This window comes from Parabacteroides gordonii MS-1 = DSM 23371, assembly GCF_000969825.1.
In the GTDB taxonomy this organism is placed as follows: domain Bacteria; phylum Bacteroidota; class Bacteroidia; order Bacteroidales; family Tannerellaceae; genus Parabacteroides; species Parabacteroides gordonii.
The window spans coordinates 1,570,858-1,686,200 of record NZ_KQ033919.1 but is presented as its reverse complement, the minus strand read 5'-3'; the positions used below and the strand labels follow the sequence as shown (position 1 = coordinate 1,686,200).

Sequence of the window (115,343 nt, the reverse complement as noted above, 5' to 3'; positions counted from 1 at the left end):
TTGAAGAAGTGCTCGACGGAAAAGGACGCATCATCACTGTGGTAGGTGCCGGAGGAAACCGGGATAAAGGCAAGCGTCCGTTGATGGCGAAGGAAGCGGTGAAACTGAGCGACCAGGTGATCCTCACATCCGACAATCCCCGCTTTGAGGAGCCGGACGATATCATTCAGGATATGGTAGCCGGACTGAGCAAGGCGGATATGGAACGTACGTTGTGTATTACCGACCGTACGCAGGCAATCAAAACGGCAACCATGCTGGCTAAAAAAGGGGACGTAATTCTTGTGGCCGGTAAAGGACACGAAGATTACCAGGATATAAAAGGAGTGAAACACCATTTTGACGACCGTGAGAAGTTACGGGAAATATTTGCAACACAACAACAATAAAACGACATGCTCTATTATCTTTTTAATTATCTGGATCAACTGGATCTCCCTGGAGCGGGGATGTTTAAATATGTATCATTCCGTTCCGGACTGGCACTGATCCTCTCTTTGTTTATCTCGACAGCCATCGGCCGCCGTATTATCGACCGTTTGCAGATGTTGCAGATCGGCGAGACGGTACGTAATCTCGGCCTGGAAGGACAAATGAGCAAGAAAGGTACGCCGACAATGGGAGGTATCATTATCATTATCGCCATCTTGATACCGACGTTGCTTTGTGCCAAACTGAATAATATCTATGTGATCCTGATGATGGTGACCACTGTCTGGCTGGGTGCCCTCGGTTTTGCCGACGATTACATCAAGGTATTCCGTAAGAACAAAGAGGGAATGCACGGTAAGTTTAAGATTATCGGACAGATCGGTCTGGGGCTGATTGTCGGTCTGGTGTTGTTTATGAGCCCGGATGTCGTGATCAAGGAGAATATGGAGGTACGCCATGACAACGTGATTGAGGAGGTTCATTACCATACGGCGGAAACCAAATCGACCAAGACGACCATCCCGTTCATGAAGAATAACAATTTCGATTATGCCCAACTGGTAAGCTGGGCCGGCGATTATAAGGAAGAAGCGGCATGGCTGGTGTTTGTGCTGATGACAATCTTTGTCGTAACGGCTGTCTCCAACGGGGCAAACCTGACGGACGGACTGGATGGCCTGGCAGCTGGAAGTTCTGCTATTATCGGGGTTGCCTTGGGAATACTCGCTTATATGTCGTCTCACTTCGAATTTGCCTCCTTCCTGAATATCATGTTTATTCCGAGAGCGGAAGAGCTGGTGGTCTTTGCCGCTGCCTTTATCGGTGCAACGGTCGGTTTCCTTTGGTATAACTCATACCCTGCACAGGTGTTTATGGGCGATACGGGTAGCTTGACGCTGGGAGGTATTATTGCGGTATTCGCTATAATTATACGCAAAGAGTTGCTAATCCCGATTCTTTGTGGTATTTTTCTCGCTGAAAGTATTTCGGTGATGGCACAGGTTGCCTACTTCAAGTATACCAAAAAGAAGTATGGCGAAGGTCGCCGTATATTTAAAATGACGCCGTTACATCATCATTTCCAGAAAGCAGGGAATGCCGGTATACAGGCGTTGATACAAAAACCGTTCAACGTAGTGCCCGAATCGAAGATTGTGGTGCGCTTCTGGCTGATCGGTATTATTCTGGCGGTTATTACGATCGTCACATTGAAGATGAGATAATAAATATATATAAACGTGGAAAGAATTGTTGTATTAGGGGGAGGAGAAAGCGGCGCAGGAGCTGCCGTGCTGGCGAAGGTGAAAGGATTTGACGTGTTCGTTTCCGACTTCTCGTCTATCAAACCCAAGTATAAGGATATGCTCGACGCCCACGGGATCCGTTGGGAAGAAGGACAGCATACCGAAGCCGACATTCTGAATGCCGACGAGATCATCAAAAGCCCGGGAATACCCGACAAGGCTCCGATCATCCAACAGCTGAAAGCGCAGGGGACGCATATTATCTCCGAAATCGAATTTGCCGGACGATACACCGACTCGAAAATGATCTGTATCACCGGTAGCAATGGTAAGACAACGACCACCATGCTTACATACCACATCCTGAAAGAAGCCGGAGTGGATGTCGGCCTGGCCGGAAACGTAGGAAACAGCCTGGCATTGCAGGTTGCCGAAGACCCGCACGCAGTCTATGTCATCGAACTGAGCAGTTTCCAGTTGGATAACATGTACGACTTCAAGGCGGATATAGCTATCTTGCTGAATATAACGCCCGATCATCTGGATCGTTATAATTACGAGATGCAGAATTATGTGGACGCCAAGTTCCGCATCATTCAGAACCAGACGTCCGAAGATGCATTCATCTTCTGGAACGACGACCCAATTATTGCCCGCGAGATTGCCAAGCGCCATCCTGCGGCTACTCTTTACCCATTCGCCGAAACGCATGAAGACGGCGTGAAGGGATATACGGATCATAAGCAAATAGTAATTGAAACCTCAAACGGAACATTTACAATGGATCAGGACTTATTAGCATTAACGGGTACACATAACCTGTACAATTCGCTGGCATCGGGTATCGCCTCTAAGGTGGTCGATATCCACGATGAGAATATACGGGCTTCGCTGAGTGACTTTACGGGGGTGGAACACCGTCTGGAGAAGGTTGCCCGTGTGCGCGGAGTAGACTATATCAACGATTCGAAAGCTACGAATGTGAACTCTTGCTGGTACGCCTTACAAAGTATGACCACTAAACTGGTGCTGATACTGGGGGGAACCGACAAGGGCAACGACTACTCTGAAATAGAAGAACTCGTAAAGAAGAAAGTGCATACCTTGATCTTCCTCGGCGTAGACAATGCGAAGCTGCATGCCTTTTTCGATGGAAAAGTAGCGCAGATAGAAGATGCCCGCTCGATGGAAGAGGCGGTAACAAAGGCTTACAAACTGGCTCAAAAAGGCGACACGGTGTTGTTATCGCCCTGCTGCGCGAGCTTCGACCTCTTTAAAAGCTACGAAGATCGCGGCGATCAGTTCAAGGCTTGCGTACGTAATTTGTAAAATGAATTAGAATGGATCTGGCAAGTAAATTATTTAAGGGCGACCGGGTGATATGGATCATCTTCATGTTCCTGTGCCTGATTTCGGTTGTTGAGGTGTTCAGTGCCACGAGTACGATCGCCTACAAGAACGCGAATCATTGGGCGCCGATCGTTCGTCATGCCACTTTCCTGCTGGGCGGGTTTGTGCTGGTTTTACTGTTGCACAATATCCCGTGCCGGTTCTTTCCGGCATTCATACTTTTGCTTCCCGTATCGGTGCTGATGTTGCTGGTCACGCCCTTTGTGGGGATCAATGCCAATGACGCGCATCGTTGGCTGGAGATATTCGGCATACAGTTTCAACCCTCGGAGTTTGCCAAGCTGGCTTCGATCGTGTTCATCGCCTTCCTGCTCAGCAAGCGGAATAAGTTTACGGACGACCAGATATTCAAGTATATCCTGATCGGGGTAGGGGCGACATGCGTGTTGATCCTTCCGGAAAACTTCTCTACGGCATTCATGTTGTTCGGCGTTTGCTTCCTGATGATGTTTATCGGGCAGTTGCCGCTGAAGAAACTGGGGAAACTGGCGGGTTTCCTGCTGCTTTCACTCGTCGTGTTTATCGTGCTGTTGCGCTTTACGCCGACCGGGGTGACGCAGTACCTGCCCGACCGTTTCAGTACCTGGCAGGGACGTCTGGAACGTTTCTTCGACGGGCACGAATCGGACACGGATGAGAACGGAGTCTATAAGATAACGGATGATAACTACCAGGTCTCCCATGCGAAGATCGCTATTGCACGCGGGGGACTGTTCGGACAATTGCCGGGTCATGGGCAGCAGAGGGATTTCCTTCCGCAGGCCTATTCCGACTTTATCTATGCGATCATTATTGAAGAACTGGGCGTGGTAGGCGGTGTATTCGTGCTGATGCTGTATATCATGCTGTTGGTGCGAGTTGGAATGATTGCACGAAAGTGCGATAAAGCCTTTCCCAAATACCTGGTACTCGGGTGCGGCTTGCTGGTCGTGGTGCAGGCACTGGCAAATATGGCGGTAGCCGTCAACCTGATACCGGTAACCGGGCAGCCGATGCCGCTGGTCAGCCGCGGTGGAACCTCGACGGTGATCTCCTGTATATATTTCGGGATTATCCTGAGTGTAAGCCGTTTCGGTGCCAATATGGGTAATGAGGAAGAGGAAGACCTGGAAGAGGAAACGGAAGGTGCTGGCGCTGCTCCGGCCATAACGGAAGAAGAAATATCAAACTGGGTGCCTGATACGCAACCCGAAACAACATAAAAGATGAAACAGTACCGTATAATAATAAGTGGTGGCGGAACCGGAGGACATATCTTCCCGGCTATCTCCATTGCCAATACCCTCAGGAAACGTTTCCCTGATGTGGAAATCTTATTTGTAGGTGCGGAAGACCGGATGGAAATGGAAAAGGTTCCGGCCGCCGGCTATAAAATAGTAGGTTTACCGGTGAGTGGCTTCGACCGTGCTCACCTGTTCAACAATATAAAAGTACTCAACCGCCTGCGGAAGAGTCTCGGTATGGCAAAGAAAACCATTCGCGACTTCCGTCCCGACATCGCAGTCGGCGTAGGCGGATATGCCAGTGGCCCGACTTTATGGATGGCTGCTTCGCAGGGTATTCCTACCCTGATACAGGAACAGAACTCGTATGCCGGAGTCACCAATAAGCTATTGGCGAAAAAGGCGTCCAAAATATGCGTTGCCTATGACGGCATGGAAAAGTTCTTTCCTGCCGACAAGATTGTGATAACCGGAAACCCTGTTCGCCAGGATCTGGAAGAAGCCACGGACAAGAAAGAGGAAGCACTAGCCTTCTTCGGCCTGTCTCCCGAAAAGAAAACGATCCTCGTGGTAGGCGGTAGCCTGGGTGCCCGGACGATCAACCGCAGTATCCAGGGCGATCTGGATAAACTGTTTGCTTCCGATGTGCAGGTTATCTGGCAGACCGGACGTTATTATTACAGTGAAGCGACCAAGCATCTGAAAGCTTATCGCGGTATGCCGATCTGGTGTTCAGACTTTATTACGCGTATGGATTATGCCTATTCGGCGGCCGATCTGATTATTTCCCGTGCCGGTGCAAGTTCGATCTCTGAACTATGCCTGCTGAAGAAGCCGGTAATCCTGGTTCCTTCCCCTAACGTGGCGGAAGATCATCAGACTAAGAATGCACTGGCTTTGGCGAACAAAGACGCTGCCATAATGGTTGCAGATAAAGATGCCGAACAGCAGTTGGTCACCAGGGCGCTTGAAGTGATACACGACGATGAGCAACTGGCTCTATTGAGCCGTAATATCGAACAACTGGCCCAGCATCAGAGTGCCGAACGGATCGTCGACAAGATAGTAAAGATAATAGAGAAAAAGCAATAATATATATGAATATAAATACGATAACGGCCGTTTATTTTGTCGGAGCAGGTGGAATAGGGATGAGTGCCCTGATCCGTTATTTCCTGTCGAAGGGAAAGCAGGTGGGAGGATATGATAAAACCTCGTCCGACCTGACTGCGCAACTAAACCGTGAAGGAGCCGTTATTCATTACGAAGATAATATCTCCCTGATCCCGGATGCTTTTAAGAACCCGGCTCAGACTTTGGTTGTTTATACGCCGGCCGTTCCCGAGTCGCATACGGAGTTGACTTATTTCCGTCAGAACGGCTTCGAGATCATGAAACGTGCCCGTGTATTAGGCGAGATCACCAACTGTTCGCGCGGCCTTTGCATCGCCGGAACGCATGGTAAGACAACCACCTCTTCTATGCTTGCCCATCTGCTGAAACAATCGCATGTAGATTGCAATGCCTTTTTGGGTGGCATCCTGAAGAACTACGACAGCAACCTGATGCTGTCCGCTAAAAGTGACCTAACCGTGATCGAAGCGGATGAGTTCGACCGTTCTTTCCACTGGTTGACCCCCTATATGGCTGTTATCACCGCTGCCGATCCCGACCATCTGGATATCTATGGCACGGCCGAAGCCTATCGCGAAAGCTTCGAGCATTTCACTTCGCTGATCCGTCCCGATGGCTGCCTGATCATGCGGAAAGGCATTGACGTGACTCCCCGTCTACAGGAAGGAGTAAAACTATATACCTATTCGGCTTCCGAGGGAGGTGATTTCCATGCGGAGAATATCCGTATCGGAAACGGTGAGATCTGGTTCGATTTCGTCGGCCCGGATATCCGTATCGCCGACATCCAGCTGGGTGTCCCCGTGAAAGTAAATATAGAGAACGGGGTTGCCGCTATCGCCTTGGCATGGCTGAACGGTGTAACACCCGAGGAAATAAAGAAAGGCATGGCTTCTTTCGCAGGCCCGAAACGTCGTTTCGACTTTCACCTGAAAAAGGAGAATATCGCATTGATCGACGATTATGCACATCATCCTGCCGAGCTGAAAGCCAGTATACAATCTGTAAAAGAATTGTATGCCGGACGCAAGGTGACCGGTATTTTCCAGCCGCATCTTTATACCCGTACACGCGATTTTGCTGCCGACTTTGCCGCCAGCCTGTCGTTGTTGGACGAACTGATCCTGCTGGATATCTATCCCGCACGGGAAGAACCGATTCCGGGGGTAACTTCGGAAATCATATTCGATGCTGTGACCATTCCCGCCAAGAAGCTGATCCGTAAAGGTGAATTGCTCGACCTGGTGGAAAAGGAGGCAGATACGTTTGAAATCGTATTAATGGTTGGCGCCGGCGATATCGACCGGTTGATCGAACCAGTTAAACAAATATTGGATAAGAAACTGTGATTCGTATAGTATCCATAATAGTAGCTACACTGTTGTCTTGTTACATCGTGTTTGTCACCTTCTTCTTCCGGGATATGAGGCAGGATAAGGAATGCCATGAGCTCCAGGTCGTGGTAAAAGACAGTCTCGATAAACATTTCGTAAGCGAAAGCGACCTGGTGTCGATCCTTAGAAAGGCGGATCTTAACCCGATCAAAAAGCCTATGGACGAGATCAATACGGACAAGATAGAGAATGAACTGAAAAAGAACGAGATGATAGCCCGCATTGAAGCCTATAAAACGCCGTCGGGGATCGTCAAGCTCGAAGTAGAGCAGAAAATACCTATTTTGCGTGTGATCAGTTCCAGGGGAAACTTCTATGTGGATAACCTCGGCAGCACGATGCCGGTCAGTCATCGCTATGTAACAGACGTCCCTTTAGTAAGTGGATATGTCGAAAAAGAGCTGGCGGTAACCGACTTATACAAATTTGCATTATTTTTGCAGGAGAATGAGTTCTGGAATAATCAGATAGAGCAGATTTATGTTCATCCTGATAATGAAGTGGAACTGATTCCCCGGGTGGGCAACCACCGGATTGTACTGGGTTCCTTCAATGACTATGAAGAAAAGCTGGATAACCTGCGGCTCTTCTACGATAAGGTCATTCCGAAAACCGGATGGGAGAAATACAGTATAATTAATTTAAAATACAAAGATCAGATTGTTTGTACTAAAAGATAGATGATATGGCATACACAGACTTTATAGCAGCCATCGACCTTGGCTCTTCTCACATGGTCGGTATGGTAGGAACGAAAGGCCCGACAGGGGCACTCTCGATTATAGCCTACGAAGTTGAGAACTCCGCTACCTGTATACGAAGAGGATGTGTATATAATGTGGAAGAAACAGCGAATAAGATCAAACGGCTTATCCTGAAGCTCGAAAATAAACTGGGCGGTGCACGCATCGGAAAGGTTTATGTCGGCATCGGAGGTCAGTCGCTGCGTTCCATCGACCATACGGTTCCCCGCATTCTGGGTACCGACGGGGTAGTGACCGAAGAGATCATCGACGGCCTCTACGAAGAATGCCGCAACTATCATCCGGATATGTTGGATGTGCTGGCTGCGGTTTCCCCCACCTATTTTTTGGACGAAAAGCCCGAGCCTAATCCGGTAGGTATCCCCTGTACCCGGATTGAAGCCCGCTACAAGCTAATTGTAGGACGCCCTTCGCTGAAACGTTATGTGCTGAATAGCATCGGCGACCGTGCCCGGATAGAAATAGCCGATATCGTTGTCTCTCCCCTGGCTTTGGCTGATGTGGTGCTGACCGACAACGAGAAAGACCTGGGATGTGCCCTGATCGGTTTCGGTGCCGGGGTAACTACGCTGACGGTCTACAAAGGCGGCCAGCTGGTCAACCTCTCGGTCATTCCTTTCGGAGGAAACCTGATCACCCGCGATATCACTAGCCTGCATCTGGTAGAGACGGAAGCCGAACGGGTGAAGCTTACCTACGGTAGTGCGCAGATGGAGAAAGACAACGACCTGAGCATACAGGTCAGTTCAGCCGATGGCATGGGACTTCGCGAAATCAAACTGGCCGACCTCAATAACGTGGTCGAAGCCCGTATGAAAGAGATTCTTGAAAATGTATACGCCCGCCTGGAAGCAACCGGCCTGATGAACAGCCTGGGTGCAGGTATCGTAATAACAGGTGGAGGTGCCGCCCTGAAAAATCTTCCGGAAGTGATCCGCGAACGGTTGAATATGGACGTACGCTACTCTGCCGTTCGCAAAGGTATCGTAGAAAGCGGAGAGATGATAGCCAACAACCCCGAGTATGCCGTAGCAGTCGGTTTGCTGGCCAAAGGAACGGAAAACTGTGCCCTTTATATCCCGCCAAAAGTGGAGGTGAAGGTTGAGAAACCTGTGGAAGAAGTGAAGGAAGAAGTGAAGCCGACTCCTGAACCCCCGAAGAAGAAACCCGAAAAGAAGAAAGGCCCCGGATTGTTCGGCCGACTGACCAAGGGAATAGATACTTTTGGTAAGAGTCTTTTTGACGATGAAGATGATGTAAAGTAAACCAGCGAATGTAATAAAACCGGAAGACAATGGACGATACAATATTAAATTTCAATTATCCGACAGATACTCCTAAGATTATCAAAGTAATCGGTGTAGGAGGCGGTGGAGGTAACGCTGTTACCCACATGTACAAAGAAGGTATACATGATGTTACATTCGTTTTGTGTAACACCGACAACCAGGCGTTGAACCGTTCCGACGTACCCATAAAAGTACCGTTGGGACGTAACATCACCCAAGGATTGGGAGCCGGCAACAAACCCGAACGTGCCATGATGGCCGCCGAAGAGAGTATGGAAGATATCCGCAAGATGCTTAGCGACGGTACCAAGATGGTCTTTATCACTGCCGGAATGGGGGGTGGTACAGGTACGGGAGCTGCTCCGGTGATCGCCCGCTTTGCCAAGGACATGGGTATCCTGACTGTCGGTATCGTTACCATCCCGTTCGTTTTTGAAGGCGAACGCAAGATCATCCAGGCTTTGAACGGTGTGGAGGAGATCAGCAAGAATGTAGATGCGCTGCTGGTGATCAACAACGAGCGCCTGCGCGAGATCTATTCCGACCTGACCATGACGAACGCATTCGGAAAAGCCGATGATACGCTGACCATTGCCGCCAAGAGCATTGCCGAGATCATCACCCTTCCGGGTATAATCAACCTCGACTTCGCCGATGTCAACACGACGATGAAAGACGGTGGCGTTGCCCTGATGAGTAACGGTTTCGGTGAAGGTGAAGGACGTGTGCGCCAGGCTATTGAAGATGCGCTGAACTCTCCGTTGCTGAATAACAACGATGTGTTCAATGCCAAAAAGATATTATTCAACGTATCGTTCGGCGAAGAAGCCGAGCTGCGTATGGAAGAAATGAACGATGTGCACGATTTCATGTCACGCTTCGGACGCGATATAGAAGTGATCTGGGGTACGGCTATCGATAACACCCTCGGCTCGAAAGTGAAGATGACGATCCTCGCAACCGGTTTCGGTATGGAAGATATTCCTCAGATCGCCGAGAAACGCCAGATCGAACAGGGACGCATGACGGAAGAAGAGCTCCGTCTCGAAGAAGAGCGCCTGAACAAGGAACGTGCCGAAAAAGATTTGATCGACAAGTATTATGGGGCTTCCGGCCAACGTATGCGCCGTGTGGCGGCTCGTGCTAAAGCGGTCGTATTGAATCAGGACGAACTGGACGACGACGCCTTGATCGCCCTGATTGAGGACAACCCTACATACAACCGTGATCCGAAAGTAATCGCCCGCGCCCGTTCGAAGGTGGGTAGCGAAGAAATTCCGGTATCGTCGGCTACGGTCGGTACTTCCGCTCCCCGTCCTGAAGGAAAGAAGCCGGATACGGGTGGCAAGCAGGTGATAAGTTTCCGATAATTTTTAATAAGATATTAAGATATGGATTTGTTTGAAAAAGTCAGCGAAGACATTAAAAACGCGATGAAGGCAAAAGACAAAGTTGCCCTCGAGACATTGAGAAATGTAAAGAAATTCTTCCTCGAAGCCAAGACAGCTCCGGGAGCCAACGATACCCTGACCGATGCCGATGCATTGAAGATCATCCAGAAGCTAGTAAAACAAGGTAAAGACTCTGCCAGCATCTATACACAGCAAAATCGTGCAGATCTGGCTGAAGGGGAGTTGGCACAGGTGAAAGTACTTGAAACTTATCTTCCGAAGCAGATGACTGCCGAAGAGCTGGAAACCGAATTGAAAGCCATCATCGCCCAGGTGGGTGCTGCCGGCCCTCAGGATATGGGTAAGGTAATGGGTGCCGCATCCAAAGCCCTTGCCGGAAAAGCAGAAGGCCGCGCTATCTCAGAGGCGGTAAAACGACTGCTGAATAACTGATATTGACGGTGTCTGTAAGGGCGGTTCGTGAACCGCCCCTACCAACGACACTACATTCACTTCTGTCAATAATTGAACTAACTCTATACAACGATGATAACCTTTATCTGTTGCCTTGCAGCCCTTATTGCAGGCTATTTTATCTATGGTTCTTTTATAGAGCGCATCTTCGGGGTCGACTCTTCCCGCCAGACTCCGGCTTTTACCCGTCAGGACGGAGTTGATTATATTCCGATGTCTTCCTGGAAAGTCTTTATGATCCAATTCCTGAACATTGCCGGATTAGGCCCGATCTTCGGGGCTATCATGGGTGCGAAGTTCGGTGTGGCTTCTTTCCTGTGGATCGTGCTCGGTACGATCTTTGCCGGGGCTGTCCACGATTACCTGGCAGGAATGTTATCCCTGCGGCATCAGGGCGAGAGCTTGCCTGAAATTATCGGGCGTTACCTCGGGAATAACTTCAAACAATTCATGCGCGGCTTCACCGTTATCCTGATGGTTCTTGTGGGAGCGGTGTTTGTGGCCGGCCCCGCCGGTTTGCTGGCAAAACTGACTCCGGAGTATCTCGATGCCACTTTCTGGATATTTGTAGTCTTCATCTATTATATACTGGCTACTTTACTGCCTGTCGATAAGATTATCGGTAAGGTTTATCCGCTATTTGCCGCCGCGTTACTGTTTATGGCTGTCGGTATCCTTGTGATGCTGTTTGTCAACCATCCGCCCCTGCCGGAGCTGACAGACGGGTTGACCAATACACATCCTGAAAATCTGCCGATCTTCCCGATCATGTTCGTGAGCATTGCCTGTGGAGCCATATCCGGTTTCCATGCCACGCAAAGCCCGTTGATGGCCCGTTGTATCAAGAATGAGAAATACGGCCGCCCTGTCTTTTTCGGGGCGATGATCACGGAAGGTATCGTTGCGTTGATCTGGGCTGCCGCCGCTACCTATTTCTATCACAATAACGGTATGGGCGAAAGTAATGCCGCCGTGATTGTAGACAGTATCACTAAAGAATGGCTGGGTACGGTAGGCGGTGTACTGGCCGTTTTAGGAGTTATCGCCGCCCCGATCACTTCGGGAGATACGGCCTTCCGTTCCGCCCGCCTGATCATAGCCGACTTCTTACATAAAGAGCAAAAGAGCATGGTTAGCCGCCTGGTGATCTGTATACCCTTGTTCATCGTCGCAATCGGCATATTGCTTTATAGCCTGAAAGACAAAGACGGCTTCGATATGATCTGGCGTTATTTCGCCTGGACAAATCAGACATTGGCCGTGTTTACCCTCTGGGCTTTGACGGTATTCCTGGCTACTTCCAAAAAGCTGTATATCATTACCCTGATCCCCGCCCTGTTTATGACTGCCGTCTGCTCCACTTATATTTTTGTCGCTCCCGAAGGACTGAACATGGATGTTACGGTTTCGCAGATCATCGGTTGCGTTATTACGGCAATCACATTGATTGTATTTCTTTGGTGGAAGAAAAAGAATGCCTAGGATCCCCTTTCCTATAAAATAATAATGAGCTGTCGTTTCTAACGATGGCTCTTTTTTTGTGGGTGAAAATGCCCCGTTTCTCCCCCTAAAAGCAGGCAAAATACCCCCTTTTAACAACTCCCTGCAAAAACTTAAAATTAGAGTCATTGAAATACAGGCTGTTATGAAACGTGCGCAGGTACATATCTATATAAATAAGGGTAATCGAATGTAGGGCGTGATCTGTTGAATAATAAAGGATAGATGCTGAAAAATGTATGACTAAAAAAATCGTTCCTTTTTTCTAGTCGCGTTTCCAAGTACAAAGGTACGACTAGTTTTTTAACCTGCAATTCTTTTCAAATTTATTTTTTCAAATCTATATTCTTTCTTATCAGTAAGATACCAATCCCTGTATGAAATCCCCCTCTTTTTTGTACCAAACTTTATCCGGGCCCAGAAAATGACTAAAAAAAAGGAACGTTTAAACTAGTCATTCGCTATTTCGATGGTTTAAACGGAATAGACTAAAAGGCTTTTTAAGTAACACTATTATTAATATTAAATTAAAGATTTATGAACAAAAAGTTTTCTACGTTAGTGGCTGTCATCCTGGCAGCCGGTGCTTGGACAACGTTGGATGCAAAGGTGGATGTGACATCTGCTGCTGAACTTGCTGCCGGTACTGGTGGTGATTATGTGGTCGGTGTTGATGCTGATGATCCAACTACTTATGATGTTCTTTTGAACACAACAAATGGACAAGGTGAAGCCGATGTTGCAATTGAAGAAACAACAGGAAAATGGACTTTGACACAGTCTGGAGCTAATTTCAAATTGCAAGCTGGTGGTAAATGTTTTGTTGCTACTAATGCAGGTGGTTCAAATGACGCTACTTTAACTTTTGGGACTGCTGAAGGTGATAATGTCGAATTAGAATTTACTATTGAGAGCGATGGTAAATTGAAATTGGCTAATGTTGATGTTTTTACCGAAAATAGCGCTATCACAGGAGAACTTTATCTGAAACTTGCAGCTGGTGCAGTTCCTACTTTAGTAGCAGAAGGAGAAGCATCTTCTTTTGTTTTCGGTACTTGGTCTGCTGACGACGCAACCGATCCTGATACTGGTGACGACACCGCAACAGAAAACGAAAACTCTGTACCTTTCACAGTTGGTGCTCCTTTCTACTTAGGTTTGGGTGCTGATGGTTATATCTCAACTGAAGGTGCATCTGAGGCTGCTACAGATAACGCAGGTGTATTCACAGCCGTTAAGATTTCCGGTGACAAATATAGATTTGTATACGGAAGCGAAAATAAGAGCTTAGTATTAAATGGCGCTGCAGAATTCATCGTTGAGAAAATCGAAGGATCAAACGGCTTCTATCTGAAACAAGTTGTTGACGCTGTTACAACTGCCGATGCTGATGAAACTTATTTGCAGGAAGATTTACAAAGTTGGGGTGCTATTGCTAGTGCCGCTATCTTCAACCAGGTAGACGAACAGGAAGATATCATTTCTACTGACCTTGCAGCTATCGAAAAAGACGGTTTCACTGTAACTATCAAATATGGTAACAACAAAACAGATTTGACTGGTAATCCGTTTGTAGGACACTTGGTTGTAGAAGATATTGATGGAACTAGCTTCAAACTGAAATCAGGCGAAAACTATATCGTAGGTGTTGAGAACGGAATCGAAGGAACTGCTGCTTATAGCAATGCATATACATTCAAGACTGTTTCTGCAAAGGAACTGGCTGACAATGCCGATAAATATGTAGCTGCTTTCAAAGCAACAAAATCTAAGTTCGATGAAGTGATTGGAAATATCACATTGGTATTGGCTGCGGATGCTGACACTAAGATCGGTTACGTAACAGTTGGCGACTTAAATGTATTGGCAGCTCACGATGAAGCAAAAGACGTTACTTTCTCAATCGGTAGCACAACAGCTGTTAAGCCCGAAGAATTGTTGACTGACAAGTTCTTTACTGTAAAGAACGGTGACAAAGTTTTGGGTGTATTGTATGATGACACAAAAGCTGGAACATTATATGGTGAAGCAGCATTCGTAGCAAAGACAAACGGTGACCTGGAAGACCAGTGGGCGTTGACTTTGAGCGAAGATGGAACTAAGTATATCTTCACAAACCGTGAAACAAAAGAAATCACATACGAAATCGCTGTATCTCAGTTGTATCACGGAGAAAAAGAAGGTGAATATGTCTTTGGTGACGCTACTTACGCTATCACTCCGATCGAAGGAACAGAAGCAGAAGATGGTTACCTGCGTTTGGAAAACGTGAAGAACAAACGTTTCAACTTGGGTTACTGGTCAGATACATACAATGCTACTGCTTGGTTTACTGAAAACCATAAAGACGTGAAGGAAAACAATCACGTAATCGGTTTGGATCAGGCAAACGATCCGTTGGTATTGGCTGTAGTAGACTTCGTAGGTGCAAAAGATGCTGACAAGAGCATTCTGTCTGACTCTATCTATGTAGTAAGCGAATTAGGTTACTTCGATGCTAAGGGTGAATATAAGGAAAAACTGGATACATTGAAGGTTGTTTCTTACTCATTCATCAACCAGTTCAACGAACCGATGAAACTGGCTACTAAGGTTGTTGATAACAAAGATGCTTATGTATCTGCTGCTACTCCGAAATACAACTCTTTGGCTGAAGCTATCGAGGCTGTACGCGAAGGTGATGTAGCTCAGAAATTCACATTGAGAAAAGTAGGCGACAAGCTGAACCTGCGTCCGGTAGAATTCGCTGATGCTGCTGTCGGTGCATTATATCACACATTCTCTGTGAATGATGTAAATAAGATGTATTCAGGTGATACAAAGAACGGTATCCTGTATGATACAAAAATGTACGAACGTCCTGAAAACGACCGTTTCGTAATTGAAGAAACAGACAAACCGATGTATCGCACTATCGTTAACCCGTTGGATACAATCTCTATCTACCGTCAGGACAACTCTGCTGACGTAATGTATGAAAAGGGACAATTCCTGGGTATCGCTAATAATGTACAGTTCAACAAGATTGCTCCTGCAATGGTAGCTGACTTGGCTTATGTAGATAGCGAAGGACATCATCCGCAATATGCATTGTTGGTAAATCCGGGTGTTGTAGCCGGTGGCACTTACTGTCCGGAACATGGATATAACTCAGGTTGTCCTCACGCAGTACCGTTCGACGGTTATACAACAGGCCGTTACCTGGTGAACTTGAAAGATACAGCTATTGTATGGAATACAGACAACCACATGAAGGGTAATCCGTATGTAAACTCTGAAAACTACTACAAGTTAGGTTTCGTACAGGCTTCTCACATTGGCGATTCTTTGATCTTCAATGCAGTAGAACCGACAGCTGCCGATACAATCAAGATGAACACTGCCGACTACAACGTGGCTAAGTTCTCATTCCGCTATGTAGACAACAATGAAAAGTCATTCGTTATCGAAACAGCTGATTACGAAAAACTTGACGCTGCAAAAGAAGGTGAAATGAAGGCAACTTACGGTTACCTGAAATGGATGAACGACGTAGTAGTTGTTGTAGACGACATCAAGGATGCTGACGTATTCAACATGAACGAAGACGAAGATCGTAACCCGACAGCTAACGAAGGCGTAGAAGCTGCAACAGTATCTGTAGTAGCAACTAACGGTGCCGTAATCGTTAAGGGTGCAGCTGGAAAGAAAGTTGTTATCAGCAACGTTCTTGGTCAGACAATTGCTAACACAGTTGTTTCTTCCGACGAAGCTACAATCGCTGCTCCTGCAGGTGTAGTAGTAGTAGCCGTAGAAGGTGAAGCTGCTGTAAAAGCAATCGTAAAATAAGAAATAATTTATAATCAATAAATTTAAATTGACTGCGTGGTTGATACCCTATACTAAAATCAACCAAGTATCCCGTGAGGGCGAACAAGCGGTCGATATTAATACTAAAGTAATGAAATAAAGTTCTTCTGTTCGATCTCTGTGAAGAGCAAAAACAGACAAAAACAAGCCCTGGGGGATTCGTCCTCCAGGGCTTCGTTATTAGAGAGTTTTGAGCTATCTGATTAGTGAACATTCACCTCAGCCTATCATCACGCCAATTACTCCTTTTTCCCATAATTTAAAACATTCAATAACATGAAAAAAAACAACAATCCCCCGCATCCCTATCATTGGATGCGCTGTTTGCTGAGATAACTGGGCTGCGCACGATGCGTGAACGGGACGGGCACCTGTCCCGTAGTAATGAACATAAGTTGTCGGCCTATAAGGCCAGCTTGCGCGACCGTCTGGGAGCCAGCGTGATCTTTCCCGAAGACCGGATAACGGTATCGGCGAAAAATCATAAAGCCGTGACCTTTGCCGTAAAAGACATTGCCCTGCGGCTACGGGAATGCTCGGAGCGTAAACGCGATGGGCAACTCTATTACCTGATGTACGATATCTTTACCTTCGAAGCCAGCCCCGCAGCCGTGAAACGCTTCTATTATATGGGGTTGGAAGGCCGTGAAGTAGGAAAATAAGTATTCTTATCACCCTGCTTTTTCACATAAATTGACCGGTTATCGGGCGGATCCGTAACAGTTATACCTGTCCTGATGCCACCGGAGCATCTGCGGAAACACCCGGCCGGTCTTTTTATGTGCCTTGCCATGTCGGGAAGGTTGGCTAATTTTAGGATATACAAATCGGCTTGGTGCCTTAAATTAATTTAGTTATGAATACACATCCTCAAGTTTCCTTCTTCCGCAAGCTCTACTTGCCAGCTTCAGAACCCCGTACCCTCGAAGAAATCATTATCCTGATCCGTATCCGCCACTGGATGCATGAGATAACCGCGTACCGCAATGCCCTGGCTGCCGGAAACCTAGAAGGAGCCCGTAAGCTCAAAACACAACTGCCCGGCTTTACTCCCTCGGGGGTATTCCGTACCGGACACCGTGCCGACCAACTGGAAACTTACAGCCATGCCGTGGGGCTCGACTTCGACCATGTGTCCGACCCGCCGGCATTGGCCCGTCTTTTCCGTGAGCAGAAGTACACCCTGGGACTGTTTATCAGTCCCGGCGGGGAAGGCCTGAAAGTATTCGTACTCGTAGATACCGACCGCGAGCTGCATCTGAATGCTTTCACAGCCGTTGCCACCTGGTACGAACAACTGTCGGGGCTATCCTGCGACCGTGTTTGCAAAGACATCAGCCGTTGCTGCTATGTGAGCGACGATCCGGATGCCTGGTATAACCCCGATGCCGAAACCTTCGTTGTCTCTACCTTGTCTCCCGTACAGCTATTTGCACAGGAATGGTTGCACCGTCACCCGATGGCGGAGGGCAACCGTAACCAGACCGTCTACCGCCTGGGCTGCGAAGCGAACCGGAAAGGCTTTTCCCGCCAAGAAGTCGCTGCTTTTTGCATCCCCCTGTTGCACGCTCCCGGCTTTACATCCGAAGAGATCGATCAGGCGTTATCCTCTGCCTATGAGGGGAATAAGGGTGAACGTTCCGTCTCCCCCGCAACGTTTAGGACACAAAAGGACAAAAAGGACACGGGCACTTTTTCGGGCGAGGAGCTGCGCCGTAACACTCCTTTTCTTCCCGGGGATATCACCGACCACCTGCCGCCGTTGCTGGGCGATGCCCTTCGCTTCTATACCGACCGCCGCGAACGCGACATGGCTTTTCTGGCGGCTTGTACCGTGTTGAGTGCCTGCCTGCCCGGTGTATGGGGCGTGTACAACCGTAAACGGGTATATCCCCACCTCTATACCGTCGAGGTAGCCCCGGCAGCCAACGGGAAGGGCTGTATCAACGACATGCGCCATCTGGCCGACCGTTATGCCTCGCTGATCGAAATAGAGACGAAGCGTAAGGAAGATGAATACCTGCAGGCGCTCGAAGAGTGGGAGCTGAAGAAAGCGGAGTCGCGCCGCACGAAGAAGGCGGTGAGCATAGCCGATGCCCCGCGGGAGGAAAGAACCTGCTATTTCTATATCCCTACCCAGATCACCAAGGCGAAGCTACTGGTTCACCTGTCCGAGAACGGTGATATAGGCGGGCTGATGGCCGACAGCGAGATCGATACCCTGATCAGTGCGGGGAAGCAGGATTACGGCCTGTTCGACGACCTGCTGCGCAAGGCTTTCCACCATGAAATGGTGGCTTCGTCGCGTAAGACCGACCACGAAATGATACGCGTGGAACGTCCCCGCCTGGCTATTCTGCTGGCCGGTACGCCGGGGCAGTTTCTTCGCCTGGTACCCAATGTAGAGAACGGTCTGGCCAGCCGCCTGTTGCTGTACACCTGCCGGAGTGAGGCGGTATGGCAGGATGTGTCGTCGGCGGGGGAAGCGGAGCAGTTCGAGCTTTATCTGGGCGAACTGTCCGAACGGGTGTTGCAGGTCGCCATGTTATTGCGTAAACGCCGTTTACAGGTCAGGCTCACCCCGTTGCAATGGCAGGAGCTGAATATGCATTTCGAGCGGTTGCTGCGCGAAACCGACCTCTTTGGCAGTGAACATTTCCTGAGTGTGGTAAAACGTCACGGATTGATGGCGTACCGTCTGTGCATGCTTTTTACCGCCCTCGATGCGGCTTCGCTCGATTACGGGGTAGACGAGCGTTATTGCAGTGCCGCCCATTTCCGTGCCGCCCTGTCGATCGTCGATGTCTGCCTCGAACACAGCCGCCTGCTGATGACGCAACTGGAGGAGTCTTCTCCCGTTCCCGAGCTGACCTGTCCCGATTATTTCCGGAAGATATTCGAACAGCTACCGGAGCAGTTCACCCTTTCCGATCTCTATGCATTGACCCAGGCCGCGCAGATAAACGACCGTACCGTACGCCGCCACCTTTCCCGTCTGGAACCGCAGTACATCACCCGCCTGTCGGCAGGCGTTTATAGCAAAAAGACTCCGCCGGCCGCCTGAAAAAAGTGGCGGTGTCCTTTTTGTCCTTTTGTGTCCTTCTTGTTTGTTTGTCTCTGTTTTACAGTGTTTTACCCTTCAGGGTAGCGTGCAACAGGGTATAGGGAAGAGAGATACACCCTATAGGGTATCGGAGGATACCTTATAGGGTAAGGAAATGGCCGGGCATTCTCTTTTAGAACGGATATCCGATCGCCAGGTGCCAGCCCGGTGTGTAATTGGGGACATTGAAGTAACCGTTCTTGCCCGATTCGTAAGGGACATGCAAGGGGATACCCATATCCAGGCGGATCACGATAAAGGTGAGATCGTAGCGAAGTCCTACGCCGGCATCCAGTGCCAGGTCTTTCAGGAAACGACCCCATTTTAACTGGCCACCGGGACGTTGTGTGTCTTCGCGTATCAGCCAGACATTTCCGGTGTCGATAAAGGCGGCACCGTGAAGGTCGCCCAGGATCGGGAAACGATATTCGATATTGGCTTCAAACTTCAAATCACCGGTCTGATCCAGATAACTGTAAGTACTTTCCACCGGTTTGAAACGACCCGGCCCGATGGAACGGATGGTAAAGGCACGAAGGCTATTGGCTCCGCCGATATAGAACTGCTCGTTGTAAGGGGAAACACGGGCATTGCCGTAACTGTAAATGGCACCTGCCATCAGACGCCCCACCAGATGCTGGTTACGCCCGATCTTATAATTGTAACGAACCTCGGCAGTCCCTTTTACGAACTGGGCAAACTTGTTTCCGAACAACTGCTTGCCCTCTTCATTGAATTTCTTTCCGGCAATGGCATAACCAGCCGCCAGGAGATTACCGGCCTGGGTAACGGATAGCTGTAACCAGGTATGGTTCCGCTTGGTGGTAATAGGGGCATCGTCGTATGTGTAGGTGTACCCTATAGCCGGGACGAACTGGTTCTCGAGACTTAACTTCAAAGCTTTGTTCTCTTTGGTGATGCTGTCGAACTCATGTGTAGTCGACTGCAGCAGGTTATATGTCAGCTTGAAAGGGGTTACCGAGTGATGGCTGGTGGCAGTTGGCTGGAAGTCGTACGAAGCACTTCCCCCGAACGCCAGCATCTTGAAGAAGCGTGCCCGGTTGAGCTGGTCGACGTAAAGGCGGAAAGAGGTGCTCGACGGGTACTGTAAATCCCCCCGCATCAGGCTGGGGAAGATAACTTGCGGGAAAGTCAACGTCCCGCTCAATCCCATTTCCCAACTGTTAATGGCCGACTTGGAGCCGTCCACCCGCTTACCGGTCTGCCATTCGTACGATCCGCGCAGGCGTACCCCGAAAGTTTCTCCACCGCCAAACACGTTCCGCTTCGTTACACTGAAGATCGCACCGGGGCCTACCTGGTCGTTACTCTTGGAAGTCACGTTCACTTCCAGCTCGCCATCGAGGGGCAGGTCGTATACCGTGTTGATCTTCAAGTCCAACGTATCTTGCCGGCGTGTCGTATCACGGGGAGTATATTGCATTTCTGAATAGCGGAAAACCCCCAGGCGCGAATAGCTGGTCTGTGTCTGTTCCTGTTTCTTCTGCGAATAAAGCTCACCCGTACGGAATTTCAGACGGTTATATAAGACGGAAGGGCGCATACGGAGCTTCCCCTCGTAAAAGATCGTCAGGTCTTTGTATTTCACCGAGTCGGTGGGCGGTTCATTATTGTAACCGTTCAGCGTGACGGAGATATCACCGATCTTCCACGGACGCAGGGCAGCACGCGACAGACCCGGTTTGGTCGTGATACGCAGGGCTACCTTTCCGGGATTCATGATGGTATCGGCCTGGTAAGTGATGAACTCGGGACGGAAATAGTAGAAACCGTTGTTACGCAATAAAGAGGAGATACGCTGCCGCTCGGCTTCAAGGTTCGTGACGTTGAAGTTCTCGCCTTTATGCAGCAGGCGGTCGCCCACCGTGTTTTGTATCAGGGTGTCCATCTTATGACGCATCCGGACATAACGGATACTGTCGTACGTCCAGGCGTTGTTCATTTCTACCTGGTAGGATATCTTGGCTTTCTTCGGATTTTTCGGGTCAGGATCTACCTGGAAGCCCGTATTCCCGTTGAAGTAACCGTATTCTTTCAGCAGGTTCTGCGCCACTTTGACACGTACTTCCGGGTTGACGGTCGAGATAAACACCGGTTTGGCAGCCAGCTTCTCGAATATCCATTTCCCCAGTTTCCCTTTCTTGTTGACAAACGCATTGTATACCCACAGGCCGAAAGGGAGCGGCACACGGATAGACGAGCTCCCCAGCAGGGCATTATTGGGGGGATAATCCAGGGCGGCTTCCACTTCCGCCAGGGCATCTTCCCCCGCACTTGTTTTATCTTCGTGGGTGACTTCTATCTTCTTGATACCGGTATACAGTATTTCACCTTCGGGAAGGTTCTTGGTAGTGGAGCAGGAAGCCAGGAATAGCAAAAGGCATAACGAAACAATCGGCATGAAGGTCTTGCTGCACTTCAGAAGCCCCAGCGGGACAGCGCGGACGTTTTGCAGCTCTGCAAGAGCCTCAGCGGATCGGCGCGGACGTTTTGTAGCTCTGCAAGAGCCCCGGCGGATCGGCGCGGACGTTTTGCAGCACGTCAAAGGCTTCCGCGAACCGGCGCGGACACTTTGCAGTATGTTTTTGTCCTGACATCTTTTGTCAGCACTCTCTGTCATTGTATTTGTCATCTTTCCTGTCATCATTCTTCTTCATTTACCGGTTTGGGTTTATTCTTCTTGAAATTGAACAGTTCGCGCAGGTGCAGCATCTTGCGGCGAAGCACGATACCGACGCCTGTCTCCGTGATCTCGCCTTCCAGCAGGCTCTCGTAGTTCTTATTGTGGAAAAGCTTCACGTAGCGCGTGCCGCTGGCATCCAGGCGGTACTCTACCGACACATTGTCGATGAAAGCCTGTGTCTGGTTGCTGCTGCTGGCATTTTCGCCGGTCGAGATACGGCCGCCCAGCACGATACGGATACGGTCGTTGTAGAAACGTTTGGCAAAGCTGAAGTTATAGTCGGTACGCCCACCGCCGTCGCCGCTGCCGTTTTCATCGTAGCTTTCCATACCGAAGGAGATATCCACCGTCTTCAGTGCACTTCCGGCAATGTTGCTGATCTCGCTGTTGAGGAAGCTGTTCAGGGCCGCCCCCATATTCATATTGCTTTTGCCGCTGCTGCTGCCCGACAGGTACATTCCGGTGATGATCATTCCGACAGCCAGTTTGGTACGCTCGTCTTCTCCCAGCGTGTTCAGTTGCGTCTGCATCGCCTGGTCTTCCGGGGCAGTCAGGACAAACTGGAGTGACAGGTTTTCCAACTGTTGTTTGAGCGCGATACCTACGTCGAAGCTGACCATGCGCGGATTCTGTCCGTCGGGTGTGGCATTGGTACGGAGACGTTCGGTTGCCGTCAGGTTCAGGTACGGATCCATCGGGTTGCCGCTCCATTGTACGTAACTGCCGTCTTGTATATTGAACTCTTTCAGCGGGATGATAGGCAAGGCGTATTTTACGATCCCCCCCGACAGGGTGTAGCGTCCGTTCAGGATCATTTCACCCTGCGGCGTGTATTGGAAAGAGAGGTCGCCGCCCCCTTCGAGTTCCACTTTACTGGAACGGTCGGGAGTGATGTCGGCATTCAGCCGTACGGATTGGTCGATACCGATCGTCAGCAACATATCCATACCGCCCAACGGTAGCGGTGCTTCTTGCCGGCGGCGGTTCACCAGTGTATCTTCGAAAGAGGTGAACGTAACCAGGTCTGACAAACGATCCTGTACCGTCAGCGGAGAGTCCTGCATGACATACGTCACATTCGTTCCCCCCAGCAATTGCAGGCTGCCGCGCATGATAAGCGCATCGAGCGGGCCTTTGACAGTAGACGCCAGGTTGACGAGCAGCTTGCCGTACACCAGGCTTTCCTTATTTCGTTTCACATCCAGCAGTTGCATGTTATCCGCTTTCAATTTCAGGTCGGCCATCATCCGCGAAGGATTATGGAAGTCGATTGTCCCGTCTATCACGAAGGGGTTCTTTCCGGCGGCATGGATATGGTATTCGTCGAATACGACCTGGTTGTCTTTTACCACGATCTTTTTATCGTCTACCCGGAAACTGGTTCCTACGGCTGTGACGAACATCGAGGTTGAGTCCATTTCGATATATCCGTTTACTTTCGGTTCTTTGCTGCTGCCTTTGATGGTCATATTCCCTTCCAGTACCCCACTCAGGCTCGCCATATTATCGGGGATGAAGGGGTTAACCATTTCGAGCGGCAGATGTGTCACGTCGAGCGTTCCGTCCAGATGGTCGGTCTTTCCCATCTTATAAAGCGCGGTTGCCGACAATACTTCTATCTGGTCGCGCAGGAAGTGTAAGTCCACCTGGTGGGTATTATCGGCCAGCGGCAGGTAAACGGTACTGAACATCAGTTCGCCTACCCGTCCCCCTTCATAGATCAGGTTGTCGATATTGGCATCGGCCACCACCATGAACGAACTGTCGGACGGGGCATATTGCAGGTCGGCACTCAGGACACCCTTCATGGAAGGTAGGTCGGCGAACCCTTTTGTCACCATATCCAGGTTGATCTGGCTGAGTTCGAGGTGCAACTCTTCCATCTTTTCCCCGGCAGGAAGCGAGTGTATCCACAGGGATGCATTCTCATCTCCCGACAGGCGGACGTTGGCTGCGATATCTTTCTCATTCTTATAAAGGATATAATTGTCCGGGTTCAGTTTGAACGGCCGGAAAGCCAGGATCGGGTTGTCGGGGAACAGATGCAGGTTGATGCCCTCTTGTACCTTATCCGCGCGTAAGCCGAGCTGGATGCCGGTGTCTCCCATCCCGTCGGTGTACAGGAGTTCGGCATCGGCGAACGTGCTTCTGATCTTTCCCTTCACACCAGCCGTGAAAGGTGCCTGCTGGCGGAATTTGGTCTTGATGACATCGGCGTTATACAACAACCCGAGCGAGTCCTGCCGGATAGCGAAACTGATCGTGTCGAGCCGGGTTGTGTCCTGCATCAGGTTGTAGATGCCTGCATCCATCCGGAAACCTTCTTCCGGTGAAGAAAATGCTTCCAGGCTCAGGTTGTTGAAAGAAATATTGGCCTGCTGCAAGATATTGTAGATCGGATTGTCCTTTCCGGCCGAGATAGCCAGATGCATATCCGGAAGCAACGGACGGAAAGCCGGGATGTTGATCATCGAGTCCTTTTCCAGTTGCCGGTTAAGGCCTTCCGATATCTTGTTGAATTTGTCGGTCATGGTCTCCAGGTCGGCATTCCCGGTCAGCGTAATACCCAGATCGCCGGCATGGAAGGAGACGCGGGTGGTGTCTGTCGTGCTCTCGGCGTGCAGGGTCAGGGTTTTGGGTTTATAGGTGCCGGTAGTTGTGGTCAGCTCCCAGTTACCCAGCGTGACATCGACCAGGTTGTTTTTCCCCATGTCGGTTTCCGCCTCGGCGAAGAGCTGGAAAGAGGTGGCCAGCGAGTCTTTCATCAGGTGCATACCGTAGAGGTCGAAGTTTTCGACATCGGCGATCAGCATCGCTTTGATCTCTTTTTTCAGCAGGGTGGCATTCAGCGTCATGTCCATTTTGGCCAACGGGTACTTGCTCAGCAGGTCGAACTTGGCGAAATTCTTTTCGAGCGAACCGGCCAGGCTGACATCCGATACACTGTAATTGCCATAGTGGATATCGGTGATCTTACCGTCCAGTTTGGCCCAGGTTGAAGCTGAGAAAGGATCGAAACCTTTTCCTTCCGCCCGGATAGAGGCTGTCAGCCCGTAGAGGGAATCGAGCGGCATAAAATGCAGGGGTTCCAGGCTGTCTACTTTCAGGTCGGCTTCATACGACTCTTTGGCCGGGTTGAAACGTCCGGTCAGCAATACTTTTCCTTTGTCTTCCCTTAGCTGGAGGTCGGCCTGGTATTCGTTGTTCTTCAGGGCGGCTTCCCCGGTCAGGGTGATGCCGGAAGGGATATTGAAACGTTTCCGCTCTGACTCCGGCAACATGGCCAGCACGAAGTCGAGGTTGCCTGTTTTCGCTTTCAGATCCAGTTTACCGGAACGGCGTACACTGTCGGTCAGCGACTTCATCGTCCCGCTTACGTCCATACGGAAAGCGCCCGGCAATTCTCCTTTCAGTTGGCGGAGAAGCAGGGATGATAGGTTACCTTCCACTCCGGCAGTCAATGAGATGGGCTGTTGCGGATAGGCTTTCTGAAAATCTTTGGGGAGTGCCCCGGCCGCTATCATCACATCCTCTTTCCCTACGGAAGCGGTAAGCAGCACCCGCATGTTCCCTTCCGGGCTTTCGGCAAATGAATTCCAGGGAACCGTAGCTAGCAGGCGCATCTCGGATGAAGGAGTTTTCAACAGGAGCTGCGGTACGTTGATTGTCGTGCTGTCGCTATGAAGGCTCCCGGTGAGGGAGGAGATTGTCAGTCCCGAACGGTCTTCGGCGGAGAGTTCGCGTATCCGTGCTTTTATGTCCCTTCCACTGTAGAAAAGGGAGTCGAGTGAGATCGTTACATTGCTCAGGGAGATATGCGAAGGGTCGAAGCCGTCTGTCGCAGCCTGGTTGTTGCCGTCGTACCCAAAGGTCGAACCGGTCAGCGTGAACAGGTCGGCTCCGTAGCGGGAAGTACCCAGGTCGACTACGCCGTCTTTCAGGCTGGCTTTATTTATGTAGGTTGTCAGGCGCAACGAGTCGGCAGGCATCTGCATGGCGAATGCTACCCGGTCGAGGTTTATCTTTTCGAGCTTCAGTATCCAGTTTACGGGTGTCGAGGTGGTGTCGGCTTGGGTGGTCGTGTCGTTCAGCAGCAGGGTGATCGCCGTATCCGACAGGTCGATCGTATTGAGGGTGACCTTCTCTTTTGCCAGGTTGATGCGGTCGGCCTTGGCATATAAACGTCCCAACACGCCCTTGATCTCCATCCCTTCGATAAAGGTACCGGTATTCACCTTTACCCCTTCGAGGTTGATGGCGTCTACCAAAACTTCTTGCTTTAATAAGGGGAGGGCTTGTACGTTTACGGTCAGGCTTTTCAATGTCAACAGCGTATCGGCGGGCGAAGCCAGCACCTCTACGCCCCGTACCGTCAGGTTAAGCGGGAAAGAGAGCCGTATCCGTTCTATTCCGATCTGCATTCCGGTGGCTTTACCGGCGTAATAAGCCGCTTTTTTCACGGCAAAATTCTGTACAGGCGGTATATATAATAGCACAGAGACCAACAATACCAATACTACAGGTATCAGACAGACGATCCCTATTCGTTTAATCCAAATCCTCATCTGTTTTTTATAGTGTATTCTTTTTATAATGATAACGGCTAAATACCTAGTTTTGTTTGAAAATTCATTAACAAAAATAAGAAAGATTTTCCATATACCCTTGCAATCCATAAAATTGCGTACGTTTGTCACGCTAAAAAGAAAGAATTGCAGCATGTTGAACTTAGAGAATCTTTGTACCGAGGTACAGCATATAGCCCGTAAAGCAGGGGCTTTCCTGAAAGAGGAACGACGTAAATTCGACCGGGGACGGGTGGAGGAAAAAAGTGCCCATAACTATGTGTCGTATGTCGATAAGGAGTCGGAGAAATGGCTGATCGCCCAGCTCTCCGCTTTACTTCCCGAAGCCGGTTTCATAGCAGAAGAAGGCAGCGGTAGCCTGACCGACGAGAATTATTGTTGGCTGGTCGATCCGCTCGATGGTACTTCCAATTATATTCACGACATAGCACCCTATTGCGTAAGTATTGCCCTGCGTAATAAAGAAGAGCTGTTGCTCGGTGTCGTGTATGAAGTATGCCGGGATGAATGTTATTACGCCTGGAAAGGCAGTAAGGCGTATCTGGACGGGAAGGAGATCCATGTATCGGATGTGTCCGATCTCGACAAAGCCTTTATCGACTTGGGATTTCCTTATAACTCGGATGCTTACCGTCCGGTAGCTCTCCACCTGGTCGACCGCCTGTATGGTTTTGCTGGAGGAACCCGCCTGATGGGAGCGGCAGCAGCAGAGATATGCTATATCGCGGCAGGAAGGTTCGAAGCCCGTATCGAAGCCTGGATCGGCCCGTGGGATGTGGCGGCCGGTGCTATGATCCTGATGCAGGCCGGAGGAAAAGTAACTGATTTCAGTGGCGGTGACAACTGGCAGACGGGCGACGAAGTGCTCGCCACAAACGGCGCCATGCATGAAACGCTGTTGCGCTTGATAAAAGAATAAAGCCGGCCGCCTGGCGGATATATCTATTTGAAATTTATGTTCGCCTTGCGGGCTTGCGAATGCTGGAACTGCCGCCTGATCGTGTAGGCTTCGCCGTCTTTGATGAATTTCGCGCCGGTTTGCTTGAACCAGAAAGCGACATTGCTTTCCACCGATACGTCATGCAGATCCATCACCCAGTCGAAATCACACGGGCGGGCCTCATAACCCGACTCGCCGCCTACAACCACCTGTTCCACCCATTCCCCGATATGGTAAGGGCGCAGGTCTATTTTTCCCAGCAACGGTTCGCAGATGAGTATCTTATGCCTGATCGGGGCCGCTTTGTAGATCGGCAGGCGGTAGTCGGCGCATTCCTGGTTCTCGATCGTGCAGCAGATGGTGACGTTTTCATAGCCTTCGCCCCAGTCGTCGGGGATACAGGCGGTGAAGCGGTCGATCCGCTTGGTGATCATCATAAACGAGAGGTCGCTCCGTTCGCGCATCATCTTCCACGCTTCCGGCCGCCATCCGTCGGCATCTTCTACAAAGAAGTCGGAAGTGAAGCAGGTATATACGAGCGTCCCGGAAGGGATTTTGTATTCCCCGTTGCGCTTCTTCTGGATGGGGAGATCGAAACTTTTCGTCTGCGTCACCACCGAACTGTCCACATCCCTTTTGGCGTCGCCGCGATAAACGTAGCAATGCTTGCATCCCTGGCTCAGCTTATGGCAACCATGCCATAAGTTCCACATCTTCGACTTTTTTACAATAGCGTTCGTCGGCATCTGAAAAATCAATATTTACCGCAAAGATAACACAATCTTTAATGATTGCAAACCTTTGTAATATCGACCGTAAAGCCGTCGTCCATAGGCATGAATTTCCCTTTCTCCTTCAGGAAAACGATCAGGTCGTCGACACTCATATATTCTGCCGAGCAGGCGTAAAAACGTTGTGTTTCACCGAACCGTTCGATAATTGCAGCCTTCAAAGAGGCTTCCGTGTAACTGTTTCCTTCCATCATGTGAAGGACTTCATGTGCATGTAACTGTTCCATAGTCTGATGATATAATTATTTCAAACAAAGATACAAGGTCTGTTACTCTTAAATTGTAACATTTGTGACACTTATCTTTTTTAAACAATACACTCGGCAAAACGTTTATAACTATATATACTATAAATAATTTATGATAAAGTTATGAGAGAGATGAATAAATGGGGAATAGCGTTGCTGGCAATCGCTGCAACCGCCCGGTTCAGCCCGTCGGAAGCCTGTACAAGAGTTGTCTACCAGGGAAAAGGTAATACGGTGCTGACCGGCCGGACGATGGACTGGAAAGAAGATACCCGCAGTAACCTCTGGATATTTCCACGGGGCATGCAGCGCAACGGTGAAATAGGCAAGAATCCGCTGGAGTGGACTTCGAAATATGGAAGCGTAATAACATCCGCCTACGATATTTGCAGTACGGACGGAATGAATGAAAAAGGGCTGGTAGCCAACCTACTCTGGCTGGCCGAGTCGGAATACCCGCAGTGGGACGGTAAGAAGCCGGGACTTTCCATTGCGGCCTGGGTTCAGTATATGCTGGATAATTTTGCTACGGTGGATGAGGCGGTGGCCTTTACCGAAAAAGGCACGTTCGAAGTGGTGTCCGACATGATGCCCGACGGTACGCGCCTGGCAACGTTGCACCTGTCTATCTCCGACGCGGATGGGGATAATGCTATCTTCGAATATGTGAACGGTAAATTGAATATCCATCATAGCAAGTCGTACCAGGTGATGACCAACTCGCCGGTATTTGATCAGCAACTGGCGTTAGACGATTACTGGAAGAACATCGGCGGAACCACTTTCCTTCCCGGAACCAACCGGGCTGCTGACCGTTTCGTAAGGGCTTCCTTCTATATCAATGCCATCCCGAAGGTAGACGATACGCGGGTAGCGGTGGCCAGTGTTTTCAGTGTGATCCGCAACACTTCCGTCCCGCTGGGCATTACGACACCCGACCAGCCGAATATCTCGTCGACAAGATGGAGAACGCTTTCCGACCAGAAGAATAAGGTTTATTATTATGAGTCGACCATTTATCCCAATGTGTTCTGGGTGGATTTCAAAGAGGTGGATTTCTCGGCGGGTGCACCTGTCAGGATGCTGGATCTGGTAAGCGGTAAAACATATGCAGGCAATACAGCCGGGCAGTTTGTATCGACCAAACCATTTAAGTTTCTGGGAGTCCATTAAAGGCTCCCTTTTTTCATGCGAGGTCTTCGCTCAGCTTCACCCGTAAGTCATTTTGATAGTTGTCCATAAACTTCTCGATGTCGAAGAACAGGTAAGAGAGGACTTTCAGGAAAGGGTTTTTCATCCGGATAGTTTCCGTAGAAGTAAAATGGGTTCCGCCTGTGCTTGTTTCCTGCAGTTCGCCTTTCCAGTGTCCGGTAAAGCCGTTTCCTTTGATGATATCGAATTCGTAAAGTGAGAAAGGTTCTTTGCGGGCGGTTTTGAAACGGACAACAGAACCGTTTTTGGCTATCTCATCCCATACTTCTATACCGTCCAGGCTTTCAATGATAATGATTTCTTTCAGGTCGCTGCGGTAGCCGTAGTCGGTGTTGTTGATAAGTACATTATATACTTTTTCGGGTGATGCGTTGTAGAAGCATTGCCGGGAGCCGATCCTCTTGCCGGGTAGCAGAAGGCCGGTTATAAGTACTAATGTAATAATTCCCACCACAACAATAAGAAAGTAAATCAACATAGCCATCTTTTTATATTTTATTCGTCGCATAAAGTAATGTATACAAATGGTGTATCTTTTAGGTTCACCGCTTCGTTTTCAAGCGGTCACTAAATAATGTCTAAATATCTGTATATCTGATTGTTTGCAAAAGTAGCTAATTTAAATCAATATAGAAAAATTCTTTTGTTTATTTGGTGTGACGGTGGGAAGGAATGACAAAGAAAAGGCTGCATTTGCACCGAAGAATTATTGTGTCTGAAAAGGAAATAACAAACGAAAGGTCTATAAACAATTAAAGCCTGTCTCACGACAAGCCCTAACCAACTTTGTTAACCTTAAATCTAATACTATTATGAAAAAACCACAGTACAAAGATACGGTTGCAAAGAGGTTTTGTCAAGCTTTTTCAGGCCAATATTTGTTAAGTTTGAAGGGTTGCATCGTCAAAAAGTGTTAGTGAAGATAAAACTTTATACAATACAGGTAAAAACTGCTAAATTTAACACTTTCGAGAGCCTTTTCTGTGGTGAAAAAGCCTGCTTCTCCGGCTATAATACTAACTCCGAAAATAACTTCTCGAATGTCGTATCCAGATCATCCGAGAAGCCCGGATGCGGACGGGATGTCTGTATGGAAGAACTGCGTACAGCCGTCAGCCAGCGGAATCGTTCGGGAATGTCCATCGCCGCGATAGGGCCGGCTCCTTTGGCACCGGAGCAGATGTGGTCGAATACTTTCAGGCTGGCATACAACGAATCCATATCCAGCTCGGAAGAGAACAGCCGGATTTTTCTTTCGTCTACCCGGTAACGCGCTTTTATATATTTAGCCCGTTTGGAGAACAGGATAATGCCTACGTTGATAAACTCCTCACGTTCCACCCGGGGAACAAAGCGGATAACGGCATATTCATATAAGTGCTTTCCTTGCATCTTGCGCTTCTTTTATAAATGTTTCGGAATGGGCGATCCTCTCGGTTAAGAATTCCATGTATATCTCCTTTATCTCCTGCGGCGTGCCGGGGCTGTCGCTCCACTGCAACCAGTCTTCCGGGATCAGTTCGACGATCTCACGAATCTTTTCCGGAGATAGCAGGCGTTTGAATTCGACGTCTACCTCCGGTAGCAGGGAAGCTTCGGGAAGCAAAGCGTGATCCTTGATCTGGATGAACGGGCTTAAAGCATGCTTACGCCAGTTCGACCATGAGTAATGGAAAAAGAGTGAGGCACCGTGGTCGATCAGCCATAATTCTTTGTGCCACATCAGCATATTGGTGTTGCGTACGGTGCGGTCTACGTTGGTCAGCAGGGCGTCGAGCCAGACGATCTGCGAAGCCAGCCTGTCTCCGGCTTTATTCACAACCGGGTCATAGGTCAGTGCGCCCGACAGGAAATGCAGTCCGAGGTTCAGTCCGCGACTGGCCTGCAGCAGGTCTTGTATCTCTTCGTCGCCTTCGGTACGGCCGAAAGCCTCGTCGAGGTTCAGGAAGACCAGTTCGGGTACACGGAAGCCTAACGTGCGTGCTATTTCACCACCCACCAGTTCGGCAATCAATGCTTTCGTACCATGTCCGGCTCCCCTGAATTTAACTACATACTTATATCCGTCGTCGGCTTCCGCCAGCGCCGGCAACGAACCGCCTTCGCGTAAAGGCATAATATATCTGACTACATTCGCTGTTCGCAATTCCATATTCAAATGCTTTTGACAAAGATAAAGATAGTTCCCGTTCACACAAAAAGAAACAACTAACATCTCTTAAACAAAATAAACGGGCGCTTGTTCTAATTCCATAGGGTTATCGGATTATACAGGCTATAAAATCGTTGGCGTATGTCGCATTCTTCACATCATTTACTGAGAAGCCGGGAGGAAGAGCGGGCTTCTGTTTCTTATTCGGAACTGTTGTTCGACTTGATTTATGTCTTTGCGGTCACGCAGTTATCGCATTACCTGCTTCATCATCTGGACTGGCTGGGTTATCTGCAGGAGATTATCCTGTGGTTTGCCGTCTGGCTGGCCTGGCAGCATACCACCTGGGTAACGAACTGGTTCAATCCCGAAACACGTTCTATCCGGTTGCTCCTGTTTGTCCTTATGCTGATCGGGCTGGTGATGGCTTCTTCCATTCCCGAAGCGTATACAAGCCGGGGGGTGGTTTTTGCCGCGTGTTACGTGGCTATCCAGTTGGGGCGGACGCTTGTGATTGTTTTCCTGTTGGATAAAAAACATCATCTTTCCCCCAACTTCAAACGTATATTGGGATGGTTTTGTATCTCCGCCATATTCTGGATTGCGGGAGCGTTCAGCGAGGGATATATGCGTGTCCTGTTGTGGCTGGTGGCCGTTTTGTGCGATTACACTTCGCCGATGTTCGGCTTTTATTTGCCGGGGCTCGGACGATCCGTTTCCAGTAAGGAATGGACGATTGAAGGGCAACATCTGGCAGAGAGAAGCCAGCTGTTCGTTATCATCGCTTTTGGTGAAACGATCATGATGACGGGCGCTTCACTCAGCGATTTCGAGGTGTGGGACGCGACGATTATCTATGCGGTAATAATCTCTTTCACCAACAGCCTGGCAATGTGGTGGATTTATTTTGATGTCAGCAGCGAGGCGGGAAGCCGGAAGATCAAAAAGATATCGAACCCCGGCCTGCTCGGACTGAAATATCATTCGATCCATGTCGTGCTGGTCGGGGCACTGATCATTTGTGCGGTAGGGGATGAGTTGGTCGTAAACCATCCGTTGGGTGAAATGACGACGGGCGGTATCTTCGCTATGGTGGGCGGCCCGATCATTTATCTGATGAGTAACAGTGTGTATAAGTGGATCACCTGCCGGATGATTGCCTGGTCGCATGTGATCGCCGTTATCGTGCTTGCGTTTATCATTCCGTTTGCACGCTTCTTTAATCCGCTTCAGTTGAATGCGATAACTGCGCTGGTATTTATTGCTGTTGTTGTTTACGAAACAGTTCAGGCAAGGAGTGTGCCGGAAAGTTGACACACCCCGTTCTCTGTTAAACCAGTTTATAGATATTTCCCGGCAAAGTCCGGATCCGTCCGTTCATCTCCAGCTCGAACAGAAGGGGGAATAGTTCGCGGACAGGCTGATCGAGCGACTTTGCCAGCTGGTCGATGTGCATTTCGCCTTTTTCCTGGAGAAGTGTCGTGATAGCTCCTGTTCGGCTGTCCTCTTCTCCGAAGAACAGTTCGGACTGGACAGGGGCAGGCGCGGCTTTCTTCTCCACATCCCAGCAAAGCGCGGAGATCAGATCGGCGGCAGAAGTGATCAGGCCGGCCTTGTTCTGCCGGATCAGGGCATTACATCCTTTGGAGTGAATATCGTTTACCCGTCCCGGAAAAGCATATACATCCCGTCCGTAAGAGAACGCTATATCAGCTGTGATCAGCGAACCGCCTTTCTCGGCCGACTCGACTACAAGCGTAGCATCAGCCAGTCCGGCAACGATCCGGTTGCGCTTGACGAAGTTCGGTTTATCAGGTTCCGTGCCGCTGGGGAAGTCGGACAACAATCCGCCCTGTTGCAGCATTTCTACGGCAGTGGAGCGATGAGCCGGGGGATAAATCCGGTCGAGACCATGCGCCAGTACGCCGATAGTAGGCAATCCGGCTTTGAGTGCGCTACGGTGGGCACAGACATCGATGCCGTAAGCCAGTCCGCTTACAACCAGCAGATCAGGGAAGGAAGCCGACAACGTTTGTATCAGTTCCTCTGTCACCGCCCTGCCATATTCCGTTGCGTGGCGTGTTCCTACAATACTGATGATGCGGGACGTATTCAGGTCTGCCGTACCTTTATAATAGAAGAGTATCGGAGCATCCGTACATTCCCTGAGGCGTTTGGGATAGGTTTCCTCTGTCAGGAAATAACAGGTGATATGGTTCTTTTCAACGAAGGCTAACTCTTTCTCTGCCTGCAGAAGGACTTCCGGGCGTTTGATCTCGGCGGCCGTCAGGCTTCCGATACCCGGAATCTTCTCCAAGTTCTGTCTTTTTTCCGTAAAGACGGCTTCTGCGTCACCCATCGACTGCAAAAGCTGACGGGCCAGGATATCTCCGACACCGTTTATCATAGTTAGGCCGATTTGGTAAATTCGTTTGTCTGTCATATTATATCATAACTTGTTCTTTATCCTTTCCAGCATCGCATCGAAGTATTCACCCCGGGTCAGTTTCCCGTCCTGCACGACGACCGATTCCACTTTCCCTTTGGTTGCCAGTGCACCGTCGGAAGCTCTGTAAATATCCTGTTCAAAGACCAGTTTCACGCCTTTCTTATAGACATTCAGGCAGGAGATATAACTGTCGCCGCTTTTCAGGGAAGTCTTGAAATCGATATCTACATGAGATACGAACCCGTCGACCCCTTTATCATGCATCGCACCGAAGTTTTCCCCCAGCGACTCAAGGAACTCATGACGGGTATGTTCCATATAATGCTGATAGTTGGCGTTGTTCACGACTCCCTGCAGGTCGCATTCGTAGTCGCGTACCTTGTCTGTCAGTTTAAAGATATACTCTTTCATTTATTTCAGTTCTTTGTTGTTATTATTCTCGGATACCATTTTGTAGAGGCGGTCGGAAGGGCGTACCTTCTCGGTCACTTTAAAAGAGAAACGTTCGCCTTTGACTGTTTCTTCCACCGGTTTCAGGTCTACGCGTATCTCGTCGATCGTCTGCATAACGGCACCTGTTGTCGGGCCGGTGATCAGGATCTCGTCGCCCACCTTCAAGGTACCCGACTCCATTTCGAACTCCGCAACACCGATGCCACTGAAATATTTAATGCCCTTTGCCACATACACCTTCTTCTTGGTCGAGCCGGAACCGTATTTGCTGCTCCATTCGCCCAGACGCTGTCCCAGGTAATAACCATCCCAGAAGCCACGGTTGAAGACGCTTTTCAGACGTTCGTCCCATACGGCGATCTTCTCTTCATCGTACGTGCCGTTGCAATAGGCTTTGACTGCTTCTTTATAACATTCGGTGACGATGCGTACATACTCGGGGCCGCGGGCACGACCTTCTATCTTGAATACACGGACACCGGCATCCATCATCTTATTCATGAAATGGATCGTCTTCAGGTCTTTAGGAGACATGATGTACTGGTTTTCGATATCCAGTTCGATATTGCTGTCCTTGTCTTTCACCGTATAGCCACGGCGGCAGATCTGCATGCAAGCACCCCGGTTGGCCGACGCATTCATCTCATGCAGGCTCAGATAGCATTTACCGGAGACGGCCATGCACAAAGCCCCGTGGGCAAACATTTCGATACGGATCAGTTCGCCACGTGGCCCAACAATCTGTTGTTCGACAATCTGCTGATAGATTTCGGAAACCTGCTTGAGGTTCAGTTCGCGTGCCAGCACAACGACATCGGCAAACTGGGCGTAAAACTTCAGCGCTTCTACATTCGATATATTCAGCTGTGTGGAGAGGTGCACTTCCTGTCCGATACGGTTTGCATAGCTCATGGCGGCCACATCGGCTGCGATGATAGCGGATACTTCGGCGTCTTTTGCAGCATCGATGATCTCGCGCATCAACGCCAGGTCTTCCCCGTAGATAACGGTGTTGACAGTCAGATAGCTTTTGATCCCATGTTCTTTGCAGATGGAAACGATCTTACGCAGGTCGTCGGTCGTGAAATTATTGGAAGAGCGCGAACGCATATTCAGTCCTTCAATGCCGAAATAGATGGAGTCGGCACCACCCTGTATAGCTGCCATCAGCGATTCGTATGAACCGACCGGAGCCATTATTTCAAATTCTTTTTCGTTCAAAGCTGTTTGGTTTTAAATTAGAAACCACAAAGATAGGGGTTTCTTCTTATATTTCCTGAATAAACACCGTTAACTTTTAGTACCTTATCTCAACAGACCTGCACACGATTGTCGTATACAACGGAGCCCCGACGGACGAATCCACCGGGGCTTGCTTGTTGTCTGTTTTCGCTCTTCACAAAGGTAGAACAGAAAGAACTTTATTTCACTATTTTAATATTAATACTGACCACTTGTTCGCCCTCACGGGGTAATTGGTTGGGGGCGGTTCGCGAACCGCCCTTGCCACGCAGCCTAATTTAAAATTATTGATTATAAAAAGTTTCTATTATTTTACGATTGCCTTTACAGCTGCTTCACCTTCTACGGCTACTACTACGATACCTGCAGGAGCAGCGATGGTAGCGTTGTCGGAAGAAAGAACTGTGTTGGCGATTGTCTGGCCAAGAACGTTGCTGATAGTAACTTTCTTACCGGCTGCACCGTTGATAACAACTTTACCTTCCTGAGCGATTACGCTGATAGAAGAAGCTGTGATATCTTCGTTAGCAACAGGGTTGCCTTCGTAGTTTTCTTCGATACCGAATACGTCACCGTTTTCGAAGTCTTCTGTTACAACCAATGCACCGTTGATCCATCTCAGGTAACCTTCGTTAGATACATGAAGATCATCAGCATCTGTTTCAGGAGCATATTCTTTAAACTGAGTCTGAATCTTGAATGTCTTAGCATCAGCATCAACATAACGGAAGGCAAACTTAGCTACATTGAAGTCCGGAGTATCCATAGCCAACTTAACAACTTCACCACCCTGACGAGTTACATATAATGTATCATCTGCATGGATACCTTCTACGAACGACAGTTTTGCACGTTTGTCGGCACCTACTTCAACTTCGTCAATATACGGGTTGTTATGGATATGTTCTTCACCATACACATTAGCTGTATCGATCAGGTTGATCAGGAAGCGACCATAAACTGCTCTGTGTTCTTTTGCGTCAGCACAAGGGCCATTATGTTCTTTTCTCCATTCGTCTGTATTATGTTCCGGGTTGTACGGGCAATAGTAAGACTTTTCAGGATCTACATTTACAGCCAGTAAGTACTGGTAGCAAGTGTTCAATTCACCGTTAGCATCTACGCGGTTGATATAAGCAGTATCTGCAAAGATAGCCGGGTTTACTTTGAACTGATTAACGTTATCGATATTCAGGAAGCTCAACGTATCTTTCTCTACAACAGACTTCCTATCCAGTTTTTCGAAAACAACCTGTGAGTTGTTTTCGTCACGGAACAATTTGATTGTATCACCCCAAGCCATAGCAATTTTATGGTATTCAGGAGCATCTGCTTTTTCAACAACCATCAGAGAGTTTGCATTCTGATCGTAAGTTGCTACGCGAGAGATAACACCCTTGTTGGCACTGTTGCCTCCCAATACTTTCTCTGCACCCAGAGCATCAGTATCGTGAGCTTTATCCATGCTAAGTTCAACGAAGTTGTAAGTATTATCAGGTTTCATCTTCAAAGCGAACTTGATAACTTCATCACTATTCACATCGCTGTTTTCCTTGTAATCTTCATTACAGTAATAGAATTCAAAACCTTTACCTTCTTTGTAAGAAACTAATTCTCTGTTAGAAGCGTTCTGGAATGCATACGGAAGAATGAACAAAGTATCTTTTACTACATCTTTATTCTTTGCATCAGTTACAATCTTACCATCTATCAGTGTAGCGAATACCAAAGGAACTTTTACAGTATCAACTAATGTATATTTACCATCTTCATCTGCTTTTGTAGCCAAACGCAGGTTCCACTTCTGAGCTTTTTCTTTTTCAGCTGTCATACCGATCTGGTGACTTGCCTTTTCAGTATGGTTTTCTACGAAGTAAGCATGATTGTTACCTTCTACAGCGTGATACTGACCCAGATAGTAGTTTACATTTCTCAACGCATTCGGAGTAGACTGCATGTAACCGTCGAAGTTAGTTGTCTTGTTCAATGCTGTTGTAGTCAGAGTTACTAAATCTGATGTGATATTAGCAGATCCATTACCACCTTCAACAGTCATAATAAACTTATTACCTACTTCACGCAACTGAACACCCGTAAGTGTCTTAGATGCATTTTCACGGTTTGTCAACGTAAATTTGTTATTATCCTTATCAGCAGCAGTTACAGCCCACTGTGCTTCAGGCAATGTAGCTCTTGTACCTGTGATGAAATCAGCTTCTACTGTAGTGTTTTCAGTAATAGCTAACATACCGCCTAACTTATATTCTTCACCTGCAGCTACTGCATTTGCTTTTGTATCAGCATAAGAGAAGCTCAGATACTGGCCTAACAACTTCTTAACATCGTAGATGTTGCTTCCTTCCAATTTGATGTACGGGAGTGTAGTATCCTCGTCCACAGCCTTATTAACAGTCAGATAATATTTATCAGAAGCCTTGAAGATATACAGAGAGCCTAAACCACCCACTTTTACTTCTTCAATCAAAGCTGGATCTCCAAGTGAATAAATAAATTGGAAACCTGTTTCGTAATTAGTACCATTCTTGCTAAGTTCTGTTGGTGTAATCCAAACGAACTCACCTACAATAGGAGAAGTAGAGTCGAATGTCTTTGTTATATCCAATGCAAGAAGTTTAGCACCCTTAGCTTGTGTATTATTGTTATCCCACAATTCTACAGTTGTTTCACCTATATTTGTAGCGTTAGTAGCTTTCGGATACATTGTCTTGCCGAATACATCGATATCTTCGATCGTTTCTTTACCATCTTTGCTGACTTTGACAGTCATTTCAAAGCCCGGGCTGTAGATACCGTTCAACTGTGCCTGTGTCTTAGCTAACTGGAATGCATTGTAGAAACCGAAAACGGCAGGAGTATTACCTAAATTTCCATCTATACCAATAAACTGTGTACCATTACCCAAAGTAATACCTTGTTTAGAGTAAACAGCATTTGCTAGATGTTCTTCAAAAGCTACATAATTCTTATCTCCATTCTTTGCCAAGCTGGTGAAAGTATAGTATGCTTTTCCTGCAAGTGTTTTAGAAGAAACATTCCACAAATACTTTTCATATTCTTTCGGGTCTCCGTTTGTAAGCGCAGCGGTCAATTCAATATCAGTTTCATAAGTGTTAGACGCACCTGCTTTCAGATATTTAGTCGTAGCACCTTCCTGCAAAGAGATAACAACATAACCGGAAGGAGCATTCAATATTTGCAACTTACCTGCTACAACATTTGAACCACCTGCGATAGTTACTTCAGCTTTCGCCTGGGTGTTTGCCAATACAGCAGAAGCGTACATGGTCGGAGTTGTCAAACTTACCGGTGTTCCACTATTATTTGCTGTAATTGCATTGCCTTCAATCGCGAAAGAGGTAGCATTAGCACTTTCTACCAATGTATACGCAAGAGATCTAGTTACTGATCCGACTTTCAAATACTTAGCTTTTGCCTTTGCATCCGCATTTTCAGCAGCAACAGAAACTAACTTACCATTTTCCCATCTCCAGGATGCTTTAACAGCTTCTCCGGCTTTCGGTGCAGCAGTCATATCAGTCTTAACATCGCTACCACTTACATAAATATAGTTTCCATCAATCTGGAAATATACAGGAGCTGCGAAGTTAGGAGCTGCTACGTCACCCGTAAATATCAACTTACCCTGATCATCTACATTCAAGTCGAAACCGGGGACATTGGAATCGGCGGCGTAAACAGCTAAATCAATAGCTGTTGCATTACCTGCAGTAGCGTCACAATCCAAGGTGGCACCTAATTTCAAATAGGTATTTGCATTCACCTTGGTATTAGTTCCAACCTGTTCTTTTACTTGAAAATAATTCTTTTCACTGTCTGTAGCCCAAGTAAAAAGAACTTTTACATTGCTTCCTGATTCATCGCCCAATATAGGAGCTGTGTTAGCATCATTTGCAGCAACCACATAATTACTTCCTGCTTTCAAATAAAAACCATCAGCTGCATTACCTGACGTCTTGTACTCAATAGTCCACACAGAAGATGTTGCATCTGGCGTTAATGCGCCATAAGTCAATGTAGTCCCACTATAAGTAAGAGCATTCGTAAAACCTGCATCTTCTGCAGTAATTCCGCTTCCGACTAAATAAGACTGAGCATCAATGGGAGTCTCAACCTTCACCACCTTTGCATCCATCGTAGTCCAAGCACCGGCTGCCAGAAGGACAGCCACAAGTGTAGAAAACTTTTTGTTCATAATCTTAAAAAATTAATTGTTTATAAATAGGGATTAAAAATCCAACAACTAATTTTACGAAGGGTGAGAACACCCCCGCGAATGATTATGAACGGGCATAAAAAAACGCGAGCGTGTTGTCTATTATTAACTCAAAGGCTCTGGTAAGCCCGTACACCAATAATAGAACAACAGCCCGCGCCTATACGATATAATAACAATCCACCCATAAAAATGGTGGATGAACTTATACGTAATAAGCGCAAGCATTTACTGTCCATTATTCCGGTGTACTAAAAATTTACCAGATTTTTGAGTTGGAATAATCTTCGTAAAATGCTTACAATATGTAATTGAAACCGTGTATCGCGAGCCGCTGCCCGCTACGGAATCGTTGCAAAGGTAAAGAGGTTTTCCGAATCAACAAGGGAAAACACCCATAATTTTCCGAAATAGGAGTATTATCGGACGAAACAACACGATTTATGCAACGTATTACCCGGTTTGGCGAATAAACACCAACCAGCCCAAGAGGCGTAAGCCGTCAACGAGACGGCATTGAACTTACAGCCATTCGCATCCGGAAGGATTGTTGACTGGTAAGTTACTGGTCTTTAGAAGATAAAAATGCCATATATTATGATACTGTTGTGTCATAACATATGGTACTCTAGTATCATAATATATGATAATTCAGTATCACAATATATGATACAGTAATAAGCATATTACCAATCCGGGTTGATCTGTCTTGTCCTGAAATAGGTTGTCATTGAAATACTTACTCCTTGTTCTCAAAACCTCCATATCAACCTATTTTACACCTGTGTCTCGACGATGCTCACATCCGAGCTTTGAGAGCGTCAAGAGCCGGATATAAAGCGATATTTGTTATTATATATCTGATAATTAGATATATACCACATATAAAAAGACCGGCATGTATCCGGTTTCAGGACGAGACAGTGATAGTAGGGTGATAGATGAGTGATAGTTAAAATCGGCAACTATCACTGTTGCAAGCCTTGATTATAACGATATTAAATGGATTAGTGATAGTATGATAGTTGTTTCTCTAAATATACTTAGTAAGTATTGTTGGCTCAGTTCTTGCCAGTTTTGAATGTTTCAGTGTCGCCGCTTGTCCTGAAAGGACTAACTGTGAATAGCCCCCGGTGAAGCCGGGGGTTGGTAATGATATCCATCCGGTGATCCCCGAAGGGGGTCAACATGAGCGTATTATTCGCCCCCTTCGGGGACGTACCATCCGGCGGATATCGGATCCCCCGGCTTCACCGGGGGCTATTCACAATTGAACCCTTCGGGTCCAGAATGTCGCTTAATGACTCACATTCCTAGCTTCAAGACTCAAAACTTTCTAAATCCGCGCTATTCGTGTTTATAAACTTACCTTTCCCATTACAAATTCCAGTAGAGATTCGGCCTGATTCTTTCATGTTTCTAACCGGAAAAGCAGTACTTTTGTAGACTATAATAAGAAGGTATGAAGATAGGCTCAATAGATTTAGGTGAACGCCCGGTGTTTCTGGCACCGATGGAAGATGTGACAGATATCTCTTTCCGTTTGATGTGCAAACGTTTTGGTGCAGATATGGTTTATACGGAATTTGTATCGAGCGACGCACTGATCCGTAGCGTGAACAAGACACAGGAAAAACTGACGGTTGCCGAAGACGAACGTCCGGTAGCCATACAGATATATGGTAAGGAAGTGGACGCGATGGTGGAAGCTGCCCGAATTTGTGAAGCTGCCCGCCCTGATATTCTCGATATCAATTTCGGTTGTCCGGTAAAGAAGGTGGCAGGTAAAGGAGCCGGGGCAGGTATGCTGCGGAATATTCCTCTGATGCTGGAGATTACAAGAGAGGTGGTAAAGGCGATCAATATCCCGGTGACGGTGAAAACGCGTCTGGGATGGGATGCCGATAATAAAATAATCGTCGACCTGGCCGAGCAGTTGCAGGATTGCGGGATTGCCGCCCTCTCCATACATGGCCGTACACGGGCACAGATGTACACCGGCGATGCGGACTGGACGCTGATCGGTGAAGTGAAGAATAATCCTCGTATGCATATTCCTATTATCGGTAATGGCGATGTGACGTCTGCTGAAACCTGCAAGGAACGTTTCGACCAGTATGGTGTCGATGGGGTAATGATCGGTCGCGGAAGTATCGGCCGTCCCTGGATATTCCGTGAGGTGAAACATTTCCTGACGAACGGGACACCGCTACCCGACGAAAAATTTACCTGGTATCTGGATATCCTGAAACAGCAGGTCAACCAGAGTGTGGAACGTCTGGACGAGCGGCGCGGCATTCTTCATATCCGTCGCCATCTGGCAGCAACTCCCTTGTTCAAGGGTATTGCCGATTTCAAACCGACTCGCGTTGCCATGCTCCGTGCAGAGACTGTAGCCGAACTATTTGATATTATGGATTCTATTCCGGAAAAGTTTGGAGTTATAGAATAAATCGATCAAAAAATGTAACATTTGAATCATAAAGTGACAAATTTACAATAAATTGATACAATTGTTTATTGCACATACTATAATTCCTCTTATATTTGCATCGAGTTTTTTTCATAGTATTTTAGATCTAAGGTTAACAAGTCTTTGCAAAGGAGGAATCGTGAGATTGCTTCGTTGGGAAGCAAAGAGACCGCATCCGTTATAAATACGGGTCGCGGTTTTCTTTTTTTTATTATTTTCTGAAAAAAGTGCTTCCAATATGCAACCGAAACCATATCTCCTTCGTCTTATAAAGAAAGAACTAAAAATAAATCAGATGAAAACAAAAGTACTTCTTCTTATTGCTTGCCTGATGACCACTCTGACAGGCTTTGCCATCACTGAAAAAACAGTCGATGGAAACGGAAACGTGATTACTAAAGAAATTTCAATCAGCGATTATAATGAAATATCGACGGTTGGCGTCATGGAGTTTATCTATGAACAGTCGGATGCGGCTCCTTATCTGAAAGTAACCATCGACGAAAACCTGTTCCCTTTGCTTAAAATAAATGTGGAAGGCAAAGAGTTGAAAGTCGGCCCGAAAAGAATAAACGAAAGTAGCCGTAACGGAAATACTTACAACCTGAATCCGACGACATTCAAGGTGGTAACGAATTCGCGCGAGATAAAGGAACTGAACGTTGTTTCTTCCGGTGATTTTATTATCGCCAGCCCGATAAATATAAGTAAGCTGGAAATCAATATGGCCGGTAGCGGAAATATCCTGCTGAAGAAGAAAGTGGAAGGAAACAAGCTGGAGGTGAACCTGGCAAGTTCTGGTAGCGTTGTTGCATCGGACATCGATCTGAGAGGGGTTGAATGCAGCCTGGCCGGTAGTGGTTTCATTCAGATAGGAGGGAAGGCCGAACAAGCAGAATACAATCTTGCGGCAAGCGGAAGTATAAAAGCTTACGACTGTACCACCGGCAAAGTGGAATGTAATATTGCCGGCAGCGGTAATATCCAGGCTTATGCCAAAGACCGTCTGGAAGCCAATATCGTAGGAAGCGGAAACGTATATTACAAAGGGGGTCCGACTACCAGCAAAAGTATTATCGGTTCCGGCAAACTGAAAAAAGCAAACTAAATATTAAACTTAAAAGGAAAAAACAGTATGAGAGCAATTGCATTAGCATTCATCGGATTAATGACACTGGGACTGATTTCGTGTCATGCAAGAGGAGTGAAAGGGAACGGTAATATCATCACCAAAGAGATCAATGTATCTGATTTTACAGAGATAAGAATAGGACAAGGGATAGGTTCTTCCGGATTTAATGGATTGTTTTCCTGGGGGCAGAAATTCAAATCGCCTGTATTCAATTATAGCCAGCAGAAAGGTAATGCAGGCCTGGAAATCAAGATTGATGAGAATCTGCTTTCTGCATTAAAGATCGAATCTACCAACGGTATTCTGATGATAGAAGCAAAGAAAGGGAGCCAAATATCCCCGACCGCTCTGGAAATAAACGGACATTCCAGTGAATTGACTAAGCTGAGCACATCGGGTAGTACTGATTTTTATCTGAAAAGCGATCTTACGACCGATAATCTGGAAGTAAGTACTTCCGGCGGTAGCGATGTTTATCTGAAAAATCCGGTTCGTATATCTGGAGTATGCAAATTCAGTCTGAGTGGGGGCAGCGACGTGCAAGCCACCGACCTGGAATGTGACGAAATAGAAGTCCGTACATCTGGCGGTAGCGACATCTCATTAGCCGGTAAAGCAAATAGCGGATTATACCGTAGCAGTGGTGGTAGCGATATCCATGCGTACAAGTTCATAGTGAAGAGTTTGGACTGTGCTTCCAGCGGTGGCAGCGACATCGAAACCAATGTCACTGAAAGCCTGGATGCCTCAGCTAGTGGCGGTAGCGACATTAGGTACAAAGGCGATCCGAAAGTAAATAAGAGTGCAAGTGGTGGCAGCGATATCGATCATGTGAATTAATACAATATAGGGAGAGTTGTAGTAAACCCGGAATTACTTTTCGCGCAAGTGTTTGCAGAAAAGTAGTCTCCGGGTTATTTTTGTGCTTTTTATTCTATCCAATCTACATATTCCAGTCCTTCCACTTCTGTGTAATGCAAGCCGTCCCATTGAACGGGAATGCAACAAAATTGCCATTTACGCTGTCCGTTATCTCCTTTCCAATGCCCGAATACACTACGGATAAGGACTTTATTCAACCCTTTCTTCAGTTTGATTCTCACAGGGGGACGATAGAAGTAGCCTTCTTCTGTCAGCGGTGTTTCTATGCGCCCTTTTCCCCAGCCTGTCCAGGGTAAGCTTTCGAATGGCCAGTGAGGAGGACTCACCCGCTCGTCGTTGAGCCAGATATCACCTCCACTGAAATCCCAGCTTCCTTGCTCAGGTGCTCTTGCCGTGCGATATCCACCGGAATGTCCCCACATACCGTTCAGTCCAAACATCAGATAGACATCCTGCTCTTCCGGGCTGTTTATGTAAGTCAGTGCGTAGCAGGTTCCATCACCTTTGCCAACGGCAGGCGACATCGCCGTAGGCCAATGGTCCAACCGGTATTTGCCCTGATGTGCGTTGAACATGGCATACAGATTACGGATTTGAACTTCGCCTCCATAAATGGGTGAAGGTGTCCATTTCATCAAGGTATCATTTACTATGTATTCTTTTTTTATCAATCTCTCCGGTTCAAAAGAAGTATCGTTTATCCCTTTATGATCGAAAGGACCGATTATCCGCCACTTTATTTCAGCTTGTTTTACGTAAGCAAATGGCGTGTGTTTAAAATAATGATCCCGGTGATAAACCAGGCGATCTTCAAACTCGGCAAAAGCACTCCATTCCGGTGTGCCTTTAGAGGGAACCTGTGCCATCAGGTCGCGTCTCTTCTCTCTGCTTCCGCGCCAGATACGTTCGGCAAAGGTTAGCATGCAAGGATAGAAAGGATATTGTTCCAGTAAACGTTGTTCAGAACTTAATGCCCCGTCTGTCCAGACACACATGATGCTACCCAGTGCGTTGTCATTGCCAACGGGTACTTCGCAAGGTTGCTGGAAGAAGGTTTGCAGCATACCCCCTTGTGAGTCCATATAATCCATGTAAAAACCATTGCTGTCGATGTAGCGTGCCGTTTTGTCAATGGGATGTGCGGCTTCATTCTCACCCCAGCACATCCGTATAGCCTTGTTGTCAGGCGAATATCCCGGATACCAGGTTATCACTTCCTTCCCTTTGCTACGAACGTATTTTATCATTTCGGGCATAAAGCTATCCATTTCAAAATGAACTTCATCCGAGCCGATATGAAAAAACGAATCTTTGAATAAGGGAATTACCTCGTCCAATGCCTTTTGAAGTGTAGCCATTCCTTGCTGTGTCTGAAGTTTCAGGCCGGTTGCTTTTTCGAAATAAGCACTGTGCCCCGGCATATCCACTTCCGGGATGATCCGCATATTCAACGTCGTGCAATAATTTTCGAGTGATATCAGTTCTTCCTGTGTATAATATTTCCCCGGCTGGCGGGTTTTCCAGAAGGAAGATGGAGCTGTCAGTTCCGGCATTCCTTTTACTTCGATTCTCCATCCCGGATCATCGGTCAGATGTAAGTGTAATACATTAATTTTGTAATAGGATAGTTTTCTTATCATCTCCTTTATAAACGGCGTGGCCGCATAATTACGTCCGACATCCAGCATTACGCCTCTGATGGAGAAAGCCGGGACATCATTAATAATACAATTAGAAAGTTCGTATGCATCGGAAGTTTCTTTGATCAACTGTCGTAATGTTTGCAAGGCGTTGAAGAACCCGGCAAAACTGTTCGCTGAAATCCGGACGCTGTTATCCGAGATAGCCAGCTGATAGGCCTCTCTTTTTAATGCATCCTGTTCTTCGGGGAGTTGTTCAAAGTAAACCTTGCATACAGTTGGCGCCTGTTCCGGCATATTCCAGAACATACAGACTTCGTTCAGTTCTTTTCCGACCTGTTCATGATCTTTTATCTTATCCAAAGAACCGATATCAGCTTTTAGTGTAGAAAAGCTGAAACATCCTTTTTGCCGGATCACCTCATCGGGATAGGGGATCAGGGCTGTTGGCAGCTTATTGCTATCCGGAGTCGGTAGCGTCCATCCGGTGTCCTGTCCGTAAAGAACTGTTGAAAAGAAAATGCTACAGAAAAGGACTATTTTAAATCGTACTCTCATAACTGTTCTGTTTATCAAACTCAAAGTAAACAAAAAAGCAACCGGAAGATATACTGATCCTATCTTTTATCCGGTTGCTTCCTTCCTCTTTTACCTTAAATCCTGTTTATCTATCAATAATCGTTTTGTGTCAGATTCGGGTTCAGATTAATTTCACTGGTCGGTATCGGTAACAATAACTGACTGTTAGAAACAAACGTTGAACCTTTCTTCTTCATAGCATCGATATAAACTCCATGACGGATTAGATCGAGACGGCGGTATCCTTCCAGATATAACTCCCATCCTCTTTCCTGCAGGATAGCAGCACGCAACGCTTCCTTCGTACCGTAATCAGCCAGTTTTAAGTTGTGGGTTTCGTTTCCGAATGCGCGTGTACGGATCTGGTTGATTAGGTCGATTGACTCCTGATTGGGACCGTTCAACTCATTCAATGATTCGGCGCGTGCCAGAATAATATCAGCCAGACGGATCAGCACGACATCTGTTCCTTCAGTCCACCCGATATGAGCCGGGTCAAGTGGGAACTTATTCGGTATCGGCCCTTCGCCACCGCCATGACCAATCTCCTTGCGGATATTTTGTCCGTTGGCATCTTTCTCAACACTGATGTATGAAGTCAGCATGTCTGCTCTGCGTTTATCGGCCGGATCGAATGTATTATAGAAATCCCAGGTACAACGATAATAATCCCAACCGATAGAACCGCCGCCTTCAATAAGGAAGTCTGCCGGATGAAAATGCGCAGCATAAGCCGAATGCTGATAGCGGGGAGGCAAACAGGGGATTGAGAAAATTGTTTCTATATTCTTCTCATTCTCCACACCCCATAATTTACCCCAGTCAGATACAAGCTTATGAGGCGAATTATTAATAATCTCGTTTGCCATATCGGCACATTCTTTCCACATCTTGGCTTCCAGATATATTTTACAAAGCTTGGCCTGGGCGGCTGATTTTGTAAAACGGCCGTAATCTTCAGCCGGATAGCTTTCGGGAAGTTTCTCAATAGAAGGCAGAATCTCTGAAATACAAAATTCGATGATCTTATCTTTCGATTCACGTTTGGGTTTCGATGTTATATCAAACTTTGAATCTGTGATAAAAGGAACATCTCCGTACAGATAAGTAAGGTCCGCATAAAACCAGGCTCTAGCTACACGTGCTTCTGCTACAAATTGTTCTATCAGCTTAGTGTCGTTTGTCTCCACTTTTCCCAGATTGTCGATTCCAATGTTGGCACGGACAATAGCCAGGTACAAATCGTTCCAAAGAGAAGAGGTTACATAAAAGTCAACTCCCCATTCGGCCATTTCATACTGACTGCCTTTGCCGCTCTGTGCTCCGGGACCGAAAATCAGACCGTCGGCCGCTATTTCGTTCAGCATCTGATACGCATATTCGCCTGCGGGGATGTAATTACGGGCACTTCTATCACGAAAACCGCCATACACACCGTTCAGATATGCCCGTGCATCCGATTCCGTATTGAAAAAGTCGTCAACAGCTATCTCATTATACAACTGTGTGTCCAGACAGGAAGAAAGTAAGCAAGTTAAACCTGCCAGCAAATATATTTTGAGTGTCTTCATAATTGTAACTTTTTAAAAACTGATTCTTAAACCTGCCATGAATGTACGGCAAGCAGGATATGTATTATAATCGTTTGTGCCTCCAATTTCAGGATCGTAACCTGAATATCCTGTTATGGTAAACAGGTTTTGGGCGTCGACATACACACTGAGAGGGAAAGACTGAATCTTCGTGTTGTAAGTCAGCCTGACAGATTTCAGTCGTAAGAACGATGCATCTTCTACATAGAATGTATTCATATCGCCACCATAAGGGTTGGCGGCTCCCGAATGAATCTGGCTGGTTGTATTTGTCGGAGTCCAGCGATCCATCACACTGCTGAATGCATTGAAACCTTCGTAAACTCTTACCGGGTTTTCGTAATAAGCACGGAACTGATTGTATTTCTTACCACCCAGACGGGCATTGAAGAAGATATTCAGGTTCCAGTTCTTATAGGTCAGGTCATTGCCAAAACCTAATTCCACCTTAGGATCTGGAGTTCCCAGATAACTTATATCCGCATCGTTGATCTTTCCGTCCGGCCCCGCAACAAAGTTCCCGTCGGCATCGCGTCCGCCAATATCCTTGAAACGGATATTTCCGGGTACAGAATTAGGCTGTGCACTGTTTTTGATATCATCACCTTCCTGCCAGATACCATCGTATGTATATCCATAGATTGCATTCACCGGATCATTTTCGGAAGCTCCGATATATGGTTTAGGCAAACCGGCACGATCGTTCCATTTGTTCTTGTTGTGAGAAACGGTCAGTAAAGTTTCCCATTGGAAGTTGCGGGTACGGATATTAGTTGTATTCAAAGTAAACTCCACTCCACGGTTGATAATCTCACCTGCATTTCTCCATTGTGAAGTATATCCGGAATAGGCCGGGGTGGAGAATTGCAGCAACAGATTATCCGTATTGATTTGGTAATATTCAAGAGTTCCTGAAACGCGATTGTTGAGAAAGCCCATATCCAAACCGATATTAAACTGTTTGGCTGTTTCCCACATCAGCAGTGGATTACCTGCATTACCCGGAATGATCGTTGTAACCGGAGAATTACCGAAAACGTACTCATATCCTTTTTTCAGCAAGTTCTGGTAACTGTTGTTACCGATATCCTGATTACCTGTTTCACCATAACCGAGACGAAGTTTCATGTTCGATAACGATGTAAGTCCTTTCATAAACTCTTCGTTAGAGATGCGCCATGCAGCAGAGAAAGAGGGAAAATAGCCGAAACGATGCTCTTTGTCGAATTTAGACGAACCGTCTGCTCTGAATGTTGCGGTAAACAAATAACGGTCTGCGAAGTTATAGTTTACACGAGCTATGCCGGATAACAGTTTATTCATTCTTTTCGTAGTTCCCGGAGCACTATAAGTTTCACCGATACCGATATTATTGTATCCAAAATAGTCGGTAAAGAAATTTGACACCTTGGCTGTCAGTTCTTCATAAGTGAAATCCTGATAAGTATAACCGGCCATGATATCCAGTTTATGAACTTTATTAAACTCCTTCTTGAATGTAGCTGTTCCTTCAAACAGGTTGCTGCGTCCCTGAGTGGCTGTTACAGAAGCGATACCATTGGCATCGGCCCCGTTGCGCGTTGTTTTAGGATTGTAGTATTCACGTTTGGAGTCTTGCATATCCGTGCCTGCCTGCAATTTGATAAACAGGTAGTCGGTAGGAGTTATATTTAACGATGCATTCAACATAGATCTCTTCGAACGTGTTTTGTCGTCGATATCCAGCAAAGATACCGGGTTAGGCAACAAGGCATAGCGCGGGTTCTTTGAAAATTTGCCATTTTCATCACGAACCGGAACATTTGACGGGAATGTATAGGCGCCGGATAATACACCTGTATCTTCTGCACGTGTACCTACAGCTACATTCTTGTCTGATGTATTACTCATAAAGCTGGAAATATTCACGCTAAAGAGAGAGGATATCTTCTGTTCCAGATTTACACGGAAGCTATAACGCTCAAAAGAACTTTCTTTTACTATACCGTTATTCAGATGATAGCTGGCCGACACCATATATTTGGTCGAAGCCGTACCACCCTGCAAAGACAGGTCATGATTAGTAACCATACCGGTATGCGTCACCTCGTCAAGCCAGTTTGTCCCTTTTCCGAATGCCGCAATTTCGTCATTGGTATAGTATGGGTTCTTATTATACAGGGAAAACATTTCATTAGTCACTTTCCCGAATTCCGAACCATCCAGGAACTCGAACCGTTTGGCGATTGTCTGAATACCGAAAGAAGAGTTCAAAGTGACCTTCGCCTTTCCTTCTTTACCCTGTTTGGTCGTGATCAGAATAACGCCGTTGGCGGCACGTGATCCGTAGATGGCCGTAGCTGACGCATCTTTCAACACTTCCATACTCTCGATATCAGAAGGGTTGATACTATTTAGCGGGTCTTTCTTCGGGCCGTCAAACACATCTCCCGAACCCGGATAAAAGTTTGTATTATCCACAGGAAAACCATCTACTACATATAGCGGTGTTTTACTGGCATTTACAGAAGAAAGTCCACGGATACGCACATCGGCTGCACCACCTGGCTGTGTACTGTTCTGAGTGATAACAACACCAGCTGCACGTCCTTGCATCATCTGTACCAAACTGGAGTTGTTAGGTGAGTTAATTTCTTCGGCCTTCAATGAGACAACCGATCCTGTCAGGTCGCTCTTTTTCATGCTACCGTAACCAACCACAATCACTTCATCCAACTTTTGCAGGTCTTCATTCAGTTTAATGGTGAAGGAAGTCTTATTCTTTACCGGTATCTTTTGTTCTATATATCCGATAAAGGTAACGGCCAAAACGCCATTCTCTGCAACCGACAGGCTGAAGTTCCCGTCTATATCGGAGACCGTTCCGTTTGTGGTATTGTCTTCCACGATATTGGCTCCGATAACCGGATCACCAAAGGAATCCAGCACTTTACCCGTTACGACTATTTTCTTTGTTTGTGCCGGATCGGGATTACCGGTTGCCGTTTTCTCATTTATTTTGCGCAACGAGATATAGTTGTTGGCAAATTTATAGGTAATATCACTGTCTGAAAAAATATCATTCAGAATATCGGACACCTGCCGGCTGGGTGTATTTACTTTTACCCGCCGGCTCACATTTATATCGCTCTTACTATAAATAAACAGATAATCGGTTTGCGATTCTATTTCCGATATCAATTCATTCAACGTGAGTGCTTCCTTGTTCAGAGCTACACTTGCCGTCTGTGACTGAATATTCTCGGCATGCAGCTGCATGATAAGCAGGAAGAAGAAAAAGGTTGATAATTTCATAATGCGAACTATTTTTCTTGATTTAAGTTCTCTTATAGCATAATAGCATGTCTGCAACAAGTTTTTTTTCATAACTTTGCTGAATAATAATGTTAATACTTTTTTTTTGTAGGTTACAACGCTAAGAAGATAGTATTGACTATTGCGGGGGAGTGGTACCAACACTCCCCTGTTTCGTCCTATCTGTTCATTACTGATATTTACATAGGCAATATTCTTTTTTAGTTTTACATATAAGGTTAATAAATCTCTATCTCGTTTTCCGTAATTATCCGGAAATTAAATTTCCCCACTTCCTGTATCGCTTGCAGGATATTGGCTATATCGTCGCTTTGGCGGAATTTGCCCGAAAAGACATATTCCCTGATCTCCGGCTTCGTTACAGTGAATTTGACGTCGTACCACAGTTCCAGTCTTGTCAGCAATTCGCCGAAGGGCTTATCTTCGAAAGTAAAGATACCGTTCTTCAGGTATTTTGATTGTTTGAAGTTTGAAGCTGATTTCAACAACGTCCCGTCTTTCAGGAAAACCTTCTCATCCGGTTTCAGGTAAAGGCCGCTCTCTTTGTCATCCCTGTGATATACATATACAGATCCTTTCAGCAGATCGGTTTCAAAATCGGTACTTGTCGAATAGGCAAATACATTGAACTGTGTTCCCAATACCTGCACGTTATATTGTTTGGTTTTGACGATAAACGGGCGTTTCACATCTTTCTTTACGGCAAAGAAACCTTCTCCGTCCAGCTCTACGACTCTTTCTTTATTATTGAACTGATTGGGAACCTTTATTTTCGTACGTGAACTGAGCCAGGCTTCTGTCCCGTCGGCAAGCGTCAGATATACTCGCTGTCCTTGGGGAGCTTCTATCCAGATCGCTTCGTCCCGATGTTTCTCCAATGTATATTTCTCCGAAAGGAACCAGGTAGAGAAAAGCAGGGCGAAAACAGCCGCATACTTTAACGTCAAGCGGGATATATGAAGTACTCTCCTTCTGTTGGCCCGTCGTTCCAGTTCTTTGATCTTTCCGGCCACCAATTTTTGATCGCCTTCCCTATCCATCAATCCGGATAAGGCCATAATATTCTGCATATCCGCCATTTCATCTTTCAGCCTGGCATCATGTTCCATTTCCCGGAAAAGGTTTAACTTTTCGGTATCGGTAAGTGTACCTGCAAAATATTTATCGAGTTGTTCTTTCATAAAATTATATCTTCTTTATTCTTATGACGTAAAAGATAAGAATGCCGCCAAAAAGAAAATCAAAAAATTTTGACTTTAACATTTCAGGCACAGGCTCCTTCTTGCCAAAAGAACTTAAAGGGATTGAAAATCTTAGAGGGTACGATCAGATGATAAAAATAAACAATGGCACATAATCTTTCAATGTGACCTTTAGCTTTTTCAAAGCAATAGCGATCTGGCTTTCTATGGTGTTAACGGAGATATTCAGACGCTCGGCTATTTCCTTATGCCGTAAACCTTCCATCCGACTGAGTATAAAAATCTCTTTGCAACGGGCAGGTAATGAATCGACTGCCTGTGTGATAAGTGTGTCTATATCCGATACGGAAAGATTGTTCTCATCAAACTTCTGCAAAGAGTATAACTTAAATTGCAGTTCCTTTTCTTCCAGTTCCGACAGCAACTGTTTTTGTTTTCCGACCTGGGTTTGTTTGCGAAGGAAATCGATGCAACGGTTCTTTACAACGGTAAAAAGGTACGCATTCATATTCCCAAGTAAAGGTATCTGTTCCCGGTTTTCCCACAAATAAAGAAATATATCCTGTACTATGTTCTCCGCCTCTTCTTTCGAAAGCAGATAAGTTTCGGAAAAGCGCACCAGTTTCGGAAAGTATATCGTATATACTTTCGAATAGTCTTCTTTACCAGAGCCAAATAAACGCTGTTCCATAACTTAATTCCCTATAAAAATATAGCAAATGTAGGAATTATAAATTAAATTACCCCTATTTTTGTAACCAACCGCATCCTTGATGCGTCTATTAAAAGGATAGGCAATACTAAACAAATAAATTATGAGAACAAAAGGCTTATTATCTATTATCATGTTATTAGGGTTGTTATTCACAGTCCAGGCAGCAGATCATGTGAAGGGAAACGGAACTCTTACCACTAAGAAGATAAAGATCGATGAATTTAATACGATCAAAATCGATGGTGTTATTGATTTTAATTACGAACAGTCGGATGCAGAGCCGTATATCGAAGTAACGGTCGATGAGAACTTGCATGAGTTCGTTAATATCAATATAAAAGACAGGGAACTCTCTATCGGCTTCAAAGGAGCTAAAGTAGATCATTATACCAAGTTCATTGTAAAAACCAATTCAAAATGGCTGAAAGAAGTGAAGGCTTCAGGCAATGCCAATTTCATGGTTAATAGTGCGATTACCGGGGATGAAGTGAAGATTAAGGCTAACTCCAACTGTCTGGTTCAGTTGAAAGAAACCGTTAAAGTAGGAAAGCTGGAGCTGAATGTATCCGGTAGCGCCAATATGGTCGTTAACGACTTGCAGGCCGATAAGCTGGAGTGCAGCATCAACGGTTCCGGTACGATCAACCTGAAGAAAGGAAAAGCGGCCGTTGGAGAATACAGTATCACCAGCAGTGGTGAAATAATGGCTTTCGGTGTGGAAGTACCTGATCTGACATGTAAAATGACTGGTAACGGAACAATGGAAGTTCACCCCACCGACAATCTGAAAGCGAATATTGTCGGTAAGGGCAATATCCGCTACAAAGGCCCGACAGCCGTTCAGCAGAAAGTGATCGGCAAAGGCAGCGTTGAGGAAGTAAAATAATAAAACAATATGAAAACAACACTCTATTTATCCGTACTGTCCGTCATCCTGTTGCTCACTTCGGGATGTATCTTTATGCCGTCTATCAAAGGCAATGGTGACGTAATTACCCAGGCGATCGATGTCGCCGATTATGATGCGATTGAAGTACAGGGCTCTTCCATCATCTTCAATTATTCGCAGCAGGAATCGGCTCCGGCTTTGACTGTAACGGTGGATCAGAATATTTACGATCTGTTTGAGTTCAAGACGGATGGAAAGAAACTTGTTATCCGCCTGAAAGATCGCGACAAGAAACCGGTAAGGCTCCGTCCGACGGAATTTACGATCACGACTAATTCTTCTTCCTTGAAAAAAGCCGATCTGGCCGGGATTGACGTGTTTAATCTGAACGGTAAATTCGCGTCAAATGAGAAGGTGAAATTCAGTATGGCGGGTAATACGACATTAGAGTTAAGAGATACTGTGACTGTTGACCAAATGGAAGTAAGTTCAGCCGGGAAAGGTACTTTGAATGCAGATGCACTTTATGCGAGGACATTTAAAGGAGAGATAGCAGGACAAGCCACATTCAACCTGAAAGGTGCAGGCGAAAAAGCAGACTTTGAAATAGCCGGAAACGGTAAAGTGCGTGCGCTGGATTATGAACTCTCGACCTTATCGTGCGAGATCGCCGGAAAAGGAACGATTGAAACGTATGCAAAAGACCGGATCAATGCCCAGATAGCCGGAATGGGAACAGTAAAATATAAAGGAAACCCTACCATAAAAATGGATAAGGCAGGGTTGGGTTCAGTCAAGAAGATAGACTGATTACAACCACCCTTCCTTCCGGTACCATTCAATACTTTCTTCCAGTCCTTTACGTAAGGGATATTCGGGAGTAAAGTTCAGCTCATCCTGAAGCGGCGTAACATCACAAATCCAGTTACGTTGTTTCAGGATGATGTATTTATCGGTGTTCAGTGTCATGCTTTTGTTCAGCAGCTTGCCGATCCATTCGGAACAATGGCAGGCAATATTGACTAATCCCAGCGGAATACGGGCATGCAGTACCCGCTTCTTTCCGAGTATATCCTGTATCATCCGGGCAAACGACTCGTCGGTATGCACATCCCCGTCGGCCACGAAGTAGTGGCGGTTGCGGATCGCTTCGTTTTCCAATGCGAGGAAAGCCACGGTAGCCAGATCTTTTACATAGATAAATGTGATACGCTGGGGAATAGCGCCTACGGCAAAATCCAGTCCGGACTTTACACTTTTGATCTCCATGAAATAATCCTTCTCACCAGGGCCATAGACACCGGTCGGACGCAAGATCACATAAGGGAAATGAGACTGGTTGCGTATATAATTCTCGGCTTCGAGCTTACTCTTTCCGTAAGCCGTATCCGGTTGCTGCGGATCATCTAGCCGGATCGGACGGAAAGTCTTTTCGTCTCCTCGGCCGTAGCTGCTCAGGCTGCTCATCAAAAGGAATTTCTTCGGTTTGCATCCGGCAGCAGCCAGTGCTTCTATAAAGTGATGCGTATATTCTGCGTTGATACGGAAGAAGCTTTTTTTATCCGTCGTTTTGGTCAGGCCGGCATTGTGGATCACATAATCCCACGCGCCATGCTCACGGGCAAAGTCGGTCAGTTGCGCTGTCAACGCTTCCGGGTTGTTATATTTGAGATCGATAAAACGGATCCGTTCATCCTGCAGGTTCTCCCGGCTACTGCTGGCGCGTACACCCGCCCAGGTTTCATATCCTCTGCGCAACGCTTCTTTTACCAGAAAACCACCGATAAAACCGCTTGCTCCTGTAATCAATATCTTCATATCTTAGTTTTTATTCTTCATATAATAGGTGTAGTAATACCACAACAGGCCGATCCAGTTGAGTACGACAATAATTACTATCCAGACGATCTTCTGCCCCCGGCTGATAAAAGGATTCTGCGAAACCGCCTTGCAGCCAAACAGAATAACAGCGATGCCAACGATAACGCCGAGTTCCGGCAATGAGATTAAACAAAGTGGGTGTGACATGGAAAAAATAGAATTAGTGTTCGTGTGTTTTCAATACCCGGTGCGGCAGGTTACCATGTCCGATCAATTCGATCGGGCAGGCATATTTCTCGCCCAGCCACTCCTCGGTGACATCCACGCCGGAATGATAGTGTGATGTTTCGTTTACGCAGGCTATATTCTTTACCATCGCCAGGACGGTTCCGATGTCGTGCGAAACAAGAATGATCGCACTCTCCTTATTGATCTCTTCCAACAACTGATAGAAACGCGATTCGAACCGTTTGTCGACATACGAATTCGGTTCGTCCAGAATAAGCAATTGCGGACGGGATACGATTGAACGCCCCAGCAGGACACGTTGCAGCTGACCGCCCGACAATTCACCGATCGACCGGGTATAAAGGTCTTCGAGTCCCATCTGCCGGATCACTTCGTCGATACGCTGCTTCTGCGCCTCTGTGTACGAACGGAAACGGGGCTTTTCGGCAGCCAGTCCGGAAGCTATTACTTCCCAGACCGAGATAGGGAACTTCCGGTCGATATTGTTCAACTGGGGCAGATAACCGATCCGAAGGGAAGATACAGGCACACCATCCTGATAAAAACGGATTGAACCCGATACAGGCTGAAGCAATCCGAGGATCACCTTCAGCAAAGTAGTCTTTCCACCGCCATTCGGCCCGATAATTCCCAGAAAGTCATCTTTCCATACAGTCAGGGAGACATCCTTCAGGACTATTTTGTTTCCGTAGGCGGCTGTTATCTTATCTATTTCAATGAGCTTGTCCATCTGCCAGTGCTTTTGCTATATGTATCATTTCTTTCGACCAGTGATAAGCCAGCGGATTGATCACAGTCAGTTTACATCCTGTTTCCTTGGCGATCAACTCTGCATTCTTCTGGTCGAATTCCTGTTGGATAAAGACTACGCGGGCATTGTTGTCGCGGGCTGTCTCCACCAGCTTCTTCAGTTGGGCCGGTGACGGCTCCTTGCCATCCATTTCGATACACAGTTGTGTCAGGTTGAATTCGTTTGCAAAATAGGTCAGGGCCGGATGGTAGATAATAAAGGTACGATCGGTCAGCGGGTCGAGTAATTGCTTGATCTCGCCCTCGGTCTTATCTATTTCATCTACCAGTTCGTTATAATTCTTCCAGAAATATTCCGTATTGTCGGGATCTAATGCGATAAAGGCATTCAATGTATTCCAGGCTACAACTTTGGCTCCGGTGATGGAACTCCAGATATGCGGATCTACTCCCCCATGATGATGATGGTGATGCCCGTCCTCTCCGGCATGAGCACTGTGATCGTGGCCGTCGTGATTATGTGCGTGGCTGTCTTCTTCCGTGTCGGTAAGCAGGTTCATCCCTTCGGAAGTGTCGAACACTTCCAGCTTCGGGTTGTTTTCGCGTATCTTATCCATCCAGGCCTGTTCGAAACCGATAGGGCCGATACGCAGATAGGCCATACTTTTCCCTATCTGTATCATTTGTTGAGGTGTGGGATCGTACGTTTCGGGACTCTGTCCGGCTGGTACCACACAGTTTATTTTGAATTTATCCCCTGCTATCTTCTCGGCGAAATAGCGTTGGGGTTCGATTGTTACTGTTACTATATTTCCTTCTGTCTGCTTGCTTACGCAGGCGGTTAGCAGAAGAATTGAGAGGAAAGTGATTATTATACTCGTTTGTTTCATGCTGGTTATCACTGTATTTATATACCGGATCGTTTATTTTATCTCAAGTCTACAAAGGTAGCAATTTTTTTAACACGGCTACCGGCGTATAAAAAGATAAACAAACGGGAGATAGGGATGGTTTATGGACGAAGCTGTTTGGGGAATTACCCAATGGGTTATGGAAATATTCCACACTTTCCGCCCCGGAGCTGTTTTTCATCTTTTCCGGCAGAGAATTTTGAAGAGAGGCAAGCCGCGCGTTTACAGCCTGTTATCGAAAGATCTCTTTTGTCATTTGTTTTTGGCACGGATATTGATAAATATGGGGGAATAGGTAAATTAAGGTATTAGGTTTTTAAGGTAAAAAAGAAAGTATGAAAAAGATTGTTTTAATGGCGATGATCGCCACTAGCGCCGCATTTATGTCACAGATCCAGGCCCGGAACACACCGGATAATGTTGTAATGCAAACAGAGAAAGTCGATAAGTTCTATGAAATAGATATCACGGAGATTCCCCAGATCTTGCTGGAAGGGGTGAACAAGGTCTATCAGGATTGCCTGATCAAGTCGGTTTATGTGTCAAACAATAGCACGTATGTAAAATATAAGGTTGTCCTGCTGACCCGCGAGCAGAAAGAGTTGAAAGTCTATTTCGATGACAAAGGAAACGTAGTTAAAGAACACGGATATTTCGAGGGCGCAGCTATCTAAGTGTCCGACATCGTTTGAATTGATCTATAATAAGAAAGGCATTGCCCGCTCATTGAGCAGCAATGCCTTTCTTATTTCATCTTCCGGAGCCGGTCGGCTTATGGCTGACCAGCTTCGGGATTTGTTCATTAAAGTACCTGGATACCTTCTTCGCGGGCCTGTTCTTCTCCTGAAGGAGTGATCAGTTTGTAACCCTTACCGTGGATGTTGATGATTTCGATACCTGGATCATCTTTCAACAGTTTACGAAGTTTTGTGATATACACGTCCATACTACGGGCATTGAAGTAGTTGTCATCTACCCAGATTGTTTTCAGTGCATAGTTACGTTCCAGAATTTCATTTGCATGTGCACACAGAAGGCTCAGCAATTCACATTCTTTGGTAGTCAGCTTTGTTACTTTGTCGCCGATAGCCAGTGTTTGTTTCTGAGTATCGAACAAGAAATTACCAAGCTTGTAGAAAGGAATGTCTTTCATCTTCTTACCTTTCACACGGCGAAGGATCGCTTCGATACGAAGCAACAACTCTTCCATGCTGAACGGTTTTGTCAGATAGTCGTCTGCACCGATTTTGAATCCTTCCAGGATATCTTCCTTCATTGTCTTTGCAGTAAGGAAAATAATTGGAATATCAGGATTTATTGAACGGATCTCCTGTGCAAGAGTGAAACCGTCTTTTTTCGGCATCATCACGTCTAATACGCAAAGATCATATTTGCCTTTGGTGAAACCTTTGTAACCAGCTTCTCCATCAGAGAAGAGATCAGTTACATAACCTTTTGCCTGTAGGTATTCTCTTAATAGCATACCCAGGTTTTCGTCGTCTTCACAAAAGAAGATTTTCAGTTTTTCTTCCATAACTAACTTTTTATAAGAGGTAAAGTAATAATAAATTTTGTTCCAACATTTCCGGGACCGATCTCGGCACGGATCGTACCTTTATGGTCCTCGATAATTTTACGGACGTAGGCCAGTCCCAAGCCGAAACCTTTTACGTCGTGTACGTTTCCGGTAGGTACGCGGAAGAAGCGGTCGAACACTTTCTTAAGGTATTCTTTCTTGATCCCGATACCATTATCTTCAACAGCAATCAACAGTTTCCCGTTGTTATCGTTCCAAGTTCTAACCATCAATGTAAGCGGCACTTCCGGGCGGCGGTATTTCACTGCGTTGTCCATCAGATTGAACAGTACATTGGTGATATGCATTTCATCTACATAGATGGACGAGTCCGTTGCCTGTAAGTCAATGTCGAGTGAGCCATCATACTTTTCTACTTTCAGGACGAAGGTGTTCGCTACACTGATCACCAGATCGTTTGCATCTACTTCTTTCAGTTTAAGTGCAGCTTTCTGCCGTTCGAACAACGACATCTGAAGCACTTTTTCTACCAGGAAGCCCAGTCGCTTCGTTTCATCATTGATAACTCCTGATATGTGTTTGAACACGTCGGGGCTCTTGGTAATATCCGAATCTTTCAACATCTGTGCCGCAAGGGAGATCGTAGAAACCGGAGTTTTCAGCTCGTGCGTCATATTGTTGATAAAGTCGTTCTTCATTTCTGACAGTCTCTTCTGGCGGAATACTATATATATGGTAAAGACGAACGTTACCAAAAGTATCAGCGAGAAGACGACAGACGGTACAATAAATGTTACAGAACTTGAAATATAATCACCCTTTGTCGGGAAATATACCTTCAGATAATTCTGCTTCGAGGGAGGATCGTTCGGGAACAATACATACGTAATGATATCAGACGCAATAGGTTCCTTCTTTATTTCCCCACTCTGGTACACTGTTTTACCATCTTTGTTAATAACAAGAAATATGAACGGCAAGTTCAAACCGTTGTTAATAAATTCTGTTTTTAAGTAATTATTCAGTTTCTTAAAATCCACCCGCTCCTGAATAGGCTTAAGGTTTGGCGTGTATAACATACTATACACGACCTCTTTCATCAAAGCATCCTGATATTGAAAACGGCGCTTCAATGTTTTCTGCAAATCCTGCGAAGTACTGACAATGTTGTTGGATGCCTGTTTCTTATCCAGCGACGACAGCGGTTCGAATTTCTGGCTGAAACTGTGCAACTGCTCTATATGCAGGATATTTCCGTTGGCATCCTGTATCTGTAATTTCTGCTGGCTGATTGTCTGGGCAAGATTCTTCTGTGCATCCTGGCTGTTTTGCAGATACTCATTCTCATCACGCTTGATATCCTCTTCGAGATATTTACGTGTTTCGTCGAGCTCCAGGTTTTTTGATACCTGATGCAGGCTTCTTTTTACTGTTTCGTTGAATTGCTCGCTACTTTTTTTGAGTATGATGCTCACGTACTTAACCTGAAGGAAAAGCAAGCCGGCAAATGCAAATGCCATTACAATAGCGAGTAACCAAATAGTCGATTTCCTCATTCGAAATACTTTCTCTTTTTAACAGAACAAATAACGCTCATTTTAGTTTAATATTCACACAAAAAAGGTAAAAAACGTAGGCTTATTATGTTAAATATAGTTTGCCTGTCCACCTGTTATTTTGTATATCCCTTTTGAAAACAGTGCTTTAGCCTTATATTCTCCTTCCGAAAGGAATAGTTGTAGCTTCGTTCTTGTGTATAAAAACATAATTATTGATTATTTTGTTTCAACTTATGCAAAAAATATGAATTTGCCGGAGGCGGATACGGACTCATATTCGGGCATACGGAAAAGGTATAATATATATGTATAACGGACGCAACTACCGATTTATTTTATATCCGGGCTAACGAACGGTAACAGAAGAAATTGAAACTTCTTAAAAACTTTTGCCGAATGCATTCAGTTTTAATTATTAGCTATATCTTTGTCACCTGACAAGAGTTATGTAGCATGGCACAAGAAGGTATTACACAAATTGATGTAAAACAGGTATTGCAACAGAAGGCTCCCTCGGTGGCCGGCAAAATTCCCGGTTTTATTGTCAATTATCTGATCCGTACCATTCACCAGGATGAATTGAATGATATCCTTACGCGGTATCATGATAAGGATGGGGTTGATTTTATGAAGGAACTGATCGGTTACTTTGATCTGACCCTGGAACTGGTGAATGAAGAAAATATTCCTGCGGAAGGACGCTATATCTTTGCATCCAATCATCCGCTGGGAGGACTGGACGGTATCTGCCTGTCGGCAGTGATCGGCCAGCATTATAACGGAAAGATCCGCTATCTGGTAAACGACCTGTTACTCTACCTGTCTAATTTAAGATCCATTTTTGTCCCCATCAATAAGCACGGTGCACAGGGAAAGAACAATGCCCGGTTGATCGATGAAGCATATGCTTTGGATAATCAGATCGTGACGTTCCCGGCTGGTCTTTGTTCCCGTAAGATAGACGGGAAGATACAAGATCCCGAGTGGAAGAAATCGTTTATCCAGAAGGCCGTCGAACATAAACGGGATGTCGTTCCGGTTTATTTCGAAGGAAGGAACTCCAATTTCTTCTATCGGTTGGCTAATCTGCGTAAGGCGCTGGGGATTAAAATGAACTATGAAATGCTTTATCTGCCGGACGAAATGTTTCGGTGCAAACATAAAACGTTCCGTATCCATTTCGGGGAGCCTATTCCGTGGCAGACCTTCGACACAAGTAAGAAGCCGGGCGAATGGGCCGAATGGGTAAGAACACTTGTTTATAATCTCAGGAAATCATAGACTCTATTTATATGCAAGACATTATTAAACCGATTGATCGTGCAATCCTTAAGGCGGAACTGACGAAAGAGAAGAAGCTCCGCAGCACGAATAAATCAAACAATGAAATATATATTGTAACCGCCCATGACTCGCCTAATGTAATGCAGGAAATCGGGCGTTTGCGTGAAATCGCATTTCGTTATTATGGCGGGGGAACCGGCTTTCCGGTAGATATCGACGAGTTCGATACGATGGAGGATGCCTATCGTCAGTTGATCGTCTGGAGTCCGGAAGATGAACAGATACTGGGAGGTTATCGTTTCCTTTGCGGTTCGGATGTCAAGTTCGATGAGAACGGTAAGCCGATGCTGGCTACTTCACACCTGTTTAACTTCTCTGAAAAGTTCAATAAAGAATTCCTTCCTTATACGGTCGAGTTGGGCCGCTCTTTTGTTACTTTGGAATATCAGTCTACGCGTGCCGGTGCAAAAGGTTTGTTCGTGCTGGATAATTTGTGGGACGGACTGGGCGCCTTGTCGGTCGTCGATCCGAGCCTGCAGTATTATTTCGGGAAAGTAACGATGTATAATACCTATAATACGGAAGCCCGCAACATGATCCTTTATTTCCTGGGTATGCATTTCCCAGATGCGGATAGGCTGGTGACACCTGTCTACCCGCTGCAGACGGATATGGATCTGGAGAAAATGAAGGCTTTATTCCGGTATGATAATTTCAAGGATAATTACAAGGTGCTGAACCAGGAAGTACGTAAGTTCGGTATCAACGTGCCGCCGCTGGTAAATGCCTACATGAGCCTTTCTCCAAAGATGCGCGTATTCGGTACGGCTATCAACCACGAGTTCGGGGATGTGGAAGAAACTGGTATCCTGATCGCCATCAATGAAATTCTTGAAGATAAGAAGAAACGTCATATCGAAACCTACCTAAAAGAAGAAGGACAAACAGCCGACCTGATCCGGAAAGCGGAATAAGTCGGGCAGCCGGAAGCTATCTTCCGATCTTCTACATTACACATACGTATGTGACGTACAAATTATCTACCCTATACCCTGCTTCCTGATACCCTATAACGTATCGCTTTCCACCTTATAGGGTGTCGGGCGACAGGTTATAGGGTAAAATGTAGGGAAACGGAAGGTAATAAACATTGCGGCACTTACGGCATTTACGGCATCCCCTCTGTTTTGCGGTAGACGCCACGCGACAGGCGGGTGATGAAGGCCGGTTGCAGGCGCGAGAGATAACGGCGCACGGCCCGTTCGCCGATCCCTGCCGACTGGCAAAGCGGGTAGAGATCCGATAAGGTGAACTGCTCCGGCAAACTGTTGAATATCTTCCGGAAATTGTCCGGGCAACTCAGTTCGGGCGTCTCGGTATCCACCTGCAACTGCGTCATCAACAGACGACTATGCTCGATACAGACCCCGGTGATCGCCATCGCCGCCCGGAAATGACAGTCACTGCAGAAACGTTCGTCCACCCCGTAATCGAGGCCGGCCACATCGAGAGCGGTAAAGATCATACAAAGGCGGAACGTGATTAGCCCGTAACGCTTCACCACACTCAGGAAATCATCGCTGCCAAACACATCCGACTCGCCCAGCAGACGGCCGAAATGACGGTTCAGCTCTTCCCACTGCCGCGCGGTGAGGCGTACCTGCAAACGACGTTTACGCAATAGCTCGGCGGCATCGGCCATCCTTTCGGAAAGACTGTCCAGATGAGACTCGAAATCTTCCGTATCTTCCGTGGGCGACACATCCTGCCAGACAGCCTTACTGCGGCAGGTGTAGAGCAACAGGCGGCTCACCAGTCCGTTCTCCGTATCAGGTATCAGGCGCGGAAACTGTCCCGGTGTCCCGGCCAGCAGCACGGCCAGACGGGGACGGGGGATACGGATCATTTCATTATCCGTCTTACGCGACGAAGCTACCGGCTCATGGTGGAACGCCTTGCGCAGCAGGTCGTCGAACTGTCCGTAATCCTGTCGCGAGGCGCTGATCAGGGTATCGATCTCGCTGTCGACCATCAGGCCGCCTGTTTCGCCGTTGTCGGCCAGATGCACCAATAGCTTGGCTTTCGTTATCTGGGTAGGGATCAGGAAGTAGCAGGTAGACTCTTTCAGCGGGGCTTCCGCTATCTGTACCGCTTTGCCTTTCCGGTGGGCAGTCGTCTTTTTCAGTTCCCACTCTTCTTGTGCCTGCCGGTAAGCCTCTTCTTTCCGCTTCGTCTCGATCTCGATCAGCGAAGCATACCGGTCGGCCAGGCGGCGCATATCGTTGATACACCCTTTGCCGTTGGCCGCCGGAGCCACCTCGACGGTAAAGAGGTGGGGATAGACACGTTTTTTGTTATACACGCCCCAGACCCCCGGCAAACAGGCACTGGCTACGGTGCAGGCTGCCAGCAAGGCCATGTCGCGTTCGCGCGGATCGGTATAGAAACGAATGGCCTCACCCAGGAGCGACGGCAGATGGTCTGTCAGGTCGGCGGGCAGGAGAGGGGTCGATTCGCGTAGCTCTTCTCCCGAAACGACGGGCGATGCCGTAAGTGCCGCTTCTGGCCGTAACGCGGGTAGGCGGGAAGATCGCTCGTCGCTATTTCCCTGGTAAGCAGACGATAATGCCAGACGGATCTCTTCTTCCGTAAAGTCGGGGGCGGTTAACAGGGCGGCGCAAAAAGTGGCTGTCTCGTCGCAGCCGAAGCCCCGGCGGTTGGCCTCGCAGCCGAGGCGGTAGACTGTCTGGTTACGGTTGCCCTCGAGGGCCGGATGGTTGCGCAGCCAATCGTGAACAAACACTTGTGCCGGGGCGATGGCGGAAGGGGAGAAAACCTCGGCTTCGGGGTTGTAGTAAGCTTCCGGATCATAGCTTACGTAACAGCAACGGCTGATGTCTTTGCAGGCACGGTCGCAGAACAATCCCGCCAGTTGCTCGTAGCAGGCAGCCACTGCCGCGAAGGTGGCAGGGTGTTCTCCACCACCGGTATCGACGGCAACGAATACTTTCAACCCCTGTCCGCCGGGACTGACGAAGAGGGCTAGCGTGGTAGCCAGTCCGCGCAACCGGGCAGCCAACCCCGAAGGGTTGGCTACATGGTCGAAATCGAGTCCTGCGATCTGCGAGTAAGCTTCCAGCTGGTTAGCCCGGTGGCCGCCCTTGAAGAGTCCCGAGGGTGTGAACCCCGGCAGCTGCTTCTTTTGTTCCCGGGCTCCTTCCCGGTCGCCTGCCGACAATGCGGCGCGGTAGGCAACGATCAGGTACTCCCAGCGGCGGCTACGGATCAGGATAATGATTTCTTCCAGCGTGTAGGCTTTGGAAGGCGGCAGGTAAAGCCGCTCGAAAAAAGAAATGGCGGGTGCATTCATAATGTCTTAATTTAATGGTTATACAACTTATTGGCTGATACACAAAGCTACTGTTTCCGCTCTTGATTGTCAAGCATAGGAAGCGACCACCCGGCCGTTGCCGCGGGAGAAGCCGGAAGGTGTGGAAAGGTGCCTGAAGGTACCTGACAGCATCCCGACTCCCCGATGGCGGTGGCCAGGGTGGTCGTTTCTTCTGCGGGGAGTGGGAAAATATTTATTTACCCAGTTTCCGGTGCTTGTCCGCCATGTAATAATAGCGGGCGACGGTGGCTTCGGCAACTTCGAAACCGAAGATATCGCAAAACAGTCCGAACAGTCGCCCGTCGTGTGTGCAGCCGGGACAGTTCTTCAGCGAATGGTCGATATCCTTCAGTGCGAAGCTGAGGGAAATATAGATCGCCTGGGGCACATGCTGCTTGTCTTCGGGATAGATAACAGCGGCTCCCAGTTTTTTTCGGAGCAGGGACTTGCCATGTTTCAATCTCCGTTCGTTTCTGCGCGACAGCTTGCCGCACTCGTCTTTCATCCGGCGCAGACGTTCGATCTCGCCGGCCAGAGCATCCAATGTGAGGGATGCCAATGTGAGGGATGCCAATGAGGGCTCTTTTTTTTCATCTTGATGATTATTTTAAATATGTAATATGCAGATGGGGATAGTAGATGGTTTAGTTCATCCTAACAACGAAGCCCCGGAGAACGAATTCCCCGGGGCTTGTTTTTGTCTGTTTTTGCTCTTCACAGAGATCGAACAGAAGAACTTTATTTCATTACTTTAGTATTAATACGACTGCTTGTTCGCCCTCACGGGGTAATTAGTTGATTCTTGTATAGGGCATCAACCGCGCAGTCAAATTTAAATTTATTGATTATAAATAGTTACTTATTTTACGATTGCTTTTACAGCTGCTTCACCTTCTACGGCTACTACTACGATACCTGCAGGAGCAGAGATAGTAGCGTTGTCGGAAGAAAGAACTGTGCTGGCAATTGTCTGACCAAGAACGTTGCTGATAGTAACTTTCTTACCTGCTGCACCGTTGATGATAACTTTACCTTCAGAAGCAATTACGCTGATAGAAGAAACTGTTACATCTTCGTTGGCAACCGGGTTACGTTTAACGTTTTCTTCGATACCGAATACATCACCGTTTTCGTAACCATTTGTTACTACAACTGTTCCGTTGATCCATTTCAGGTAACCTTCGTCACTTACTGTACCTACACCATTTGCATAAGCTTTAGCGAACTCTTCTGCTGTTTCATAGCTCTTGTTGTCGCCCAGGTAAGACTTGAACTGAGTCTGGATCTTGAATGTCTTAGCATCGCTATCTACATAACGGAAGGCGAACTTAGCTACATTGAATGCAGGATCAGTCATACCGATCTTAACTGTTTCGCCACCCTGACGAGTAACATACAGTGTATCGTTTGTATGGAAACCTTCTACGAATGATAACTTAGCCAACTTTTCACCGGCTTCGTTTTCATTTACATACCAGTTGTTATGGATATGATTTACACCATATACGTTAGCTGTGTCGATCAGGTTCACCAGGAAGCGACCGTAAACTGTATCGATGCCACCGATGATAGGATCGTGACCCGGTATTTCGCAGTTTTCAGTGTGCAGGCCGAATGAAGGATTAACAGCCAGTAAGTACTGGTAAGTAGTGTTCAATACGCCATCAGCATCCCAACGGTTGATGTAAGCTGTATCAGCAAAGATAGCCGGGTTTACACTGAACTGGTTCGTGTTGTCGATGTTCAGGAAGCTCAATGTATCTTTTTCTACAACAGACTTAGCGTCACGTTTTTCATACAATACCTGTGAGTTGTTTTCGTTGCGGAACAAGCTGATAGTATCACCCCATTCGATAGCGATCTTGTGATATTCAGATGCATCGGCAGCTTCTACCACCATGACAGAGTTGTTGTCGGCAGCATATGTCTGCATACGTTCCAAAGAACCGTTTTCAGCACTGTTGGCCAGATACATTTTGTCTGCACTTAAAACAGCTTCTTCTTCAGTACCTGAGATTTCAACGAAGTTGTAACCGTTCGGTTTAACCTTCAAAGCGAAACGTTTAGCTTTCTGAGTTTCGTTATCCTTATTTGTTTCGTCGCAAGCATAGAAGTTGAACTTCGGAGTTGCATCGAATGTTACGAACTCGCGGTTAGACACTTTCTGGAAAGCATACGGAAGGATAGCCAATGTATCTCTCTTAATCTTCTTTGCATCGCTTTCCCAACCATTACCATCTTTATTCAGTGTTGCAAACGCAGTGATAACATATACAGTATCCACTTTTGTATACTTCTTATTATCGTCTTGTTTCATACCGAAGTGCAGTTTCCACTTGTCAGCCTTTGTCTGATCAGCAACGGCACCGATCTGGTGGCTGTTCTCGTGATTTTCTACAAAGTAAGCATTGTGGTTACCACCGATAGCATGATACTGACCTAAGAAGTAGTTATTGCTTCTCAACGTATTTTCAGTTGTCTGCATATAACCCTGGAAGTTGTCCTTCTTAACTGATTCTGTCAGGTAAACGATGTCGTTGTTATCACCCTTCAGGTTAGATTCAGAAGTAGAAGCAGAACCTGCAGTCGGAGTAATATATACTTCGAACTTATTGCCATCACGCAGACGCAACTGAATACCAGTGATCTTAACAGCCGGATTTTCACGGTTTGTCAATGTGAATGTATTTGTACCCAAATTAGCTTCAGTTACCATCCACTGTGCTTCAGGAGCAGATTCGGCTACTGTGCTTGATGCTACGTAGTCGGCTACGGATGTGATAGAAGTTGGATCCCACTTGCTAGTACTCTTATTCCATACATATTCCAAACCTTCCTTATCGTAAGTAACAGCTACAATACCGTTCAGCTTATAAGCTTCATCATCAGCATTTGCATTTACTTTCGTATCAGCATAAGAGATGTTCCACAGTTTGCCTAGCAAATTCTTAACCGGATAGACATTGTCGCTACCTAATTTGATATACGGCAATTTAGTCAGGTCGGTTACTTTTATAACAGAGGTCAGATAGAATTTCTTATCTACTTCCAACACTGAAACAGTATAGTCGCCAACCATCATCTTAGCGATAACATCTGTTGAAGGATTGCTCAGGTCATACATGAATTTGAATGTATTTACATAATTCTTATCACCATCCTGATCTTTATCATATTCTTTCTTGGTAACCCATGCAAATGCACCGACAGCATTGTCGCCGGAGATTTTAGCTTTGTTCAATACCAACATCTTGGCTGCAGCATCCTTAGCATCTTTGTTATCCCAAAGAACATACGTGCTGTTTCCGGCCTGAGTTTCTTTCTGATACATCTTACCGCTGAAGATATTGCTGTTTTCGATAACGTCTTTGCTATCTTTTTCGATTGCAATAGTCATTTCGAAGCCCGGATTCAGGATAGCATCCAGTTGATCGTTAATAACAAGAGCCATAGGAGCTTCGTAGAAACCGATAACGGCGTTTTTAGCACCAGGAACATTTGAAGCTTCGCCGTCTGCAGTGATAACACCTGTCTTGTGAGACAAAGTAAAGCCCTGACCTTCATACTTAACACCACCGGTCAGTTGAGCCGTACCGTCAGACATAGTCCATTGGATAGCTTTGCCACCCTTCATTTGCAAGCTGGTGAATGTATAATAATAAGCAATGCTATTATCATTTGTTTCACTTACTTTCCACAAGTAGCCTTTGTAATCAGAACCATCGAATGCTTCTGTTGAAACAGTTCCGTCAGGAGCAGCATACAGATATTCCATAGTATTGTCAGCCTGTTGTACGCCAACCAAAGCATAACCAGAAGGTACGCTTGTATACAACTTCTGTTCGTTAGACTTCTGAGTTCCGCCAATTACGATACCATCTGATGTATTTACTACATCTGTAATATCCATTGATGTGGTAGATACATACAGTCCGCCTGTAGTTTCTATATCACCAAACTGAATAGCACCACCGGCTGCTATTGTAACCTCCGGAGCGTCTTTCACAGGGGCTGTTTTAAATGTTACTTCACCTCCTGCTTTTGATGAAAGAGATTTCGGAGTAGGAGCATTTTCAGCAACTAATGCCACCGGCTTGCCTGCGCGTTCAGAAGCGACAGAGATCAGTTTGCTACCTTCCAGTTTCCATGAAGCACTTGCCGACTGAGCAGCAGTAGGTTCTGCGTCTTTAATCTCCTCTTTACCTGTTGCAAGAGCGAATGTACCATCCTTTTCTACTACTACAGAAAGATAAGTATTGCCATTCTTGAAATAGAAAGGAGCAGCAACAGTAAGTTTGCCGGCTGCGTCTACTGTAACAGCAGTTACCTGACCGTTTGCATCAACCGTAGCATTATCCAAGCCAGGAAGATTATCGGCAGGAGTGGCATATTTAGCAGCAACGGTAGCGACTGTTCCTGTTACGTTTTCAGATTCACCGTCTGTAGTTTTTAAAGTAGAAAGAACCAGGCTAGGAGCATTATTATCGTTTTCAATCACTTGACCCACTGCGCTATACAGATATACTTTTTCTGCAGCAGTAGGTTCCTCAGTAGAGCAGAGAAGACCTTCTTCTGTCTTCTTCAACCATACATTCTCACCCAGTTTGATAGCGTAATCTGCTCCAAAAGCAATAGCAGTACCCGTTACTCCTAAAGTAGGAGCCTGGTTATTTTCAGCAACAACTAATTCTGCACCGGATGTAGCCAGAAGCTTAGTAGAGGCGATTGACCACTTTCCTTGGCCTGCTTCGCTCAGTGTTGTGCTTGTCAAGTTCTCCCATCCATTTAAAGCAGCAGGTTTAGCAGCGTTGTATTTGAGGACTGACTGGCCGCTAACATTTGAAACATCTTCTGCATGAAACAAGATTACCTCTGCCGCTTTGGCTGCATTTAGCACTGTCGTGTTTGAAGCCAGTACTTCTGTTAGATAAACAGGCTGGGAGCCTTTGCTACTCTCTGCAGTAAATTCAGTACCATCCAGATTTAACCAATACTCACCTATTTTGACCGCATACCCATTTCCTTCATCAAAAGTGATTTTAGAATCATTTTGCTGATCTGCTATATCCTCAATTGTCAGTGTTCCAGAGCCATTATGCTTTAAGAACTTTCCATCTGCAAACTTAAGGTAGTAGCCACCAGTTCCCGACGTAAGAGTACATTTATACTCTTTCGCATTAGCATCCTGAATAGAAAGGCCTGTTACTCCGACATTACCATCTGGTTCAGCAGCCTTCCAATTCAGCACCTGGCTTTCCGTAGTTAATGGAACCACATCCTTAGTAGGAACGATAGTACCTAAAGCTAATCCATCCTCTGTCTTTGCTTCAGTTACAGGAGTTTTTGCTGCTACAAACAAACCAGCAGCCGCAACCTCACTACCTGCAGCCTGTAAAGAAAGAACGCCATCAGCAATAGACAATACTTTGCCGTCAGCTGCTGTTAACTTGCCCGTAGTTTCATCCAGCGTAAATGCCAAAGCACCTTCAGCTTTAGCCTGCATAACTAAATTACCCTTAGCATCGGCTGCTAAAAAATAAGTAGCCTCTTCACTAGCAGCAGCAGTCAGGTTATAAGTGCTACCACCGTCAACCTGAACCATCTTCCAAATGCAAGAGGTTCCCTCATTAAATGTTTCGCTAGCGAATGTATAGCCCGTAAATTCGCCAGCTTCATTAGTCTGAGCTACCGCCGTCACATACTTAGCTACCCCGTCACCTGCAGGAAGGATCATTGCGTCTACAGCGTAGAACAATCCACCCGAAGCTAACAGTGCAGCTACTAACGTAGAAAACTTTTTGTTCATAATTCTTTAATTTAATATTAATAATAGTGTTTCTAAAAAGCCTGTTCGGAAAGGAAGGCTTAGTGTTGTCAAACGTTAAATGACTAGCTAAAACGTTCCTTTTTTCTAGTCATTTTTTCGGGGGTCGATTGCTTTCGTGTAAAAAAGGGGGAATTTTATACTAACTTTGCTATCCGGTTGATAAGAAAGCACATAGATTAGGTAAAATAATTTGGAAAAGGATTGCAGATTCAAAATTAAGCCATACCTTTGTATGACTAAAAAAAAGGAACGATTTATCTAGTCAGTCCTATATCGTCATCTATCCTTTATTATTCAACAGATTACTCCCTGTATTCGATTCCCCCTATTTATATATATATATGTACCCGCGCGCGTTACCTAATATCCTGTGTATCAGCATCCGTTTTTTCAGGTTTTCGCGGGGAATTGTTAAAGGGTCGTTTTTGGTGGGTTTTCAGGAAGAGAAACAGGGGATTTGCAGCTACAAAAAAAGGCCGTCGTTTGGTAACGACAGCCCTTTGATTATCACTTTATGAGAAAGAGTATTACAGTTCGCCTGCTTCTTCCTCTTTCTGCTTTATCCATTCTTCGGCAACAAGGGAGAGTTCCTCATACCATTTTTGTCCGAACTTACGGATAAGCGGCTCCTTCAGGAATTTATATAAAGGAAGTGCTTCTTTCCGGCCTAGCAGTTCGGCTGCTTTGCATATTTTCCAACGGTCGTAGTTGACGGCGCGGAAGTCTTTGTACTGGGCAACGCGCACCGGATAAAGGTGGCAGGATACCGGTTTGTAGAAAGACAGTTTCCCCGCGCGGTAGGCCTTTTCGATGGCGCACTTGCAGGTGCCGTCGCTGTCGTAGCAGGTGAAAACACAATCCTTGCCGTTGACGATAGAGGTCACGATGTCGCCCTCGCAATCGATATAGGCTACTCCCTGTTTGTTTATTATTGCCTGCGCCTCGGGTGAGAGGTCGTCCCAAATGATGGGGAGCGCCTTTTCGAGTTGGGCTATTTCGCTTTTGTCGAGCGGTGCACCGGAATCACCTTCTACGCAACAGACGCCCTTACACTGAGCAAGGTCGCAAAGAAAATAAGCCTCGATCAGATCGAGGCTTACCAATGTATCGCCTATTTGAATCATTTACTTAATCAGAGATTTTCCTGTCATTTCTTTCGGTTGCTTCAATCCCATGATGTGAAGGATGGAAGGAGCAACGTCAGCCAGGATACCGTCTTCTACTTTAGCATCTTTGTTGGCTGTTACGTATACGAAAGGAACAGGGTTCAAAGAGTGAGCCGTGTTAGGGGTGCCGTCTTCGTTCAATGCGTGGTCGGCATTACCGTGGTCGGCGATGATGATCACTTCGTAATCGTTAGCCTTGGCAGCTTCAACGGTGTCGTTCAGGCAAGCGTCGATGGTTACGACCGCTTTCTCGATAGCCGAGTAGATACCGGTGTGGCCTACCATGTCGCCGTTGGCATAGTTACAAACGATATAGTCGTATTTCTTGGTGTAGATCGCTTCAACCAGTTTGTCTTTTACTTCGAATGCACTCATTTCCGGTTTCAGGTCGTAAGTAGCTACTTTCGGAGACGGAACCAGGATACGGTCTTCGCCATCGAACGGAGTTTCGCGTCCACCGTTGAAGAAGAAAGTAACGTGTGCATACTTTTCTGTTTCGGCAATGTGGAGCTGAGTCTTACCGACAGAGGCAAGGAATTCGCCCAATGTGTTTTCTACATTGTCTTTGTCGAACAGGATGTGAACACCCTTGAAGCTTGCATCGTACGGAGTCATACAGAAATACTGCAGGTTAGGAATAGTCTTCATTCCAGCTTCCGGCATATCCTGCTGAGTCAGAACGACTGTCAGTTCTTTCGCACGGTCGTTGCGGTAGTTGAAGAAGATAACCACGTCGCCTTCTTCGATAGTAGCTACCGGCTTGCCGTTTTCCACGTGTACGATCGGTTTGATGAATTCGTCGGTTACGCCTTCTGCGTATGATTCTTCCATAGCTGTAACCATGCATTCTGCCGGTTTGCCTGTACCGTTCACGATCAGGTCGTATGCTTCTTTCACACGTTCCCAGCGTTTGTCACGATCCATTGCATAATAACGGCCGATGATAGAAGCGATCTTGCCGCTGCTTGCTTTCAGGTGGTTTTCCAGTTGTTCGATGAAACCTTTACCGCTCTTCGGGTCGGTATCGCGACCGTCCATAAAGCAATGAACGTATGCTTTGTCGATTCCGTATTCCTTAGCGATATCAGTCAGTTTGAACAAATGTTCCAGTGAGCTGTGAACGCCACCGTCTGAAACCAGCCCCATGAAATGGATCTGTTTGTTGTTTTCTTTCGCGTAGCTGTAAGCACGTTTGATTTCCGGATTGTCGAGGATAGTGTTCTGACGACATGCGATATTGATCTTCACCAGATCCTGATAAACGATGCGGCCTGCACCGATGTTCAGGTGGCCAACTTCCGAGTTACCCATCTGTCCGTCAGGTAAACCGACGTTTTCGCCGGAAGCCTGCAACTGAGAGTTAGGATAGGTTGCCAACAGTGAATCCCAGTAAGGGGTAGGAGTGTTGTAGATTACATCATCTTTACCACGGTCGCCGATACCCCAGCCGTCGCAGATTAATAAAAGTGCTTTCTTGCTCATGATTGCCTTATTTATATAGTTTATACTTATTAAATATCTAATACCGGGCGCAAAGATAAGCATTTCTACCGTAATATTATTTCCCTTTAAAGTATTACTTTTGTGCTGAATATGGAAAAGAAGATACACGACAATGATCTGGGAACCATCCTTCTCCGTACTACTCCGCGAGCTACCCGCTATACGTTGAAAATATCGAAGGGAATGATCACTGCGACTATGCCGGTAGGTGGCGACGAGCGCAGGATGCTGGCTTTTATAGAAGAGAACCGGCAGAAACTTCTTGCGGCATTGAAAAAGCACCCGGCACGTCCGTTGCTCGATGAGACGACGACGTTGCAGGCTACTACTTTCAAGCTGGAAATATTCTGTACCGACCGTACCAATTATTATATGACGCTGAAGGATGGCATCCTTCGTATAGCCTGTCCCTCCGGAACCCGTTTCGAGTCGGAAAAGGTGCAGCAACTATTGAAAGACCTGTTGGAAAAAGCGTTGCGCCATGAGGCCAAACGCCTGCTGCCCGACCGTTTGATGACATTGGCCGCCAAACATAACTTTACCTGTACGGGAGTGCGGATCATGAACAGTAAAGGCCGTTGGGGAAGTTGCAGCACCCGGCGGACGATCAACCTCTCCCTCTCCTTAATGCTGCTCCCCTGGCATCTGATCGATTATGTATTGCTCCATGAACTCTGCCATACGATCGAGATGAACCATAGCGACCGCTTCTGGAAACTTCTGGATAGCCTGACAGACAATAAGGCACTGGCCTTGCGGAAGGAGCTGAAGAACTACCATATGTTTTAAACTCCTCCTTACTGTGCCAGCGAGAACCTCAGGGCAACGCCATAATTGGAGTTGCTTGTCGGGTAGGATGCGTTAGAGATCAGCGGCTCATTGATCTGCAAGTCATAGAACGCACGCAGGGTCAATGCGCGGCTCAATCCGTAATCGGCAGAGAACTGGATCGTCTTGGCAATGTTACCGCTGGTGGCCTGTGTAAAGCTATCTTCGATCTTACGGATCAGCGACTGCATCTTGTTGTATGAGAAGTCGAGACGCACGGTCAGGTCGTTGCTGAAGTCGCGTGTCTTTTTCATCTTCAGGATCTTGTTGAACTCGGCGAACTTATATCCCAATCCGATCGTATATTTGTTGGAAAGCGCTTCCACGATCTGGTAAGATGAAATGTTCAGGTTCAGATTGCGTGAAGTCGAATAGTCCATGCGGATCGTGATATTGTTCAGCATCGTAGCGTCGACACCCAGCAACGGGTTGAAGCTTTCGTTAAGACTGACGGATGATATTTCGTATGGAGACGACGGTATTGCCAGGTTATTAGAACCTTGTGTAAATCCGAGGTTGTCGCCCAGCCCGCCGTCTACCCAGGTAGAATAGGAGTTGTAGGAACCGACATTATATGTACACACATACTGGTGACTCAGCATAACGCTCTTGAAGTGTTGCTTTATAATCGGAATGCGAACCAGTCCGTCGTAAGTGATACGCCAGTTCGGAAGCAGATTGCGGAGAGCCGGGAAGGGCGACGACGAAATCTTATTCGGGTCTTTTCCTGTATAAGCAGCCAGGAAAGCCGGAATCAGCACGTCGGCCGAGTTCTTATTGACACCACCGCCCTCGTATGCTTGTCCGCCTTGTCCGTTTTCAGTCAGGAAGCCTTTATTGGGATAGGTGGTTCCGTTGTACCGGTTTTCAAGACGGTTGGCTATGATCTCACGGTTCTCGATGAATTTGTTGAATACGTCCGAAGCATAACCGTTATCGGCATTGCCGCTACCTTTAAAGAAGCCTTTCAAACCGATGGTTGTCATCAGGAAGTTACCGCCTGTCTGTTCGGTCATGTTGTCGTACGCATATTGTATTTCGGTACTGCGGGTATCTACCCGGTTTGCATTCAGGTCGATCTTCAGGCCGGTTATCGGTTCCAGGTTTGCCCGTATATTCAGATTCTTGGCACTGCTTATTACGGCAGGGGTTATGTTGTTGGGGTTGTCGTCGACCAGCCAGCCACGTTCTTTGGCATCATCTATATAGCTGCGGTTTACGGCACCGAAGGCAAAGCCCAGACCGGGCGACAAGACACCCGCCGATCGTCCCTGGCCGAAGATGTCGCCAATCATCGGACGGAATCCGGGGATCATCATACCATCGGTTGTCTGGTACTGGATATTGATACGGCGTACCATCATCAGGAAGCGTGAAGCGTGTTCGGCTGTTTTATACAGGAAGTCTTCGGTAGCTTTGGGGCCCGGTTTGATCGTCAGTTTCAGATGAGCCGTATCCTTATTGAGGATCATTACCTGTGCGTAGTTGATCGGTTTGTACTTGATGGCGTAGACTTTTCCGTCGGCTCCGCGTGCGGTGATACGCACCTTTTTAGTGAACATACCGTGTTGAACGACTGTTCCGCTATCCATATTCAGTTGGATGTCTTTCTCCAGTTTGATCTCTTTTTGCTCCTTCTTCTTGGTCGACGTACGGGTGGCGGAGAACTTTTGGTTCACCTTTTTCAGGAACTTGTTCTTGTTGTAGAGCGAAAGCATGTTCAAGCTGTTCTGCATATCGATCTGCCGGTTGTTCTTGATGGTGTTACCTATTTCGTAAGTGGACTCTACCTCGGCTCCGCGATCCCAGTTATACTGCGCATTGTAGGTCAACGAGCTGTTAACCCAGTCGAGCACGGGGATATACTGCAAAGGCAGGTTCCAGGTCACGTTGAATGTCTGGTCGTACTTCATCGGCGTACCCAGGTCGGCGATACTCTGCTTCACGGAGTCTTTCCAGATTTCGTATCCGTTCGGGTTCAACTCTTTGTTCACCTGCTGGTACGGTTCTTCGATACGTGCATTCGTACCGGAAGTGAATGTCATATTCAGGTTGTTGGTGAAGTCCCAGCGCAGGCTGAAAGCACGATCCCAGTAGAAAGTCGAGCTGAAGGATGCCTCCGGCTTATAACCCGTATCTTCCAGGTCGCGAAGTTGCAATTCGTAATAGTTGCGCATCATGGCAGTCTGGAAGCTGATGTTCGACGGAACATAGTTCAGGCTGAATTGCTTGATATAACGGGTGTACCCGTTGCTCTTCTTAAGCTTCTGGAACGGGCGGAAGGGCTTTACGTACGGGGTATAGCTGTAGGCTAAGTTTCCGCGGTAATCCTTGGTCGTTTCGTATTCTGTTTCCGGGTTCTGTGTTTTAGTCTGACTGAAAGAATAGCCGAACGAGAAGTTGGCCGGGTCGTAAGGCATCGGGTTCTTGCTGCGGATATCCGCTTTCACGTTGTTGAACGAGATACTTTTAATCACGGTTTTATCGACCGAGAAGTTCTTGATCGAGTCTTTCTCGGCTTTTGTCTCTACTGCATCGAGGGCATCTTTTAATTTGATATCCTGATCGAGCGGGTTGTACTGAGGCTTGGTCATTTCTTTCGAATAAGCGTAGTACATCGGGATGCTTACTTTCGCCTTTTCAGGGAAGAATTTACCCCATTCGATATTGGTTGCAATATTATACTGTGAGAAGTCGTCGATACGGCGTTCGGACAAAGACTGGTCGAGCGCACCGAAACCGGCTGTTTCGATACGTCCACCCACGTTCACTGTTCCGAGGTCGGACACAGCCACGTTGAGGTTGGCATTGGCAGCCCATCCGCCTGACTCGTTGAAATCTCCCAGACGCAGTTCGTTTACCCAGACTTCGGCACTCTTCACCGTTGGTGATTCGTTACGAACACCGATCATGATGGTTTTCACTTCTGCCAAGCTCGGGTTTCCTACAACGCTTATGTAGTTAAGCCGGTTATTAGGGTCGGGCATTTTGTAAACGGTCTGGAAGTTTACACCGCTTACTCCCTTACGTTTAGCAGCATTGCGCTCCAATTTCATGTTTGTCAGTGCTTCAAGAGAGATATTCATTGTGTTGCCGTTTGGGGTTTGCCAAACCTCTTCGGCTGAGAAGCTGTTTTTTCCATCTCCGGTATAATTAGTTAGTTTTAGTGGAACTGAATATTCGTAATAGTTGTTCTTATAGTCGGAACCCAGACGGATGAATACGTACATATCATCATCAGCTGGTGTGTAAGGATCGCCGTCTTTTAACTTTTCTCCGTGGATGAACATTTGCAGTTGCTTATACTGGCGCAAATCATAGGAAGTATTCTTGTACACGGCACGTGCATCATACGGTGAAAGTTCGGTTACTTTCATCGATAGTGCCTGTTCGTTTTGGTATCCTATATTAGGTTGTCCGGTCATAATTTCGCGGCTTACTCCCGGCGGTGTTATATAGTTGACCGGTAAACGTGTACTGTTCTCTTCAAGATTTACTGACGAAACTTCCAATGTGCCGTTTGATTGTACCGGCACTTTTGGGTCTGACAAGTCTTGTTCGTACGAACGCCAGTCGCCACGAACCAGTTCGAACGAACCGAAACGGAGTATGGTCGGTTGCTTAAAGTTCGTCATATACATACGCATGAAGCGGATACTCTTGAAGTCTGTTATGGCTCCGACACGGCGGTTATATTGTTTTACCGGTATCTTAAAGAGGTACCATTTTGCCTCTTTTCCCTTCTTGCCATTATCATTCGAACCATCCGGTACTTTAGGATAAGTCTTTTTTATATCTACAATGTAGTTTGATCCGACTTCAAACTTATCCGGTATGAGAGATATTTTATATTCGAAATACTTCTCATTCTTGTTCATGGTATTGTCCTGGTTCAGGTCTTCCACATCCGGGTTTTTAGAGGCGGATGTATCATATCTTTCTCCGTTTTTGCCTGTTTCTGCAGAGTTCCCTTCGGTACCGTTGTAGCGTTTGTAGCGTTCGAGGATACTTAGCCATTCGTTATCAAGGTCTGCCCCACGGAAATAACGATATTTATCTGTCCCCGGATTGTTGAGTGGAGAAAAGGGGTCACCCTCCATCTTTGTGATGGCTCCGGGAGACAGCTTAGTTTTCAGTTTTTCGATAAATTCCTTGTAAGTGGGATATTCAAGCTCTTGATCTGCTGATAAACCGTTTAAACCAACGTCCTGTTTATCGCGTGCTCCGGCTGTATTGTCGAAAGCATAGACAGTACTTTGCTGCTTGGGAACAAGACCCCATACGGTAGAGTCCACCTTGCTCTGATCTCCGTCGAGAGGTAAACCATTCTCAAAGAACTTTCTTCCGTCTTTCAGAACGTCTTCAGATATTTCACCCAGGTTGAAATAAAGATCTCCTCCGGTATTAATCTTGTTTGAATCTTCGAGGAATGGGTCGAGCATCCAGAACTCGATATATTCTACGTTGGCAGTTTCGAAGTCGCTCTGATCTATCTTACGCATAATACCGCCCCAGCGTTTTTCGGGATTTTGCAACGTACCGTCCTGATTAACCTGATCTGCGTCCAGGTTGTACGGGCCGCGCTCATTGGGATAAAATGCCAGGTTGAGTGCATTGATCGTACTGGTTTCATTATATCCCAGATCTTTGTCTGGGAATAATTCGGATACCTGTATTTCACGCACATAGTGATTGGATAGATCTATTTTTGATATATACGAAGGACGCTGGCTGGAGTTTCTACGGGTAAACAAACCGTCTACGTAATACCAGGCCAACAAGGCACGGTCTTTACCATATGCAATATCGTTTGTCTTATCTGCATCGGGGAATAAAGCAGTCGCCTTGTTGTCGTCGGTTGGTGTACTGGCCAGCTTCCAGGGATAAGGACTCAGCAAGTCGTAGCCACTTTGGGTCGCTTCGAAATCGTCGATATAAGAATAACCTCCGTTTTCTTTACTTTCGTAGTGGCCGGCAATCAAATGCGCAAACTCAGCATTAAATGCAATTTGACTGGGTTGTGTAAGAGTGAGCAGCGGCAGCTTGTCGAACATATTAGTCAACCACTGGCTTTCTGCCTTGTAGGAGGTGTTCAACCCCCACAGTGTATTTTTGATGGACTCGTCACCGATCGTTGTTTTGGTAGTCAGTGGCATTTCCGACATGTGCATAATGGTAGCTCCCAATGAGAAATTGGGGTTGAACTGGTAATTCAGATCCAATCCTACCATCGTCTTTCGTTGCATGCTATAAGCCGTCTGGTTTTCCAATGTTACGCTGACAGGAGTTCCCGCAGAGATAATACTTTCATTCAGGATGGTAACGGTACCGGATGTATAATCGACCGTATAGTCCACGTTTTCGGTTAAGACAGCTCCGGCAGCAGTTACACGTACCGATCCGCGTGCCACGTTGCTGGCACCCAATTGTATTTCGGCGGCGGAAGAAGCTTTGTATTCCCCCGTCATCTTAAACTTGTTCTTTTCGGCTATCTGCCGGGCAACAGTCTGAGTCGAGTCGTATAGTTCCTGGAAGACATATTTGTCTGCAATAGCAGCAGATATGTTCAGGTCTGTCATTTTCTTCTTCAGGCTCGAACCGAACGGTTCGACGCTCGGGAATATGACTTTACCAGTCTCCGTTTGAATGGTATATCCTTCCACAAAGTCGAAGAAACCGTCTGAATGTTCCTGATTCTGAGAGTTCAGTCGGTCGGCCCCCATGATGCGGATCCATATTTGCTTTGGATTAGTCGATTCGGGCAGATAGTTCAGGTAGGTTCCTGTCGTATCGCTTTGATACGTCACATCCAGACGGAACTTCTCTTTCTGGACGGAGTAAGCCCCCAACGAATAAACGTTTTTCATCATCAGCTTCCAGAACTTCATGGAAGGGGTCATGTTCGTATTTTTCAATAACTTTACGAAGATTGCCTGGCTGGGAGTGATATTGGAGTCATCCGAGAACTCTCCGACTCTTTTGGTTTTCTTTGTTCCCCCGTCTGAATATTCATATTCGTAAGCAACAGCCAACACATCACCAGGCTGCAGGGTCGTTTTTAGCGAGATATACCCTAACTGCTTGTCGTATGTGTATTCCGAAGCATCCAGTAAGCGGGCACTTTCCACCTCCTCATAATCAACTCCACCGACAAGGTCGGAAAGAGCTTGCTGAGCTTGTGTGATGTCACGGGCGCCACTATACCGACCCTGCAATTGGCTATACAAGGTGTTGGCATCATTGGCCGGATATTGGGGCATGCCAACTACTGTAAATTGGTTGTTGTATATGTATTCTTTATTGTTCTCCGCCAGGTCGGTGAAAGCAACGATATTGCGTGCCTGATCGTAATTACCTCTTGTATTGGTTACCCATACCTGCATGCGGGTGATTGTAAGAGGAGCGTTGATCTGAGGTAACTTTGCAACGGCGTTATCATAATTATGATAGAAGTAATGCGCCATGAAGAAGTGGCGGTTCTCGTCATACTTATCAATTGTCAGTTCGAACGGTTTGGTTTGTACGCCACCTTTCGAGTTTACGGTTTTAGACTCCGACTCCTGCTGTGCGAATAAGGCGTTCACCCTCAATTTACCGAACTGAAGGTCTGCCTTCATACCGAACAAAGCCGCTCCACCGTTTATCAGGGAGTTGCTGGTAGTCATCGATACGTTACCGGCTTCCAGCGACTTGATGATCTCGTCTTCCTCACCCGTATAGGCCAGCTTCAGCTTTTTAGAGTCGAAATCGAACGAAGTCTCTGTATTATAGTTCATGTCGAAGTTCACTTTCGAACCGACGCTAGCCTGTACATTCAGCTGTACGCTCTCATCGAAGTTAAAGAAAGTGCGGCTACGAGCCCGTTCGGGAAGTGAAGGGTCTTGCGTACTGTTACGTTTCAGCCCCATCGTAACCTCGGCCGATCCCTGTGTCTTTACGCGGACACCACCGGGGCCGAACACTCTTTCTGCCGCACCGATACCGAATTGCATATCAGCCAGGTTGAACTTCTTGTCGGCTTCTTTCTGAAACTCCTCCTCATTCTTCTGGCGGTAGTAGGAGCGGAGCGACTGCTGCATGCTATAATCCTGGTACTCCTCGGGAGTCAGGGAGATAGGTGTAGTCAGGTCTTTGTCTCCCAAGCGGGTGCGAACGACATACGAACCGGTCTTAAGATCATATTCAACGGCTGTTTTTACGTTCTCCGGGTCGCGTAAGTCCATCGGTGACTTTTTCGTCAAATCTTCATAGTCCTGTGGTACGGTTTTGGAAACTGGGTAACGGGTTGCCGGTACGGTATCTTTCCCGTCGGGCATATCCTGTTCGTCCAGTAGCTGAATATCCGGCAATGTAGCCGTATATGTCAGGTAATCGGCATTCAGCGAGAGCATGCTGACCCCGAATAGCAGTATGGTTACCCAAATAAGATATTTAAGAGTTTTCTTTTTCATTTCAAACTGTCAACTGTCACTTGTAAGGGTTGTTTGCGAACCGCCCTCCCTGTCAACTATTAAAGCATTCTGAGTGCACTTTTAATCACTTGTTCCACAGCCAGCATAGGCGAACTTTTCAGTATCGAGCTTACTGCCTTCTGTGAAGCTGTCTTTTGGAATCCCAACATAACCAGGGCGGCAACTGCTTCTTCGGCAACTGCTCCGTGGCCGGGTGCCGGAACTGCTGTGCCTCCAACTGCCATATCTCCGGCCTTTACCTTGTTTTTCAGGTCTACCAGGATGCGTTGGGCTGTTTTTTGTCCGATACCTTTTACAGAGGTGAGTGCGGTTTCGTTTTTGGTAGCTATCACCTGTATAAGTTCGGAAGGGGGAAGTGACGACAAGATCATGCGTGCCGTATTGGGGCCGACTCCGGATACCGAAGTCAACAGCAAAAACAACTCGCGTTCTGCTTTCAGGGCAAATCCGAATAATAGGTGGGCATCTTCACGTATCACTTCATATACGTAAATTTTCCCGGAAGGTTTTCCGTTGAATGCGCTGTATGTAGTCAGAGATATGTTAAGTTGATAGCCGATCCCGGCACACTCAATAATCATTTGCGTAGGAGTCAGCTCTACGATATCCCCCTTAATATATTCTATCATTTTGCGTTACATCTTTGTAATTCGTACCTATTATAACGCAAAATTAAGCAAAAGCGTATATCAGACCTAAAGAAATCTTCAATAACGTGAATAATTATTCTCTTCCGGGGTATTCGGCAACGAAGGTTTCAAAGCAACCGCGGTCTTGCAGGGTGACGAAGCAACGGCGATTATCCGCACCTCCGAAAGTTATGTTGGAAGGTTTTTTGCCTTTCAGCCGTATTTCGCGGATCAGTTTACCCTTCGGGTTGATAACGGCTACCGTCCCTTTATCATACCGGCAGAGATATAAATTCCCTTTTACATCACAACGAATGCCGTCCATCCCATAACCTTCGAAGGTATGGAAAAGCTTTTTGTTCCTGAGTGTCCCGTCCGGCTGTATATCGTAGACCCATACTTTCAGTTGGGCAGACTCGTTGACGTATAATTTCTTCCCGTCGGGGCTGACATCGATCCCGTTGGTCGTCCCCAGGTTACTACCGAGCAGGGTTACTTTCCTGTCGGGCGTGATCAGCCAGAGCTGTCCTTTCCCGTTCGGCCAGTCCGGATCGCTGGCATACAGGTTGCCGTTGGGAGCCAGGGCGATATCGTTGGGCTGGTTCATTTTCGGTTCGTGGGCATATACGCTGACCTCTCGGGTGTTCATATCCACTTTCAGGATGTTATGCCCGGTATAGTCGGCCACCAGCATATTCCCTTCCCTGTCGAACCGGATACCGTTGCCGGTAGATCCTTCCGGTAAGGTCACGAAACAATCGTGCGACCCGTCCGGACGTACGATACCGATCGTCCCCTCTTTGGCATAATTCACGGCATACAGGTTGCCGGCCTTATCTGTGGCGGGGCCTTCTATCCCGTTGGTGAACGTCCATTCGGGAAGCAGGTCGGTAGTGTCCTGTGCATGGGCTGTCAGGGGGGCAAAGAAGCAACCGAGGATAAAAAGAAAGATTGCAGGTGTTTTCATGATTATCTATTTTATTGTTTCCAGAAACCCGGAACGAGTAAAGTCAATACCGTAAATATCTCCAGTCGCCCTGTCATCATCAGGAAGGAAAGGAACCATTTGGAAACGACCGGCACTTCAGAGAAGTTATCGACCGGCCCCAGTTTCCCAAGCCCCGGCCCCACGTTGCTGATGGCGGAAACCGCCGCCCCGATCGATTCCTCGAAACCCAGTCCGTCGAGCATCAGCACGATACAGCTCACAACGATCAGAAGCATATAAGCTACCGAGAATGCCAGTACACGGTGTACTATTTCGCCGGATACGATATGTGTATCCATCCGCACCGGAATGATCGCGTGCGGATGGGTCTGCTTTTTGAATTCATTGAACAGGTTTTTAGAAAGGATGGCAAACCTCCCCATTTTTAAACCGCCGCAAGTGGAACCAGCACAACCGCATATAAACATCAGTATCAGGGCAATCATCCAGAAGAACGGTCCCCAGGGAATATAATTGTCTGTAGCAAATCCACAGGTAGAGACTAATGTGACCACCTGGAATGAAGCCTTTCTGAAAGCCGATAGAAAGTCGGTCGCAAACCCCTGATACATCACCCAGGCCGTAGTAACGCCGATCATGATAGCCACAAACCAGAAGAACCAGCGGAACTCTTCGTCATGGAACAGCTTCTTTACATTTCCGTTGAAACAGAAGTAAATCAACGTCATGTTAGTTGCCCCGATAAACATGAATATGGTAATGATATACTCTATATAGGCAGAATCCCAGTAAGCGATACTGGCATTTTTCGTTGAGTACCCTCCGGTTGAGATAGCCGTCAACGCATGGTTGACAGCATCGTATAAATCCATCGGCCCTACCCATAAAAGGCCGATCAGAAGAAGTGTAAGGAATAAATAGACACCCCAAAGCCGTTTGGCAACCTGTGTGACACGCGGACGAAACCGTTCGTGTGTAATACCTGGTGTTTCCGCATTGAACAATTGGGTAGCTCCTCCGCCTAAAATAGGCATCAGGGCCACTGTAAAAACAATCATTCCGATTCCCCCTTGCCATTGGGTGAGACTTCTCCAAAACAGAATACCTTTGGGGAGGGTTTCTATATCAGTAAGGATAGTTGAGCCGGTGGTTGTAAATCCTGACATCGTTTCGAAGAATGCATCCGTTACGTTGTCTATATATCCTCCCAGGTAGAAAGGGAGCATACCGAGCAAGGAAAAAAGTATCCAGGTAAATGTTACCGTAAGCATACCTTCACGTCGTCCGGCAGAATATTCGTTGGCACGGAAACCGATCGCATAAAGCGCTACGCCCGTTCCGAACAAAATGCCACAGGAAATCAACAGGGGATACAGGTCGTTCCCCTTATAAAGAAATGCCACCACCGCAGCCATCAGCATGAACAGCGTTTCGAGGATGCACATCATCCCCAGCATTTTTATTATGAAACGTACATTCAGTAACATACTAATTAAAATAATCTTCCAGTTTGCGCATGGCCGTTTCCAGGCAGAACACGACAACATGGTCGTAAGCCTGTATTTGGGTATCTCCTTTAATCATCATCGGTTCGCCGTCACGCAGCAACCCCCCGAGGGTCAGATCTTTCGGCAGATGCAGGTCTTTCACCTGCTTGCGGGTGATCTTTGAGTCGGGACGGGCAACCAGTTCGGCCACATCGGCATTGGCAAAGGTAAGGAACTTTACGTTCGATACGTCGGCATCCAGCAAGAACTGGTAAATGTGGCTGGCGGCAATCAACTTCTTGTTGATCACCGAGCCGATATCCATATTCTCCGCCAGCGGGATATAATCTATATTCTCGATCTTGGCGACTGTCTTGAATACCCCTTGCCGCTTGGCAGCCAGGCAAGCCAGAATGTTGGTACTGGAGTTGTCGGTCAGGGCGACAAATGCCTGTGCATCCTTGATACCTTCCTGCATAAGCAGTTCCGTGTCGCGTCCGTCGCCATTGATGATCAGCACATTGCTCGGCACGACCTCTGCTATGCGGTGGCTCTTCTCCTTGTTCGTCTCCAGGATCTTGACACGTATATTGTTCGGCAGATACTGGCTCGTGCGGATAGCGATGCGGCTACCCCCCATGATAAAGACCTTCTTTACTTCCGGGTCTTTCTTGCCGGCATGTATCTGTACATCTTTGATATGCTCTTTCGTCGTGGTGAAGAATACGATATCGCCGGGTAATACGTAGTCGGTACCGCGCGGGATGATCGTTTCATACTGCCGTTTGATGGCAACGATATGGTAAAGCTTCTGCTCGTTCAGCAGTTCGGCAAGCTGTTTGTTGACCAGGCGGGAGTTTTCGCGGACTTTTACCCCGATCAGGATTAGGGCACCCCCGAACAATTCCCAGTACTGGCGTGTCCACGGGCGGCGTATCGCGCTGACGATCTCCCTGGCTGCCAGCATTTCCGGGTAGATCATCGAATGGATCCCCAGCTTTTCGAACAGCTCCTTATTCTTTGGTAACAGATATTCGTAGTTATTGATGCGTGCCAGGGTTTTGCGTGCCCCCAGCTTCGAAGCCAGGATGCTAGCAGCAATATTGGTTGTCTCTTCAGGGGTGACACTGACAAACAGATCCGTTTTCTTTATCCCGGCTTCTTCCAGGTCGCGGATCGAAGTCGGATTACCAACCATAGGAAGTATCTCCATATTGGTGTTGGTGAAATTCAACCGTTCCTCACTGGGATCCATCAGAATAATATCCTGCTTCTCCTGAGATAACATCTTCGCGAGATGTGTACCCACTTCGCCTGCCCCGGCAATAATAATTTTCATTTTGCTACTTGTTAATCATTTCCCTGTCGTCTCTGCGGCAATGATCTGTTAATAATTAATCGTTCATCATCTTCCGGATCTCTTCCGCGATGCTTCCGGCATTCAAACCGCACAGTTCGTACAGTTCGGGAATAGATCCGTGTTCAATGAATGAGTCGGGTATACCGATGCGTTTTACCCGCGGGGTATATCCGTTGTCTGCCATGAATTCCAATACGGCACTGCCCAATCCGCCTTTTACCACCCCGTTCTCTATCGTGATGACGCGGTTGAACTTCCTGCCTACTTCATGTAATAACTCCTCGTCGATCGGCTTCAGGTAGATCATGTCGTAGTGGGCAACCGATATGCCTTCGCCTGCCACTTCGCTGATCGCCTTTATCGCTTCATTCCCGATCGGCCCTATAGATAAAACAGCTATATCGTCTCCTTCGTTCAATAGTTGACCTTTTCCGATAGGCAACACCTTCATTTCGTTGCGCCAGTCCTTCATTTCTCCCTTGCCACGCGGATAACGGATCACGAACGTACCCGGAGCCTCTTTGTAGCCGGTATACATCAGGTTTCTCAGATCCAGCTCATTGAGTGGGGAGGAGATTATCAGGTTGGGGATCGGGCGCAGGTAAGCCAGGTCGAACATACCGTGGTGCGTGGCTCCGTCTTCGCCGACCAAGCCGGCACGGTCGAGACAGATCACCATGTGCAGCTTCTGCAATGCGACATCATGGATCAGGTTGTCGTACGCACGTTGCATGAACGATGAATATACGTTACAGAAAGGGATCATCCCCTCTTTGGCCAAGCCGGCGGAGAAAGTCACCGAATGCCCTTCCGCTATCCCGACGTCGAATGCCCGTTTGGGGAATGCCTTCATCATATGGATCATCGAGCTGCCTGTCGGCATGGCGGGAGTGATCCCCACGATCCGTTCGTCCTGTTCGGCCAGTTCCACCAATGTATGCCCGAAGACATCCTGATAGAGCTGCGGCTCGTTGAGGTTGTGCACGATGATGCGCTGGCCGGTTTCCTTGTTGAATTTGCCGGGTGCGTGCCATTCGGTGGCCGACTCTTCGGCAGGTTTGAAACCTTTCCCTTTGGTTGTCTTGATATGCAGCAGCTTGGGGCCCTGCAAATCTTTTATATCGTTCAGCAACTTGATCATATAGTTTACATCGTGCCCGTCTACCGGCCCGAAGTAACGGATGCTGAAACCTTCAAACAGGTTATGTTGCTGTGTAAGTAATGCTTTCAGGCTGTTGTTGAAGCGGATGATATTACCCCGGCGGTCGTTGTTTATCAGCTTCATCTTTTTCAGTCCGCGATACACGTCGTAACGCATCTTGTTGTATGTCTGGCTGGTGGTGATGTCAACCAGATACTGGCTCAGTCCGCCCACGCAGTCGTCGATAGCCATATCGTTATCGTTGAGGATGATCAGCAGGTTGTTCGGGTTGGCCGAGGCATTGTTGAGGCCTTCGAAAGCCAGTCCGCCCGTCATGGCTCCGTCGCCGATCACGGCTATTACGTGACGGTTGTTTTCTTCTTTCAGGGCCGAAGCGACCGACATTCCCATCGCTGCCGAGATCGAGTTGGACGCATGCCCGGCAATAAAAGCGTCATAGGGGCTTTCTTCCGGATTGGGGAAACCGCTTATGCCTTTGAATTTGCGGAGTGTATGAAAAGCTTCCCTGCGTCCGGTCAGTATCTTGTGTCCGTAGGCCTGATGTCCCACGTCCCAGACGATCCGGTCGTAAGGGGTATTGAATACGTAGTGAAGAGCCACGGTCAGTTCCACCGTTCCCAGGCTTGCTCCCAGGTGTCCGGGATTTTCAGAAAGTATATCTATTATGTATTGACGCAACTCTGCACATACCTGTCCCAGCTTTTCCTGAGGCAACTGGCGTAAATCCTCCGGATAGTTAATGACGTTCAATATGTGTTCATCCTTGCTCTCTGCCATATCTGCTAATTTTGTGGCAAATGTAAAGAATTAACGGCACATAAAATAGTTTTAGCCGGGCATTTCTTTGACAGGATGATTAAAATGGGCTTCAAAGATAGCCCGTCTGCTGAAGCAAACGGCAAATAAAACAGCTATAACTTCATATTTGAAACTTCTGTTTTTCACCCTGAAAACGGGCTAAATACCGCCTTTTAACAAAAGACTACAAAAACTTGAAAAAATGGGTGCTGATACACAGTGTATTAAGAAACGCATGCGCGTACATATCTATATAAATAGGGGTAGTCTGAATAGGGGTGTGATCTTTTGAATAATAAAGTGTAAGGTGCAGAAAATGGATGACTAGTTTTATCGTTCCTTTTTTCTAGTCATGCAAAGGTATTGCTAAATTTTGAATCTGCAATCCTTTTAAGAATTATTTTGTCTAATCTATCTGCTTTCTTATCAACCGGATAGCAAAGTTAGTATGAAATTCCCTCTTTTTTACACGAAAGTAATTGACCCTCCAAAAAATGACTAGAAAAAAGGAACGTTTTGGCTAGTCATTTAACAATTGCCAAACGTATCGAATCTAAGATTAAAGAGCTTTTAGGAACACTATTATTAATATTAAAATTTAAATTTATGAACAAAAAGTTATCTCTGATGATGGCTGCTCTTATTGCAGCCGGGTATTCTGTGACGGCGGAAGCGGGGATCTACAAGGTTACTGCGGCTGGTGAAGTCGTAAGCGGGCAAAAGTATGTGGTTGCTGTAGATAAAGACAACGCTTTGTCTGCTGAAGGTGCAGCTTTGTCTACTAAAGCATTTGATCCTGCCAGCAATGACTTCTTATGGATAGTTGATGGTAGCACAGATTTTAAACTAAAGAGCGTAAGTAATGATGGTAAATTCGTTACACAGAATACTATTACTGCTGCTTTGGGAGAAGATGGAACCCCCGCTGCTGCTCTATTTACAAACGCTACTAGAGCTTCAGAATTGAAGACTGCAACTTCTGGTGCTACAGATTTTGTAATAACTGGTACTCCTGCTTTTGCTGATGGATCTGGTGCAGATGCTTTCCTTCATATTGCCACAACTCCTCTTCATGCAAAAACTGCTGATGGTAGTTTTGTTTACGTAACAATCGACGGTAAGTATGCGGTTTGTACAGGAACAACAAATGTGATCTATCTGGATGGAACAACTATTGCTATGTTAGGCTTGCAGGATAAAGCGAAGTTTACGGTTTCTGCTGATGGTGAGATTTTGTCTGTAAGTGAAAGTGGTTATGGTATCAGTCAGATTAATACATCTGCAATCACTCTTACAAATACAAATCCTCCTGCTATTGAAAAGGATGCGAACAACGCTGCAAATGATCAGGTTTATACAACAGTCATTTCTTCCGGTGTATCATCTAAAGTAACTGATGCATCAACATTTGCTCTTACATCAACCGCCCCTTCTGAAGCTCCTCAGGTTCCTGCCGGTGCTCTGGCATGGACAAACGGAACGACTGGAGTGTTGTATGTTAATCCGGCTGGAGATGCTACTACTGAAAAAGCTGTTAAAAATGACGGAACACTAGAAAATTCAGGTGTAGGCAACGCTGCCCTGACAATCAAATTGAATGCAGATGGTTCTTACTCTTTGTTCGATGGTAATGCTCAGGTGAAACTGGCTAGCGAAGTTTCTTTCAATATTGTAAAGGAAGGCAATGGCTTTATAGCAAAAAAAGCCAGTGGCGAATTTTTGACAATTAAAGGTACAACTTTGGCTTGGAAGAATGCTAGTACTATTTCTGATGAATCCGTAGCTGTTTTCAGCTTCTCAAAAGGTACTCTGCAAGCTATCTCTGCTGCTGACTTAGCTAAGATCGAAAACGGTGGTATTACATTAACCGCTTCTTACGATAATGGTAAAACTGATATCAAAGGTAATCCGTTTACAGGCTTCCTGACTGTTGTTGATCTGGGTGGTAACAATTTTAACTTGAAATCAGGTAAAAAGTTTATCATTGGTAGAAAGGATATGATTGAAGGCGCTGGTACTGTAGCTTGGGGCTTTACTACTGTAGATAAGCTTTCTGATATGAAGGATGGTGACCTGGCTGTATTTACAGCACAGACGTATGCAGGTGAAGTAAATCCTTCTGAAGTAGTTTTGACTTTAACTGGTACTGGTACTGCCGGAACAGTAGGTTACTATAAAGTTCCTGATGCTGTATATATGGGTGCTGGTGCTAGTCCTAAAACTGTTACATTCTCTTTGGGCACAGGTACATTGGCAAAATGGCAGGATGTTCTTCAGAAAGGTAAATTCTTTACTGTAGAAAAGATCAGCAACTATTCAGCAGATAATGCAAAAGCTGAAGGTTACCTGGTAGCTACAGGAAAAACTAACACAGCTTATGGATACAACAAGACAGTTCGCAACGTATTGGAAGGCGAATGGGCATTGACATTGAACGATGCTAAAGATAAGTATGTACTGACTAACCGTGAAACTCCGGAAGTTACATTCGAATTTGTTGGTGTAAACTCACTTTACACAACTACTTCTGAATATACTTACGTAAGCGGTGCAGACAAATACATCATTACTCCGGTTGCTAACCACGCTGCAACAGATGGTTACAAGACACTGGATCAGCTGGAAATGCAACGTTTCAACATCGGTTCTTATGCAGGTGTTTACGATAATACTGCCTGGTTTACTGAAAACCACGGTGAAGATAAAGATGCTGAATATCACGTAATCGGTTTGAACATTGATCAGGAAGAAGGTTTGATCTATGAAGCAATCGCTCACGATCAGAAGCGCGACAAAGATCATGCTGTTACAGATTCTATTTATGTAGTTAGCACAATCGGTTATTACAACGCTGCTATCAACAATTATGATGAAGTTCTTGATACACTGAAAGTGGTTTCTTATACATTCAAGAACCAATATAACGAACCGTTGTATGTAAAGGCTGCTGATGCAGACTTCTCTAAGATCACTTATGTATCTTCTGCGAAAGATGTAACTAAAGCAACGAAGTTTACACTGCGTCTGGATACAGACAATACTTTGAATTTGCGTCCGGTAGACCTGGATGAAACAACAGGATACAACACATTTGACACATCAAAAGACTTCAACAAAGCCTATGCAGGTTCTTCATTGAACAAAGGTCTGGTTTCTTCTACCGATCTGTATGAAAGAGAAGAAAACGACCGCTTTGTAGTAGCTCCGTTGGCTTATGAAATGTATCGTCGTTTGGAAAATGCAGTTCAGGGTACTTCTCTGGATACAATCTCTATCTTCCGCGAAGGCAACAACAAGGAAGTATTGTTCGAAAACGGCCAGTTCCTGGGTATGAACAATCAGGTTCAGTTCCCGGCAATCGCTCCGGCAATGGTTGTAGATAGCGCTTATGCTCCTGCAGATACTTATCGTCCTCAGTATATGTTGATGGTTGAACCTAACTATGTACCGGCAGGTAAATGGTGTCCGGAACATGGCTTCAACCCTGGTTGTTCTCACGAACAGGATATTGAAGGTTACACAGAAGGTCGTTACCTGGTGAACCTGAAAGATACAGCTATTGCATGGGAAGATGCAAACAAACATGGCGGTATCAATCCGTATACAAACACTGAAGGTTATGTGAAGTTGGCATTCGTTCCTGCTAAACATATCAAAGATACTCTGATCATTAACAGCGATAACAACAAATTGACAGTAAACACAGCTGCATTCAACGAAGCTAAGTTTGCATTCCGTTATGTAGATGCAACAGCTAAGTCATTTGTTATCGAAACTGCTGATTTCAATCTGACAGGCAAAGATGCTGGTAAGATCAAAACAACTCCGGGTTACCTGAAATGGATGAACGGTGTGATCGTAGTGGTTGACAATATCAAGAATGCTGACGTTTACAACATGACTGAAGATTACGAAGGTAATCCGACTGCAAACGAAGGTATCAACGCTTCCTCTGTATCAGTTATCGCCGGTAACGGTGTTGTAACTATCAACGGCGCACAGGGTAAGAAAGTTACTATCAGCAACGTTCTTGGTCAGACAATCGCTAACGCAGTTCTTTCTTCTGACAACGCTACAATCTCTGCACCTGCCGGTGTAGTAGTGGTAGCCGTAGAAGGTGAAGCAGCTGTAAAAGCAATCGTAAAATAAGAAACTATTTATAATCAATAAATTTTAGATTGACTGCGTGGTGATATCGGACAAGAATAAACCAAGTATCCCGTGAGGGCGAACAAGCGGTCAATATTAATACTAAAGTAATGAAATAAAGTTCTTCTGTTCGATCTCTGTGAAGAGCAAAAACAGACAAAAACAAGCCTCGGAGGATTCGTTCTCCGGGGCTTCGTTATTAGAAATGCAGCTATCCGGCTGTATCATATAAATTAAAAACAAATTGTATATGAAAAAAAAGTAGAAGCAGACCTGATCAACCAGGCCATTCGCGAGTTAAGGGAAAATTGTGAGATACTTGAAAAAGATCTGCACGAAGTAACGAAGAGTTGCCGGAGTATTAACAAACTACTCGACCACGCTATCATCGAACAAGATATGGTAGAGGAGGAAAAGATCATTTTCTGTGGCGAGACAAACGAGTTTATCAGGCTTATCTACCCGCTATTGAGCAGCAGGAAGTGGAAAGTAAACGGTACGTCGAAACTGAAAAAATTCCTGCGGGCTATCGACGAAGTAGTCAGGATCAGGTACGACAAGAAAAAAGACTACCTCAAGTTCGACAGCCTGGTAGCCGCCGTGAAAGAGTATATCGACAAGAATTTTCCGAACGATGCTTTTTCATAAGAAAACCAAAAAGTCAGGAAGCCATCCAATGGTTTCCTGTACCTTCGTTTCATACCGGATAGCCGGATAACTATTAAATTTTATACGCTATGATTGAAGCAACCTTGTTTACCAATTTCAGAATTTGCGGAGGAAATATGCCGCTGTTTACTATTCTCGACGATATCCTTTGCGGAAAGTATGAAGTCCCTGTCAATCTCCATCGTGCCGCCCTGCAAGCCGGCGACACGTCGACTGCCGAACGCATCAAGAAAGCATTGCCGGCCTTTACCGTATCGGCCACCTACCGCAACGCCCGCCGCATCGAGCAACTGACGGGATATAACCCCTTGCAGATACTCGATATCGACAACCTCGACCCTGCTGATATTTCCCGCTTGCGCAAACAGGTGAACGACGCCCCCTATACGGTTTGCAGTTTTCTGAGCCCCGGTGCAAGAGGGCTGAAGATTATCGCTTACACGGCAGTCGATATCGAACTTCACCCCCGCAACCACCGTGCCATCTACAACACCCTGAAGGAATGGTACACTGACCTGCTTAAAGTAGAGATCGACGCTTCGGGTAGCGATGCCGGACGGCTCTGTTTCGTTTCGTATGATCCGGAGTTATACCTCTCGCCCCGTTTTACCGGATGGCTGCGTACCGGGGAAGGGTTGCCCGACGGCCTGCCTTTGCTCACTCCTCAGGCCAAACGCCCCAGGAAAGCGGCTGTCCCTGCCGATCCTGCGAAGCTACTGGCCGCTGCCCGCAAAAGGATGGACAAACAGGAAGCTTATTGCGAAGGCAACCGCAACAATTATGTCTACCGCTTTGCCTGCCTGTGCAACCGTATGGGTGTCCCTGCGCAGAACCTGGTGGACTATTGTACGGCCAATTTCGCTGATCTCTCGTCCGAAGAATGCAATAACGCGGTGGCGAGCGCCTGCAACAACCGGGAGGAATACAACACCCTTCCCCAGAAGGTGAACGGCAAAAAGGTGGAAATGATACAACAATACCTGTCGGAGTATTTTATGTTGCGTAAGAATGTGGTGCGCGGTATGATCGAATACCGGGAGAAGCGGAAACGGTATAAAGAGTATCTTCCCGTCACCGATTATTGGGAGAATACGGTCTGGTGCAACCTGCAATTGCAGGGTATCTTCTGTAAGATCTCGGAATTGCGCTCGGTGATCCATTCCGATTTCAGCAAGGAATACGACCCGTTCAAATCTTATTTCGGTAAACTGCCTGCCTGGGACGGGGAGACCGACCATATCGCCCGGCTGGCAGCGACCGTCAGTACCAACCGCCCCGAATATTGGTTGAACTGCCTTCGCAAATGGCTCGTGGCAGTGGTGGCCTGTGCGATAGACGAGGGGAAGGAGAACCACACGGTCTTGCTGCTGAGTGGCGACCAGGGATTGGGTAAGACCACCTGGTGCCGCAACCTGGTACCGCCCGAACTGCGCCGCTACACCTACTCCGGCAACCTTGATCCGGCTTCGAAAGACAGTTCCCTCTTGTTGAGCGACTGCATCCTGATCGTCCTCGACGAGCTATCGGGGCAGAGCCGCATGGAGCTGAACCGCCTGAAGGCGATGATCACGAAAAATTACGTACGCGAACGCCGTGCCTATGCCCATAACGCCGAGACGTACGACCGCCGCGCTTCCTTTGCTGCCACGGTCAACGACAGCCAGGTGCTGACCGACCGCACCGGTTCGCGCCGTTTCCTCTGCTTCGAGGCCAGCCGGATCGACTACCTGAGCCCGGTCGATTACAAGGGTGTTTATGCGCAGGCGCTGGCATTGTATAAGGATGGTTTCAAGTTCTGGTTTTCCGATTCCGACATTGCGGAGGTGAACCGTAACAACGAGCCTTTCCAGCAGACGAGTCCTGAGGAGGAGTTATTTTACACTTTCTTCCGTAAACCGGTTCGTTTTGAGCATCCGCAACTGCTTTCCAGCAGCGAGATTATCGCCAAGATAGCCGAAAAGACGCGTTTGCCTATCACGCCGATCAATGTGAATAACCTGGGTAAGATGCTGAAAAGGGCGGAGTTTGAATATACAATCCGTCGCGGTACCCGTCTTTTTTCCGTGATAGAGCTAACCTTCGACGAAGTAAAGTCCGTGCAGCTGGGAATAACTTCCTACGAAAACAACAATGAACAAACGCCGGAAAACCAGCCGGATAGCACCCCGCAAAATCCCCGCGATGACACCAAATCTCCCGACCCTTCTCTTCCTTTCTGAACCGACGGGGTGGAGGTGGTGGAGGAAAGATCGCTTTTCCGTAAACTTCTGTATGTGGACTATCCATAATTCCCGTTATCCCACGTTATAAAAGCTCCCGCTACCATACAGAAGTCACGGGAACCCATCCCCCAACCTTCACCACGTCCACCCTCGCCATAGCTCCCGTCCTGCCTGCTTCCGCCCCCGTCCGAAATAAAATAGCTCCCGACCCCTATTTTCTAGTTCGTGTTCAAGGTTCCCCTAAATGTTCTACGATACAGGCCACCTGTTTCGGGGTGAAGCAACGTATGCCGGGATGGTAGCCCAGGGCGGCTAGCTTTTCTTTGAGGATGCCATGATGGTTGATCCAGCGGCGGAGTTGCATGACGGCTCCGCGATGGGAAAGATGGGGGTTGTATAGTCCGGCCAGTTCGCCGACACCGTAGGCGCGGATGACGAATGCTTTTTGTTCCATGATATCGTTGTTTGTTTCTATAAATATACGCATTAAAGATAAGAATAACAAGGCTTTGAATGGATTTAAACGAAATAAAGTGCTGTCTTGTCACGTTCGGTCACATTGGGCATCAGCAGGGGTGCCCGGTTGTCGTATCTTTATATTGTAATTAATTACAACACAATTCATTAATCATTAAAAACAATCACGTTATGGCAGTAAAGTATCATTTGGTTCTGAGAAAGAACATGAGTAAGAATGTAGAAGCAGGAAAAGAGAAACTCTATTATGCGCAGACGCGGGCAACCCGTACCTGTTCGTTTGAAGAGTTATGTGAACTGATCGCAGAGAGTTCCACGGCTTCGAGTGGCGATGTCAAACTGGTTCTCGACCGTATGAACCTGTTTGCGGCAAAGGCGCTCGGGCGCGGGGAGATGGTGCAATTTGGGGAACTCGGCAACTTCCAGTTACTGCTCGGCAGCAAAGGGAGTGTCACTGAAGATGATTTTTCATCCACATTACTAAAGAAGCCCCGCCTGCGTTTCCGGCCCGGCTCCCTCTTGCGTAACATGACGCAAACGGTCAAAGGGGAACGTACGACCCTCACGCCTACCACTCCGCCCGCCGGTGGTGGGGAAGACGATCGTCCTGTAATCGAATAATAACCGCTAACCCTATTTACCAATGGACAAACAGAGATTTGTAGAATTTTATTTCCCCGCCGCACGTATGGCGGGGAATCTGTACCGGATCAATCCGGTCGTCATCCTCGCACAGTCGGCCATCGAGAGCGGCTGGGGTGAGAGCACGCTGGCGCAGGAGTATAATAACTTTTTCGGACTGACGGGTTACGGTGTCGTCAACGCCTACTGGCATGGCGGCAAGACCGACCAGGGGAAAAACGGCCTTTTATTTCGCCGCTATGATACCGCTGAAAACAGCTTTCTCGATTTCGCCCGCCTCATATCCACGGCCTACCGCCCGGCCGCCACCGTAAGCAACTTCCCTGCAGCCTATGCCCGTGAGATCGCTTACAGCCGCTACATCAGTGAAGTGAACGGTGACAACAGGGCTGCTTATGAGGAAATGCTTACCCGGATTGCACGGCAGATCGCTCCGCTGGTCGACGGGTTGTTGCGGCAGGAGGAGTTGTAAGGAGGGTGGTAAGGTTCGAACATTTTTTATTAATCATTTAAAATCAATCAGTATGAGTAAGTTGAAGTCTATTTTTGAGTTTATTATGGCGTTGCTGGGGTTCTTGTTGGATTTCGGGAAGAAAAGGAAAGGGGGATGATGGGGATAGGTTGTATTTCCCCTTCTTAACAGGTTTATCAACAGAGTTATCAACAGGTTAATTAGCTAATAATCTTTTGGTTGATTATTTTGTGTGATAGTTGTAAACAATAGCGGGTAATCTAGTTGTGAATAACTTTGGCAGGTTATAAAAGAAAAACAGCTTCAGAATAAATCTGAAGCTGTTTTCTTGGTGATCCGCCTGGGGTTCGAACCCAGGACCCCATCCTTAAAAGGGATGTGCTCTACCAGCTGAGCTAGCGAATCATCATTTGCATACTCTGTATTGCGGTGTGCTTTACTTCTGTATTGCGGGTGCAAAGGTAGGGTTTATTTTTGAATTTGCAATAGCAAGGGCGAATATTTTCAAAAAAAGTGCAATTATTTTTCTTCCGGCGGTTGATTATCGGCTGGGGAAGGAGGGATGATATCCTCTTCCAGCAAGATAAAACGCTTATAATAAGACAGACAGAGTGTCGTGAGCGGTAGAGCGATGATCAGTCCGATAAATCCCAGTAAAGTTCCCCAGATGGAGAGCGAAAGAAGGATAATGGCCGGATTTAATCCCATCGCCTTTCCCATGATGCGCGGGGTGAGGTATAAATCCTGTATGCACTGCACGATCCCGAGCACCAGCAGACCCAGTCCGAAGATGATCCAGAAGTTTTGCCCTGTCTCCGCCGATTTAAGCAGGCTGAGGATAATCATCGGGATAATGCCGATAGCCTGCAAATAGGGGATCAGATTCAGAACGCCGATGAACAGCCCCAGCGTAACGGCCAACGGGAACCCTACGATCTTGAAGCCGATAGCCAGCAAGACACCGACACATAAAGCAATCAGCGACTGCCCACGGAAATAACGGTTCATACTCATCTCCACATCATCGGCCAGCCCTTTCACAAAGGTGCGCTGGCGGGCGGGGATCAGTTCGATCCAGCCGTTGGCGATCTTTTCGTAATCGAGCAGGATAAATATGAAATACAATAATATAACGAAGATGATCGTGATGCTGAACAGGATGGAGAAGGTGTTCGACAGGATGCTCCACACCTTCGGCGCCAGCTGTTTGATCGCATTCTGTATGTTTTCGCGGCTGAGCAGCTCCATCAACTGGTTGATATCGACATTCGTTTCAAGATATTCGATCCACGACTCGGGAATAAGCGGGACATGACCGGCACCCGGGTTATGCGTGCGCATCAGGCTCAGTGTCCTGTCGGCTTCCTGGGCGACGGACGGTACGACCAGGGCAGCAGCCAGACCGATCACCAGCGAAGCGGAAATGATAACCGCAATGATCGCCAGGATACGGCTTTTCAGTTTGAGCTTGTATTGGAAAAACTTTACGAAAGGTTGCATCATATAGGCCAGCAGCCAGGCGATCAGGAAAGGAAGCAGCGCATTCCGTAAGACTGTGACCAGATAGAGCAATCCACCGATGATCACTATGCTGAAAACAATACGGGCCACCCGGTCGAATGTAAATGGTCGTTGAAACAATGAGTTCATATTATAATTTTTATCTTTGCCTGCAACAAAGATAGAATAAAGTAGAATAGGATAACAAGATGATAAAGAAAATATTATGTACCGCCCTGATACTGTGCTGTTCTTACCTGCCACAGGCACAGGCGCAAACACAGACTCCCCAGCCTGTAAAGCAGTTGCTGAATGCCCCTTACATGAAAGGGGCCACTTTTTCGATCGTGGTAAAAGACCTGCAGGATGGAAAGACCTTGTATAGTTACGACACAGACCGCCTGGTGTCGCCCGCTTCGGTACTGAAGACGGTGGCAACTGCAACGGCTCTGGAAATACTGGGCGAAGATTATCGTTTTGAGACGACGCTGGAGTATGACGGAACGATCAGGGAAGGGGTGTTGAACGGTAACCTTTATATAAAAGGCAGCGGCGACCCGTCGTTGGGCTCGTCCCACTTTGCACCCGACAGGGGTACTTATACGCCGGCAAAGAACAAGTTTATGCCCGAATGGATCGCGGCGCTGAAGAAAGCCGGTATCCGGAAGATAAACGGGGCGGTTGTGTCCGACGAAAGTATTTTCGATACTGAAGGATCGTCTATCAAATGGCTGCGTGAGGATATGGGGAATTATTATGCGCCGGGAAGCTATGGCCTTTCGGTGTTCGACAATATGTATAAACTCTCCCTGAAAACGGGTGTTCCCGGTAGCCGTCCGGTAGTAAAGGGGACTGATCCCGCCTTGCCATCCGTCCGTTTTATCAATTATCTGGAAACGGCTCCGGTGGCTTCCGACAGTGCTTATATTATCGGTGCGCCGTTGGCCGGCGAGCGTTATTTATACGGTGTCCTTCCTGCCAACCGCGACGGGTATATACTGAAAGGGGATATTCCCGATCCGGCCTTGTTCCTGGCAGGTTACGTGACTACAGGGCTGGAACGCGCAGGTATCGAGGTGACGGGAGAACCGACCTGCTACCGGATCGAGTCGGAAGCGGGTAGATGGAAGGAGGGTAACAGGAAAACGGTCGTCACCACCTATTCTCCTACTTTGAAGGAGATTGCGAGCGTCACCAACCATGTCAGCCATAACTTGTTTGCGGATGCATTGGTTAAGACCGTTGGATTGCAATATCAGCCACGGAAGAATGAAGTGATCTCTTCTTTCGGACGGGGGGTGAAGGTGGTTGCAGACCATTGGAAGAAGAAAGGGCTGGATATCTTCCCGCTGCGGATGAATGACGGTAGCGGACTGGCTCCGGCTGATAAGGTTTCGGCCGGCTTTATCGCCGATATGCTGGTTTATATGGCTACGAAGTCGGATGCATCGGATGCTTTTATCGCTTCATTGCCGCAGGCAGGCGTCGAAGGTTCGGTACGCAACCTGTTGAAAGGAAGTAAGCTTCAGGGAAAAGCACGGCTGAAAAGCGGTGGCATCACCGGGGTGAGAAGTTATGCCGGATATATAACAAAAGACGGCAAGCAGTATGCCGTTGCCGTTTTCTCCAACAACTATTCCTGTAGCATGGGCGAAATGACGAAAGGGCTCGAAAAGTTGTTGTTGCAGCTTTTCTAGTTGACAGTTGTCTACTGCCCCTTGTCAACTTCTTAGGGCAGTAATGCCCTTTGTGCCAGGAACTCCATGAACTTCTGTTTGTAGTTGTCGGAGATCGGGATATATTCTTTGCCGAATACGATGCGGTTGCGTTCGATCACTTTGATCTTTTCGGGTTGCACGATGAAGGAGCGGTGCACACGGATGAAACGGTCGGTCGGCAGCATATCTTCCAGGCTTTTCATGCTCATCAGTGAAAGGATCGGGCGGGGCTCGTCTTCCACATATATTTTGACGTAATCCTTCAATCCTTCGATATATAAGATCTTACGGAGTTCGATCTGCATCAGTTTGTATTCTGTTTTGATGAAGATGCTTTCGATTGTGTGGGCAGTTCGCGGACTGTCCGTACCCGGGGCGGTTGTCTCCGGATGGGATTGGCCTTCGCGCAGCAGTTCGTACCATTGCAGGGCTTTGTTGGCCGATTTCAGGAAATCGGGATAGCTGATCGGTTTTAGCAGGTAGTCGAGTGCATTCACTTTGTAGCTGTCGAGCGCGTACTGGCTGAAAGCGGTGGTAAAGATAATACGTGTGTCACCTTCGAGGATACGGGAGAACTCCATCCCGTTGAGCTCCGGCATCTGGATGTCGAGGAAAAGCAGGTCGACGGGCTCTTTGCTGAGGATGGGGAGCGCGTTGACGGCACTGTTGTATTTTCCCGCCAGGCCGAGGAACGGCGTCTTATTCACATAACTTTCCAGCAGGCTGATAGCCAGCGGTTCGTCGTCGATGATGGCACATGTCAGTTTCATACGCTTTCGTCTTTTGGTTCGTTTCCGAGTTGTAACTCCAACATACAGTAATAGCTGTCGCCGTCTACTCCGCACGAGAAAATATGCCGGTTGGGATAGAGCAGGGCCAAGCGTTTCTTCAGGTTGCGGATGCCGATGCCCGAGCCGCTTTTGTCCTGTTCTGCATTTTTCGGGAAATAGCTATTGCGCAGGTAACAGACAACCAAGTCGCCGTTCTGGTGGATATCCAGATGGATGTACGACGGTTTGTTGTTGCTTACCCCGTGCTTGAAGGCATTCTCGATAAGCGAAATGAACAGGAGCGGGGCGATTTCCGCATCCGGTCTGAGGGATGATATCTCGGTTTTCAGTTCTACATTTTCCGGCAGGCGGATACGCATCAGTTCCACATAATTGCGGATAAAGTCGAGTTCCTTTTCCAGGAGAACAAGTTGCTGGCTGCTTTCGTAAAGCACGTAACGGAGCAGGCGACTCAGGTCGTGCACGGCTTCCTGTGCCCGTTCGGGACTGAAGGCAATCAGGCTGTAGATGTTATTCAGCGTGTTGAACAGGAAGTGCGGGTTCAGCTGGCTTTTCAGGTTTTGCAATTCGGCTTCGGCGCGGCTCTTTTCCAGTTCGCGGCGTTCCGACTCCACCTGATACCAGCCGCTCGTCATTTTGATGGCTACGCTAAGACCTGCTACCAGGCCGTAAAGCATGGCATTGCCGAAGAAAAAGCCGATGATCTCTTTCAATTCCTTCTCCTGACGCGGGTGATGGAACTCCGGAGGGGGCAACATATGCATCAGGAGGTGTACCAACACGATTGTCGCTGCGATCAGTAGTACATTGCTGAGAAAGAACTTCCAACCGTGCTTGGAAAACAGGAATTGTTTCACCAGAAGGAAGTAGTTCACATAGAACACCAGCATGAAGGAGAGCGGAACGATAACGAACCGTATATAACTCTGAACAGTAACTTCCTGTGTCTCCCTGCCCGTAAAGAAAAAGGGCAGGCCGATCAGGATCCCCCAGGCAGCCATATGGATGATGCTGCCCATTCCTTTTATCGGGGGGGATACATGTGTCTGTGTTGTTCCTTCTGTATTCATACTCACAAAGATATTAATTTATTCGTAACGTATCGCTTCGATCGGGTCGAGCTGTGCCGCTTTCTTAGCCGGATACCATCCGAAGAATACTCCCGTGACGGTACAGACGGCGAACGACAGCATCACGCTCCACGGTTGTATATAGATCGGGAAGTGGGCTACCACATTCACGATCAGGGCGGCTCCTACGCCCAGCACCACTCCTATCAGTCCGCCCGTTACGCTGATCAGGATAGACTCGATCAGGAACTGCGCCAGGATGTCGATCCCTTTGGCTCCGATACTCATACGGAGACCGATCTCGCGGGTACGTTCCGTAACGCTGACGTACATGATGTTCATAATACCGATACCACCAACGAGTAACGAAATACCGGCCACAGCCGCCAACAGCACGGTCATCATGTCCGTAGTGCTTGTCAACATCGTGCTCAACTCCTGCTGACTACGGATGGTAAAATCATCATCGTCACTTTCCTTCAACTTATGGTTGCGGCGCAGTATTTCTGTTATCTCATCAATGGCCTGGTCGGTGTATTCCTCTTTGAGTGCCGAACAGGTAATGCCTTGCAGATGGGTGATGGCCAGGACTTTTTTCTGAATAGTTGTGTATGGAGCTAAGATTAGGTCGTCCTGGTCCATTCCCATGCTGTTGTATCCTTTGCTTTCCAGCACGCCTACGATGCGGAAAGGTAATTTCTGAAAACGTATGACTTTTCCTACGGGGCTTTCGCCGCCTGTGAAAAGGTTGTCGACTACGGTTTTACCGACTACGCATACTTTGGCGGCGGTCTGGATGTCCTGTTCGGTGAACATTTCACCGTCGCCCACTTTGTAGCGGCGTATTTCCAGATAGTCGGGGCTGATGCCGTAGACCGTTGTCGGTGTGTTGTTGGCGCCATAGATCGCCTGTCCGCTGCTGTTCACCGAAGGGGAGACGGCAGACACATAGCGCGTTTCGTCGACAATGTTCTGATAGTCCTCCAGCTTCAGCGTTTCCATGGCGGATGCATCCTGACGTACGCCACCTCGCGTATCGGCGCCGGGGTGTATCATGATCATGTTGGAACCCATCTCGCTGATCTGGGCTTGTATGCTCCGCTTCGATCCCTGACCGATGGCCAGCATCGTGATCACCGAGGCTACGCCGATGATGATGCCTAGCATCGTCAGGAAACCGCGCAACTTGTTGTTGGCGAGGGCGCGGAGAGCTATTTTTATGAGGTTTGTTCCGTTCATTGTTAGTCGTCGTTTTTCGGCAGTTTGGCTAACGCCTCTGCCGCATTCTGTATGTTGGTATTCACCGTATCCGATGTCACATGGCCGTCGCGCAGGGTGATGTTGCGACTGCTGTATTGGGCGATCTCCGGATTATGGGTCACGAAGATGATCGTACGTCCTTCGGCATGGAGCTTCTGGAAAAGTACCAGGATCTCGAACGAGGTGCGCGTATCCAGGTTACCGGTCGCTTCGTCGGCCAGGATCACGGCCGGGTCGTTCACCAGGGCGCGGGCGATGGCTACACGTTGCATCTGTCCGCCCGACATCTGGTTGCTTTTGTGCATCAAGCGGTCGCCCAGCCCTACGGCGATGAGTGCCTGTACGGCTTTCTCGTGGCGGGCCGAGGCGCTGTAGTTGGGGTTATACATCAGCGGGAGTTCCACGTTCTCAACGGCTGTTGTCTTGGGTAACAGGTTGTAGCTCTGGAACACGAAGCCGATCTTACGGTTGCGCAGCGTGGCACGGGCGTTCTTTCCCATCGTACGGACGGATACGCCGTCGAGGTAATACTCGCCTTTGGTCGGTGTGTCGAGACATCCCAACGTATTCAGCAGCGTACTTTTCCCCGATCCGGAGGTTCCCATGATGGTGACGAATTCGCCTTCGTATATCGTGAAGCTTACGCCACGCAAGGCATGGACGGTTTCGTCGCCGACCTGGAAATCGCGCTTGATATTATCTAGTTTGATGATCTCTTTCATTGTTCTGCTTATTTAACTGTCAACTGTCACTTGTCAACTGTTTTTATTTCTTCTTGTTTCCTCCCGGAGGGCCTGGCATGAACGGGCTCTTTTCCGTAGCGGCGGCTACCGGGGCTGCTCCGTTGGAAGCCATATCCACTGCGATCTCTTCGCCTTCGGTCAGTCCGTCGGTTACTTCGATCATGTTGCCGCTGGTGGAACCTACGGTGATCACTTTCGGAAGCAGTTGCTGTCCTTGTTTTACCCAGATAAGGCGTTTGCCGGCGGGTGCTTCCTGTGCGCTGTTCTCAGCCGTGAGTCCGGTTCCCAACAGTAATTCTTCTTCCGGGACGAAGCGGAGTGATTTGGTCGGTACGGTCAGCACATTATCGCGTTCAAGCGTGTAGATCGTCACGTTGGCCGTCAGACGCGGTTTCAATTTCAGATCGGGATTGTCGGCAGTGATAACCACTTCGTACGTCACGACGGTGGAAGTAGAGGTAGATGAACTGCTGCTGCTACTGCTGTCGCCCAGGCGTATCTGTTTGACTGTCCCTTCGAACACATCGTTCGGGTAAGCATCTACGGTGAAGCTGACGCGCTGTCCGTCTTCTACATTACCTATATCGGCTTCATCCACATCGGCAATCACCTGCATCTTCGTCAGGTCGGCGGCGATGGTGAACAGGGTCGGGGTTTCGAAGCCGGCGGCTACCGTCTGTCCTTCTTCAACGGCACGGTTGATGACAACGCCGTCGATCGGGCTGGTGATGGTGGCGTATTCCAGGTTGCGGTTTACTTTCACCATCGAGGCCTGGCTCTGTTCGTAAGCGGCTTTCGACTTCTCATAATTGTAAGTCGCCGTTTCGTAATCGGAGTCGCTTATCAGTTTCTTGTCGAAAAGAACTTTGCTGCGTGCATAATTCTTTTGCTGGTATTCGTATTCACTCTTGCTGCTGGCCAGTTGTGCCTGGGCGGAAGCGAGTTCGGCTTTCAGGTTCACTTTATCCATTTCTGCAATCAGTTGTCCTGCTTTCACCACGTCGTTGTAGTCGGCATACAGCTTGTCGATGATGCCGGATACCTGGGTACCGACTTCGACTTCCGTTACCGGCTCGACCGTTCCGGTTGCCGTCACTGTGTTGGAGATGGAGCTGCGGCCTACTTTGGCAGTTTCGAGCCGGATGCCACCTTTAGCCGATTTGCCTGTGAAGAACCAGACGCCTCCGGCTACGAGCACAACGGCTGCTATTCCGATAATAACTTTCTTGTTCATATGTTTTCCTGTTTTATTTTTTCTTTACTGGTGACTTAGAGCAGATTGATTTCTTCTCCCTGATAGAAGCGCAGCAGGCCGGCATTGAGTATGGCTGTGTATTTGGCCTGAAGCGTTTCCTGCTGTGCGCTCAGCAGGTTGTTCTTTTCGGTGAGCAGTTCCACGGTATTCTTCATACCCAGGTTGAACTGTTCGCTGACGAGGGCGTAGCTGGCCTGTGTACTTTTCAGCTTTTGGGTGGCGGCTACGTATTGCTGTTGGGCGCTGTTGGCACTCAGCCAGAGGCTTTCGATGGTTTTGTAGAGCGTCTTCTGCTCGTCCATCAGATCCAGTTGGCTGGTTTGCATCTGTAGCTTGGCCTTGTTGATTGTGCTTTTGGTCTGCCGTTTGTCGAAGATGGGAATGCTCAGGGTCAACCCTATCGAGTTGTTCCAGTTCTGTTTGACCTGTTCGCTGAAGCTGAAGTCGTTGCCGTTGGCATTCGTTGTTCCGATCCCTGCGCTCAGGCTTAAGGTCGGGATGTAACCGGCACGGGCTATCTTGATGTTCATATCCGAAGCTTCGATATTCAATTTTCCTGATTCGATTTCGGGACGCAGGTTGAGAGCAGTCTGATAAACATCGTCTTTGGTAGGGAGCGGGATCAGTACGCTGCTGTCATCCAGTTGCGGCAGGAAAAGATCCATTTCAAAGTCGCCGTCCAGTTCGAGGAGTTGCTTCAGTTGCAGTTTGTAGTTCTGGAGGGTGGTTTGTGCAGTGACCAGTTGGTAGTTGTCATTGCTTACCTGTGCTTCCAGTTGGGCCAGGTCGCTGGAGGCGATGCTTCCGGCGTCGAACAGTTGTTGTCCGCGTTCGAACTCTTTGCGGCTGACTTCCAGTGTCGACTCGTTCACCTTCACGGCTTCGGCCGAGTAGAGTATTTGTACGTACAGCTGGGTGATGTTTTCCTCGATGGAGTTTTCGCTCTGGTCGACGGTGAGTTCAGCCATGCGGCTGTTCAGCTGTTGCTGTTTGACGGTGTTCACGCGCTTGCTTCCGTTGTAGACAGTCCAACTGGCGTCGATGCCGTAGCTGCCGTTGTACGATGTCTTGCTTTCACTGGTGGTGATGTTGTCGCCGCTGATGATGGTTCCGCTGGTGTTGTTCGGACGGTTTACGATACGCTGGCTGATATTACCGCTCAGTGAGGGGAGGAAATCGGCTTTTGCCGTCTTTACATCTTCCTGGGTGCTTTCGACGCTGATACGGTTGCGCCGGATAGTGATATTATGCTCCAGTGCATAATCGATACAATTACGAAGCGTCCATTGCTTCGGCATGTCGTCCTCTGCTTTCATTCCGGCAGGCAGAAGAAGCAGGCAGGAGAGGATTATTAGAGATACTTGTTTCATAATGCTTTCGTTTTGCGACCTAAACAATCTTTTTACCTTGTTACGGAAGCAAAACTACTTTACATTAAAAAACTGTACAATTAGAATAGAAATAGAGCGAAGGTTCGTCGACCAATAGAAGGATTTTGCCGATAAACAGGTATATGAAAAAAGGCAAGTCAAACGACCTGCCTTTAGTCTGTTATGATTGAAAACTCCTTTTACCGGGTGAAAGAAACGGTTGTGTTTCCGTTCGCTTTCCGGATGAATATCTTCTTGTCGTACTCATCATCATCCGAATAGATATGTGTGCCGTTGTATTTCCAGGAAACGATTTTCCCCCAGTACTTTCCTCCGACAACGCCCTTGTCTGTGTATTTATAGGTGATTTCCATTTTATCGGTATCGCCGTTTACATAGATAGGGAACGTATAAGTACTTTGTCTTTCATCTCCGTAAGCGCTCACCGTACAGTAATGGAGCTGTTCTTCCGAATCATAAAGTATCCAGTTGTGATTGCCGTTGTAGCGGATGGTGTTGCTTTCGACATCGCGGATGTTGTCGTAGGTGCGTTCGAGCGGATTGTCCAGCTCTTCGTTCCACGAGACAGGGAAGGTTTTCAAGTCGCTCGGGTTGATGAGGTCGTTTCCCTTTTCATCTATATAATAGAATCGTAAAGTGTTTCCTCTTGAAAAGAAGTTTCCCTCCGGTATATTGTTATACCATACTTCTTCGTTGTCTTCTTCCTCATCTCCGTCTTTGCCGTTTAATAAATAGTTGTTGCAGCCGGAAAGGACGGTCGCACAAAGGAACAGCAACCATATACCAAATAGATTATTTGTTTTCATCGTATATAAACACTTTACTTATTGATTCTTATAATTCTCTCAACCAGATATTCCGGAAACTGATCGGTTCGCTCGGATCGCCGTGGCTCTGCAGCACGATCGGGCCTGCTCCGTGCGGTATCACTTTCGGGAAGCCGATATATTCGGTTGTACCGAGGATGGTCGTGTTGTTCTGTAGCACGATACCGTTCTGAATAACCGTGATGCGCGGCGGTACGCGGTAGGTTCCGTCTTCTTTGAATACAGGAGCGTTGTAGATAATATCGTAAACGTTCCATTCGCCCGGTTTACGCATGGCGTTTGCCAGCGGTGGAGTCTGTTTGTAGATACTTCCGGTCTGTCCGTTCACGTATGTTTCGTTATTGTAGCAGTCGAGTACCTGCACTTCGTACATGCCTTGCATGAAGATTCCGCTGTTGCCGCGTGCCTGGCTTGTTCCGGTGATGTTTTCGGGAACGCACCATTCGATATGCAGCTGGTAGCTGTCGAATTTCTGCTTGGTCTGGATATCGCCCGTCTTTTTGTTTACAGTGAATACGCCGTCGTGGACAGTCCATTGAGCCGGTTCGCCTTTGGTGTTTTCCCAGGCAGACAGATCTTTGCCGTCGAACAGGACGATAGCATCCGAAGGAGCCGAATTGGTTTTGATGTCACCCGGCGTTACGATCTTAGGTTGGGGAGTCCAATATTCCGACATGCCCGGAGTCATCTGCTCGGGTTTCGGATATTCTTTTTGCTGTGCACTGAGATTAATACAAGCTGTACAAGCCATAGCAGCCAGTACAGCTTTGATAGTAATGTCTTTCTTCCTCATGGGTCTAAATAATTTTAGGTTTACAATTAAGTAATTGCAAATCTACGTAATTATTTGTCACGTTGTCATCGTATTGCCCAAAAATCTGAAAGAAGTGTTACGGGTTATGGCTGAAAAGGCGTTTTTCTGCCAGTGCTTCGTACTTCGTTCCCGGTCGTCCGTAGTTGCAGTACGGATAGATGCTGATGCCGCCCCTTGGGGTGAAAATACCTGTTACTTCGATGTATTTCGGATCCATCAGGCGGATGAGGTCTTTCATGATGATGTTTACACAGTCTTCATGGAAGGCGCCGTGACTGCGGAAGCTGAACAGGTATAACTTCAGGCTCTTGCTTTCCACCATCTTCACATCGGGAATGTAGTCGATGTGGATTGTGGCAAAGTCCGGCTGTCCGGTGATCGGGCAGAGGCTGGTGAACTCCGGGCAGTTGAAACGTACCCAGTAATCGTTGTCAGGATGTTTGTTGGTAAATGCTTCCAGTACTTCCGGCGCATAATCCTGTTTGTATTCGGTGGAACCGCCTAACAGATGCAGTTCGTTTTCGTCTTTTCTTGTATCCATTTTATTGTTTGTCTACTGTCGATTTCTTCTTAAGATATTTCTCTAATCCTTCCTTGCGCAACTTGCAGGCCGGGCAATGGCCGCAACCGTCGGCAGGGACGCCGTTGTAGCAGGTCAGCGTTTGCGTGCGTACCAGGTCGAATACGCCCAGTTCGTCGGAAAGCTGCCATACTTCGCTCTTATCGCGATCCATCAGCGGGGTGTGGATGACGAACTGTTCGTCCATCGCCAGGTTCAGCGTCACGTTGAGCGAACGGACGAAAGTGTCCCGGCAATCCGGATATCCGCTGAAATCGGCTTCCGATACGCCCGTCACCAGGTGGAAGATGCCTTTGCTCCGTGCCATAATGGCGGCGAAGGTGAGGAACACCATGTTTCTGCCCGGAACGAATGTGTTCGGATAACTGTCGGCCGGCTTATCTTCGTCCATCGTGATCGAAGTGTCCGTCAGCGAGTTGGGAGCCAGTTGGCTGATCAGGGAAACGTCCAGCAGCTGGAACGGGACATGGGCGTCTGCAGCGATCTTGCGTGCAATATCAATTTCGAGAGAATGTTTCTGGCCGTAAGTAAAACATACGGCTTCTACACGTTTAAAATGCTTCTTTGCCCAGAAAAGGCAGGTCGTGGAGTCTTGTCCACCGGAGAAGCATACCAGAGCGGCTTCTTGATGTTTCATACTTTTCTTGTTTTATACGTGGTTTAGCAAGCACACGGCAAGGGAGACATTCCTTTGCGCTGCAAAGATAAATAGATTTTCCGAATTATTTGATTTGATGGCGGATTGCACACTAATAATGAAAATGTGCGGCACATTCTGGTTAAAAGTGTGCAATATTAAGGAAAAGTATTTATCTTTGCTGCCGTTTTTGTAATAAAGAAAAGTAAAACATGAAGAAAAAAGTATTATTAGGTGCGGCATTGGCGATGTTGCCACTGTTCTCTTTCGCTGGTGGATATTTGACGAATACCAATCAGCATGCAGCCTTTTTAAGATCACTTTCGCGAGGTGCTGCAATCGATATAGATGGTGCTTTGTCTAACCCTGCGGGCCTTTCTTTCTTGCCGACAGACGGTTTCCGCGTAGGCGTGAGTATCCAGAGTGCTTTTCAAACTAGAAATATCGATGCTTCTTTCGGTACATATAATGGTTTCGATCCGGTCAATCAGAAGCCGACAATGGCAGAGACTCCCTACAAAAAGTATTACAAAGGGAAAGCAGCAGCCCCTGTGATTCCGAGTGTTTTCGCAGCTTACAAAAAAGGCGACTGGACTATTTCCGGATTCTTTGCCATCACAGGCGGAGGAGGTAAGGCTTCGTTTAACGACGGTTTGCCTATGTTCGAATCGGCTGCTATGGCCGGTATATTCAAGGAAAGTTTGACAAACTATATAAAGACAGGCGGTCAAAGTCCCATCGTCACTCCGGAAATGTATACTATTAACAGTGCGATGGACGGTAAACAGTTTATTTATTCTCTACAACTTGGTTTGGGATACAAAATCACGGACTGGCTTTCAGCCTTTGCCGGTGGTCGGATGAATTATTTTTCAGGGAACTACGACGGTTATCTGAATGCGAAGCTAAAACAAAATTTAGGCGGATCAGAATTGATGGCGCTGGCTTTGGATTGTGACCAGACAGGTTGGGGATTAACGCCGGTTCTTGGAGTCGACATCAAACATGGCAAATTCAATTTCGGTGCCAAATATGAGTTCAAGACGAACCTGAACATCGAAAACGATACAAAGAAGTTGGATTATCCTGAAAGTGCGGAAGATCTGGTGGGTGCTTACAAGCATGGTGTGAATACGCCGAACGATATTCCTTCCATGCTTTCCGTGGCTGCTTCTTATCAGTTTTTGCCCATGTTGAAAGCTTCTGTTGAGTATCACTTTTTCGATGATAAGAAAGCGGGAATGGCCGGTGGAAAACAGAAAGAGCTCGAAAGAGGTACCAACGAGTATTTGCTGGGTATCGAGTGGGATGTTATCAAGAGATTGACTATTAGCGGTGGTGCCCAGATTACGGATTATGGTTTGTCGGACAAGTATCAGAGCGATACCAGTTTCTCCTGCGACTCTTACTCATTGGGCTTCGGAGCTAAGGTGATGTTGAGCGAAAAGATGGCATTGAACGTAGGGTATATGTGGACAACCTACCATGATTATACAAAGAAATCGGATGACTACTGTGGCACGGGTCTTCCCGGAACGAATGTATATAGCCGAACCAATAAAGTATTTGGTTTAAGTCTGGATTACGCTTTTTAACCTATACATATATATAATAAATCAGACAAAGGGGACTTGCTTTCTTGGCAAGCCCCCTTTCTTTTTACCTGTCCGGCAGGTGGTTGAATTCTCATATATTATGATACTGGATTGTCATAATATATGGTATTCCAGTGTCATAATATATGAGAATGCAGTATCACAATATATGGCACAGGAGTAGCATAATATAGGACAATGAAATAGCCTAATATAGGCTACCGGAATAGCATGCAGGGAATAGGAGTTGTTGTTTAACGGATAGCTACCTTGCGGACTGTATCGCCGATGCGGATGATGTAGTAACCTTTGGCAATATTTACGGTATATTCGCCGTCCGGTTGTTTCATTTCAAATTCTTTTACGCGGATACCAACGACGCTGTATATTTCGAGTTTGCTTCCGATCGGAGCATTCTTTACAACGATCTTATTATCGTAGGCGCTGATTGAAACGGAGTCGGGTTTTACTTGTGTTGTAACAGGTTGGGCTGTCGCTACAACGCGCGTCGAGTCAGCCGCCTGCTGTGCCTTCACAGTGAGCGAGTTACCAACGTAAACGCTGATCAGTAGAATGATGGAAAATAATATTCTCATATTCAAAACCCTAAATTCGTACAAATGTATGAATAATTTTGAATATGGGCGGTATTTAGCTGTTATTATTTGAGAAAAGCCGCTTCATCAGATGGGAAGAACCATGCCTTCGTTACCCAGAATGGTGCCGGGAAATACTTCCTGTGCTTCCTTGTGGAGTTCCGATAGCTCTTCGTAGCGGGCGGAATAATGCCCGATCACCAACCGCTTCACATTTGCCTGGCGAGCGATCTCTGCGGCCTGACGGGCAGTGGAGTGGAAGGTTTCTTTGGCGCGTGCCTTGTCGCTTTCCATAAACGTCGCTTCATGGTAAAGCAGGTCTACCCCCTCTATAATAGGGATAATGGAAGGGGAATAGGCAGTGTCCGAGCAATAGGCGTACCGTTTGGCGGGTGCGGAAGGGCGTGTCAGGCGTGCGTTGGGAATGACTTCGCCTTCCGGCGTGATGTAATCTTTTCCCTGCTTGATATCCTTCATCCATTTGACGGGCACCTGGTAGAAGTCTGTCATTTCGCGGATGATATGCGCTTCTTTGGGTTTCTCGGCAAACAGGAAGCCGCAGGTCGGGATACGGTGCTTCAACGGGATGGAGTAGACCGACAGGGAGCGGTCTTCCATGATCAGCGAATGGCTGCGGGTATCTATATGATTGAAACGAACTTCGTAAGGCATCCCTTTGCAAAAGGTGTCGAGCACGGGGCGCATATAGTTCTCGATCTCCTTCGGGGCGTGAATGACCAGATCGCCGGTACGACCCAGCATACCGAGTGTAGAGAGCAGGCCGGGCAAGCCGAAACAGTGGTCGCCATGCAGGTGGGAGATGAATATATGGTTCAGCCGGCTGAATTTGATACGCATGTTACGCATCTGCACCTGAGTGCCTTCACCACAGTCTATCATATATAATTTATCTCTTAAATCTACGACCTGGGAAGTTGCCAGATGCCGCGTGGTCGGTAACGCCGAACCACATCCCAAAATGTTTAAGTTAAAATCAGCCATAAAGGAATACCTAGGATATTTGTTTGCAAAGATAATACAAAAGCATCTGTGTTCTGTGAAAAATAGCAAAAAATGCAGCTCGATTGTTCGTAGGATGAGTTGGATTACATATATTTGTTTGCTGTCCTTATGGAAGCAAAATATTGTAAGTGAAAAGACTTAAGATATTTTATTCTAAGCCTTAACTAACTTTTTCTTTTTGTTTAAAACGGTTAAATGTAGAAACGGCCAAGCGTGAGCTTCGCCGTTTCCTTTGTTTTATAGGGTCTGTTTCTTGCAAAGGGCGGTTCGCGAACCGCCCGTACGGACGCCATGTTCTTTAGTAAGTGTGCCCGTCTTTCTGCTCCATTTCTTCCGCATCGATCTTATGCAGGTCGAGTGCACGCCAGGCATAAAAGATATACGCCAGAACGAAAGGCACCAGGATAGATACGTAGCTCATCACTTTCAATGTAAATTGACTTGAACAACTGTTCTGGATTGTCAGCGAACTCTGCAGGTCGGTGATGGACGGATAATAAGCCGTGTTGTTCCATCCGGCGCAAAGCAGCAGGGCGAGTACGGTCAAGACTGTTCCTGTTCCGGCAAACCAGATGCCTTTCCGCCATGTCTGCGACAGGATTGTTTTGATAATACCGAACAATACGAGTACAACGCCAGCCAGCAAAACGACCAGTACGGCCGGCATCTGGATCAGGTTGATGAAGTATTTGTACGGTTGCATAAATACTTCCTGCGTCTCCGGATTGACCGCGAAACCGTCCACCAGCAGTAAACGTACGAGAAATATCAGGAAGAACACCAGGAATAAAGCGGTTTCCGGAATCAGACGTTTCCGGCAGCGGCTTACTATATCCTTATTATCGATGTTGTTGATAAAATAAAGCAAAGCCTGTACGCGTGCCAGGAAGAACACAGCCAGTCCGAGGCAAACGTTCCAGATCACAAAGGCGGCTTCCAGTCCGTGCAGCGAATTGTTCCAGGTGGAGATAACCGGCATGGCAATGTCTGTCATCTGTCCTTTGTTGACAGAGAATTCAGCTCCGTTGAAGAAGGTGGCAACAGCCGTACCCAACAGGATCGGGCCTAACACACCGTTAATGATCAGGAATACCTGATACGTCTTTTTTCCCAGCAGGTTCCCTTTCTTTGCCTGATATTCGTACGATACGGCCTGGATAACGAAGCAAAGCAGGATCAGCATCCACACCCAGTAGGCACCGCCGAAGCTGGTGGAATAGAACAGGGGGAAAGAGGCGAAGAACGCACCACCGAAAGTAACCAGTGTCGTAAAGGTGAACTCCCATTTACGCCCTGTGGAGTTGAGCAGCATCTTTTGTTCGAGTTCCGTTTTCCCGATCGAGAAAAGCAACGACTGTCCTCCCTGAACGAAAAGCAGGAATACTAACAGTGCTCCCAGCAGGGAAACGAGGAACCACCAGTAATGTTGTAATAATATATATGTACTGTCCATGGTGTATATTTTTAGTTATCATTGTTAGTAGATACGGCAGGGCCTTTCTTGATCGCTTTCACCATAATCCCGACTTCAGCGATCAGCAAGACCGTGAAGAGGATCAGGAAGAGGAAGA

82 protein-coding genes and 1 tRNA gene (2 of these 83 only partly in view) are annotated in these 115,343 nt (G+C 47.2%); 33 read left to right on the top strand and 50 right to left on the bottom strand.

Annotation, left to right across the window (positions count from 1 at the left end):
• The 14 genes from HMPREF1536_RS06770 to HMPREF1536_RS06705 all read left to right on the top strand — a co-directional run.
• A protein-coding gene (locus tag HMPREF1536_RS06770; protein WP_028727180.1) for a UDP-N-acetylmuramoyl-L-alanyl-D-glutamate--2,6-diaminopimelate ligase crosses the window boundary here: on the top strand, positions 1-389 show its end. Its footprint begins 1,093 nt before the window's first position; only the last 389 of its 1,482 coding nucleotides appear in the window; its start codon lies off the left edge, out of view; its stop codon occupies positions 387-389.
• A gap of 6 nt (positions 390-395) precedes the next feature.
• On the top strand, positions 396-1,655 hold the full coding sequence (mraY, locus tag HMPREF1536_RS06765) for a phospho-N-acetylmuramoyl-pentapeptide-transferase (protein WP_028727179.1): 1,260 nt from the start codon (positions 396-398) through the stop codon (positions 1,653-1,655).
• Between the two features lie 15 nt (positions 1,656-1,670).
• Positions 1,671-3,005 carry a UDP-N-acetylmuramoyl-L-alanine--D-glutamate ligase gene (murD, locus tag HMPREF1536_RS06760; protein ID WP_028727178.1) on the top strand — a complete coding sequence of 445 codons (1,335 nt, stop codon included), beginning with the start codon at positions 1,671-1,673 and terminating at the stop codon, positions 3,003-3,005.
• A gap of 11 nt (positions 3,006-3,016) precedes the next feature.
• Positions 3,017-4,288: an FtsW/RodA/SpoVE family cell cycle protein gene (locus HMPREF1536_RS06755; protein WP_028727177.1), complete on the top strand. Its 1,272-nt coding sequence runs from the start codon at positions 3,017-3,019 to the stop codon at positions 4,286-4,288.
• Between the two features lie 3 nt (positions 4,289-4,291).
• On the top strand, positions 4,292-5,401 hold the full coding sequence (gene murG, locus HMPREF1536_RS06750; protein ID WP_028727176.1) for an undecaprenyldiphospho-muramoylpentapeptide beta-N-acetylglucosaminyltransferase: 1,110 nt from the start codon (positions 4,292-4,294) through the stop codon (positions 5,399-5,401).
• Between the two features lie 5 nt (positions 5,402-5,406).
• Positions 5,407-6,792 (top strand): UDP-N-acetylmuramate--L-alanine ligase, encoded by a 1,386-nt coding sequence (murC, locus tag HMPREF1536_RS06745; protein WP_028727175.1) that lies wholly within the window; start codon positions 5,407-5,409, stop codon positions 6,790-6,792.
• Complete coding sequence (locus tag HMPREF1536_RS06740; protein ID WP_028727174.1) at positions 6,789-7,517, top strand: cell division protein FtsQ/DivIB; 729 nt, start codon at positions 6,789-6,791, stop codon at positions 7,515-7,517. Before murC ends, HMPREF1536_RS06740 begins: the two co-directional genes overlap by 4 nt.
• A gap of 5 nt (positions 7,518-7,522) precedes the next feature.
• A complete protein-coding gene (gene ftsA, locus HMPREF1536_RS06735; protein ID WP_028727173.1) occupies positions 7,523-8,866 on the top strand; it encodes a cell division protein FtsA in 1,344 nt (447 codons plus the stop codon).
• A 29-nt stretch (positions 8,867-8,895) separates the two neighbouring features.
• Positions 8,896-10,260: a cell division protein FtsZ gene (gene ftsZ / locus HMPREF1536_RS06730; RefSeq protein ID WP_028727172.1), complete on the top strand. Its 1,365-nt coding sequence runs from the start codon at positions 8,896-8,898 to the stop codon at positions 10,258-10,260.
• Between the two features lie 21 nt (positions 10,261-10,281).
• Entirely contained in the window at positions 10,282-10,734 is a 453-nt protein-coding gene (locus tag HMPREF1536_RS06725) for a GatB/YqeY domain-containing protein (RefSeq protein WP_028727171.1), read from the top strand.
• A 93-nt stretch (positions 10,735-10,827) separates the two neighbouring features.
• Positions 10,828-12,237, top strand: a complete 1,410-nt coding sequence (locus HMPREF1536_RS06720; RefSeq protein WP_028727170.1) for a carbon starvation CstA family protein — start codon at positions 10,828-10,830, stop codon at positions 12,235-12,237.
• A gap of 555 nt (positions 12,238-12,792) precedes the next feature.
• The gene (locus HMPREF1536_RS06715) at positions 12,793-16,083 is read left to right on the top strand and encodes a DUF6383 domain-containing protein (protein ID WP_028727169.1); all 3,291 of its coding nucleotides are present in this window, start codon (positions 12,793-12,795) and stop codon (positions 16,081-16,083) included.
• A gap of 371 nt (positions 16,084-16,454) precedes the next feature.
• The gene (locus HMPREF1536_RS06710) at positions 16,455-16,766 is read left to right on the top strand and encodes a hypothetical protein (protein WP_150115606.1); all 312 of its coding nucleotides are present in this window, start codon (positions 16,455-16,457) and stop codon (positions 16,764-16,766) included.
• A gap of 194 nt (positions 16,767-16,960) precedes the next feature.
• On the top strand, positions 16,961-19,168 hold the full coding sequence (locus HMPREF1536_RS06705) for a DUF3987 domain-containing protein (RefSeq protein ID WP_028727167.1): 2,208 nt from the start codon (positions 16,961-16,963) through the stop codon (positions 19,166-19,168).
• A gap of 172 nt (positions 19,169-19,340) precedes the next feature.
• Here HMPREF1536_RS06705 and tamL read toward each other — a convergent pair whose 3' ends face one another.
• Entirely contained in the window at positions 19,341-21,629 is a 2,289-nt protein-coding gene (tamL, locus tag HMPREF1536_RS06700) for a translocation and assembly module lipoprotein TamL (RefSeq protein ID WP_044191872.1), read from the bottom strand.
• A gap of 242 nt (positions 21,630-21,871) precedes the next feature.
• Positions 21,872-26,476, bottom strand: a complete 4,605-nt coding sequence (locus tag HMPREF1536_RS06695) for a translocation/assembly module TamB domain-containing protein (RefSeq protein ID WP_028727165.1) — start codon at positions 26,474-26,476, stop codon at positions 21,872-21,874.
• A 154-nt stretch (positions 26,477-26,630) separates the two neighbouring features.
• Here HMPREF1536_RS06695 and HMPREF1536_RS06690 point away from each other — a divergent pair, with 154 nt between their 5' ends.
• Positions 26,631-27,416, top strand: a complete 786-nt coding sequence (locus HMPREF1536_RS06690; protein WP_028727164.1) for an inositol monophosphatase family protein — start codon at positions 26,631-26,633, stop codon at positions 27,414-27,416.
• A 23-nt stretch (positions 27,417-27,439) separates the two neighbouring features.
• Here HMPREF1536_RS06690 and HMPREF1536_RS06685 read toward each other — a convergent pair whose 3' ends face one another.
• The gene (locus HMPREF1536_RS06685; protein ID WP_044191828.1) at positions 27,440-28,183 is read right to left on the bottom strand and encodes a DUF5131 family protein; all 744 of its coding nucleotides are present in this window, start codon (positions 28,181-28,183) and stop codon (positions 27,440-27,442) included.
• Between the two features lie 38 nt (positions 28,184-28,221).
• Positions 28,222-28,455 (bottom strand): YecH family metal-binding protein, encoded by a 234-nt coding sequence (locus HMPREF1536_RS06680; RefSeq protein WP_028727162.1) that lies wholly within the window; start codon positions 28,453-28,455, stop codon positions 28,222-28,224.
• Between the two features lie 144 nt (positions 28,456-28,599).
• On the opposite strand from HMPREF1536_RS06680, the gene HMPREF1536_RS06675 reads away from it, so the two are divergent.
• The gene (locus HMPREF1536_RS06675) at positions 28,600-29,649 is read left to right on the top strand and encodes a linear amide C-N hydrolase (protein WP_028727161.1); all 1,050 of its coding nucleotides are present in this window, start codon (positions 28,600-28,602) and stop codon (positions 29,647-29,649) included.
• A gap of 13 nt (positions 29,650-29,662) precedes the next feature.
• Here the strand turns inward: HMPREF1536_RS06675 and HMPREF1536_RS06670 are convergent, their stop codons facing one another.
• From HMPREF1536_RS06670 to HMPREF1536_RS06660, 3 genes are all read right to left on the bottom strand, one after another.
• Positions 29,663-30,172, bottom strand: a complete 510-nt coding sequence (locus tag HMPREF1536_RS06670) for an SRPBCC family protein (protein WP_044191822.1) — start codon at positions 30,170-30,172, stop codon at positions 29,663-29,665.
• A 524-nt stretch (positions 30,173-30,696) separates the two neighbouring features.
• Complete coding sequence (locus HMPREF1536_RS06665; protein ID WP_028727159.1) at positions 30,697-31,080, bottom strand: DUF3037 domain-containing protein; 384 nt, start codon at positions 31,078-31,080, stop codon at positions 30,697-30,699.
• Positions 31,058-31,840 carry a HipA family kinase gene (locus HMPREF1536_RS06660; protein WP_028727158.1) on the bottom strand — a complete coding sequence of 261 codons (783 nt, stop codon included), beginning with the start codon at positions 31,838-31,840 and terminating at the stop codon, positions 31,058-31,060. The genes HMPREF1536_RS06665 and HMPREF1536_RS06660 overlap by 23 nt, the downstream gene beginning before the upstream one ends.
• Positions 31,841-31,981: 141 nt before the next feature.
• Between HMPREF1536_RS06660 and HMPREF1536_RS06655 the strand changes: the two genes are divergently transcribed.
• Positions 31,982-33,154, top strand: coding sequence for a low temperature requirement protein A (locus HMPREF1536_RS06655; protein WP_028727157.1), 1,173 nt, complete (start codon positions 31,982-31,984; stop codon positions 33,152-33,154).
• 16 nt (positions 33,155-33,170) lie between these two features.
• Here HMPREF1536_RS06655 and dprA read toward each other — a convergent pair whose 3' ends face one another.
• From dprA to HMPREF1536_RS06635, 4 genes are all read right to left on the bottom strand, one after another.
• Positions 33,171-34,283 carry a DNA-processing protein DprA gene (gene dprA, locus HMPREF1536_RS06650; RefSeq protein WP_028727156.1) on the bottom strand — a complete coding sequence of 371 codons (1,113 nt, stop codon included), beginning with the start codon at positions 34,281-34,283 and terminating at the stop codon, positions 33,171-33,173.
• Positions 34,284-34,289: 6 nt separating this feature from the next.
• A complete protein-coding gene (locus HMPREF1536_RS06645) occupies positions 34,290-34,700 on the bottom strand; it encodes an acyl-CoA thioesterase (protein WP_028727155.1) in 411 nt (136 codons plus the stop codon).
• Positions 34,701-35,963, bottom strand: a complete 1,263-nt coding sequence (locus HMPREF1536_RS06640) for a peptidase U32 family protein (RefSeq protein WP_028727154.1) — start codon at positions 35,961-35,963, stop codon at positions 34,701-34,703.
• Between the two features lie 328 nt (positions 35,964-36,291).
• Positions 36,292-40,218 (bottom strand): DUF6383 domain-containing protein, encoded by a 3,927-nt coding sequence (locus tag HMPREF1536_RS06635; protein ID WP_028727153.1) that lies wholly within the window; start codon positions 40,216-40,218, stop codon positions 36,292-36,294.
• A gap of 1,483 nt (positions 40,219-41,701) precedes the next feature.
• Here HMPREF1536_RS06635 and dusB point away from each other — a divergent pair.
• The 3 genes from dusB (at position 41,702) to HMPREF1536_RS06620 (ending at position 44,684) form a co-directional block, all read left to right on the top strand.
• Positions 41,702-42,691: a tRNA dihydrouridine synthase DusB gene (gene dusB / locus HMPREF1536_RS06630; RefSeq protein WP_028727152.1), complete on the top strand. Its 990-nt coding sequence runs from the start codon at positions 41,702-41,704 to the stop codon at positions 42,689-42,691.
• Between the two features lie 316 nt (positions 42,692-43,007).
• Complete coding sequence (locus tag HMPREF1536_RS06625) at positions 43,008-43,820, top strand: head GIN domain-containing protein (RefSeq protein WP_028727151.1); 813 nt, start codon at positions 43,008-43,010, stop codon at positions 43,818-43,820.
• A gap of 27 nt (positions 43,821-43,847) precedes the next feature.
• Positions 43,848-44,684, top strand: coding sequence for a head GIN domain-containing protein (locus tag HMPREF1536_RS06620; RefSeq protein WP_028727150.1), 837 nt, complete (start codon positions 43,848-43,850; stop codon positions 44,682-44,684).
• Between the two features lie 89 nt (positions 44,685-44,773).
• Here the strand turns inward: HMPREF1536_RS06620 and HMPREF1536_RS06615 are convergent, their stop codons facing one another.
• The 5 genes from HMPREF1536_RS06615 to HMPREF1536_RS06595 all read right to left on the bottom strand — a co-directional run bounded on the left by HMPREF1536_RS06615 (position 44,774) and on the right by HMPREF1536_RS06595 (position 53,745).
• On the bottom strand, positions 44,774-46,924 hold the full coding sequence (locus HMPREF1536_RS06615; protein WP_028727149.1) for a family 20 glycosylhydrolase: 2,151 nt from the start codon (positions 46,922-46,924) through the stop codon (positions 44,774-44,776).
• Between the two features lie 113 nt (positions 46,925-47,037).
• Positions 47,038-48,516: a RagB/SusD family nutrient uptake outer membrane protein gene (locus tag HMPREF1536_RS06610; RefSeq protein ID WP_028727148.1), complete on the bottom strand. Its 1,479-nt coding sequence runs from the start codon at positions 48,514-48,516 to the stop codon at positions 47,038-47,040.
• Between the two features lie 12 nt (positions 48,517-48,528).
• On the bottom strand, positions 48,529-51,831 hold the full coding sequence (locus HMPREF1536_RS06605; RefSeq protein WP_028727147.1) for a TonB-dependent receptor: 3,303 nt from the start codon (positions 51,829-51,831) through the stop codon (positions 48,529-48,531).
• Between the two features lie 239 nt (positions 51,832-52,070).
• The gene (locus HMPREF1536_RS06600) at positions 52,071-53,033 is read right to left on the bottom strand and encodes a FecR family protein (RefSeq protein ID WP_028727146.1); all 963 of its coding nucleotides are present in this window, start codon (positions 53,031-53,033) and stop codon (positions 52,071-52,073) included.
• A gap of 145 nt (positions 53,034-53,178) precedes the next feature.
• Positions 53,179-53,745, bottom strand: a complete 567-nt coding sequence (locus HMPREF1536_RS06595; protein WP_028727145.1) for an RNA polymerase sigma-70 factor — start codon at positions 53,743-53,745, stop codon at positions 53,179-53,181.
• Positions 53,746-53,869: 124 nt separating this feature from the next.
• Between HMPREF1536_RS06595 and HMPREF1536_RS06590 the strand changes: the two genes are divergently transcribed.
• Positions 53,870-54,655, top strand: a complete 786-nt coding sequence (locus tag HMPREF1536_RS06590) for a head GIN domain-containing protein (protein ID WP_028727144.1) — start codon at positions 53,870-53,872, stop codon at positions 54,653-54,655.
• Between the two features lie 9 nt (positions 54,656-54,664).
• Entirely contained in the window at positions 54,665-55,468 is an 804-nt protein-coding gene (locus HMPREF1536_RS06585; protein WP_028727143.1) for a GIN domain-containing protein, read from the top strand.
• Here HMPREF1536_RS06585 and HMPREF1536_RS06580 read toward each other — a convergent pair whose 3' ends face one another.
• Genes HMPREF1536_RS06580 through HMPREF1536_RS06565 form a run of 4 tightly spaced genes read right to left on the bottom strand, consistent with a single transcriptional unit; the run spans position 55,469 to position 58,368 of the window.
• Positions 55,469-56,476, bottom strand: a complete 1,008-nt coding sequence (locus tag HMPREF1536_RS06580; RefSeq protein WP_028727142.1) for an NAD-dependent epimerase/dehydratase family protein — start codon at positions 56,474-56,476, stop codon at positions 55,469-55,471.
• 3 nt (positions 56,477-56,479) lie between these two features.
• The gene (locus HMPREF1536_RS06575; RefSeq protein WP_028727141.1) at positions 56,480-56,686 is read right to left on the bottom strand and encodes a hypothetical protein; all 207 of its coding nucleotides are present in this window, start codon (positions 56,684-56,686) and stop codon (positions 56,480-56,482) included.
• Between the two features lie 13 nt (positions 56,687-56,699).
• Positions 56,700-57,458, bottom strand: coding sequence for a metal ABC transporter ATP-binding protein (locus tag HMPREF1536_RS06570; protein WP_028727140.1), 759 nt, complete (start codon positions 57,456-57,458; stop codon positions 56,700-56,702).
• On the bottom strand, positions 57,442-58,368 hold the full coding sequence (locus tag HMPREF1536_RS06565; protein WP_028727139.1) for a metal ABC transporter solute-binding protein, Zn/Mn family: 927 nt from the start codon (positions 58,366-58,368) through the stop codon (positions 57,442-57,444). The genes HMPREF1536_RS06570 and HMPREF1536_RS06565 overlap by 17 nt, the downstream gene beginning before the upstream one ends.
• Before the next feature lie 356 nt (positions 58,369-58,724).
• Here HMPREF1536_RS06565 and HMPREF1536_RS06555 point away from each other — a divergent pair, with 356 nt between their 5' ends.
• Complete coding sequence (locus HMPREF1536_RS06555; RefSeq protein ID WP_028727137.1) at positions 58,725-59,063, top strand: hypothetical protein; 339 nt, start codon at positions 58,725-58,727, stop codon at positions 59,061-59,063.
• A gap of 128 nt (positions 59,064-59,191) precedes the next feature.
• Here HMPREF1536_RS06555 and rprY read toward each other — a convergent pair whose 3' ends face one another.
• Positions 59,192-59,923 carry a response regulator transcription factor RprY gene (gene rprY / locus HMPREF1536_RS06550; RefSeq protein WP_005861388.1) on the bottom strand — a complete coding sequence of 244 codons (732 nt, stop codon included), beginning with the start codon at positions 59,921-59,923 and terminating at the stop codon, positions 59,192-59,194.
• A 2-nt stretch (positions 59,924-59,925) separates the two neighbouring features.
• Positions 59,926-61,482: a sensor histidine kinase gene (locus HMPREF1536_RS06545; protein ID WP_028727136.1), complete on the bottom strand. Its 1,557-nt coding sequence runs from the start codon at positions 61,480-61,482 to the stop codon at positions 59,926-59,928.
• 456 nt (positions 61,483-61,938) lie between these two features.
• Here HMPREF1536_RS06545 and HMPREF1536_RS06540 point away from each other — a divergent pair, with 456 nt between their 5' ends.
• Positions 61,939-62,766 (top strand): lyso-glycine lipid O-acyltransferase GlsA, encoded by an 828-nt coding sequence (locus HMPREF1536_RS06540; protein WP_028727135.1) that lies wholly within the window; start codon positions 61,939-61,941, stop codon positions 62,764-62,766.
• An 11-nt stretch (positions 62,767-62,777) separates the two neighbouring features.
• The gene (locus tag HMPREF1536_RS06535) at positions 62,778-63,743 is read left to right on the top strand and encodes a glycine N(alpha)-acyltransferase GlsB (RefSeq protein WP_028727134.1); all 966 of its coding nucleotides are present in this window, start codon (positions 62,778-62,780) and stop codon (positions 63,741-63,743) included.
• Positions 63,744-63,937: 194 nt separating this feature from the next.
• Here HMPREF1536_RS06535 and HMPREF1536_RS06530 read toward each other — a convergent pair whose 3' ends face one another.
• The 5 genes from HMPREF1536_RS06530 to gpmI all read right to left on the bottom strand — a co-directional run bounded on the left by HMPREF1536_RS06530 (position 63,938) and on the right by gpmI (position 74,635).
• Positions 63,938-66,139, bottom strand: a complete 2,202-nt coding sequence (locus HMPREF1536_RS06530) for a DUF3987 domain-containing protein (protein ID WP_028727133.1) — start codon at positions 66,137-66,139, stop codon at positions 63,938-63,940.
• Positions 66,140-66,353: 214 nt separating this feature from the next.
• Entirely contained in the window at positions 66,354-66,734 is a 381-nt protein-coding gene (locus HMPREF1536_RS06525; protein WP_028727132.1) for a hypothetical protein, read from the bottom strand.
• A gap of 285 nt (positions 66,735-67,019) precedes the next feature.
• Positions 67,020-71,966 (bottom strand): DUF6383 domain-containing protein, encoded by a 4,947-nt coding sequence (locus tag HMPREF1536_RS06520; protein ID WP_028727131.1) that lies wholly within the window; start codon positions 71,964-71,966, stop codon positions 67,020-67,022.
• A gap of 548 nt (positions 71,967-72,514) precedes the next feature.
• Positions 72,515-73,111, bottom strand: a complete 597-nt coding sequence (locus tag HMPREF1536_RS06515; RefSeq protein WP_028727130.1) for a DUF3109 family protein — start codon at positions 73,109-73,111, stop codon at positions 72,515-72,517.
• Positions 73,112-74,635 (bottom strand): 2,3-bisphosphoglycerate-independent phosphoglycerate mutase, encoded by a 1,524-nt coding sequence (gpmI, locus tag HMPREF1536_RS06510; RefSeq protein WP_028727129.1) that lies wholly within the window; start codon positions 74,633-74,635, stop codon positions 73,112-73,114.
• A gap of 111 nt (positions 74,636-74,746) precedes the next feature.
• Between gpmI and HMPREF1536_RS06505 the strand changes: the two genes are divergently transcribed.
• Positions 74,747-75,445, top strand: coding sequence for a M48 family metallopeptidase (locus tag HMPREF1536_RS06505; RefSeq protein WP_028727128.1), 699 nt, complete (start codon positions 74,747-74,749; stop codon positions 75,443-75,445).
• 8 nt (positions 75,446-75,453) lie between these two features.
• Here the strand turns inward: HMPREF1536_RS06505 and sov are convergent, their stop codons facing one another.
• From sov to dxs, 6 genes are all read right to left on the bottom strand, one after another.
• Positions 75,454-82,935 carry a T9SS outer membrane translocon Sov/SprA gene (gene sov / locus HMPREF1536_RS06500; RefSeq protein ID WP_028727127.1) on the bottom strand — a complete coding sequence of 2,494 codons (7,482 nt, stop codon included), beginning with the start codon at positions 82,933-82,935 and terminating at the stop codon, positions 75,454-75,456.
• Positions 82,936-82,994: 59 nt separating this feature from the next.
• On the bottom strand, positions 82,995-83,585 hold the full coding sequence (ruvA, locus tag HMPREF1536_RS06495; RefSeq protein ID WP_028727126.1) for a Holliday junction branch migration protein RuvA: 591 nt from the start codon (positions 83,583-83,585) through the stop codon (positions 82,995-82,997).
• A 94-nt stretch (positions 83,586-83,679) separates the two neighbouring features.
• Positions 83,680-84,552: an SMP-30/gluconolactonase/LRE family protein gene (locus HMPREF1536_RS06490; RefSeq protein ID WP_028727125.1), complete on the bottom strand. Its 873-nt coding sequence runs from the start codon at positions 84,550-84,552 to the stop codon at positions 83,680-83,682.
• An 11-nt stretch (positions 84,553-84,563) separates the two neighbouring features.
• Positions 84,564-86,021, bottom strand: coding sequence for a TrkH family potassium uptake protein (locus tag HMPREF1536_RS06485; protein WP_028727124.1), 1,458 nt, complete (start codon positions 86,019-86,021; stop codon positions 84,564-84,566).
• Position 86,022: 1 nt separating this feature from the next.
• Complete coding sequence (trkA, locus tag HMPREF1536_RS06480) at positions 86,023-87,360, bottom strand: Trk system potassium transporter TrkA (RefSeq protein ID WP_028727123.1); 1,338 nt, start codon at positions 87,358-87,360, stop codon at positions 86,023-86,025.
• Positions 87,361-87,415: 55 nt separating this feature from the next.
• Positions 87,416-89,320 carry a 1-deoxy-D-xylulose-5-phosphate synthase gene (gene dxs / locus HMPREF1536_RS06475; RefSeq protein ID WP_028727122.1) on the bottom strand — a complete coding sequence of 635 codons (1,905 nt, stop codon included), beginning with the start codon at positions 89,318-89,320 and terminating at the stop codon, positions 87,416-87,418.
• 627 nt (positions 89,321-89,947) lie between these two features.
• Here dxs and HMPREF1536_RS27845 point away from each other — a divergent pair.
• From HMPREF1536_RS27845 to HMPREF1536_RS06460, 3 genes are all read left to right on the top strand, one after another.
• Entirely contained in the window at positions 89,948-93,490 is a 3,543-nt protein-coding gene (locus HMPREF1536_RS27845; RefSeq protein ID WP_181988961.1) for a DUF6383 domain-containing protein, read from the top strand.
• 399 nt (positions 93,491-93,889) lie between these two features.
• Positions 93,890-94,138: a hypothetical protein gene (locus HMPREF1536_RS06465; protein ID WP_052349801.1), complete on the top strand. Its 249-nt coding sequence runs from the start codon at positions 93,890-93,892 to the stop codon at positions 94,136-94,138.
• Positions 94,139-94,227: 89 nt separating this feature from the next.
• On the top strand, positions 94,228-96,378 hold the full coding sequence (locus HMPREF1536_RS06460; RefSeq protein ID WP_028727119.1) for a VapE domain-containing protein: 2,151 nt from the start codon (positions 94,228-94,230) through the stop codon (positions 96,376-96,378).
• Between the two features lie 232 nt (positions 96,379-96,610).
• Here HMPREF1536_RS06460 and HMPREF1536_RS06455 read toward each other — a convergent pair whose 3' ends face one another.
• Complete coding sequence (locus tag HMPREF1536_RS06455; RefSeq protein ID WP_028727118.1) at positions 96,611-96,835, bottom strand: DUF4248 domain-containing protein; 225 nt, start codon at positions 96,833-96,835, stop codon at positions 96,611-96,613.
• 194 nt (positions 96,836-97,029) lie between these two features.
• Between HMPREF1536_RS06455 and HMPREF1536_RS06450 the strand changes: the two genes are divergently transcribed.
• Positions 97,030-97,479 carry an HU family DNA-binding protein gene (locus HMPREF1536_RS06450; protein WP_028727117.1) on the top strand — a complete coding sequence of 150 codons (450 nt, stop codon included), beginning with the start codon at positions 97,030-97,032 and terminating at the stop codon, positions 97,477-97,479.
• A 22-nt stretch (positions 97,480-97,501) separates the two neighbouring features.
• Positions 97,502-97,972 (top strand): glucosaminidase domain-containing protein, encoded by a 471-nt coding sequence (locus tag HMPREF1536_RS06445; RefSeq protein WP_028727116.1) that lies wholly within the window; start codon positions 97,502-97,504, stop codon positions 97,970-97,972.
• Between the two features lie 329 nt (positions 97,973-98,301).
• Here the strand turns inward: HMPREF1536_RS06445 and HMPREF1536_RS06440 are convergent.
• Positions 98,302-98,377, bottom strand: a tRNA-Lys gene (locus HMPREF1536_RS06440).
• A 114-nt stretch (positions 98,378-98,491) separates the two neighbouring features.
• A complete protein-coding gene (locus tag HMPREF1536_RS06435; RefSeq protein WP_028727115.1) occupies positions 98,492-99,622 on the bottom strand; it encodes an AI-2E family transporter in 1,131 nt (376 codons plus the stop codon).
• A 59-nt stretch (positions 99,623-99,681) separates the two neighbouring features.
• Here HMPREF1536_RS06435 and dacB point away from each other — a divergent pair, with 59 nt between their 5' ends.
• The gene (gene dacB, locus HMPREF1536_RS06430; protein ID WP_028727114.1) at positions 99,682-101,169 is read left to right on the top strand and encodes a D-alanyl-D-alanine carboxypeptidase/D-alanyl-D-alanine endopeptidase; all 1,488 of its coding nucleotides are present in this window, start codon (positions 99,682-99,684) and stop codon (positions 101,167-101,169) included.
• A 32-nt stretch (positions 101,170-101,201) separates the two neighbouring features.
• Here dacB and HMPREF1536_RS06425 read toward each other — a convergent pair whose 3' ends face one another.
• From HMPREF1536_RS06425 to queC, 10 genes are all read right to left on the bottom strand, one after another.
• A complete protein-coding gene (locus HMPREF1536_RS06425) occupies positions 101,202-101,960 on the bottom strand; it encodes a LytR/AlgR family response regulator transcription factor (RefSeq protein WP_028727113.1) in 759 nt (252 codons plus the stop codon).
• On the bottom strand, positions 101,957-103,051 hold the full coding sequence (locus HMPREF1536_RS06420; protein ID WP_028727112.1) for a sensor histidine kinase: 1,095 nt from the start codon (positions 103,049-103,051) through the stop codon (positions 101,957-101,959). The genes HMPREF1536_RS06425 and HMPREF1536_RS06420 overlap by 4 nt, the downstream gene beginning before the upstream one ends.
• An 18-nt stretch (positions 103,052-103,069) precedes the next feature.
• On the bottom strand, positions 103,070-104,290 hold the full coding sequence (locus tag HMPREF1536_RS06415) for an ABC transporter permease (RefSeq protein WP_028727111.1): 1,221 nt from the start codon (positions 104,288-104,290) through the stop codon (positions 103,070-103,072).
• Positions 104,291-104,292: 2 nt separating this feature from the next.
• On the bottom strand, positions 104,293-105,033 hold the full coding sequence (locus HMPREF1536_RS06410) for an ABC transporter ATP-binding protein (RefSeq protein WP_028727110.1): 741 nt from the start codon (positions 105,031-105,033) through the stop codon (positions 104,293-104,295).
• 43 nt (positions 105,034-105,076) lie between these two features.
• On the bottom strand, positions 105,077-106,288 hold the full coding sequence (locus HMPREF1536_RS06405) for an efflux RND transporter periplasmic adaptor subunit (protein WP_028727109.1): 1,212 nt from the start codon (positions 106,286-106,288) through the stop codon (positions 105,077-105,079).
• A 35-nt stretch (positions 106,289-106,323) separates the two neighbouring features.
• Positions 106,324-107,679, bottom strand: coding sequence for a TolC family protein (locus tag HMPREF1536_RS06400; RefSeq protein ID WP_028727108.1), 1,356 nt, complete (start codon positions 107,677-107,679; stop codon positions 106,324-106,326).
• Positions 107,680-107,879: 200 nt separating this feature from the next.
• Positions 107,880-108,506 (bottom strand): hypothetical protein, encoded by a 627-nt coding sequence (locus HMPREF1536_RS06395; protein WP_028727107.1) that lies wholly within the window; start codon positions 108,504-108,506, stop codon positions 107,880-107,882.
• A gap of 28 nt (positions 108,507-108,534) precedes the next feature.
• Positions 108,535-109,320: a 3-keto-disaccharide hydrolase gene (locus tag HMPREF1536_RS06390; protein WP_028727106.1), complete on the bottom strand. Its 786-nt coding sequence runs from the start codon at positions 109,318-109,320 to the stop codon at positions 108,535-108,537.
• 97 nt (positions 109,321-109,417) lie between these two features.
• A complete protein-coding gene (gene queF / locus HMPREF1536_RS06385) occupies positions 109,418-109,882 on the bottom strand; it encodes a preQ(1) synthase (protein ID WP_028727105.1) in 465 nt (154 codons plus the stop codon).
• Between the two features lies 1 nt (position 109,883).
• Entirely contained in the window at positions 109,884-110,558 is a 675-nt protein-coding gene (gene queC / locus HMPREF1536_RS06380) for a 7-cyano-7-deazaguanine synthase QueC (RefSeq protein WP_028727104.1), read from the bottom strand.
• A 212-nt stretch (positions 110,559-110,770) separates the two neighbouring features.
• On the opposite strand from queC, the gene HMPREF1536_RS06375 reads away from it, so the two are divergent.
• Positions 110,771-112,153 carry an OmpP1/FadL family transporter gene (locus HMPREF1536_RS06375; RefSeq protein ID WP_028727103.1) on the top strand — a complete coding sequence of 461 codons (1,383 nt, stop codon included), beginning with the start codon at positions 110,771-110,773 and terminating at the stop codon, positions 112,151-112,153.
• A gap of 254 nt (positions 112,154-112,407) precedes the next feature.
• Here HMPREF1536_RS06375 and HMPREF1536_RS06370 read toward each other — a convergent pair whose 3' ends face one another.
• The 4 genes from HMPREF1536_RS06370 to HMPREF1536_RS06355 form a co-directional block, all read right to left on the bottom strand.
• On the bottom strand, positions 112,408-112,749 hold the full coding sequence (locus HMPREF1536_RS06370) for a hypothetical protein (protein WP_028727102.1): 342 nt from the start codon (positions 112,747-112,749) through the stop codon (positions 112,408-112,410).
• 87 nt (positions 112,750-112,836) lie between these two features.
• On the bottom strand, positions 112,837-113,751 hold the full coding sequence (locus tag HMPREF1536_RS06365; protein WP_028727101.1) for a ribonuclease Z: 915 nt from the start codon (positions 113,749-113,751) through the stop codon (positions 112,837-112,839).
• Between the two features lie 319 nt (positions 113,752-114,070).
• The gene (locus tag HMPREF1536_RS06360) at positions 114,071-115,225 is read right to left on the bottom strand and encodes a cytochrome d ubiquinol oxidase subunit II (RefSeq protein WP_028727100.1); all 1,155 of its coding nucleotides are present in this window, start codon (positions 115,223-115,225) and stop codon (positions 114,071-114,073) included.
• 11 nt (positions 115,226-115,236) lie between these two features.
• On the bottom strand, positions 115,237-115,343 hold the 3' end of the coding sequence (locus HMPREF1536_RS06355; protein WP_028727099.1) for a cytochrome ubiquinol oxidase subunit I. Its footprint extends 1,459 nt past the window's final position; only the last 107 of its 1,566 coding nucleotides appear in the window; its start codon lies beyond the right edge, outside the window; its stop codon occupies positions 115,237-115,239.

What these genes read in the sequence shown, in the direction of transcription:
- HMPREF1536_RS06710 (WP_150115606.1), top strand. Translation starts at nt 16,455, where the DNA reads ATGCGTGAACGGGACGGGCACCTGTCCCGTAGTAATGAACATAAGTTG.
- HMPREF1536_RS06400 (WP_028727108.1), bottom strand. Translation starts at nt 107,679, where the DNA reads ATGAAACAAGTATCTCTAATAATCCTCTCCTGCCTGCTTCTTCTGCCT.
- queF (WP_028727105.1), bottom strand. Translation starts at nt 109,882, where the DNA reads ATGGATACAAGAAAAGACGAAAACGAACTGCATCTGTTAGGCGGTTCC.
- HMPREF1536_RS06620 (WP_028727150.1), top strand. Translation starts at nt 43,848, where the DNA reads ATGAGAGCAATTGCATTAGCATTCATCGGATTAATGACACTGGGACTG.
- HMPREF1536_RS06375 (WP_028727103.1), top strand. Translation starts at nt 110,771, where the DNA reads ATGAAGAAAAAAGTATTATTAGGTGCGGCATTGGCGATGTTGCCACTG.
- HMPREF1536_RS06445 (WP_028727116.1), top strand. Translation starts at nt 97,502, where the DNA reads ATGGACAAACAGAGATTTGTAGAATTTTATTTCCCCGCCGCACGTATG.
- HMPREF1536_RS06605 (WP_028727147.1), bottom strand. Translation starts at nt 51,831, where the DNA reads ATGAAATTATCAACCTTTTTCTTCTTCCTGCTTATCATGCAGCTGCAT.
- HMPREF1536_RS06405 (WP_028727109.1), bottom strand. Translation starts at nt 106,288, where the DNA reads ATGAACAAGAAAGTTATTATCGGAATAGCAGCCGTTGTGCTCGTAGCC.
- HMPREF1536_RS06595 (WP_028727145.1), bottom strand. Translation starts at nt 53,745, where the DNA reads ATGGAACAGCGTTTATTTGGCTCTGGTAAAGAAGACTATTCGAAAGTA.
- HMPREF1536_RS06565 (WP_028727139.1), bottom strand. Translation starts at nt 58,368, where the DNA reads ATGAAACAAACGAGTATAATAATCACTTTCCTCTCAATTCTTCTGCTA.
- dacB (WP_028727114.1), top strand. Translation starts at nt 99,682, where the DNA reads ATGATAAAGAAAATATTATGTACCGCCCTGATACTGTGCTGTTCTTAC.
- ruvA (WP_028727126.1), bottom strand. Translation starts at nt 83,585, where the DNA reads ATGATAGAATATATTAAGGGGGATATCGTAGAGCTGACTCCTACGCAA.
- rprY (WP_005861388.1), bottom strand. Translation starts at nt 59,923, where the DNA reads ATGGAAGAAAAACTGAAAATCTTCTTTTGTGAAGACGACGAAAACCTG.
- HMPREF1536_RS06585 (WP_028727143.1), top strand. Translation starts at nt 54,665, where the DNA reads ATGAAAACAACACTCTATTTATCCGTACTGTCCGTCATCCTGTTGCTC.
- HMPREF1536_RS06665 (WP_028727159.1), bottom strand. Translation starts at nt 31,080, where the DNA reads ATGCAAGGAAAGCACTTATATGAATATGCCGTTATCCGCTTTGTTCCC.
- HMPREF1536_RS06460 (WP_028727119.1), top strand. Translation starts at nt 94,228, where the DNA reads ATGATTGAAGCAACCTTGTTTACCAATTTCAGAATTTGCGGAGGAAAT.
- tamL (WP_044191872.1), bottom strand. Translation starts at nt 21,629, where the DNA reads ATGCCGATTGTTTCGTTATGCCTTTTGCTATTCCTGGCTTCCTGCTCC.
- mraY (WP_028727179.1), top strand. Translation starts at nt 396, where the DNA reads ATGCTCTATTATCTTTTTAATTATCTGGATCAACTGGATCTCCCTGGA.
- HMPREF1536_RS06360 (WP_028727100.1), bottom strand. Translation starts at nt 115,225, where the DNA reads ATGGACAGTACATATATATTATTACAACATTACTGGTGGTTCCTCGTT.
- HMPREF1536_RS06545 (WP_028727136.1), bottom strand. Translation starts at nt 61,482, where the DNA reads ATGAGGAAATCGACTATTTGGTTACTCGCTATTGTAATGGCATTTGCA.
- HMPREF1536_RS06540 (WP_028727135.1), top strand. Translation starts at nt 61,939, where the DNA reads ATGGCACAAGAAGGTATTACACAAATTGATGTAAAACAGGTATTGCAA.
- HMPREF1536_RS06420 (WP_028727112.1), bottom strand. Translation starts at nt 103,051, where the DNA reads ATGAATACAGAAGGAACAACACAGACACATGTATCCCCCCCGATAAAA.
- HMPREF1536_RS06610 (WP_028727148.1), bottom strand. Translation starts at nt 48,516, where the DNA reads ATGAAGACACTCAAAATATATTTGCTGGCAGGTTTAACTTGCTTACTT.
- HMPREF1536_RS06365 (WP_028727101.1), bottom strand. Translation starts at nt 113,751, where the DNA reads ATGGCTGATTTTAACTTAAACATTTTGGGATGTGGTTCGGCGTTACCG.
- HMPREF1536_RS06490 (WP_028727125.1), bottom strand. Translation starts at nt 84,552, where the DNA reads ATGAAAACACCTGCAATCTTTCTTTTTATCCTCGGTTGCTTCTTTGCC.
- HMPREF1536_RS06635 (WP_028727153.1), bottom strand. Translation starts at nt 40,218, where the DNA reads ATGAACAAAAAGTTTTCTACACTTGTGGCTGTCCTTCTGGCAGCCGGT.
- HMPREF1536_RS06655 (WP_028727157.1), top strand. Translation starts at nt 31,982, where the DNA reads ATGTCGCATTCTTCACATCATTTACTGAGAAGCCGGGAGGAAGAGCGG.
- HMPREF1536_RS06455 (WP_028727118.1), bottom strand. Translation starts at nt 96,835, where the DNA reads ATGGAACAAAAAGCATTCGTCATCCGCGCCTACGGTGTCGGCGAACTG.
- gpmI (WP_028727129.1), bottom strand. Translation starts at nt 74,635, where the DNA reads ATGAGCAAGAAAGCACTTTTATTAATCTGCGACGGCTGGGGTATCGGC.
- HMPREF1536_RS06465 (WP_052349801.1), top strand. Translation starts at nt 93,890, where the DNA reads ATGGTAGAGGAGGAAAAGATCATTTTCTGTGGCGAGACAAACGAGTTT.
- HMPREF1536_RS06590 (WP_028727144.1), top strand. Translation starts at nt 53,870, where the DNA reads ATGAGAACAAAAGGCTTATTATCTATTATCATGTTATTAGGGTTGTTA.
- HMPREF1536_RS06705 (WP_028727167.1), top strand. Translation starts at nt 16,961, where the DNA reads ATGAATACACATCCTCAAGTTTCCTTCTTCCGCAAGCTCTACTTGCCA.
- ftsZ (WP_028727172.1), top strand. Translation starts at nt 8,896, where the DNA reads ATGGACGATACAATATTAAATTTCAATTATCCGACAGATACTCCTAAG.
- HMPREF1536_RS06720 (WP_028727170.1), top strand. Translation starts at nt 10,828, where the DNA reads ATGATAACCTTTATCTGTTGCCTTGCAGCCCTTATTGCAGGCTATTTT.
- HMPREF1536_RS06600 (WP_028727146.1), bottom strand. Translation starts at nt 53,033, where the DNA reads ATGAAAGAACAACTCGATAAATATTTTGCAGGTACACTTACCGATACC.
- HMPREF1536_RS06695 (WP_028727165.1), bottom strand. Translation starts at nt 26,476, where the DNA reads ATGAGGATTTGGATTAAACGAATAGGGATCGTCTGTCTGATACCTGTA.
- ftsA (WP_028727173.1), top strand. Translation starts at nt 7,523, where the DNA reads ATGGCATACACAGACTTTATAGCAGCCATCGACCTTGGCTCTTCTCAC.
- HMPREF1536_RS06570 (WP_028727140.1), bottom strand. Translation starts at nt 57,458, where the DNA reads ATGGACAAGCTCATTGAAATAGATAAGATAACAGCCGCCTACGGAAAC.
- HMPREF1536_RS06370 (WP_028727102.1), bottom strand. Translation starts at nt 112,749, where the DNA reads ATGAGAATATTATTTTCCATCATTCTACTGATCAGCGTTTACGTTGGT.
- HMPREF1536_RS06555 (WP_028727137.1), top strand. Translation starts at nt 58,725, where the DNA reads ATGAAAAAGATTGTTTTAATGGCGATGATCGCCACTAGCGCCGCATTT.
- HMPREF1536_RS06575 (WP_028727141.1), bottom strand. Translation starts at nt 56,686, where the DNA reads ATGTCACACCCACTTTGTTTAATCTCATTGCCGGAACTCGGCGTTATC.
- HMPREF1536_RS06520 (WP_028727131.1), bottom strand. Translation starts at nt 71,966, where the DNA reads ATGAACAAAAAGTTTTCTACGTTAGTAGCTGCACTGTTAGCTTCGGGT.
- HMPREF1536_RS06685 (WP_044191828.1), bottom strand. Translation starts at nt 28,183, where the DNA reads ATGCCGACGAACGCTATTGTAAAAAAGTCGAAGATGTGGAACTTATGG.
- HMPREF1536_RS06660 (WP_028727158.1), bottom strand. Translation starts at nt 31,840, where the DNA reads ATGGAATTGCGAACAGCGAATGTAGTCAGATATATTATGCCTTTACGC.
- dusB (WP_028727152.1), top strand. Translation starts at nt 41,702, where the DNA reads ATGAAGATAGGCTCAATAGATTTAGGTGAACGCCCGGTGTTTCTGGCA.
- dprA (WP_028727156.1), bottom strand. Translation starts at nt 34,283, where the DNA reads ATGACAGACAAACGAATTTACCAAATCGGCCTAACTATGATAAACGGT.
- HMPREF1536_RS06435 (WP_028727115.1), bottom strand. Translation starts at nt 99,622, where the DNA reads ATGAACTCATTGTTTCAACGACCATTTACATTCGACCGGGTGGCCCGT.
- HMPREF1536_RS06530 (WP_028727133.1), bottom strand. Translation starts at nt 66,139, where the DNA reads ATGAATGCACCCGCCATTTCTTTTTTCGAGCGGCTTTACCTGCCGCCT.
- murG (WP_028727176.1), top strand. Translation starts at nt 4,292, where the DNA reads ATGAAACAGTACCGTATAATAATAAGTGGTGGCGGAACCGGAGGACAT.
- HMPREF1536_RS06395 (WP_028727107.1), bottom strand. Translation starts at nt 108,506, where the DNA reads ATGAAAACAAATAATCTATTTGGTATATGGTTGCTGTTCCTTTGTGCG.
- HMPREF1536_RS06450 (WP_028727117.1), top strand. Translation starts at nt 97,030, where the DNA reads ATGGCAGTAAAGTATCATTTGGTTCTGAGAAAGAACATGAGTAAGAAT.
- HMPREF1536_RS06715 (WP_028727169.1), top strand. Translation starts at nt 12,793, where the DNA reads ATGAACAAAAAGTTTTCTACGTTAGTGGCTGTCATCCTGGCAGCCGGT.
- HMPREF1536_RS06670 (WP_044191822.1), bottom strand. Translation starts at nt 30,172, where the DNA reads ATGGCTATGTTGATTTACTTTCTTATTGTTGTGGTGGGAATTATTACA.
- queC (WP_028727104.1), bottom strand. Translation starts at nt 110,558, where the DNA reads ATGAAACATCAAGAAGCCGCTCTGGTATGCTTCTCCGGTGGACAAGAC.
- murC (WP_028727175.1), top strand. Translation starts at nt 5,407, where the DNA reads ATGAATATAAATACGATAACGGCCGTTTATTTTGTCGGAGCAGGTGGA.
- HMPREF1536_RS06425 (WP_028727113.1), bottom strand. Translation starts at nt 101,960, where the DNA reads ATGAAACTGACATGTGCCATCATCGACGACGAACCGCTGGCTATCAGC.
- HMPREF1536_RS06515 (WP_028727130.1), bottom strand. Translation starts at nt 73,111, where the DNA reads ATGATTCAAATAGGCGATACATTGGTAAGCCTCGATCTGATCGAGGCT.
- HMPREF1536_RS06725 (WP_028727171.1), top strand. Translation starts at nt 10,282, where the DNA reads ATGGATTTGTTTGAAAAAGTCAGCGAAGACATTAAAAACGCGATGAAG.
- HMPREF1536_RS06675 (WP_028727161.1), top strand. Translation starts at nt 28,600, where the DNA reads ATGAGAGAGATGAATAAATGGGGAATAGCGTTGCTGGCAATCGCTGCA.
- HMPREF1536_RS06645 (WP_028727155.1), bottom strand. Translation starts at nt 34,700, where the DNA reads ATGAAAGAGTATATCTTTAAACTGACAGACAAGGTACGCGACTACGAA.
- trkA (WP_028727123.1), bottom strand. Translation starts at nt 87,360, where the DNA reads ATGAAAATTATTATTGCCGGGGCAGGCGAAGTGGGTACACATCTCGCG.
- HMPREF1536_RS06580 (WP_028727142.1), bottom strand. Translation starts at nt 56,476, where the DNA reads ATGAAGATATTGATTACAGGAGCAAGCGGTTTTATCGGTGGTTTTCTG.
- HMPREF1536_RS06755 (WP_028727177.1), top strand. Translation starts at nt 3,017, where the DNA reads ATGGATCTGGCAAGTAAATTATTTAAGGGCGACCGGGTGATATGGATC.
- HMPREF1536_RS06485 (WP_028727124.1), bottom strand. Translation starts at nt 86,021, where the DNA reads ATGTTACTGAATGTACGTTTCATAATAAAAATGCTGGGGATGATGTGC.
- HMPREF1536_RS06505 (WP_028727128.1), top strand. Translation starts at nt 74,747, where the DNA reads ATGGAAAAGAAGATACACGACAATGATCTGGGAACCATCCTTCTCCGT.
- HMPREF1536_RS06625 (WP_028727151.1), top strand. Translation starts at nt 43,008, where the DNA reads ATGAAAACAAAAGTACTTCTTCTTATTGCTTGCCTGATGACCACTCTG.
- dxs (WP_028727122.1), bottom strand. Translation starts at nt 89,320, where the DNA reads ATGGCAGAGAGCAAGGATGAACACATATTGAACGTCATTAACTATCCG.
- HMPREF1536_RS06535 (WP_028727134.1), top strand. Translation starts at nt 62,778, where the DNA reads ATGCAAGACATTATTAAACCGATTGATCGTGCAATCCTTAAGGCGGAA.
- sov (WP_028727127.1), bottom strand. Translation starts at nt 82,935, where the DNA reads ATGAAAAAGAAAACTCTTAAATATCTTATTTGGGTAACCATACTGCTA.
- HMPREF1536_RS06680 (WP_028727162.1), bottom strand. Translation starts at nt 28,455, where the DNA reads ATGGAACAGTTACATGCACATGAAGTCCTTCACATGATGGAAGGAAAC.
- HMPREF1536_RS27845 (WP_181988961.1), top strand. Translation starts at nt 89,948, where the DNA reads ATGAACAAAAAGTTATCTCTGATGATGGCTGCTCTTATTGCAGCCGGG.
- HMPREF1536_RS06615 (WP_028727149.1), bottom strand. Translation starts at nt 46,924, where the DNA reads ATGAGAGTACGATTTAAAATAGTCCTTTTCTGTAGCATTTTCTTTTCA.
- HMPREF1536_RS06390 (WP_028727106.1), bottom strand. Translation starts at nt 109,320, where the DNA reads ATGAGGAAGAAAGACATTACTATCAAAGCTGTACTGGCTGCTATGGCT.
- HMPREF1536_RS06410 (WP_028727110.1), bottom strand. Translation starts at nt 105,033, where the DNA reads ATGAAAGAGATCATCAAACTAGATAATATCAAGCGCGATTTCCAGGTC.
- HMPREF1536_RS06415 (WP_028727111.1), bottom strand. Translation starts at nt 104,290, where the DNA reads ATGAACGGAACAAACCTCATAAAAATAGCTCTCCGCGCCCTCGCCAAC.
- HMPREF1536_RS06690 (WP_028727164.1), top strand. Translation starts at nt 26,631, where the DNA reads ATGTTGAACTTAGAGAATCTTTGTACCGAGGTACAGCATATAGCCCGT.